The sequence below is a fragment of the Paenibacillus sp. EZ-K15 genome (assembly GCF_002573715.1).
Taxonomy (GTDB): domain Bacteria; phylum Bacillota; class Bacilli; order Paenibacillales; family Paenibacillaceae; genus Paenibacillus_AQ.
This window is the reverse complement of record NZ_PDHM01000017.1, coordinates 287,776-403,118: the sequence shown is the minus strand read 5'-3', so window position 1 is coordinate 403,118 and position 115,343 is coordinate 287,776. Positions and strand designations below refer to the sequence as shown.

Sequence of the window (115,343 nt, the reverse complement as noted above, 5' to 3'; positions counted from 1 at the left end):
TTCAGCGCATAGATGGAGAGAAGGACGATGCAGGCAATCAGGATAAGCGGCCAATCCTGGCTTGGCAGCAGATCGTCAATGAATTTGCTGACGGCAAGCGGGAAAGCAAGCTCCAGCAGTCCGGCAATAACGGCACATGTAAAATCCAAAATAAACAATCCCTTGTACGGCCGATAGTACGAAAAAAACTTTCTGATCAAGAATTATCACACTCCAGGTTCTACCTCTGTCAGGGTTATTGGGTTAAGATTAGCGGACAGCCATTAGGGGCTGTCTTGCGATGGTTTCGTATCATACAGCTCAAAAGCCTGAATGTACTCCTGAATGATCTGGTCTACTGCTTTCAACTCTCCGCTGACTACTTCTCTGATGGCTTCAAAGTCCGGGTCATTGACTTGCTTCTTCAAGGTCTCCCGTTTCACAACCAAATTGTCGAGAAAAGAAAGCGCGCGCCCCCGGCGGAACGTCTGCGCCATCTTGCCGCCTTCCCTGCCGCCGTGGCCTTCCTCACGCCGTCTTCCGTGTCTCCCGCCGTGCCGGTGGTTATCTCGGTCGCGAGGCTCCGACCGTTCTTGACTCGATGTATCCTGTTCCTCTTGGAGCATAATATCAACCTCCTCAACGATAATAACGTATACGTTTGTATACCACTTAAAGTGATTGTATACATTTGTATACGATTCGTCAATCTGTTTTTCTCCATTGGATTGGAAAAATTGAGGAGATCGATGGTAGATATGCTATGATGATAATTAGCTGTCCCAGGAGATTGTCATGGATGATGAATACGCACACCGGGATCAGAATGAACATGGGAAGGGAGCTGTACACTGTGAGTGAACATCATCATGAGTACTGGATGCGTCAAGCGATTGCAGAGGCCCATCGAAACGTTCAACTTGTGGAGGGTGGTCCTTTTGGAGCGATTGTGGTGAAGGAGGGTCAAGTGATTGGCAGGGGCCGGAATCTGGTTACCGCGCTGAACGACCCGACGGCTCATGCCGAGGTGCAAGCCATAAGGGAAGCATGTCTGCACCTGGAGGATTTCCAATTAAAAGGCTGTACGATTTATACCAGCTGCGAGCCTTGTCCGATGTGTCTGGGGGCCATCTACTGGTCCAGGCCCGATGCCGTTTATTATGCAAGCACGAAGAAGGATGCGGCTGAGATCGGATTCGATGATCATTTTATATACGATGAAATCGCGATGCCGATGGACCAGCGCTCCATCCCTATGAAGCAGGTTCAAACAGAGGATTATTTACTGCCATTTCAAGCGTGGAGCTCTGCTGAGCGCAAAATCAAATATTAATAATAAAACCGGGCTCCCTGCATGGGAAAGCCCGGTTTATTCTTATTTATGGATAGGGATGCCGAAATATGTATAGAGCGCTTCGGCATATTCCTGCGCATTGCCCGGTTTAAAGGTGTGGACGCCGCCGGCCTTGTAAATTCTGAATTCGTCATCATCCACGGTGTTTCTGCCTTCGGCCGTACGTATGGATACCCGAGCTGTTTTATTAAACGGCGAATCGGGGGCATACTCGCACCAGAATGAGGTGGTGATGAAATCTCTCGGTAAGTTAGGTTCCTCCGTAAAGGAGAAGACGGGATCCCAGGCTTCTTTTTTCCACTCTTCGAGCATCCAGCCATATGCTTCGGTTTGGACTAGCCGGTAGGTCTCGTTCCCCTGGGTCTGCACAAGGCCATCAACCAATTCCAGAGGGTGGCGCGACCCTGCTCCTCCGACGCCGACATCGGCAATATACCGCTGTTCTTCGATATCCACTTGCAGAATATGATGCCGACGCTTGGCAGGCGTATCGGTTTCATCCCGCCAGAAGCGTCCGAAATAATGAGTGACCTTAAATCCCAGTTCCTGCAGCAGCCAGCCAAATAGCGCATTGAGCTCGAAGCAGTAGCCGCCGCGATGCCGGGTTACGATTTTATCGTAAAGATCGGGGATATCCAGGGAAAGTGGAATTCGATCAAGGATATCGAGATTTTCATAGGGTACGGTATGCACATGCTGTTCCTGCAATCTGGCGAGCATATAAGCGCTGTTCACAATCGGGCCCGTGTATCCAATACGCTCAAGATATTGGTTTACGTCCAGGCCATGAATCGGGTTACTCATTCGATCACCGCATCTTTCGTCTTTGGTCAGCTTGGTAGAAGTAAGCCGTATATAATTATATACTTTATATCATATATTTGGGCTTTCTAATAGAGAACAAGAAGGAGGCGGAAGGGACTCTGCTAATGGATAGCATGGATAGTTTGTAGAATGACAGTAGGTTTATTGGGCTGGAATGGAATGACCACCCAATTTTATCCGGGGAGTTAGTCCCATCGTAAGAGGGGAAGTTGGCTGCTGCTGAAATAGTCATTAAACAGGTGACTAAATCCCTATGTTGTCCAGCACAAAAAAAGGGTGTCTCTTACCGCCGATCCTACGGCGAGGGACACCCTTTCTTAAGGAGTATAGATCAACTCAATATTAACCGCAGGTGCAGTTCAGAACCGGTTTACGTGCCGCCGTCGTTTCGTCGAGTCGTTTCACGACCGTGGTATAAGGGGCGCCTATGATAACCTCCGGCGTGGTTTCGGCTTCCTTGGCGATCTGAATCATCGTGTCGATGAAACCGTCCATCGTTTCTTTGCTCTCCGTCTCGGTCGGCTCAATCATGATACATTCCTCCACATTGAGCGGGAAGTAGATGGTTGGCGGATGATAACCAAAATCAAGCAGCCGCTTGGCAACATCGAGGGTGCGCACGCCGTACTCCTTCAGTTTTTTGCCGGACAGCACGAATTCGTGCTTGCACAGCCCCGGGTAAGCTACTTCGTAGTATGGAGCCAGACGATGCATCATGTAGTTGGCATTCAGCACGGCGAGCTCCGAGACGCGGCGAAGTCCTTCCGGTCCATAGGTTCGAATATACGTGTAGGCCCGGACCAGGATGCCAAAGTTGCCATAGAACGCCTTCACGCGCCCGATCGACTGTGGACGGTCGTAATCCCAATAGAAGGTGCCGTCCTCGCGTTTGGATACGATCGGTTTTGGCAGGAACGGGATCAACAGGCTCTTCACGCCGACTGGGCCTGCACCGGGACCGCCGCCGCCATGCGGCGTGCTCATCGTTTTGTGCAGGTTGAGATGGACCACGTCGAAGCCCATGTCGCCGGGACGGGTAATGCCCATGATGGCGTTGGAATTGGCTCCGTCATAGTATAACAGGCCACCAGCTTCGTGCACGATTTCCGCAATTTCCACGATTTGCTCTTCGAACAGCCCCAGTGTGCTAGGGTTCGTCAGCATCAGTGCGGCCGTATCATCACCAACGACGGCGCGCAGGGCCTCCAAATCCACCATGCCGCGTTCATTGGACTTAATCGTGATCGTGTCGTAACCGGCAACCGTTGCACTAGCGGGGTTGGTACCGTGCGAGGAGTCGGGAACAATCACCTTGGTTCGCTTCTCGCCACGGCTTTCATGGTAAGCACGGATCAGCATCAGCCCTGTCCATTCCCCATGCGCTCCCGCAGCGGGCTGAAGCGTTACTTGATCCATGCCGGTCAGTGCAGCGAGATCATTCTGCAGGGTATAGAGCAGCTCCAGAGCGCCTTGTATGCTTTCTTCAGGCTGGTACGGATGAATCTTGGCAAAGCCGGCAAAACGGGCAACATCCTCGTTGATCTTCGGGTTGTATTTCATCGTGCATGAGCCGAGCGGATAGAAGCCGTTATCGATACCGAAGTTCCGTCTCGACAGCTCGGTATAGTGACGAATGACATCCACTTCATATACTTCGGGCAGTTCGGCCGGTTTGCTGCGAAGCAGGCTTTCCGGAATCAATGAAGCGGCGTCGGTCTCCGGGACGTCGCATTCGGGCAGGGAATAGGCGACACGGCCGGGCTTGCTGAGTTCAAATATCAAGGCTTTTTCCGGTTTCATACGATCGCCTCCAATTCACCAATAAATTGGTCGATTTCTTCCTTCGTCCGCCGTTCGGTCACGGCGATCAGCATGCATCCTTGAAGCTCAGGGTACACAGCGCCAAGATCATAACCTCCGATATAACCTGCACCCAGAAGCTTCGAGTTGACCTCATCCACGTTTGTTCCTTCAGGCAGTTTCACCACAAATTCATTAAAGAACGGCGAGCTGAACGGGAGGGAGAGGGAGCCGTTTGCGACACGGTCGGCAGCGTAATGGGATTTGCGCACATTCAGCAGCGCTGCTTCCTGCATGCCGGCTTTACCTAGGGTAGACATATATACGGACGCACACAGCGCGAGCAGCGCCTGGTTCGAGCAGATGTTCGACGTTGCCTTTTCACGGCGAATATGTTGTTCCCGCGCCTGCAGTGTCAGTACAAATCCGCGTTTGCCGTCCTGATCGACGGTTTGACCCACGATACGACCAGGAATGCGGCGCATCAGCGGCTCGGATACCGCAAAGAATCCGCAGGTCGGTCCGCCGAGAGATGCCGGAATGCCAAGCGGCTGGGCATCGCCGACAACGATGTCGGCGCCAAGCACGCCAGGGGATTCCAGTAAACCGAGGGACAGCGGGTTTACGCTCAGTACAAGCAGTGCTTTTTTCTCATGAACCAGCGGCTCGATCGATTTCACGTCTTCAATGCAACCGAAGAAGTTAGGTGATTGCAGAAGGACGGCGGCGGTATCTTCCGTTATGGCAGCGGCGAGAGCATCCTGGTCGGTAACGCCATTAACGATGTCGACTTCCACGACTTCCAGATCGAGGCCGTGAGCCGAAGTCAGAACGATTTCCCGGGCTTCGGGATGGACGGCACGCGAAATGACGATTTTCTTCCGTTTGGTTGCCCCGCTGGCGAGCGCCGCAGCCTCAGCAAGTGCCGTGGAGCCGTCATACATACTGGCATTGGCAACTTTCATGCCGGTCAATTCACAGATATAGGATTGAAATTCAAAAATCGCTTGCAGCTCGCCTTGGCTGATCTCCGGTTGGTATGGCGTATAGGCCGTGTAGAATTCAGAGCGGGAAATCACATGATTGAGCACGACCGGAATATGGTGGTCGTACAAACCGGCCCCCAGAAAGCTTGTATAACGGTCAAAATCGGCATTGCGGTCCGATAGGCGGCGCATATGCTTTAGAAGTTCAGGCTCACCCAGCCGTTTTGACATGGGAAGGACGCCGTTGTAACGGACCGCTTGTGGGATATCGGCAAACAGATCTTCGATCTTTTCCGCGCCGACTGCAGCAAGCATATCGGCTTGATCCTGATCCGTCATAGGCAAGTAACGATGCTTCATGTTAAGGCAGCTCCTCTTTTGTAAAATGGTGTCTTTACCACTTTGGCTTGTAACTTCTTACCGCGGATCTCGACCCATACCTCGGAATCGAGGCCCGTATATGGGGTTTCGATCAGGGCCAATCCGAGATTTCGCTTGAGTGAAGGGGATTGGGTACCGCTGGTCACTTCACCGATTGGTTCTCCTTCATGGTTGAATACGGGATAGTGGGAGCGCGGAATTCCGCGCTCGATGAGTTCAATGCCGACAAGCTTACGCGGTACACCGTCTTGCTTCTGCTGTTGAAGCGCTTCCCGGCCGATGAAATCGCCGCTGTCCAGCTTCACGAAGAAACCGAGACTGGCTTCAAGCGGAGAAATCGTGCTCGAAAGCTCTTGCCCGTACAAGGGCAATTTCGCTTCGAAACGGAGTGTATCGCGGGCGCCGAGTCCGGTTGGAACAAGACCATGTGGTTCTCCGGCAGCTAATAGTTCTCTCCAAATTGCGGGAGCATCCCCAGCGGAGCAATAGATTTCAAAGCCGTCTTCTCCGGTATAACCGGTGCGGGAGAGCAGGGCGGTGCAGCCGCATACCTGTGCGTTCTGAATAAAATGGAAGGAAGGGAGTTCGCTTGGCGCCTCATTGGTTACCTGTGACATGATGTTCACGGCGGCAGGTCCCTGAAGTGCAATGAGAGCCGTCTCAGCGGACACATTACGGATGGTGACATCACCTGCAAGATGATCTTGAAGCCACTGGAGGTCTTTGTCGATGTTGGATGCGTTTACAACCAGCATGAATCGATCTGCCGACAGTTTATACACAAGCAGGTCATCTACAGTACCGCCGTTGTCGTAACACATTAACGTGTATTGGGCCTGGCCAATCGATATGCGGGTTACATCATTTGTGGTCATCTTCTGGATAAAAGCTTCAGCGTCTTGTCCGGTGACGATAAATTCACCCATATGGGAGACGTCGAACAGGCCGGCGTGCTTGCGTACGGCTTCATGCTCTTGCACAATGCCGGAAAATTGCACGGGCAGCTCCCAACCGCCGAAGTCGATGCAGCGGGCAGAAGGAAATTCGGAATAAAGCGGGTAAAGCGGTGTACGTTGTAATGAACTCATCTCTTCACCTCTTCTAATTGGCATGATCAATCGGGGAAACACCAAAAAAGGACAGACAGAAGGAAAACAAGCTGCGCTGAAAAAGCCCGCTCGTTGCGTAATCCTTCTGCTCTGTCCTTGGTACCTGAGAGTTACCCCACATGTCATGTAAGTATAATGTCAAGCGTGTGTGAGTTTCCCCGTGGGTGATTCTACATTCAGAATTCTCTCCAGAGGTGCGTCCGGTAAAGGTCCTTTTGCCTGAGAGATTCACCGTGTTAGGGCTTACTCCTTCGGCGCTACCTGTCAATCTTGTCGGTAATCTCTCCCGCTACCATCATCCGCGTGAAAATTATTGAGTTGTCAGATCTTTCTACGTTCTTGTGATTATTATAAACGTGCCGCTCCATAAAGTGTCAACCTTTATTTCACCAAAATATTTTCATTCTTAAAATTTTTGTCAGATATCTTGACATCACTTCATCCCTGTTTTATTCTGTGGGAGAATAAGCCAACCGAATATGCGGATGATGATGGATGGGAGAGACCGCCACGCGAAGGTTGAAGCCTTGGCGGCACCGAAGGAGCAAACCGTTACGCCTGCCAGGCTGACGAGTAATCTCTCAGGTAAACGAACCGCCATCTGACGCAGCTCTGGAGAGTGCGCAAGCCACCCAAGGGGAAAGGTCGAACCGAAAACAAGCAGCGGTCGATCATAAACTCTCAGGTACCGAGGACAGAGAGAAGGCGAATGCCTTTTTTCGCGTCCTTTTTTTCATTTATTCACCTTAATTTCATTTCTTTAAGAAAAGAGGAGTATCCGTAATGAGTGAAATCAGAGAGAATTTGGTGTACAGCGACGATCATGAGTGGGCGTTGAAGGTAGATGGAAATGTGGTGCGCGTCGGTATTTCTGATCATGCGCAATGCCAGCTGGGCGATATCGTATTCGTAGAACTCCCCGAGGCGGGCGCTGTCGTTGCCGCAGGTGACAGCATCGGTACCATTGAGTCGGTCAAAACCGTATCGGAACTGTATTCCCCTGTATCCGGTACCATCACGAAAGTGAATACTTCCCTGGAAGATCAGCCGGAGCTTGTGAACGGAGAGCCGTACGAAGGCGGATGGATCATTGAGGTTGAGGTGGAAGGTGACCTGGAGGAAGCACTCGGAAAGCTGCTCACCTCAGAGGCATATCGTGCCAAAGTGGATTAAGTATTGAATCATAACCTTGAATAATGAAACATAACGGCTGCTACTCGTGATGAGGTTTACGAGTTGCAGCCGTTTTAAATTTTTTGTGTTAATGCTTGGAACCTTGCAGGTTCGATATCAAGTGCTTGAAGCCACACGGCGCGCGATCCGGCGTGCTCGAAGCTCAGGCAGATTCACGATCAGAATCCCGCCGATGATGAGCATGCTGCCAATGATGGAATAGGAAGAAATCGCTTCGTCGTACAGAAATGCGCCCAGTCCCAACGCGATGATTGGAGAGACAAAGAGCCAGGTGGACGGGAAAAAGGCATTCGTTGCTTTTAGCAGCCAGGCATACAGACTATGGCCCAGCATCGAGCCAACCATCGTCAAATACAAGACAGATCCGATGGCTGGCAAAGTTAGAATACCATTCCATTGTACCTGTTCACTGAACAGGGATAACAGCAATAGGGCTGCGCCGCCATACATCATCTGCACCGCATTGATCGTAATCGGTGAGACATTCGGCATGTCAAAGGACAATTTCCGGGTAGCTAGGGAGCCCACACTATAACCGATTTCGCCTATAAGAATTGCGATACAGCTCAGAATCCAGATGAGATCGCTCCCCATCGCTAACTCGGGCATAATGAGCAAACATACCCCCGCAAAACCGACCGCGCACCCCCAATAATCACTGCGCCGGGCATTCTTCCGCATCACGACCGATTGGATCATCAGAATCATCATGGGGCCTGTTGCCGATAGGATGGCGGCGATCCCTGAGGACACGTGCTGCTCGGCCCAATACAGCGTTGCAAACGTCAAGAATGTGCTGGTCATCCCGATTAGAAGGAATTCCTTTCGCAAGAGAAGGCTCGGTTTTGCCTTCCGCTGCAATATCATCCATAGGAAGATGAAGGCGCCCGCCAGAAGAAATCGAAGTCCCGCTGAGAGAAACGGCGGCAGTCCTGCTTCAACGCCAATCTTGATAGCGAGAAACGTCGTGCTGAATATGGCGCACATAAGCAAGTAGTTAAAAATAATCATGTAGCATCCTCCTTTTTCTATACTATAATAGGTAGTTGATAGAACAGATTGGCGGTTCGTAGAACAGATGTGATTTATGTGGATTGGGGAGGAGCAGATGGAATTATCAACGCTGGACGACAAAAATAAAGGTAAGCGAACATTACAGCAGTCGGTCTATGACACGATACTGGAAGGAATTGCTCGGGGAGAGTGGAAGGAGACTGACAAAATCCCGTCCGTGAGGGCGATGGCCGAGCGTTTGAATGTTCACCGATTAACGGTGCTGAAGGCTTATCAGCAGCTGCTTGAGGACGGGATCGTGGAAGTAAAATATAAATCAGGGTACTTCGTAGCGGGTAAGACGGAAGACGCATTATTGGAATCCCATACATCCAGCCCGCGATGGGCATATCAGGCCAAATCGATGTATGTCAATCGCAGTCGCTTGTCCGACATTCACAGGCATCAGGTCGAATACCAGATGTCGGAAGCGCTGATTGATCCTGGGCTGCTGCCAAATGCATTCTTGTCCAATCACGTGAAACAAGTGTTTGACATGTATCCGAAGGTATTAAGCACGTATTCTTCCGTGTCCGGAGATCTGGAGCTGCGCGAGGAGATGGCTCGTTATTTTATGGACAAACAAGGCATAACGGTCCATCCGGAAGAGCTGCTCATTACAACGGGATCCCAGCAAGCGATCGACTTGATCTCGCGTTCGCTCGTCAAAAGCGGAGACTGTGTGTTGATCGAACGGCCGACGTATAGTCCGGCGATCGATGTTTTTGTGCAGCAAAATGTCAAACTGCTTCCAATTGAGATTACACCGGAAGGGTACGATCTTGAACGAATTGAAGGTCTTATGCGAGCGGAGAAACCGAAGCTGTTCTATATGAACCCAACGTTTCAGAATCCGACGGGATATACGGTGCCGATCACACAGCGCAAGGCGCTGGTTGAACTGGCGGAGCGATATCAGTGCATTCTGGTGGAGGATGAGGTGTATCACGACATTTATTTTGGAGATCCGCCGCCGCTGCCGTTTTTTTACTACGACACCGAAGGTTATGTTATTCACATTCGAAGCTTCAGCAAATATGTGGCCCCCGGCTTGCGGATATCGGTCCTGGCTGCCCGTCCGGAACTGATGAATGTCATCCTTCCGATCAAGGCGCTGTCGGACAACGGGACCCCGCTGCTGACGCAAAAGATTTTCCAGCATTATTTCTTCTCGAGCAGACTTCAGGAGCATGTGGCCAAGCTGCGGATTGCGCTGGAGCTTCGTAAAGCGAGGATGGAGAAGCTGCTTGAGCCTACAGAATGGCGATGGAACAGCCCCGGCGGCGGCTTGAATCTGTGGATACGGCTGCCGGAGAATATCAACGTGGATGCGTTGCTGCAGCAATGCCTGGCGGAATCCGTAGCTTTTGTGCCGGGGCGTATATGCGACCCGCTGGATCAGATGGATTCGTGGATCAGGCTGAGTTATTCGTATATCAGCGAGATTCAGCTGGAAGAAGGGATACGTCGTCTCATCGAGATATCGGAACGGGTGTGTTATGTGCAAAATCGCAGCATATGTTTGGAAAATCGTTGAAGTACAATCAGAGCAGACCACCTCTAGGAAGGGGGCTGTTTTTTTGCTGGAGACAGGAGATGCAGGCGCGAAAACCCAATCGAACGGTTTAGATGAGCTTTTCATGAAGGATGTTTGAAACTGGATTCGTATTCCATTTTGCAGGGTAATTACATTTCGGGTTCGCAAGCGGATCTATTACCAAGTGCAACTTCGTCAGACACTCATCTACTACCTACATACCAGGAGGTTCCGACAAATGGATAATTCAAACGCCAATTCGAATGCTAACAGCAGCTACAACAAGACGAGCAAGGACCAACAGCTGGAACAATTCACGGTAGACAATGACGCTAAGGAACTGACAACCAATCAGGGACTTAAGGTCTCTGAGGATGAACATTCGCTTAAAGCGGGCGAGCGCGGTCCGACCCTGATGGAGGACTTCCATTTCAGAGAGAAGATGACGCATTTCGATCATGAGCGGATTCCGGAACGGATCGTGCATGCCCGCGGTTTTGGGGCTCACGGTTATTTTCAGCTATATGAATCCATGAAAGATTATACAAAAGCCAAATTTCTGCAGGACCCTTCCGTCGTCACCCCGGTGTTTGTCCGTTTCTCCACGGTTGCGGGCTCCAGGGGATCTGCCGACACGGTCAGGGACGTACGCGGTTTCGCAACCAAGTTTTATACGGAAGAAGGGAATTATGATCTGGTTGGCAACAATATGCCGGTCTTTTTCATACAGGATGCCATGAAGTTTCCTGATTTTATTCACGCTGTTAAACCTGAGCCTCATAACGAGATTCCACAGGCGCAATCCGCCCATGATACGTTCTGGGATTTTTTCGCAAACAATTCGGAAAGCGCGCACATGATTATGTGGGCGATGTCCGACCGCTCGCTTCCGCGAAGCTTCCGAATGATGGAGGGCTTCGGCGTCCATACCTTCCGTTTCGTGAACGAAGAAGGGAAAGCGCATTTCGTGAAGTTTCACTGGAAGCCCGTGCTCGGCACGCATTCCCTCGTATGGGATGAAACGCAGAAGCTGGCAGGCAAGGATCCTGACTTTAACCGCCGCGATCTGTGGGACGCGATCGAATCAGGGAATTATCCGGAATTTGAGTTTGGCGTTCAAATGATTCGGGAGGATGAGGAATTCAATTTTGGTTTTGATATCCTTGATCCGACCAAGATTTGGCCTGAAGAACTCATTCCCGTCAAAATCATCGGTAAGATGACGCTCAATCGTAATACGGATAATTACTTTGCGGAGACGGAACAGATTGCATTCCATCCGGGACATGTCGTACCGGGAATCGATTTTACCAACGATCCGCTTCTGCAAGGCCGTTTATTCTCGTATACTGACACCCAGCTTTCACGGCTCGGCGGACCCAATTTCCACGAAATTCCGATCAACCGACCGATCGCACCGGTTCATAACAATCAGCGTGACGGGATGCACCGCATGACCATCAATAAGGGACCGGTCAGCTATCATAAGAACGGTATTGCCGGCAACACGCCGAAGCCGGTTCCGGTGAAGCGCGGCGGTTACGAGCATTACACCGAGAAGGTGGAAGGGCGTAAGGTGCAGGCACGCAGTGACAGCTTTAAGGATCATTTCAGTCAAGCAGCCCTGTTCTGGAACAGCATGTCTGAGGTCGAGAAGCAGCATATCGTAGCCGCATTCCAGTTCGAGCTTGGTAAAGTGCAGCGAAAGGAAATTCGCCAGCAAGTCGTCGACTTGTTCGCCAACGTCGATAGCGGACTTGCCACACGGATTTCGGAGGGCATTGGAACCATACCTCCGCAAACCAGCGGCTCCGCTTCCAGCGAGTCTTCTCCGGCACTGAGCATGATGAATACCGTGAAGCTCCCGTTAACCCGTAAAGTGGCGGTGCTGGCAGGCAACGGATTCACGGACGAACTCCCGTTTGTGCTTACGCAGCTGCAGCAAGCCGGCATCATCACCGAAGTGGTTAGCGCGAAGCTTGGCGTCATTCAAGGCAAGGCCGGCGCGGAATTGGAAGTGAACCATTCGCTGCTGGGGGCGGATTCAGTCTTGTTCGATGCGGTGCTTGTCGCAGGCGGCGCGTTAAGTGTATCGGAGCTCCTGGCGGAGCAGAAGGTGCTGGATTTCGTCAAGGAAGCGTATCAGCATTTCAAACCGATCGCAGCCATCGCCGAAGGGGCTAATTTACTTCCTTCATCCAGCGGCGAAGGGATCGTTGTTGCTCAGGAGAATGAGGATCTGAAGCCGTTTGGCGAAGCCTTCATTGAGGCGATCGCGGCGCATCGCCATTGGTCGCGCACCATCTAAGAATGGATTGCCCTTGAATTAATAAATGGATTGCGCTATAATCCCCCTTAATCACTGGCTTTAATCACTGGCTAAAAAAGGTGAAGGGGATACAAATATGATAAACATTAAATTCAATCAACTTCATCATCACAAGCAGCGTTAGCACGCCTGTCATTCTACAGGGTGGGCTAACGCTGTTCGCGTTGGCCTCCCTGCCGCATATCCAGCGCGCGGGACCATGAGGTCCGGCGCGTTTTTTATTTTCATTAGAACGAAAGGATGAGTAGCGATGCAGAACGTAAAAGGAACGTATGATTATTTTGGCCAAGAGCAGGCGGTCCGAAGAAAGGTGCAATCGACGCTGCGTGAAGTGTTTGAATGTTATGACTATGCTGAAATGGAGACAACCATTCTGAATGAATCGGACCTGTTGTCTTCAAAATACGCAGGAGGGGAAGAAATTCTGAAGGAAATGTACCAGCTGACGGATCAAGGCACGCGACGTCTGGGGCTCCGGTACGATCTGACGATTCCATTCGCTAAGGTGATCGCGCTGAATCCCGCCATCAGCCAGCCATTCAAGCGTTATGAGATGGGGAAGGTATTCCGGGATGGCCCCGTCAAACGGGGAAGATTGCGGGAGTTTCTGCAGTGCGACGTTGATGTGGTGGGGATCTCGGGACCAGAAGCGGAAGTTGAGCTAATGCAGCTTGCAGCCGAAGTGTTTCGGAGACTTGACATTCCGATCATTCTCAGGTGGAACAATCGAAGCTTTCTGGGTGAAGTTCTTGGCGCTATGGGCGTACCGGAAGAGATGAAACCATCCGTCATGCTGACGCTGGATAAGCTCGATAAGATTGGCAAGGAGGGGGTTCGGCAAGAGCTTGCGGGCAAGGTACTCGCTCCGGAGATTTGTCGTCAAATTCTGGATTTTGTTGATTTCAAGGAGCCGACATTTGAGCAGATAACAATCAAATACAACGTGGGCAACGAGCGCGGCGCCAGAGAAGTACAGATCCTGCAAAATATGCTGCAGCGCGTCGGGTTGCAAGACATCTGCGTATTTGATCCGTTTCTATCAAGAGGTTTGTCATTTTACACGGGAACCGTATACGAAATTTTTGATGCATCGCACGATTTCCGTTCAAGCTTGGGCGGTGGCGGCAGATATGATGCGATTATCGGGCAGCTCGTTGGACGTGAGGATATTGCCTATCCTACGGTGGGGCTTTCGTTTGGCATGGAATCCATCATGGAGATGATCCGGAACCGGTCGATTGAAACGAACAAGCCGCTCGTTATCGTTATCCCGATAGGAGAAACTGTCCCGGAAGGGTTGACGGCAGCAGCGGCACTCCGGAATCGCGGGATTCATACCCGATTGGCGAGCAACCGGCGCAAATTGAAAAAAACATTAGCTTCCGCTTCAGCTGAAAGCATCCCTTATGCCATTCTGATTGGTGAAGATGAAGCGGCGGCAGGCGTCCTTCGATTGAAGAAAATGACCGAGGGCACAGAGCTTACACTGACTCTGCAGGAAGCGGTAGAGCTTATCATTCAAACCTGTGAATGATGAATGCCTTTGTTATTTTTCGAATATAATGGATTTTTACCGAAAAGGTACTCGCGCTCGAAATGATCTCCAAGTAGAATAAAGCGTATAGATTTTACCAGGGGGAGCGGATTGCAATGCTGCACGAACAATTCTTTATGCTGCACCAAAAGCTTGCTGTTAACGCTCCAGCGAATACAGCTACGGAAGTGACACTTGAGCAGATTGCCGATACGCTGTATTGCACAACGCGGAATGCCAAGCTCGTTATACGCAAGCTGGAAGAGAAGGGTTGGATTATATGGAAGGCGGGACGTGGGCGCGGAATCCGTTCCAAGCTTACCTTTCTGGCCGATCAAGCAAATCTGCTACAGGAGGCAGGGCAGCAGCTCGCGATAAAAGGGGAATATAAGCAAGCCTTCGAACTGCTGCGTACCTATGGTCAGGGTATGCACACCAACGATTCTTACGTGGAATGGATGAACGGGCATTTTGGCTTTAGCAAGGAAATGAACGAAGGGGAAGAAGAAGCAAGGGATTCGCTGCGTCTTCCGGTTTACCGCCTGATTGAAACGTTGGATCCTGCCGAATGCTACTACAGTTTTCAAGCGCACATGGTCCAGCAGATATTTGACCGGTTGGTGATATACGATAATGCAAACGATCAATACCTCCCGGTTATTGCGCATTATTGGAGGAGCAACGAGGATGGAACGATCTGGACTTTTCATCTGCGTAAAGGAATACGGTTCCATGACGGTAAAGAATTATCGGCGGAGGACGTGAAATTCACGGTAGAGCGCCTGGGACGGGATAAACGTAATGCTTGGATCGTGCGTGAACTGCAACGGGTAGAGGTGGTGTCCCCTCGTGAGGTTCGTTTTATTCTAAACAAGCCGAATCGAATTTTTATCCGTTTTCTTAGCTCCACATGCATGTCCATCGTGCCTAAACATTTGGCAAGCGTCCATGAAGAACAGTTCTGGAAGCAGCCTGTCGGAACGGGACCCTTTCGGGTAGAGGAATGGACCGATGATCGGCTGACCATTCATGCTAACCCCCATTATTATCATGGGCGGCCGCATTTGGACAACATCCACATTATCTTGATGCCGGAAGATGCGGAGCATTGCGAGGTCAGCTGGGAGCGGCTGCTACGGGATCCGGCGCATATCGATCATAACGGTGAGAAACATGCTGTTGATGTCATCGAATCTTCTGAAGGCTGCACGACGTTGATTACATGGAATATGAAAAAACCGGGGCCCTATCAGTCCATCGATTTTCGCCGGGCATTCAGCCTGATTCTGAACCGAATGGAGATGATTCGTGAACTTGGCGACAATCGGCTTTACCCAGCCAAAGGCTTCATCATGGATGAGCAAGCGCCTTACCGTAAAGACCGATATGATCCCGAACTCGCAAAGTCACTGCTGAAACAGTCGGGTTATGACGGCTCTCCCATTACGATGGCTACGCTCGCTAAGCATATTAAAGACGCCGAATGGGTTCAGAATCAATGCGCTTCCATCGGGATTCCATTGATCATCCGAGAGGAGAGGATGGATACCTTACACCAACTGGATGTAATGCACAGCATGGATTGTATCTTGCACGGCCTTGTTCTTCCAGGTGAAGAAGTATGTTTAATCGAGAACTACGTGCAGAAGGGAAGCGTAGTTAAAGAGTTCATGGATCCTTCGCTGCATCATTGGGTGAAAGAATGCATAGATGATGCGCTTGCCAGCGAATGGTATGAGGAGCGTTTGAGTATTTTATCGCATATTGAAGAGAGGCTTCGGGAGGAAGCGCATGTATCATTCTTGACTCACACGAGATTTTACGCAAGCTTGGATCCTTCTTATAAAGGGGTTGTCATCAATAATCTGGGATGGCTGGATTTCAAGCAGATTTGGAGAGAATGATTTCTTCCCATAAAAAGAGCAAGCGCGAATAACCGCGCTTGCTCTTTTTACTTATAAGGATTTCGTACGGCTTCTTCGGGATCTCCGCTTTCGAAAGAAGCCATGAAGTTTATCGAGAATTCGAATATGGGTTGAGGTATGCTGCGATTCACATGCGATATCGTCATGAATAATGAATCTTCCTTGACGATCAAGTTCGTCCCATTTTGCTTGCTGGTATTCGTTCAGTTTTTCCAGTGTATATACATCGTTGTTCATGTTAACCTCCCTATCAGACATTCGGATTTCGCTGTAACGCCAGTAGAATGTCTTGATACTCTCATTATGGAGGTCAACCGAATTTGTAAAAAGTGTAAACCTTGGCAGCCCTTTTTCCCCTTTTCATGAACTAAAGGACTACCGCAGAGAAGAGATTAGACTTTATGATCACGATGCGTGATGGTGGAATTCTCAATCTGGATCGTTGAATGCTCGATGTGGAATCGGCTGTCCAGAAAATCAATCGCTTGTTGCAGGATCTCATAACTGTTCGCGTCATCTTGGGCGACGAGATGGCAGCTCAAGGAGTCGAAATTGGACGTAATCGTCCAAATATGAAGATCATGGATGCCGGTGACCCCAGGAATAGACAGGAGGGACTTGGTTACCTCTTCAGAGTTTATTGTTGCCGGTGCGCCCTCCATCAGAATATGAACGGTATTCTGTATGATTCTCCAGGCGCTCTTCAGAATCAAGATTGACACCAGGATGGATATGATCGGGTCCGCAATGTACCATCCGAAGGCAATCATCACGATCCCGGCGATAATTGCGCCGACAGAGCCGAGTGCATCACCGATAACATGGAGGTATGCGCTGCGGAGGTTCACATTGTTCTTCACATCCCCCGTCCGCATCAAGAACCAGGCGCTGAGAAGGTTGGCCAACAGCCCGAGGGCTGCAATGAGCATCATGCTTCCGCTGGCGACGGTCGGCGGGTTATCAAAGCGCTGAATCGCTTCCCATACGATAAAACCGGCGATGACAAACAAGGCGACTCCATTTAATAGTGCTGCCAATATTTCAAAACGGTAAAAGCCGTAGGTTTTATTCGGCGATGCTGGCTTCGTAGCAAACCATAATGCGACCAGACTGAGCAGCAATGCGCTGGCATCACTTAACATATGTCCGGAATCGGATAACAGAGCCAAGCTGTTGGTTAGCAAGCCCCCTATAAACTCTAGAATCATGATGCCAATTGTGATGATGAGGGCAATGGCAAGTCCTTTTTTGTTTCCTGAGCGGGCATGATCATGGTGGCTGTGATCATGTCCATGATGGTGGTTATGATGATGCATAATCGAAAACTCCCTTCGGATCCATCTGTTGATTGTAATCAAAGATCATAAAACAATTCTATTATATATAATATGAGCATATGCTCATATACAATGTAATCCCTCCGTTTGTTTTTGTCAAGTTTTTCCGAAGGTTTTGTGGAAGTGAAAATGATTTCTCACTTATTCATTTATCTAGTATGCTTGATAAGCGAGGAAATTAAATTTTTCGTGTGATGATTTGTTCTTATTATCGGTTGAAGAGAAGGAGTGATATGCGACATGGGAGAACAACGTAAATCGATTAGTGAAGCTTATGGCGAAACAGCCTATCCATTGATTGGACATAGCAGCAGGAATCTCGAGGTGTTGCTTGAGGCATTTCGGGATGTGGATGGGTCGCAGATGGGGGATACATACGGCAAAGGCGCCATCATTGAGGAGTTTCAGGCACGCATGGCAGAAGTTCTGGGCAAGGAATCCGCTGTCTTTTTTCCAAGCGGAACCATGGCGCAGCAGATTGCTTTGCGGATCTGGTGTGATGATGCGGAGCTGAAACGAGTGGCCTATCATCCCCTCTGCCATCTGGAGATTCACGAAGAGGACGGGCTTAAGGAGCTGCATCATATTGAGCCGATTCTTCTTGCCGATAAGGAGCGTTTGATTACGCTTGAAGACGTGCAGCGTCTGGATCGCGATATTGCTTGTTTGCTGCTGGAATTGCCGCAGCGTGAAATCGGAGGGCAGCTGCCCGAATACGAAGAGTTGGAAGCGATATCGGCGTATTGCCGTTCGCAAGGCATTAAGCTGCATCTGGACGGGGCAAGATTGTTCGAGATCACCCCTTATTATCAAAAAACGGCGGCAGAAATCTGTGCTCTATTTGACAGTGTATATGTGTCCTTCTATAAAGGTATAGGTGGGATTGCCGGCGCCATTCTGGCTGGCGGCACCGATTTCGTGGCGAAGTCTAAAGTATGGAAAAGGCGTCATGGCGGTGATCTGGTCAGCCTATACCCGTATATCATCAGCTCGAATTATTATTACACGGAAAGAATCGGTAACATGGGCCGGTATTACGAGGAAGCAAAAGAGCTCGCAGCGCTGTTTAATCAATGCGAGGGCGTGAATACGAAGCCTGTTGTGCCCGTATCGAATATGTTTCATGTACATTTTGAATTGAATAAAGAACAGCTTGAACCGATTCTTATCGAGGTTTTCCGCACGACGGGCATCGGATTGCTCAGTTATTTAAACGAAGCGGGGGAAACTCAATGTTATACGGAAGTTCACATTGGGGAACGGTACGGTAAAACACCGAGAGAAAGCATTCAAAAGGCTTTCCAATTGTTGAATGAGAAATTGCAGGAAGCTGTGAGCACATGACAAAAGGACCTGAATGAGGTCCTTTTTTAATTTGCCTGTATTCATCCAATCGGTCCCATATAGACAAGTTCGGACGAATTGGCCGGATGCTGGGCAAGACCAATGATATCACCGGCTCTAGGAATTTGTAGTTTCGATACGAGGGTCTCCAGCGTTTTGGTATATTGGCTTCCATCGTTCTCGGTTACATCCAATTCCAGGATGACAACCGGGTCGAAATTGATCAGCTTTCCGGTATCCCGTACGGTTCGTACTTTAGCGGTGGCCGTTAATGCCAGGGCTCCGGTCGCTGCCATCTGCGCTTGCTTCGCCTGCTCCAAACTTTGATTGATGGCATTGCGATGCTCCTTCGGTACAAAACCTTTCATCATCATGCCGGTTAAACCTTTGTTCATCATTTTATCTGCTTTTTCCAGCGCATCCTGCGGACTTTTCTTTTTTCCAAACCATCCCATAAGCTCAGCACCTCACTAGTAGAATCATTTATAATTCCATGTTACCCGTGGGGCTCTGAGGAGACAATGGTTTGGCAAGGATACAAAACTTCCGGCGTTAGGAGTGAATCAACACGATACTTTTTCAAAAACTTTTGCCGAATTAAAAGGTTTGTGCACTCTTTATCCTGTCGTACAGCGATTAAAATGAAGGGAACGGCAAAAGTTTTGCGGGTGGGGCATGCTATCGCAACCTTTTAAGCTCATGAATTATTTACTTCGAAGCAGATAGACCAGCTTTTTGTAGTAAGATGCTGACTCTTTGTATTTCCTTAATTCCTCCGATACCGTTGCCAATGCTTCATATAAGGATTCAAGTCGCAATGTAAGCTGATTGGACTCGTAGTATGGTAGACAAGACAGGGCATACCCCATGAATTCATCATGATGACCGTGAGCCAAGGCTAGCTGACATTGGTAGTAGGCAACCGACATCTCTTGATCCGTTGTTAGCTCTATCGCTTTCAGCTCTCGAATATACTGGGTTAAAAGCCCCCACTGCTTTTGTGCTAACGCCAATTCACACCGGTAAATCAATAGGACTGGACGGAATTGCTGCCGTACTTCCACTGCTTCCCGCGCGAGAAGTCCTTCAAAACGGTTGATTTCTTCTTCCGCTTTTTCATGATCTCCCTGCATCGTCAGCATGATGATCCGGTTGTTCAAGATGGTTGACACCATGTTCCCCTGGTTTACCGCATAGACCAAATGGGCTTCGGCCATGGAGAGGGTAACCAGCGCCTCCTGATACAGTCCCATGGAATAACAGTAGCCGCTGTACGCGATGTACAGATCGGATAAGCGGTGAAACAAGCGGTCTTCATAAACCTGTCTCATCGTTCCTTCAAACACCTGCTTGGCCTGGTCATATTGCTTCAAAAAGATACAGGCCTCCATCTTGAAGTTTTGGGTGGTCAGCCATGAATCGGTGCCGATCTGAACATGTTCGCTTAACCGGTTCACTTGGCTTAAAGCCTCATGATAGCGGTTCTTGGATCGATAGAACTGGATTTTATAGAACAGCATCGCTTTTTTCGCGGGCAGCGGGAGATCAGCGTCATCGGGACGGCCGTATTTTTCTAAATAAAAATTGAGGTAATTCTGGTGCAGATATTCATGGGACACCGCATCGTTCACTTGTTGATAATAGACCGCCTTCATTAAGGCCGTTGTGAGTTCTACCGTAAGACTGTCATGTCGATCCGGAAGATCGTGTATGCGATCCTCTGTAACGTGAGAGACCGAGTGGGATAATTCTTCAAAGATATGTTCCGCGGTCTCGAGTGTATCCTTATCGGAATTAGCTGCATTGACTAAGTAGGAGGGGGTCACTTGCAAACGCTGTGCCAGATGTTCGGCAAGGTCCTCGGCCAGTGGATAACGATCGGCAAGGATGTTCGCAAAATGGGTGGTTGTCACTAATCCTTCAACTAGCTCTTTGCGGGATATTCCTTTTTTCTTGCACAAGAAATCAATGCGTTCTTTTAACACGAAAGGAGACTCCTTCTATAACTGGATTTTGGGAAAAGTATACCATGCCGAGGGAGTCCAATCCGGACTGATGGTTAAAAGGGGAACAAGGTCCTAGTCACTTGAGAGTAGTGTGTCGGTTAGCGAGGAAATGTGTCTTAGAGTGTCGAATGATGTATGATGCATTGGTTGTCGATCCATATATTTCGTTTCATAAAATTGCATAGTTGAATACTCCGCTTCCTGTATGTATAGCGAATTACATATTCGATTCAATGCTTGGTGGTGAGGTCAAGGACTGGAGTGAGCAAGCGTTGGGACAAAAGAAGGAAGCTACCGTTGCGAGCGAGCCTGGAACCAACAGTGAGGCAACTTCAGACGCGAAAGAACCCTTTGTCCCATTGTCCGTATCCTTGATGGATTTAACGGGGACGTATGTTCATGCAGGGTATGGAGAAATGATGGTTGAACTTACAGATGGAGAGCTTCGGGCAGGATTCAATTCAATGCTGTTCCCCCTCACACATCAAAATGCCAATCAGTTTGAACTCCATGTTACGGAGTTTGATATTAAAACCAAAGCGACTTTTCTTACGAACTCGAACGGGAATGTGGATCGCTTATCCGTTATTTTGTTATTCGAGCCTGGTGCAAAGGAAATTGAATTTGTTAGAATAGAGAGTAGAAGCGAGTGAACTTTGAATCATCCAATTTGGCGAGGTGAAAATCTTAATGGCTCACGTTAGAAGCACAACCGTTCAAGTCGTTAAATCAGGCTCCGGGCAAAGCAGCACGGAAATATCGAGCATAGAATTTGTTCGGAGCCTTCTTCAACATTAATTAGAGCTGCAATATTTCATGTGCCGGCTTTGCTCACTATTTACAAGATTCTATGTAGATAGGAGCAGGGAGAATGAAATACGAGAAAGCACTAGATATTTTGCCTGAACATGTAATCAAAACCATTCAACAATATATTGATGGAAGTTATATTTATATTCCGAGAAAGACGGAGAATCGGAAGTCCTGGGGTGAACAAACTGGGGTCAAGAAGGATCTGGATATTCGGAATCGGAGCATTTTCAAAAGTTATTTGCATGGCGACTCCATCCGTACATTGTCAGAACGATATTATTTAACGGAGCAATCGATCCGTAGAATTATTCGGGCAGAACGAATGAAATAGGCGAGATCATAGATAATTTAGTAAGACTGTTATATAGCATTAATCACCAGAAGGAAAGAGCGGCTAGGTCACTTGTCCTGGCCGCTTTTAAATTAAAAAAAGTTACTTATCAGAAATTTGGAACGAACTTTTGATATTTTGTACGTCTAAAAACATGCCTTGATAGTCGATCTTGGCGTTATTATCCGATGGATCGTATTGGACATCGGTAGGCGTGTGGAATACATACACCTGATTACCTCGTTCTCCGACCTGTACCGCTGGTATTTGTCCCTTGATTTCTTCCTCCTGCTCAGCCCAGTCATTCTTGGACCAGACGGAGATGGTGAACAGTGTGCCCTGGGTCATTGTATTGACGAAATTCAGATGATGGCTGTTCCCGACGGATTGATCACGGACTTCATAGCGCGTGTCCCAGCTCTTGGGAATCTCGAGTCGAAAGTGATAGGTACTGTTTGTATACTTGTGGAATAAATCAGCGTGAGAGTAAATCCCCAAGGTTGGAGATACGTTATACAGTTCATTGTATTTCATGGAGAACCGCTCGATTAGGGTCACGGCCTCAGCACGTGTGATTTCTTGATTTGCTTGATAGCCCTCAATGTTATTTCCTGATATCCCTTGCGCAATGCCTAGGTCAAGCATGTATTGGATGGAGTCCTTTAGATCGTAATTTTTACCGGTGGCGTTCGCTAACAACTGAGCTGCCAATCCGCGCGTAAGCTTCTTTTTCGGTGACGTAACCTTCCAGCCTAAATTCTGGGCATACGTGATATAGGGTTCTTCCCAAGGTGTCGTTGAGGAGTCGTGAGGGATAAGCTTCGGGTTGGCAGCTCGAATGAGCATCGTCAAAAATTCGCTTGGTGTCACGGTCCGTTTCGGCTTGAAGGTTCCATCCGGATACCCATCAACTACGTCTTGCTCCACGGCCCATTGAATGTGAGAGTAACCCCAATGATTCAATGGTACATCCTTGAATGGAATCTCTTCTGCTAGTGCAAACACACTATTCGACCCAATGTAACAAGTCGTTAGCAGAGTTACAGCCAGCGCTTTCCCTAAACATTTCATATCCGGTTTCTCTCCTCATCGCGGCAGATTCATTATGTGGAATATAATGTCATCTTTGGACTTGTCATGCAAGAGAAATTCCAACGAAATTGCCAAAATTGCTCTGTAATGATTTACCAAGTTAAGGAAAAGCATTAAAATAGAGGTTAATGACATTCGCAAGTAGAAGGAGTTATACATGAATCCATCATATACCCAGCGCATACAAGAAGTTTATCCACATTTACATATTCAAGACGTTGAGATTGACAGCATCGGTCAGAACAACGATGTGTTGATTGTGAATCAAACGCTAGTCTTCAGATTTCCCAAGTACGCAGCAAGTCTCAAAGCCATGATCAGAGAAACACAATTATTGAATGGGATCAAGACCAAGGTAACGCTGCCTATACCGAATCCGATGTACGTTTCATTTGACGATATGCAGGTGGGCAAAATGTTCATGGGCTATCCGTTAATCGAGGGTCAACCGTTATGGACAGAAGATCTGCTTCCACACCGGAATTCGAACATCGAGGATAGGGTAGCGGAACAGATGGTCGAATTTCTCGTTCAACTTCATGCTGTGCAGATCAATGAATGGATCGCTGACGATACGGATATCGTAAATGTCCACGAAGAGATGTCCGGATTGTACACTAAAATTCAAGACCAATTGTTTCGTTATATCAGGCCTGATGCACAAGAGGAAATTTCAAGCAACTTCACCAGGTTTCTGAACAACCTTGGCAATCATGACATTCGTCCAACCTGCATTCATGGTGATTTTGGCACGTCCAACATCCTCTGGAGTCCGGAGAAAGGCCGAATTACGGGTATTATAGATTTTGGAGGCTCAGGGATGGGAGATCCGGCTTATGATCTAGCGGGAATTCTGTCGGGGTACGGTCAAGAGTTCTTCGAAAAGTGCATCGCCATGTATCCGAATGGAGACCAAATCGCGGAGCGTGTACATTTTTACAGAAGCACATTTGCCTTGCAAGAGGCGCTGCATGGAGTTATTCATCAAGACGCTGAGGCGTTTGAGGCAGGCATACGAGATTTTAGATGAGACAATATCAGAGTTGAATCCTACCATTAAAATACATAACAGCGAGGTAAACCAATGAACGTTACATTAAAGGTGTTAGATAACACGGAGCTGAAAAGCATCTGGAAAGAAGCGTTTCAACAGCAAAATATAAAGCGCCCGGATGAGTATTATGATTATTGCGAATATGAGAACCAAATCGGCAAGCGTGTCACCTTGTTGGCTTTTGTTGATGAGGAGCTGGCTGGTGTTTCCCACTTGAAATACGAATCGAGTTATCCATATTTTCGAGATCAGAATATTCCGGAAATTAATGATCTGAATGTGTTCCCAGCGTACCAGAGAAACGGCATAGCTAACAGCATCCTAGAAGAATTCGAGAACATCGTCCGTCAAAAAATGCCGCGTATCGGTATCGGTGTGGGATTGTACAGAGACTATGGTGCGGCACAAAGAATCTATGTCCGTCGCGATTATATTCCTGATGGCAACGGGATTATGTACAGCAATGAACCTGTGGTGCCCGGTGACATGGTATGTGCGGATGACGATTTGAATCTGTATCTGATTAAAGAGCTCGTTAAATAAAACATTTATTTACCATGCCAACGATTGGCTTCAGTTATATAAGTTTCAGGAGAGTGAACATGAGCTTCTTCATGCGATTAAATATATCGAGTTTTTTGTATGCATGGTTTCCGATTATGAATCCGGCAGACAAACCGAATCCAGTAACAGGACTCATTGCCATTGCAGTTTTGGCGTTGTACCCATTCTACCTGGCGATCGTTCATCTGTTTGGAACTGGTGTATCAGGTTCAGAAAGGAGCGGGCTATGATCATCGGCGTACTTATCGTGGTGCTTATTATTGAACTCATTGTGATTGAGGTCAGACTCAAAAAGAAGTTGGATAATGACGAGAGAATCATTGAGAGACTCGATCTTATGATCAAAGATATACGTGAATTAAAGAATAAACAATAGAGTTACGATCTAGAGGAGTATGAAAAGATGGGCAATGTGGATAAACGCAATCCGACTGAGCCCAACTAATTATGGTTAAAGTGACCGGGAATTTTAAGCGTGGTAATGAGAAGGATCATAAATAAGCTTGAACAGGAGATCGAACGATGAATAAAGGGTTTTCCCATTGCTTGCAAATTTTCCCGACGTCTAACTTCGAGAAAACCAGCGAGTTTTATGAGCGAATCGGATTCCGTGCTGTGAACTATTTTGATGCAGCAGAGCCGCATGTGTGCCTCTACAAGGACTCTGTTGAGATTGTATTAACAAAGACGGAGATGGAGGTTGTTCCGAATCGAATCCGTTACGGATATGGGTATGATGCTTATTTTATTACTTATGGACAACGGGAAATCCAGCAAAAGCTTATCGATTTGGACGTGAAGATTGTCAGAGCCTTATCGACGACGGATTATAACAATCACGAGTTTGTGTTTGAGGATGTGGACGGGCGCTGGATCGCGGTTGGTAATAAGCTATAGCGCCGTAAGCGTGAAAAAAGGGGGGACAAGACATGGTTGAGATTCTGGTCGTCAGACATGGACAATCGGAAGCGGATATTTTGAATCGGTGTGAAGGACGGGCTGACTATGCGCTAACTGATCTTGGCCAGCAGCAGGCGCGGCTTCTAGCGGAGTGGATTCATCGTGAACATACGGTGGATGCCATTTTCTCCAGCACGTTAAACCGGGCCAGGCAGACCGCGGCAGCCATAGCTGAAACGACAAAGGTCCCCGTACTATGACGATGATTTAATGGAGCAAAACAATGGGGTCATAGCCGGTATGTTGAGAGAAGAGGCTTTACTTAAATATCCTTTGCCTGTTGGAGGGAGAAAGCGGCATGATGCGATTGAAGGTGGAGAATCTGAAGTACAGTTCAGAGCAAGAGCCGAACAATTCATATCCAAGCTGTTTACTACCATCCATAGCGAGCCTGACTTGAAAAGAGTATGCATTGTCTCCCATGGCGGGATGATCTCGATGTTATTCCGAAGCTTCTTAAATCTTCCTTATCATACGGACATTCATATCCCGACTGGCGACACAGGCGTTCATCTATGGAGATATGATCGGAGCGGGAAAAAGATGATTGCGGCTACGAATTTGCAGGAGCATCTATCGTGAAATATATATTTAAATCCCGCTATGGCCATCGTGCTGGTGCGGGATTTTTCATAGGTTTAACAATGATCTATACAATCGTAAATATTATTAACAGATCAGAGAAACTTTTTTACCAAAATTTGCGTCTAATAGTATGACCTCAATAAATATCAAAAAAGGATTAGAAGGAGTTATGGAATGAAACTGAAGAAACGATCATTGCTAACCGTATTGGCTGTTGCCCAATTAGCTGCAGCTTATCCGGCGAGCGCGGATGCAAATACCGCAGACAAACCACAACAGTCAGTCACCCAAGAAGTATACGAGCAAAACGCTGCGGCAACCAAAGCATTAAAATCCGGGGGTACAGACGCTGCTCAAGAAACAACCGATACTACAGAGACAACCACTCAGACAGAGACAGTGACTGAAGGGTCTCAAGTGCCGAATGAAGAAGAAACAACCGAAGTGCCGGTTGAGGAAACTGGCGAAGTGAAAGATCCGGCAACAACTACGGAAGAGCCGAGCAACCAGAATAACCAACAAACTGTAACAGGTAAAGAACTTATTCTATATTTTAATAGTACAAAAATGGTACAAGACGGCGTTACCTACAATGCACCGCAGCCGATGCAAGTCAAAAAGGGAGTATCCTATGTTCCCATTCGTGCCCTTGTGGACCGTGTAGGCTTCAAGGTCACTTACGATAAGAAGACCAAAGAAACCGTCATTACCAAAGGAACCACTGAGCTTCGCTTCAAAACAGACAGCAGCAAGTATACCGTAAATGGCGTAACGAAAGAAATGAAGGGAACCTCCTACCAGACGAATAGCACCTTCATGGTTCCGCTGACAGCTATAACCCAAGCACTGGATATTAAATATAAAGCGGATAATGTAGGCAAACGTGTCATCATGAATCTGGAAACCAAGCCCGTAGCCAAGTTTACGGTGGGACCTAAAGAGATTTTTGCAGGAGAAACAACAGTGACTTATACACCGCAGCTGGAGAATGTACAAGGTGAGATCATCGACGAACGCTGGGAAGGCAAACAGGATATTTTCGATGCACCAGGCGAATACATAGTCACTTACTCGGTTCAGGATTCTACAGGAGCGTGGAGCGAGCCTTATAGCCAAAAGATTACGGTCATTCAGCCGAATCTACCTCCCGTTGCCATGTTCGAGACCGATAAGTCCGAGTATAAAATGGGTGAGTTGATCACCTATACGAACCTAAGTACTGATGACCAGGACAAGCCTGAGGATCTGACGTACAAGTGGGAGAATAAACAGTATGCTTTCTTCACACCGGGCGTTTATACGATCAAGTTAACGGCCACCGATAAGAAGGGACTTAGCTCCACCTACGAGGCGACAATTAACGTGACGAACGAGACGTTATATAAAGAAGAGGATTTCAATATGCTCTTTATCCCGGAAGGAGAGAAATTCACGTTCCTCGGTAATGTGACTTCGCGTCCAAAGATCAATTATGATTTTTACGACGAGCCAAGTACCTTGATTCGTAGTAACAGTCCCGAAACCGTCAACACCGAAGGCATTGTGTACCAAGAGACGGCGGTTGGCGATATGCGCTTTATGATTCACCATGTGAACAATTTGAATAAAAATGTGAAAATGTACGTTATTGCAACAAACAAGAACAGCACTCCGGTAACGCTCAGACAAGATTACTTGGGATTTGCAGGCCCGTCGCCGATCGCAACGGCAGCAGGCAAGAAGTCTGTGCTGAATTACTTCGAATCCATGCAGGACGATTCGAAGCGAACTTCAGTAACGCTTGCACCAGGTGAACAGAAGCTGGTCATGACGGAACTGAGCGACGTTAGAATGAAGCAAGGACATGTCATCTCCCTATACTCGGATATGTACAGCGACCTGCCGATTCAGTTCGATGTCGTGATGATTGATGAGAAATCCGATCCATTGAAGGTTCTGAGCACGCTGCCGATCCTGAATCGCGATGGTGTTCACAACCGCGGAACCTATCCGGATTCGACGCGGGTCATCCGTTATTCCGAACTGGTAGGTGCAGATTCCGAACGTCTGGTACTTGGAGACAATCAGGATGACCCTAACCTGGAAGGGATGGACCCTATGGTTGGAGACATTACGCACAACACGGGTAACTTTGGTGTCTTATATAAAATTACTTTGGATCGCGTAGCGCCGGATACCCTGATCTCGTTTAACCCACGGGGCGGTAAGTACTCGGGATATGCCATGATTAATGGAACGATTGTACCGATCTATTCCCTTGGACAGGTAGCTCCTGGCGAGCAAGCGGTTCTCTACCGTACAGGTGATTATGAACAAAAGGTTGAAATCATGCTGACAGCTGCGCCGGGAAGCAATTTGCCAGTAAACCTGCTGTTTACCCAAATGCCTTAAGTTCTTCATAAAGATTTGATGGCATAGAGGCTTTACGACTTAAGCAGCTGCTTGAGGAGTGAAGCCTCTTGCCGTATCATTTATAATAGTGATGCTTCGGCAGAATCAGATCCATTCGAAGATGTAACAGCATTCTGCTAATACGGAAACTTTGGAGTGATGGCGTGTGATTAGATCAGTGGATCTTCCCTCCTGAAATAGAACGATTTTATTTTAGGAGGGCATAAACGATGAAATTTCATATTATAGATGTTGAACAGTGGACGAGAAAGCCTTATTACGAACATTATCGATCGAATAAATGTACCTTCAGCATTACCGTGGATATCGACATTACTCGCTTGCTGTATTCGTTAAAAGCTAATGGATTCAAGCTTTATCCTGCTTTTATTTATATGGTTACCAGAGTTGTCAATAACCGGGTCGAATTTAAAACGTCCTATAGTCCCGAAGGGGAATTGGGTTACTGGGATCGGATGACGCCAAGCTATACTTTTTTCCATAACGATGACCATACCTTCTCCTGTTTATGGACAGCATGTTCGAATGATTTCTATCGATTTCACGATCATTACGAGCAGGACATGGAGCTATATCGGGATGCAAAAGGGATTTTCGTTAAAGAGAATCCACCGCTGAACACGTTTCCCATATCCATGATACCCTGGGCAAGCTTTAGCGGATTTAATCTAAACATTGTCAATGAAGCAGACTATCTTCTTCCTATCATAACCGGAGGAAAATATATCGAGCAGGGTGGCCGTATTCTGCTCCCAGTCTCATTGCAGGTGCACCATGCTGTGTGTGATGGTTACCATGCCAGTATGTTCTTTCAAGATTTGCAGAGTTTGGCGGATTCATGTGAAGGTTGGTTAACATAATTCAAGCCCTATGAATGTTCAACTCGACCGTATATTAACGGGTAATTGTTCATTCACGGCAATCATGAAAAATGAGAGACGACTGCTGCGCAGTCGTCTTTTCTATTCACACCAATGATCTCGACTCTATAAAATATCCTCATATTATCTTCACAAGTTTTGGTTAATTACATACAACCTTGAAAAAAGGTAATCCTATGAACGCTAAGACCGAAAGGAGAATGGATGATGTCACATGAACAAGTTCAACAATGTATCGAGGAATGCTTGCGCTGTATGGTAGCCTGTAACCATTGTTACACCGCATGTTTGGATGAACATGATGTGGCGATGATGAAAGAATGCATTCGCTTGGACCGGCAGTGTGCGGATATTTGCGGATTTGCGGCTCAAGCGATGTCCACGAACAGTATGTATGCCACAGAAATATGCAGGATCTGCGCCGATGTCTGTGAAGCATGCGGCAACGAGTGTAAGAAGCATGATATGAAGCACTGCCAGGAATGTGCTGAAGCATGCTTCCGATGTGCGAAACATGCCGGGAGATGGTTGCTTAATTAAGGCATCCATCGAACAGGAGGACGATGCGGGAAGAACCGCTATTTGCGGGAATCGGCCTATTTTGGGGCACATGTAGACAGAGTAATCTCCGCTATAAGCTGAAAATCGCCCGTTATGGAGATCATGGGGACAGAGGATCCGCTATTTCGCCGAAATCGGTCCATTATGGAGTTCACGCGGACACAGGATCCGCTATTGCACCATAATCACGGGTTAATCCCCCAATTATCTCGCAATAGCGGATCTCTTGTCCGCATATTGCTACGGAAAGCGTAAAAACAAAGAAATAGCGGAACCAGTGTCCTCAAATATCGAAACTCGATGGACATTAACGATGCCGGGTGGCGGATCATAATGAGGGATTCGGTACACGGCTATCGCTGCTGAACTGAATAACAATTATACGCAGAAATCGGACAAATTGGGCAGATGCAGACAGAGCATCCGCTATTTCGTCGAAATCAGCCTATTTTTGGGCACATGCAGAAAGAAGAGTCCCGTCATATGCTCAAATTCGCCCAATAAGAGATGATGAAGACAGAGGATCTGTTATATTGCGGAAATCGGCTTACTTTGGGGCACATGCAGACAGAGTAGTCTCCGCTATATACTGGAATTCGCCCATTAGGAGTTAGGAGAACATGAGGACAGAGGATTCGTTATTCTGCCGAAATCAGCCCATTATGGAGTTCACGCGGACACAGGATCCGTTATTGCACCATAATAACGGGTTAATCCCCCAATTATCCCGCAATAACGGATCTCTTGTCCGCATATTGCTACGAAAAGCGTAAAAACAAAGAAATAGCGGAACCAGTGTCCTCAAATATCGCAAATCCATGGACTTTAACAATGCTGGATGGCCGTATCATAATAAGGAAATCTGTACACGGCTAACAGGCATATGGTCGACTGTCATTCAAGCATGCCTGATAAACTGAATAACAGTAAAACAAAAAGCTTACGCCGTTACATAACGGGTAAGCTTTTTGAATTTAACGATTAATGAACGCTGATCTGGAATGTTTCCCATCCCGATACGATGGTCTGGTTGTCGATCAGAAGAGAAAAATGAGAAGGATTGAATAGGGGCTTTCTACGAAGCCTTTGCCGATGCCAGAGGCGTTAAACCCATATGCTCTTGATCCAGCTGATGGCAGCGGGAGGTAACGGTAAATGCTCCGATAGCGAACACAACGGCAGCCCAAGGCAGGTATTCGAGACCAACGTTATCCACGACAAGGCTGCCCAGTAGAGAACCAACGGCGATACCCAGATTGGATGCGACCGGCATAAGTGTAGAAGCGAAGTCCTTGGAGCCGGCTGAAGATTCATCCGCTAGGTCAATCAGGTATAATTGAACGGCGGTACTGAGCGCAAAGGAGAAGCAGGCGACCAGCATTAACGACACTAAGGCCATCCACGGGAGTGATAGGGCAAGAGCAAGCGCCATCATAATCATCGCTTGGATGATGAAAATCACTTTTAATTTTACCCTTGAATTGCCTTGCGCTACCTTGGCTCCGAGCCAATTACTAAGAATGGTGAAGGCGCCATAGGCCAGCAGAACGGTACTGATCCATTGCTGCGGAATTCCCATTACATTCTCTAAAAGCGGCGTTATGTACGTGTATACGATAAATACAGAGCCTACTCCAAGGACCGGAATGAAGAAGGCAAGTCGTATCCGCTTGTTCTTGAACAAGGCAAATTGCTGTTTCATGGAGCTTACGCTAATGGTATTGCTCTTGGGCATGACAACCATCATCAAAGCTAGCGGGATGATCCCGACCAATGATGTGACAATGAAAGCCGTTTGCCATCCTGCCATCTGGCCGATTTGCGTTCCGACAGGAACGCCAAGGACATTGGCAATCGAGAAACCTCCGATGATCCAGGCAACCGCACCAGCCCTGCGGGAAGCGCTCATATGCTCGCTTGTTGCGGCAATGGCCAGCGATAAAGTTAATCCGCACAAAATCGCGGTGATGATGCGAATGAATAACATGACGGGGTACGTGGTGGCAAAGATGGTCAAATAATTAAACACTAACACCGCAATATACGCTGTCAGAATGATAACATGCCGAGGAATACGTCCGAGCAGCGTGACCGCAAACGGCGTTCCGATGGCGTAAGCAATGGCGAAGCTGGATACGAGGACACCGGCTGCAGCAAGCGAAATGCTGAGACTTACGCTGATGTCTTTTAATAATCCAACAATGACGTATTCGGTAGTACCTAGTACAAAGGCGGCAAAAGTAAAGGCGATAATAAAGATGGTTTCTCGTGTTCTGGTCATGGTTGTCTCTTCTCCTGAATTCTCTTTTTGTATGCTTCGATCTTACGTTATGAAAGGCTTTTCAAGTCAAGCCTGAGATGAGGATTTTAAAGCGATGCACCTCCAGCTTCATGCTATAATGTAGGGAAAAAAGTGGAGTGGGTGGATATCTTGCCGAATCAAACTTCAAAACGCAGATGGCGTGCAGACAAACTATCGCAGATTGGTTCTTCCATATTCGCCGAGGTCAGCGAGTGGAAACAAGAGGCTCTTCAAGCGGGAAGAGATATTATCGACTTGAGCATCGGCAGCCCTGACCGTGGTCCTTCTGCGGATATCCGTGAGGTCCTTAGCCAAGAAGCACTGAAAGAAGATAACTATACATATCCAGGCACTAGAGGAATCGCGGAGTTTCGAGAGCAGTCAGCGGCTTGGATGGAGTACCGCTTTGGTGTAAATGTCAATCCCGATACCGAAATACTGGCATTGATGGGATCCCAGGATGGATTATCGCATCTGGCTCAGGCCATATGTAATCCGGGAGATGTGGCCATTGTACCGAATCCGGGTTACCCGATCTATGCCGGAGCGCTTGCGATTGCAGGCGTTAGGCCTTGGTATCTTCCGCTGAGGGAAGAGTTTGGATTTGTGCCGGATCTGGACAGCATTCCGGAGGAGATTTGGGCGAAAGCGACATTCATTCTGCTGAATTTTCCGGGGAATCCGATTGCGGTCCGGGCTGATTATGCTTTTTTCGAAAAATTGGTCGGGTTGGCAAAACAATGGGACGTACTTATCGTTCATGATCTTGCATATTCCGAAATGGGTTTTGACGGCTATCGCCCCATGAGTATTCTGCAGGTTCCCGGCGCTATCGACATCGCGGTAGAATTTCACTCCTTCTCGAAGAGCTTTAACATGGCAGGCTGTCGCATCGGCTTTCTTGCCGGCCATGAGGAAGCAGTGGGCGCGCTGCGGGAGTACAAAAGCAACATCGATTTCGGCGTGTTCAAGCCCGTTCAGATTGCGGCTGTCCATGCATTGCGTCAAGTCATGGCATCAGGTAATGAGGAACAGGGTGTCGCTTCACTATATGAACACCGGCGTGATGTCCTCGTGGCATCACTTGCCGAAGCAGGATGGGTTGTACCTAAGCCGCAGGCCACGATGTTCCTATGGGCCCGGCTCCCTGAAGCTTTCCGTGATGTTCAATGGAGCTCGCGCCGCTTCGCCCGCGAATTACTGCTTGAAACCGGCGTAGCGGTTATTCCTGGAGATGCTTTCGGTTCCGAAGGAGAGGGCTATGTGCGAATCGCGTTGGTCCAGGAGGAGCCAGCTTTGCACGAAGCGGCACATCGTATAGGGAAGTTTATTCGGGGGCTTAAGTCGTAATGAAATGGCTGGGAGTTTCCTTTGTCATGTTCCTGGGGCTGGCGCTGTTCCCACAGAGTGCGGGCGAACACATTCAACATCCTGTATCGTACATTGAGGAAGTTGAGGGCGATACAAGCCATACTCCCTATAAGGTACAATTCATAGACTTAGATAAGTTCCAAAGTATCGGTGCATACGAGAATACGTTTACCACCGTACCGGATAATGGAAATGAATTAACCGTTAAGGTTCGTAATATGAACAGCTCGGGCAAAGTGATTCTGAATGTCTACCGAGGAACGGAGGAATTCGGGTATATGGATGTCAAAGCCGGCAGGGAGGGCATCCGAACATTTGTCATGAATGATGGGAGCGGAGTAACGGGAGATTGGAAGGTTTACATTACGACACGTGACGGTCATGTGATGAACCTCCAGGTTCAAGCAGGGCAGCATTAATCAATGCTGTAATTCAATTGTTAGTTATTTGAGTCATTCGCTATCCAACGTTAATAGAGGGTGAGCACATTGCGGAACTATGTCCCTATACAAGCTCCAACGATAGAGAATCCGTCTACGGACTCTTCTTACACCTATCACGAATATCTGCCAAGCCCGGCATTAAGTCCTTATGTGGCTTGTTATTGGACCTTGGATTATACAGTTTCGTCACTTCAGCAGCCGCTTCATCGCATTCTTCCTGACGGTTGCGTCGATATTATATTTAATCTGAAGGTACGGGATGCTTCAACCTCCGGCTTTATTACCGGACTGATGTCATCTTATGAAGCCATGAGATTGACGCAGGATCAGTCATTGTTCGGTGTCCGCTTTTTTGCGGAGTCCGTCCGCCCATTCATACGTTATCCAGCTTCCGATTTCCGGGAGGGTCCTGTGTTCTTAGAGGAAGCATGGGGGCTGGATGTGAATCAGCTGAACGAGGAAATGGTCACAGCACTGGATTCTGCCCACCGAATGGATTTGGTTGAAAGGTTTTTAATGGGCATCTTAGGACAGAATAACGTCCGTTCCGAGCCGCTGCTGGAGCATGGCATGCAGTTTTTGTACGCTGCTAAAGGAAGAACAACGGTTCGTGCCTTGGCCGAAAAACTTAATTATAGCGAGAGAACCATAAGAAGAACATTTCAGAAGGAACTCGGCGTCAGTCCGAAGGAAATGTCGGAGATCATTCGTTTTCAAAATTTGCTGCAGGAGTTGCATCAGGCCAAGCCGATCCGATTTCCTGATATTGCTGCCCAATACGGCTACTATGATCAGCCTCATTTTATTAACAACTTCAGGCGTTTATATGGCATGTCACCCGTACAGGCTTTGAAGTGATCAATGATGGAATTGTTGATGTGTAGAAGCACGTTGTCCGTTTTTTACAATCATTCAATAGAGTCATCGACGAAAATAAGTATGAGGTAACGATGATGCATAGGAGGTAATGCCATAATGAAAGCACGTATATCCGTACTTACAATCGGCGTCGATGACCTGGAGCGGTCATTGAAGTTTTACCGCGATGGACTCGGACTCCCGACCGAAGGGATCATTGGGACGGAATTTGAGCATGGGGCTGTAGCATTCTTTGAATTGCAAGCGGGCGTGAAGCTGGCGATATGGAATCGCAAAGATCTGTCAGTTGAGGCGAATGTTCCTCTGTCCCCTCCGAGTTCCTCAGAGTTTACCATCGGTCACAATGTCGGCAGTAAGGAAGAAGTGGATGAGGTGATGGAGCAAGCCAGAAGCGCGGGTGCAACAGTAACCGTGCCAGCACAAGACACATTCTGGGGGGGCTACTCCGGCCATTTTCTCGATCCGGACGGACATTTGTGGGAGATTTGCTGGAATCCTGCTTGGGAGCTTGATATTTCGTAACGGATGTGATAAATTAAACAACGATTGTTTTGAAACTGAATAAAATATTTGAATGTATAACCTCATTAATATGGTCTGAGGGTCTCTACCAGGAACCGTAAAATCCTGATTACAGAAAATGTTTCTCATTTTTTGTAATCAGGATTTTTTTTGTTGATTTTAGGCAAATATGACCTCGAAGAAAGGGGATTCCATTCCAGATGAATCTGAAAGTATTAATTCTAGCGATTTCGACGATATCCGTCGGGCTGGTTGAACTTATTGTTGGCGGAATACTGCCGCTCATCGCCGACGACTTGCATATTTCACTCGGCACGGCTGGGCAGCTGATTACCGTGTTCGCCCTAGTTTATGCGGTAGCAGGACCGGTTCTCCTTGCGCTTACGGCAAGAGTGGAGCGGAAACGGCTTTATATGATTTCCTTATTTGTTTTTTTTATTGGTAACTTGCTGGCTTATGTAAGCCCGAATTTTACGATGCTGTTGGCTGCTAGAATATTAACTGCCATGAGCACAGCGCTGATTATCGTGTTATCGTTGACCATTACCGCCAAGGTGGTTGAACCTGAACATCGGGCGAAAGCATTAGGCGTTATTTATATGGGAATCAGCTCGTCATTGGTGCTTGGCGTGCCGCTCGGTATTTTGCTTAGTGAAGCTTTTGGATGGAGGGTACTGTTTCTCGGTATCGGCATTCTGTCGATTGGCTCCATGATCTTGATTTATATGTTCCTGGATCGGATCCAGCCTGAAAATGTCACGCCGTTATCCGTTCAGATCAAGGCGCTTGGCAAATCGAAAATCGCCGGAGCGCATCTCGCTACCTTATTCATGCTTGCAGGGCACTACACGATTTATGCATACTTCACGCCGTTTCTTGAATCCGAGCTTGGGCTGAGTCCATACTGGATCAGCATCTGTTATTTCCTGTTCGGACTATCCGCAGTCGGCGGTGGGGCCTTTGGAGGCGCACTCGCCGACCGGCTGGGGTCGCATAAGAGCATTGTAATCATCATTACGTCATTCATGTTGGTGCTGTTCCTATTGCCGTTCTCCACATTCTCGATCGGCGTATTTTTGGTCGTGATGATGATATGGGGTGCATTAAGCTGGAGTCTGGCCCCTCCGCTGCAGAATTACTTGATTCAAGTGGATCCGGGCTCGTCCGATATCCAGCAGAGTTTCAACAATTCCTCGCTGCAAATCGGAATTGCACTGGGATCCGCTATCGGCGGCCTCGTGTTAGAGCAGGGAGGTACCGTATCCAGTACGTCTTGGGTAGGCGGAGGAATTGTCATGGTATCGCTAATCTGTGCCGTTTATTCCTTAACGAGACCTGCGCTTGCATTGAAGACAAGCAAATAGTCCATTATGGCTCATTATCAAAAGACAGCTGCGATCACGCAGCTGTCTTTTTTCTCCGCTAGAAGCACCGCTAGAAGCATAAGGTATAAACGCGTTCTGTAGGAGAAGATACTGCTGCGTTAAAGGCTGATATACGGAATTGACATCGGATCGAAATAACCTTAAAATAAAATTGTTTCATGTGAATAAATATTTTGTGTTATATTTAATTTTTTCCTGTTTTACTGATTAATTATTTATTCAATAGAAACAATATTCTGATTAGAAGGGGCGTGATATGGGCTGCACAACTGAAATCAGCATAATTTTCCGGGGTGTAACTTCTCTGGTATGCTCATATTGTTTCTTGCGAAACTAATTTTGGTTATAATGAAAAAAAACAATGAGTCGAGGAGCTTGCATAATCATGAGTACGAGCAAAATAAAAAACGCTATCCATGAAAATTTCATTCAATTTCTGCAGCAAAAAGAACAATATGAGAACCGGTTAAGCAGCGCTTTTATCGAAGAGCTCCGGAAAATAATAGAGATAGAATCCACACTAAACATAACGGAACTACATACCATCGCGTGTATTGGCGAGCAAGAACCGATTAATGTTACTTCCATTGCCGAAACGATGAACCTGAGCAAAGGGAACACCTCCAAGATAACCAATAAATTATTGAAGGCGGGTTGGGTTCGCAGGGCCCAGCTCAATGATAACAAAAAGGAAGTGTACTTCCGGCTAACAGCGGCCGGGAAAAAGCTTTTTGCTATTCATGATGAGCTCCATATCAAGGAGCAGCAGAGGATGAACGATTTTTTGGATAGATATAGCGAATCCGAGCTTGACCTTATGAAGCGATTATTTGGAGATTTGGTTGACTTTTATCATTAAGAATATGTTCGCCGATGCGATACTTGAAGATCTTGAAGGGTTGTTCAAGCGAGCAATGGCTGGGGGTTGAATACATGAGTTTCGTGAAGACGATCAGAGAACGAAGAAGCATCCGCAAGTTTAACTCCATTCCCGTGAACCAGGAGCTGGTGATCGAATTACTCTGCGCTGCGCAGCAGCTTTATGCGTCCAGAGAGGAAGTGGCCTTCCGAAGCGTGTATGCGGGGACGGCGGATTCGAAGGAACGTTTGGCTGTCAGTATGCTGGAACCGCTGGTGAAGAACAGACTGGTCAAATGGCTGCCGGAAAAGGTTCGGGATTTCGTTCGGAAGAGGGTCACCGATATACCTGGCCATCTCATCATCATTGCCTCTACGGATGCGGACAGAAGGAAAAGTGATATGAATTATGCGGCGGTCTGCGGGATCATGCAAAATTTTCAGCTTCTTGCCTGGCAACGTCGTCTAGGTACGCTGTGGGATACTGAACCGATGATGCAGAGCAAAGAATTATTCGAGCTGTTGAAGCTGCAGCCTAATGAGAGGCTGGTCGGTATTTTTCATCTCGGATACTTCGACAAGGCTCCAAGAGCCAGAGCACGAACACAGGCAGAAAAGAAATGGACGATTTTATCAAGTGGAGGAGGGGTCATTTGATGTGCTATAGCGCTAGACCCGTTTCCGAAAATCATATACTGGAATTATTAAATGTTGCTGTATGGGCTCCTAATGACGGAATGCGGGAACCTTGGCGGTTTATATTTATCGGCTCCGGCAATACAGACATGCTATCTGAATTGCAGGACCAGGCTTCGGCCTATCTGATATTGGTTATTAAGGAAGATCATGATCCCCATAAAATAGAAGAAGATTACGGAGCTGCAAGCTGCCTGATGCAGAATTTCCGTCTGCTCGCTCAGGAAAGCATGCTCCATGTGCGAATGACGATGAATGACTGGATTTATGATAGAGCTTGCACCCGTCGTTTTGGTGTTCATGATGACGAACGGATTGTTGCCGTGCTGGAAATGGGATATCATGAACAATCCATGGAGCCTGTGAAGGTAGAGAGCACACCGGACCTTACTTTTGAGTTGTTGTAGATGGATGCCATGCAAGCCTACGATAATGATCACATTATATACTCACAAGAGTCGCCAAATAGGCGACTTTTTTGATGTAAACTCATATTTGGAGGCAGTCAGGGTCGTCCTGGATCTAATTAGCGGGAAGGGGCGGGTGTCTCATAAATGGAGACAAAGAGGCAGGAAAATACCTGTTGTTCGTTGAATATATCCGAATACATACTGCAACCGCAGGAGGAGAACAACATGAAGTCGATCACCGTTCAAAGTCTTACGGAAATTTTTCATTTGGAAGTACTTGCAGGAGCCAATCGCATGGATCGTATGATTACCCGTCCACAGACGCATAGGCCTGGGCTGGAGTTTGTCGGGTATTTCGATTTTTTTCCTATGGAGCGAGTACAGGTGCTTGGCCGCAAAGAAATCAACTATTTATTGACGCTTAGCATAGAAGAACGCAAGTTACATATCGGGAATATCGTCAAATATCATCCGCCGTGCTTTATTGTCACGTCAGGACAGCAGGAGATTCCTTATCTGACGCTATTCTGTAATCAGGAGGGCATACCATTATTGCGGACGACAGAGACAACAACGGAATTTATCGCTAAGTTAGACAGCTATTTGGTGAAGACACTGGCACCGGAGATGTCGATCCATGCGGTATGTGTGAATGTATCGGGCATAGGAATCCTGCTTCGGGGTAAATCCGGGATTGGCAAAAGTGAGACAGCCCACACCTTGATCAGACGTGGTCACCGGTTTGTGGCAGACGATATTGTGGTGCTTAAAAAGCTGGGCCCTTCGACTCTTCTTGGCACGCATAATGAGACAACACGCGAGTTTCTGGCGCTGCGCAGCATCGGCTTAATTAATGTCGTTCGTCAATACGGACGCACGGCGTTTCAGGACGAGACGCGAATTGTGCTCGATATTGAGCTGTCGCCTTGGCGGGAAAATTCCCTAAACAACGAGCTCGAGGCGGTACCTCAGTTTACAGAGTATTTAGGCATTCAAATTCCGCATATCGAGGTTCAGCTTCAGCCGGGACGCGACGTCGCCAGTCTGATCGAGGCGGCGGCCAACAATTGGTATCTTAAACAACTCGGATACAGCGCGGCAGAAGACTTTATGAAACGGATCGAAAACGAGATGCAGTCGTGAGCCGGCTTTAGGCAAACAGCAGATTTTTTCTTGTCGTGTGTTATGTTATGGATGATGCTCAAGAGTCGCGAATATTGTCCGATTATCCCCTTCCGCGTTCTACTCCGCTGTCAGCAGCATATATTTTCTGAGAATAACGCTATTGGGAGGGTCAAGATCAATGAGTGATCCCTTGTATGAACACCGGTTTTGGTTACAGATTCTTGGCGACCACTGTCGTTTTATTTTTACTGCGCTTTCACCCAAGGAAAAAGGGGATATCGCCACAGCCGAGTCCTTAATGGCTAAATTTGATATGCTGCTTGGGGAGGCGCGGCGACCCGATGCCTCTACATTCATCGAGAAACTGACGAAGGATGCCTATAAAGCCTCTTATGAACTGCGCGAGTTCAAGCTGAATTTGCTGGAACGACAGCTTGCAGGCAAAATTGATTTTCTCCTGACACCTTCCTTTGTCAACCATATGGTCAATGAATTGGAGGAATACCTTCGGATACTACAGGCGTTACAAGAAGGTAAGGGCGTACCTCTGTTCCATCCTTTGCATTATGATATGGTGTGGCTGCAGGATGCATATGGTCATGCAGCAAGCCTAGCGGCCGATCTGGATTTTGCTGAAAAGCCGTTAATTGCAAAAAGCATGGCGTTTCAGAAAGATTTTGAAGGCTTTTATCTAAAGGCAGTAGAAATGACGGGTTATTTAAGGACGCATATAAAAGATTTCCCTGCCCTGCGCAAATTCCATGCTGATGTAGATATGGAAATGAGGGTGTTCATGCACTTTCTGGCGGAACTCGAAGAATTTGAACTGCGCGGAGAGGTGCTAGACCGGATTAATCCGCTGATGCCGGATCATATGTATCGTGAAGAGTGCTACTATTTGTCCAAGTTGGCTGCTTTGGGTGAAGTACAGAACCCGAACTGCGATCCGACAAAGCCGAGAGTAACTGGTTGAAGAATAGTGTCCGCATGCCATGCATTTGATCGAAAGCCTGCCACTCGGTGCATGCTGATCCATAAAAAGATGGCGGTGCTCTGGATATTGCCGAGGTAGTCGCTTAAATAAGCAAAGTCTCTTACGAAGTCGTCATATTGGCGGCTTTTTTTATATACAAAAAGGCTGGGAGTTTGTAACGATAGCCGCCTAACTAACCAGTAGAAATCAGTTAGCTGCTGGATCGGATTGCATGGTAATATGAAGTAAAATGCAACGTAGGAGAACGGATATGATGGATCGGATAAAGAAATGGGCTAGGTTGCTAAAAAGTAAGGTCTTTTTACTTTATTTTGCTTATAAAGATAGTCGGACTCCCTGGTACGCCAAAATATTCGCCATATGTGTTGTCGCGTATGCCTTTAGTCCAATTGATTTGATTCCAGATTTTATCCCTGTACTAGGCTATCTGGATGATGTGATATTAGTCCCTCTTGGAATTGCGATCACATTGAAGATGATACCGAAAGCCGTGGTCCAAGAGCATGAACTACAAGCCGAGGAACGGATGAAGCGCGGTAAACCGAAAAATTGGTTTGCAGGTAGTATGATTATTATAATATGGATAGCGGCTGTGCTATGGATTTCACTTATTGCATATCGGCATGTGTTGAATCAATAGGATGCGATAGCTTCAATGGATCAAGGAGCCGTTTGCTAGCAACGAAATGATAGGAGTCGTACTTTTGCGGCTCCTTTCTACTTTTTTTCAGGTGATCTCATCAACGGTTTCTTCAACAGGGACGTTAGGACTTCAACAAAAGGATATTAATGATTTCGGACGAATACTTTCAATAGAACATCTCGTTTTTGGGAAACTGCAATGACTTATTAGTCAGTGGGTGCCGTCCCGATAAAAGTGGAGTTGACCAAATTTTAAAGAATCCGCGAGGTGTAGTTGGGAGGGGGGAACGTGATGAATTCGAGTCAAAACCAAGGAAGGCCGAATGTTTTACTCATTACAGTCGATCAGATGCGTTTTGATTGTCTCAGCATAGCGGGTCATCCTGTCATTGAGACGCCCAATCTGGACGAGCTTGCGAGGACTGGTGTACGGTTTAGCCGTGCCTATTCTGCCACACCGACTTGCGTACCTGCAAGGGCAGCCATATTCACCGGCCAATCACAGCGGGCTCATGGCCGTGTCGGCTATCAAGACTGCGTGCCATGGGATTATAAGAGAACGCTGCCTGGGGAATTGGCCGGTGCCGGTTATCATACACAGTGTATCGGCAAAATGCACGTCTATCCGGCACGGAATCTGATGGGGTTCCACAACGTCATGCTTCACGACGGTTACCTGCATCACAACCGCAATTACCACAGTATTCCGATGCAGGAGCATTACGATCAAGTCGACGATTACTTGCAATGGCTCCGTGAGAGGGTGCCCGGCGCGGATATGATCGATCTGGGTCTGGATTGCAACGCATCGACCGTCGCCCGTCCTTGGCATTTGGCAGAAATGCTGCATCCGACGAATTGGGTGGTCACGCAGTCTATTGATTTTCTACGTCGCCGAGATCCCAGGAAGCCATTCTTCCTGTGGATGTCTTTCGTCAGGCCCCATCCGCCGTTCGACCCTCCGCAGGCGTATCTGGATCTGTATGAGGATGCCGATATTCCGGAGCCGCCGGTGGGTGACTGGGCGCAGACGGAAGACCCCGATCTGGCTGGGTACTCTCCTACCACAGGGAGGGGACTGGTACCGAAACGCCGCTTGCGTAAAGCGATGGCTGCCTATTACGCCCTGATCACGCATATTGATCACCAAATTGGCCGCTTCTTGCAATCGTTGAATGAATATGGCGAGCTGCAGAACACGGTCATCCTGTTTACATCGGACCACGGCGAACTGCTTGGAGACCATCACTTATTCCGGAAGTCTCTTCCGTATGAAGGAAGCACCCATGTACCGTTTATCGTCAATGATCCGGGCAACCGATTAGGCTTGAAGCGCGGCATGGTGTCGGATCAAGTGGTGGAGATGCGGGATATCATGCCTTCGCTGCTGGAAGCGGCTGGCGTGCCTATACCGGATACAGTCGAAGGAGAAAGCATCTGGAGACTTGTCTCAGCAGAAGAGAAAGAAGGACAAAGCGTTCGGTCTTGGCGCCACCATCTGCATGGCGAGCACGCACAAGGAAAGCAGTCGAATCACTGGGTGACTGATGGGAAGGAGAAGTACATCTGGTTCTCCCAAACGGGTGAGGAGCAATTCTTTGACCTGATTGATGACCCGCAAGAACTGCATAATGCAATTGCGGATGAAGAACGCCAAGAACGTATCCGATATTGGCGCTCTGTTCTCATACAGGAGCTTGATGGTCGTGAGGAGGGCTATACGGATGGGCAACAGCTGATCACAGGCCGGAAACCATCAGCAATATTATCCCATATCAAAATATAGCTGCATTTTTGAGTGTGCTTTATTCGAGCCTATAAAACACGCAACAGGTTGAATCTTACCACAAATAGAGGAGGATTCGGTTCCATTCTGTTACAATGAAGATAAAATCTTTTAGAAACGAAGTTGAATATGAAAATTGAACTAGGACAACAACAAATAGAATGTCATGTAGAATATGGCCCACGCAAAAAGGTCTCAATCCAAATTGATCCCTCAGGGCTTGTTACGGTGAAGGCACCGAATCATACAGGTGATGATGTGGTGCTGAACGCTGTGAGGCAGTTTGGGGATAAAATTTTGAAACAACTGCAAGCGATTGAGGCAGCTCGAACTGCTCCGAAGGTCAGAGCATACGAAGAGAGTGGCAAATTCCTTCATCTTGGCAAATATTATTCGCTTGATGAGTTAATCGAAACGCATGGGCTTACGGAAGAAGCGCTCCAGCATGAACTGAAGAAGTTTTACTTCGCCAGCTGTAAGAAGGTGATCGGGGAACGGATAAAGATCTATCAGAAGCAGCTGAAAGTCACGCCTAAATCCTTCACCATTGAGGAATCGCGAACGAAGTGGGGCAGCTGCAGCTCGACTAAGCATCTCACCTTCAATTATCGTCTCGCGATGGCGCCTCTCGAGGTCATTGACTATGTGGTCATTCATGAGCTCTGTCATCTCATTCACATGAATCATGATCGCTCCTTCTGGCGACTCGTTGGCAGCATGATGAAGGATTACAAAGCGAAGGAAGCGTTCCTCGCGAAGTATGGACACGCCATGACATTATAATGCGCTGGAGAAGAATGTGAACAGCAGTTAGCATGTACGTAAACAAGTAACTGAGAATATTCCCAAACCAGTACGAATCATGATCAAAAATAAACACATATGTAATGCTTAAGCCGCCAATTAGGTGGCTTTTTTCTTATCCAATATCGAAGCGTGGTCTATCCATTGAGCCCAAAACAATGTAAGGCTCCCCCTTATAGGCCTGAACCAGAAACGCTCTCAGATGTTCCTGACCAATTCCTGGAGCAGGTGGCTTGTGAAGAAATCATAAGGGAGAGTGTTCTATACCATAATTTGGAAAGGGAAGAAAGTGACGTTTACGATATCTTCACAGCTTCAACACAATTAATATGTATGATAAAGGAAGAGTCATTACTGACCCGAATATCAGTAGGAACATGCCAGCTATGAAGGTTATTTTATTCATCATCCTAAGCAAGATTGAATCTTACTATGCATGAGGGTCTGGAAAGGAGGTGAACATCATGAACTCCAAGTTCATCGCGATAGTAGGTGCTGCTGTTTTGACACTTGGCATCGGAACTGCGGTCTATGCTGCGGAGGTGGCTCCAAGTACCTTTAAAGACATGATTCCATTCATGAAAGAAATGCATCCTAATCTCAGCGATTCCGATTTAGAGCAAATGTACAATAATTGTCACGGAAACTCGAACTCTCAAGGGATGATGCAAAATAACTCTATGATGCCAACGGTAAATTCAGGATCAATTTATAATTGATTTGAACCAGCAAAAAAGACTGTCTATGCACAGTCTTTTTTTGTTTAGATATTTTTGTTTTGTCATCACTTTAATAAAGCAGGGATTGTTAAAATCAATCGTACAACTGATGATCCTCTTGAACTAAAGCGATATATTAACAGCTAAAAGGGCAGGTTAGTTCTTGGTGAAGAAGTTAAGCTAACAGGGGAAGGAGGGGAAATCAACAAAAATGAACTGTATAAAATGACGTTATTGATTCAATATTAAAGATGTTTGATCAATATGAAATTAACTTAACCTGGTGAAAAATACATGATACCAACTAATCAAATATTAAATCTAATCATGTTGGCAATATTAGGAGTATTTCATTTAAATACTCCTGTCTTGCCGATTATACATGATCAAAGCAATCTTGAGATTGCAATTTACCCTGAACGTCACAAATTACTTGTACGGGAACATGGGCAAGTAATTAAGACCTACTCTGTAGCAGTTGGCAATCCGTCAACTCCGACTCCAGTGGGAGATTTTAGAGTTGAATATAAAGGAACGAATTGGGGCCCCTCATTTGGCCCACGTTGGATAGGATTAAATGTACCGTGGGGGAATTTTGGAATTCACGGTACGAATAAGCCCTATTCAATTGGTCAACACCTTAGCCATGGTTGTATCCGGATGTTTAATAAGGATGTCATTGAGCTGTACGAATTAATTCCGATTGGAACCAAAGTAACGATATACGGTCATGTACTTGGAGACACAAATCAAAATCCGAGGGATTTAGCTGAAGGGGATGTTGGTGGAGATGTGCAGCTTATTCAATCCAGACTAAAAAGTGCAGGATATTACAATGGGGAATGTGACGGGAAGTTCCGCTTCAATACAACCGAGTCACTTAAGAAATATCAGAGGGATCATCACCTTATTCCAAATGGTGTTGTTTCTCGAAAGGTATATGAAGAGTTTGGTTTGATTAAATAGATGAGAAAACAAGGCAAACAGCCCTCATTCTGCTTAAGCAAAATGGGGGCTGTTTGTTGGCGGCAGAAACGGATTCACGCGACCATCACAAAGATCAACCAATTCATCATCGTCCATGCTGCTCGTGCCGCCGGGTGATTGAAAAATTTGATTTTGATATTGTTATTTAGGACCAAACCGTGTCATACTCGGATGGCTTATTGGGTGACTTCCAAGTATCGACTCTATTAAGAAAACGAGTTGCTCCCAAAATACAGGTGCAAAAGTTCTTGAACTAAGATAATCTGAATTTTAGATATCCTTCATTTTATAAACATGTCACACATCTGCTGGTTATCCCCGGATTCCGGAAACTATCATTGACAAAACCTAAGATACGGCCCATAGAGGCTAACGAAAAGAGGCTGCATGATACAAGAGAGAGAGGAAAGCCATTTCTTGCTTCTAACTAAATTAAAACTGCCCCAGCCCCTTTATCAATCGGTGCCGCGTCCCCGGCTGCTTGCGCGATTGAATGCGGGACTAAACCGCAGGGCGACATTCGTGACGGCTCCCGCCGGATACGGTAAAACGACGCTGGTCAGTGATTGGGCCAGACAACTGGACCTACCCGTCGGGTGGTTATCGCTGGATGACAAGGATAATGACCTCATCCGATTTTGGAACTACTTCATGAAAGCGATCGAACAGGCAATCGGTAGTTTGTCGGACTCCGTTCGTGCCTCGAACTCAATGCTAAGCCCGGGCCAATACGAGCCATTTATGGTTGCTCTGTTAAATGAATTGAACAGCCTGAATGAGCCGACTATTTTGATATTGGATGACTGGCATGTCATACATAATACGGATATCCAGGCGTCCGTTTCTTATTTTCTGGAGTATTTGCCTTCCCACGTGCATCTTTGTTTCTCAAGTCGAAGCATCCATGGATTTCTAAAGTCGAGATGGATTAGTCGGGACTGGATCCAGGAAATCCATACCCAGCAGCTGTGTTTCAATTTGCAGGAGACGGTGAATTTCTTCCAAAACGTTGAGAAGAGGGAACTGCAGAGAGAGCAGATTGAACGAATCCAATTTCAAACCGAAGGCTGGGTGACAGGACTTAGGCTGATCTCGTTGTCTATTCATGATGATGAGTGGATGGGGGCTTTCAAGTACGTACATTCCAACCCGGAACGCGTCGAGCTATATTTATTCGAGGAAGTGTTTGAATCGTTGGACGAGCCAACAAGGCAATTTCTGTTGAACGTCTCGATTTTACAGCGAATGAACGGGCAGCTATGTAAGGCTGTAGCTGGCGAACATGGTGCAAAGATGCTAGCGGAGCTGGATAAACGCAACATGTTCCTCATCCCGCTGGATGAGAACAGGGACTGGTTCCGATTTCACCATGTATTCGGCGAGTTTTTGTTGAAGCAGCAGCGACGCCTTGATCCTGCGAGGACAAATGTGCTCTTCCAATCGGCTGCAGCCTGGTGTGAATCGCAGGGACTGCTCGAAGAAGCGATAGATTACTACTTGGCCGGAGCCTATCATTCGGAAGCGATACGTCTGCTAGAACAGATGAGAAGTTTGATGGTCCGCAGGGAATTTTCGACCATGAAGGTGTGGTTGTCGGCGATTCCCGAGGAACTGCTTATGCAGTATCCGTACCTTTATTTTTCGTACATTTTTTCGTTATTGTGGTCCCAGGAGCTCGAGCTGTCGGAACGGTATTTACAGCTAGCAGAAAAGCATTATGCTGCTTCCTCAGCAAGCTGGAGCCCGGAAGAGAATAATCGCTATTTGGGATATTTGTATTATGTAAGGAATTTTAAAGCGACCCAATATGACATGGATATGATAAAAGGACTGGAGTATATCCATCTGTCACTTCAGCATAGTCCTAAAGGAACGGATCTGATCTTTGCATCTCCTCATATGCCACTGTCTCCTTCTATATACAGGTCATACAATGGCAAGCGCGGCCAACATTTGCCTCGAGGCCTTTCGGATACCTTCTTTTTGAGCATGATCGAGTTCATGAAGCTAATGGGCCTGCAGGATTCGGTCGTTGTTTGTTATGGAGAATTACTCTACGAACGCAACGAGCTGGAGCAGGCGGAGGCTTACTTGAAGCTGGGCTTACAAGGCACGAGTCAGGCGCATTATCAACCAGAGAAGGTATACGTTCCCGCGAGTCTTTTCATGTCACGTATCAGCAAATCCAGGCAGGACATCAGTCAAGCCGAAAAATGGCTGGAAGAAGCCTATAGAAGGGCGATTGAGGATGGTGCTAAGGAAGCCCCCATCTTGCTCGATGTCGAAATGGCTCGTCTGCGAGTGGAATTAGGAGACTTATCTGCAGCTATTGAATGGAAGGATCGCTACAAGGTCTCGTCGGATGATCCGGTATCCGTATATCAGCTATTCGTTTATATCTTCCTCGTTAGAGTGTTGATGGAGACCGGCAACAGTCAGGAGGCATGGGCGTTATCTGAGAGATTGCTGCAAATCGCGGTAAAAGGCCATCGTCCGATGGACGCATTGGAGATCCAAGTGCTCCAGGCGATGATGCTGCAGGTGAGGAACAAGCCGCAACAAGCGCTGCTCAAGCTGGAAGAGGCGCTTACATTTGCGAAGCCCGATGATTATATTCGTGTGTTTGTTGATAAAGGCCATCTGGTAGCAGAGCTGCTAGCGGAATATGTCCAACATCGTCAAAAAGGGAATATTCGAGATAAAAATGCGCCTTCACTTGCCTATGTGCGGAGAATATTGTCCGCTTTCGGAGGAACAGCCGAATCTCCGGTACAAGGCAAAGCAACATTAGAAAAGCTTCTGACACCGCGAGAATATACGATATTTCGTTATATGGAGGAAGGGATGGACAATCCGGCAATCGTTGAAACGCTTGGCATCGGAATGGGGACCTTGAAGGCACATATCAATCGCATTTACAGCAAGCTGCAGGTGAAAAACCGAGTCGAGGCGATTAAAAGAGGTAAAGAGTTTCAGGGTTAAACACGAAAGATTGTAACAGCAGGCTCGCTGAACGGCGGGTCTCTTTTTATTCTTTTATTCTGTGAACTATAACCGGGCCTATAACCGGGGTTAGATTCGAACTATAGAAAAATCCAATATAATGTTCATCGTGGCAACTGAATAACGAAAGGAAGAAAAGATCAGATGAGACGCATCTTCTGTATTTCGATGGCATTATTTCTCGTGATAGGCATCATCCCGTTTCAAGCATTCGCTTCGAATGATGCAATGTCCGGTGACGGGACGGCGAACAATCCTTACGTCATTACAACGTTAAGTCAATTAAATGCCGTACGTAATGATTTGAACGCTCATTACAAGCTCGGAGCGGATATCGATGCTTCGGAGACAGCAAATTGGAGTAACGGGGCTGGCTTTATACCTATCGGCAACGACGGAAACGGGAATAGCCCGTTCACCGGTGTCTTCGATGGAGCTGGACATGTCATCCGCAATCTGACCATTCATCAGCCCAAGATGGACATTGTCGGCCTATTCGGGATGGTGGGTTCGAACGGGGTGATAGACCATATCGCTCTCGTAGGAGGTTCGATCATCGGAAACAACCATGTAGGTGGGCTTGCAGGGCGTAACACTGGAACGATTGAACAGTCCTACGTTACCGGAACGGTTAGAAGCCAGATGGCCACCGTTGGAGGGTTGGTAGGATACATTGGCATTCACGGTAAAATATCCTCCTCTTACTCTACGAGTGCCGTCACCGGCACCGATTATGTCGGTGGTTTGGCAGGGCGTAATGACGGAACGGTGAGTGACTCCTATGCTGACGGTACGATCAGCGGCACCTCTATAGTCGGTGGGTTAGTAGGGGACAATGAAGGTGGGGAAATACTCCGGTCATACGCCACGGGTGCCGTCAGCGGGAACGCTGAACACGTCGGCGGACTGGTCGGTTATAATATTTCTGCTCTCATTAGTCAGTCATACGCCACGGGAGCTGTCCATGGCGGGAGTGCTGTCGGCGGTCTTGTGGGCAGTACGGGCCACGGATCGATTATTCAGTCATACGCCACTGGCAGCGTCAGCGGGCGCGATCAATCTGTAGGCGGTCTGGTTGGAAGTAACAGCGGAACATTTAGCGACAGTTTCTGGGATGCCGAAACGGTCGGCTTGGATAACGCCTGTGGATACGATACATATGGATCCTGTACCGCGAGCAGCCTCACTACTGCACAGGCACTAACCCCATCGAGCTATTCGGGCTGGGATTTCAACAATGACTGGTTTATGGTCGAGGACTCGACGCGACCATTCCTTCGCTCCGAATGGTCGGCCGAAATTGGGAACACGCATCAACTGCAACTGATGGCAATGGATCTGTCGGCGAATTACACACTGACGCAGGGTATTGATTTCGACACGACGTTCACTGACAACAGTCGCTCCGATATGTGGGCGACGAGTACAGGGAACGGTTTCGGCTTTGAACCTATCGGTAATGACAGCACTCCGTTCACAGGTACGCTCGACGGCCAAGGATATGATATTACGGGCCTTTATATCAACAGGAGCAGTTTGTTGAGTGTCGGTATGTTCGGTCATATTTCTAGCGGTAATATTCGAGACGTTCAATTAAAGAACGGGGATGTCACCGGCGGCCTTCAGACAGGCATGCTGTCGGGACAGAACGGACCCAGCAGTCAGATTATGAAGGTCCATGTGACAGGGAATGTTACCGGAGCAGACAAGACGGGTGGTCTGGTCGGGAATAACGACGGAACGATCGGCAGTTCTAGTTCGAGTGCGACGGTCAATGGAATGAACGAAGTCGGTGGACTGGTCGGAAGGAACAGCATAGGGAGTGTTACTGAGGCTGTGTATGCTACCGGGAGCGTTAGCGGAATCAGCCACATCGGTGGATTGGTCGGCTTGAATGCGGGTCTAGTAAATAAAGCGTACGCAACGGGGCAAGTGGATGGTCAATTCAATGTCGGCGGATTGGTCGGACTCCTTGATATGAATAGCCAAGTTAGCCTGTCCCTCGCCGCCGGGACGATTACCGGAATGGATTTTGTCGGAGGCCTCGTGGGGCGGAATGAGAGCGGCAAGGTAAATCATTCGTATGCAATCGGTTCCGCTTCCGGTCGTTCCGATGTTGGCGGACTCGTGGGAAGGAATATCGGTGACATCAGGACCACTTATGCCGTCGGCGGTGTAACCGGCAGCGGCGAAGTCGGCGGCCTGGTCGGACGGGAATTCGGTACGGTTACCGCGAGCTTCTATAATAAGGAAACGACTGGGCAATCCGATACTGGCAAAGGTGAACCGCGGGTGACGTCGGAAATGAAACAGCATGCACTCTTCGGTACCGAGTGGGACTTCAGCGGAATATGGGTATTACAGGAGGGAGCCATGTTTCCTGTTTTACAAGGAATTGCAGCTAACCTGGAATGGGACGCTGCTCCACCAACCGTCTCCAGTGCGAGGATCGAACGTGAGCATCCGAACAACGTCATCGTGACCTTTGATGAAGAAGTCAGCCTCACTGACGCCGGGGGAATTACAATTACAGCGGACGGGAAGCCTGCTACTATTGCTCGGGTGAACGGATCGGGAACCCATACGCTTGTCTTTAACGTAGATGAAGCAATTGAAGAAGACCAACAAGTTTTTCTATCCTACGATAAACAATCTGGAAGCATTTCCGATCACGCAAACAATGCGTTGCTCAGTTTAACGGATCGAATCGTCGACAACTTGACTCGTCCCGTTGACCATACACCGCCATCCATTTCCATTACGATGACCACGGCGGATGGAATGGAATATGTTGACCGCACGTGGAGCAATCAAACGGTTAACGTAAGTGCAGAAGCATCTGACGAGTCTGGCGTCACTTCAATCACGTATTCGCTAAACGACGGATTGTCGTGGAGCCCTTATTTATCTGATATCGTCCTACGCGAAGAAGGTGTTCATAGCATCTCGTTCAAAGCCGTCGATACAGCGGGCAATGAATCGATTGAACGACGCACAGTCTGCATCAGCACAACGGGAATAACATTGACGCCTACACTAGTGAAGGCGGACGGAAGTGAATATACGAGCGGCGAATGGACTAGGTCGAGCGTAACCTTGAGCGTCTATGCCGAGTCAGGAGTCAGTGAGATCGCTAATCTGACCTACACCCTGAATGGGGGGACTTCCCAAGCCTACGACAACAAAGCCCCCATTGAAATATCGAGCGAGGGCGAAACTAACATTCGTTTTGAGGCGTCCAATCAAGCGGGCAATACGTTATTCCTGGACATCACGGTGAAGATCGACAATACGCCGCCTTTGGTCACGATTTACCCGAATGGAAGTGAAATGCAGGCAACCTCGGTAGCACCGAGGGTAACGGTGATTGATTCAGGAAGCAGCATAGATAAAGCCTCGCTGGAGTTTCATTGGACGACCGATTCGTCCATGCCAGCGACAGGCTGGAGACCATTTGTGAACGAGGCCACGCTTGTGAAAAGTGGCGTTGACGGTGATTGGTACTTGCATGTAAGAGCACAAGACCAAACAGGTAATGCGGTTAACGTCACGTCCAGCCGATATCGTTTGATAACCCAGAAGACGAGTGAAGCAAGCGATGCAAGTCTCACTAACGGCAGCCATATATATTCACTGCCGAGTAACACCTTTCTTGTAGGCTTGGAAGGGAGAACCATTGCTTTTGAGGGGGGACAGATTCTCATCCCTGCTAAAGCGCTGAAGAGGCCATTTTATTTATCCATAAATCTAACACTTCCAGATGATGATGAATTTCCCCTATCCGCAGGAGAACGATTAGCTAGTAAAGTGGTTGAGTTTAAGAAAGATGTATCCGGAAAATTCGATAAAGACGTAACCATCATCCTGAAATTTGACGTCAACGCTATACAAAAAGGCAGTCATGAGCTCCAACTCCGTCAGTTTAACGAAGATACGAAGGAATGGGTAGCGCTGGATAACGTCAACATAGACTGGGATGAGGGTACCATAAGTGGTACAACCGACCACTTTACTCCATTGGCGATTTTCGCGAGAACGATTGTGCCGGCTGAAAACGGTGTTACGTTTACCGATGTGAAGGGTCATTGGGCACAAAAGAACATTGAGAAACTCGCAGGAAAAGGCGTTGTGAACGGTTATACAGACGGAAGCTTCAGACCTGACCGCACGATTAGTCGAGCAGAGTTCACGGCAATCTTGGTTCAAGCATTGGACCTCACGAGTAAAGGTAGTAAGGAATTCGCCGATACAACGGATCATTGGGCGAGGCAAGCCATTTCAACAGCATATTATTACGGAATCATTCAAGGATACGATTCGGTTACCTTTGGCCCCGACGATTTCATTACGCGCGAAGAAATGGCACAAATGGTGGTTCAAGCTTTTCGATTGGACCAGGCGCTTCCCAACAAAACCTTTACCGATCAGGATAAGATTGCGGCTTGGGCACGGAAAGCGATGATGATTGCAGTAGATCATGGAATCATGAAGGGTTATCCAAACGACATGATAAAACCCAAGTCTCATGCTAGCCGTGCAGAAGCGATTACCGTGATTTGGCGCGCCATGGAGATAAAATAAATAGCGCGATTAAGGAGTACCAGATAACGGAAGGACTTGCCGGCGTTTAGATCCACAAGTGTCGGAGGACAAGAACATACACGCTTAAGAAGTCGCCAATTTGGCGACTTCTTTTGATTTAGGCTTTAGCCAGTTGAGTGCGTGAAACGCGCGAAACATAAAACCACCCGCTATGCGGGTGGAGGGATCGAGGGTTTTACCAACAAGACCATCCCGATAAAATTGAGATGTTCAGGCGGGGGTGAAAGGGATGGTCTTAGATGGCAAACAATATGCTTTTTTCAAAGTATATTTAGTATATTTTTGACAATGAAGATTAGTTAGTATAGAATATACTTAAAATATTTTAATTAAATTTTTTGAAGTTAACCGTCAAAAAAAGGGGCAGGATATGCTAAATAATCTAATTGAAGATTTTTATATGAAGCTTACTATGAGTTTTTACAAAAATGCATCTCAAAACGAAGCTTTAGACATAGGAGATATAAGTACCGTAGAAATGTCATGTCTCGAAGTTGTATATTTTTTGAAAAATCCAACCTATAGCGAGCTTGCAGAGTTTCTTAATATATCACAGCCAAACGCAACCTATAGAATTAACAAGTTGATTAAGAAAGGATATCTTACAAAAGTAAACGACAAAAAGGACAGACGTATATTTTATCTTCAAGTAACAGATAAATTTATGGACTACTATTGCCTTAATGATAATTATTTGAATAACGTAATAGCAGAATTAGAAAAAAGATGTACTGCAAATGATATACAACAATTTGAAAAGATGCTGAATATTATAACAAAAGACATTATGGAGTGATCAACAATGGAATTGAAATTTAAAAAATATAATAAAAAATATTTAGAGAGTTGCGCAAATTTAATACGTAGTACATGGCCATTTGAGAAAGAGTTTAATCAACCCAAAAATCCAGAAATCATATATCAATCGTATGTATTATCTTGCGAAATGTATTCGGAGCACCTTGACTTGATTGTTGATGAATATGATAACGTAAAAGGAATACTATTTGGTAGTATAGAAAATGCAGGTTTCTTCAGCCAAATGAAATATAGAGCTAAAGGATTCAAAAACAATTTGAAAATTCTGTATTATTTATTACGCGGAGGCTTTGGAAATCGTAGAACAGCCTGGAGAATTAGAAATGAGCACAATGAAATAGATACTTTAGGAGAGACGACTGATAAACAATTTGACAGCGAAATTAACTTATTTATTGTTAGTCCAGATCTTCGCGGTATGGGGTATGGACAAAAATTGATGGACCGCTATATAGAATTTTGTAACTACAATGAACTTCGTAGTGCGTTTTTATGGACAGATCTTGGATGTTCTTATAATTTTTATGAAAGATACGGCTTCAAATTATATAAACGATTTTTCCATGCAAGTTTAAGCGAAAGTGATAAAAAACAACCAAATGGGATGATATATTATTTAGACATTCAATAAAAAGCAACTTAGTAGCCACATAAAGAATGGAGATTATTTTATAGTGAAAATAACAATGCAAAAACCTAAAGGAGTATGGAAAAAAAGAATTCTTATATCTCTCCTAATAGTTTTCGGATTGGCTCTTGCGGGAGTCAGTTATTGGAATTTTTCACCAAAGCCAAAGGCATTCCTGATTAAAAAAGCATTTGAAGGCGGAATGTTTGTTCCTTCTGATAACTATGACAACGCTCTAAAAGAAACAGAAATCATTGAGGATATCAATTATAATTCCAAATTTCCGGATGGCAAATTAGACATCGTTTACCCAAAAAATCATATGGAAAAAACACCTGTAATCTTTTGGGTGCATGGAGGCGGATTTGTAGGTGGAGATAAATCAGACATCACGGGGTATGCAGTAGAATTAGCAGCTCGCGGATATACAGTGGTGAATATAAACTACGCTCTTGCTCCTAAAAGAGAATATCCTACGCCAGTACTCCAACTAGGTGAAGCTTATGAATATATCAAAGAAAATGCTAAGAAATATGAGTTGGAACTGGATCGTGTTTATTTTGCAGGAGATTCTGCTGGAGCGCAAATATCTGGTCAATTCGTTAATATTCAAACATCTCCTGAGTATGCCCAATTGACAGAGATTGACGCTATTGTTGATCCTTCCACAATAAAAGGCCTGCTGCTATTTTGTGGCCCATATAATATGCCTGAGTTAGCTAAGATGGAAACAACTAAACAAGCACAAGACTTTTTGCGTGCCGCCGGTTGGGCTTACTTTGGGGATAAAGACTTTGAAAAATCACCTGAGATAGAGATCGCTTCTATTTTTAATTATGTTACAAAAGATTATCCGCCAACATTTATCACGGATGGAAATACTGCATCATTCGAAGCTCAAGGAAAGGCATTGGCGTCTGCTCTGCAAAATAAAGGAGTACCCGTCGATAGCCTCTTCTTTGACAAAAACGTTTCTGGCGAGTTAGCACATGAGTTTCAATTTATTATGAATACCCCGGCTGCTCAAGAAGCATTTAACAAAGTTCTTGAATTTTTAAGTGAAAATAAATAGTTTGTCTAATGTTTGTATTTTGAATAAGATATATGCCCTGTTAGAATAACAATTATAACTGAGTTTATAGATGCGGACAGTCAAAGGAGAAAAAAATGCTAACGAGACAACAACTACAAGACATTGAACAATTGCAAAAAGAGTGTGAAATTCATGATCATGTACAACTGAAGCTTAACTGGGAAATGCTAAGAGATCGCCAAACGGAGCCGTTTGATTTTTTTCATTATGAAAATGGCGAACTTATAGCGTTTTTAGGTCTGTATGCTTTTGGTTCTACTGTCGAGGTATGCGGCATGGTGAGACCAAGTGAACGTCGAAAGGGGCATTTCGGGCGGTTGTTTCACCTAGCAATGGAGAAAGTAAAATCAAATGGTTACAAGAAAATCTTGTTAAACGCGCCTGCGGGATCTGCTGCGGCAAAATTCTTTTTGAATAAACAAGGTGCTGAATATGCATTCTCGGAGCATCAAATGGAGTGGCGCGAAACGCCTCTGGAGCAAACAAACGATATTCTTCTGAGGCAGGCAACCATAGAAGATTACGAAATGAGCGTTCGTTTGTCCGTGACGGCGTTCGGATTGGACGAAGATGACGCGAGAGCGATGGAAAGCCATCATTTCGCGGATAACACGGATATGCGCATGATTGACGTGAACGAAGAAACGGTTGGGAAACTTCGGGTGAGTCGAGAAGAGGGGCAGGCGTGGATTTATGGTTTCTCTATATTACCGGAATATCAGGGCAGAGGCATAGGCAGAAAAGCGCTTCGTCAAGTCGTTAAAGAGCAAAGCTCTGCTGGATTTACGGTACACTTAGAAGTCGAAACGAGAAACGACCATGCTTTGAGATTATATGAGTCGGTTGGATTTGAGGCAGTGCATGTACAAGATTATTATAGATATGAATAATGGAATCGTGCTTCCAATGATGCAGAAAGCTGCGGACAAAGGGGGAAAGGAACACTGGAATATCAGCCCCATGGAGGTTATTCTGGAAATGAAGGAGAAAATCTTATATCATTTATTGCCAGAGGATATCTAAGTAATAAGCGACTACATGCTACTACATAATATTAAGGAGATACGATGGATAATTCGATACATATTCTCGTAGCCGAGGACGATAGTGATATTAGCCAGCTGCTATGCAGCATTATAAGAAAAAGCGGCTACGTTCCACAGCCCGCGTTCTCCGGCACAGAAGCGCTTCTCTATCTCGAGCAGCGCCAATGGAGCATGGTACTGCTCGATCTGATGTTACCGGGAATGACAGGTGAGGAACTGCTCAAACGGATCGACGGACGGAGAAATGGTCCAGTTATTATTATTTCAGCCAAGGGCGAACAGCAGACCAAAGTATCGGCACTGCGGGGGGGTGCGGACGACTTCATTACGAAACCGTTCGATATCGAGGAAGTGTCGGCGCGAATCGATTCCCATCTGCGTCGGTTTGCTCAGATAGCGCAGCCGATTGTGCCCAACGTTCTGCAGCATAATGGACTTGTGCTCGACCGCGACGCTAAGTCCGTAACGACGGATGGGATAGAGCTTGCATTGACCGCCCGGGAGTATGAGATTCTCGCATTGTTAATGTCAGTGCCTAAAAAGGTATTCACGAAAGCCGATCTATATGAAAGCGTATGGAACGAGCCATTCTATGGAGACGTCAACACGGTCAACGTACATATGAGCAATTTGCGCAGCAAGCTGGCAAAGGCCGCGCCGGGCAGCGAATTTATCGAAACGGTATGGGGCATAGGTTACCGGCTCATGCCTTAAGACATTCTTAAGATTTGGCTTTAGACCCTCTTAATTTTTTGTTTCTATACTTGGTCTATCACATAAGGGAGGCCAAGACGACGATGAGCGAATATGTATTGCAAACGAACCAGTTATCCAAGAAATTCAAGGGTAGCCTAGCATTGGACAAAGTGAATTTATCAATCCGCAAAGGCTCTATTTATGGCTTTATTGGGCAGAACGGAGCAGGAAAATCGACGCTTATACGCATCGTTACTGGGCTTGCTTTTCCAACCGAAGGAACGATCGAACTGTTCGGCGCCAGCGATGAGCGGGCGTTGATTCAAGCTCGTAAGCGGATCGGGTCGATTATCGAGAGCCCGGCGTTGTTTCCCCATATGACCGCCGCTGAGAATTTGGAGGCGAACCGGATTCTTCGCGGCATCCCCGGCCAAGATTGCGTCGCAAGCATGCTTGAACTGGTCGGACTACAGGGAACGGGCAGGAAGAAAGCGAAAAATTTCTCGCTTGGAATGAAGAAGAGACTCGGTCTCGCAATCGCCTTGCTAGGTGATCCGGAATTTCTCATTCTGGACGAGCCGACCAACGGGCTCGATCCGATGGGTGTCATTGAAATGCGCGAGCTGCTCAAGCGGCTCAACCGCGAGCGAGGGATTACGATTCTGATCTCTAGTCATATTCTGAGCGAGTTGTATTTACTGGCGAGCCACTTCGGCATCATTCATCACGGCCAGTTGCTGGAGCAGCTCACTGCCCAAGAATTGAACGGCAAATGCCAGCAGTACGTGTTTATAAAAGCGGATAATCCGGACAAAGCGGCAACTGTAATTCAGAATGAGCTTGGCACAACCGATTTCGAAGTGATGCCCGATGGCGCCATTAAGCTGTATAGCAATATCGAGCACCCAGGTAAAGTATCTTCGGCACTATTCACCGCGGGCCTGGAGATTGAGCAGTTTATGCCGATGGGCGAAGACTTGGAGAGCTATTTCACGGAGCGGATCGGGGGTGCCCTACATGTATAATTTAATCAGAGTCGAGCTATTCAAGCTGCGCAAGGACAGATCTTTCCGTGTGCTATTGCTCACAATCGCTGCTCTTTCACTAGCGTATCCACTGCTCTATTATTTTGACAATATGTCCAATGGAGATCCGCAGATCACCGGTGCCGAATTTCTACTAAACTTTATTACGGGCAATGCCTATGTTATCAAATTCGGGGTAGCCGCTCTGGCGGGATTCTTCATCTCTAACGAATATTCGACAGGTGTTATGAAAACTATTGCATCGTCGGGCAATGATAGAGGGCGGCTGTTTGTTGCCAAAGTGATCGGATTCGCAGTCGGTGCGATGGCTATCTCTCTTGTATTTCCGATCGTCAGCACGATCGAAGTTTCAGTGCTTGCAGGTTTCGGTCAACTGCCGGAGGGTCTCGACACGTTCTTCATACCGAGAGTCCTCGGACTAACACTGTTGTATGCTTCGGGCTACGCGGCGGTTGGGGCCATGTTCACAACCGTATTGACCGATAGCGGCAAAACGATCGGCTTCTCGATGATTTTCTTCCTAATGATTGATTCAATTATGACCGGTTTGGGTGAATATGTCCCATTGTTTACTACGCTGTACGATTATTCTATCTTCAAGCTACTGGGCAATATCAGTAAGACCAATATCGACAACGGTGATCTGCCAGCACTTCTGCTCGTACCATTGCTGACGATCGTCATATCCGGACTGCTTGGTATTCTCGTGTACCGTAGAAAGGAAATTAAATAAAGGACGAGAGAGGCGGGAGAGTCTTGCTTATCATAACGCTCATATTGGCTACGGTGGTGGCTCTCCTGCTAGCCCGTCTGCTGCTGTTGAGGCGGGAGTTGGGGAGGATGACAGAGCAACTGCGCCGTTACAATAAACGGACAACCGGCAAAAAAATCGACTTAACTCTATTCGACAGGAGGCTCGAAGCGCTTGCGGTACAAATTAATCGCCAGTCCGATCTCATCGTCGACGCGGAGGCCCTCAGAAGACGAACCGAGAATGAGTTAAGGCAGGCGATTGCGAACATTTCCCATGATATTCGGACTCCTCTGACATCCATAATCGGTTTTATTCAACTACTGGAAGCAGAATCTATTACGCCTGAGGAGAAGCTTGAATACGTCACAATCGTTAAAAATCGTACGAGACGGCTTCAAGCGCTATTGAACGATTTCTTCGAGCTGTCGTTAATCGAGTCTTCGGATTATCGACTTAAAACCGAGCGTATCGGAATGACCACCCTCCTGACAGACACTCTCGTTGGTTTCTATGATCGGTTCAACGAAAGGGGTATTACGCCGGAGATCCGATTGCCGAAGGAAGAGGTGGCTGTATATGCCGACGAATCTGCTGTGCGAAGGGTCCTCGAGAATTTGCTCGCCAATACGGTCGAACATGCTACCGGTCTTGTGGTCATTCGCTTCGAGCAACATCATAAGACTGCCGACTTTACGATTGTTAACGAAGCAAAGGGGTTATCCGAAGGCGATGTGAGGTTCCTATTCGATCGCTTTTATACGGTCGACCGTACCCGATCCGCCCAAGGATCGGGACTTGGTCTTTCCATTGCCAAAAGTTTAATGGACAAGATGAATGGCTCATTGACAGCGGAGCTATATGGAGGTAACTTGACGATGACCTGCCGGTGGAAGTTGAGATCCAATGATAGATGACGGTGTCGGATTTCCCGTGAAACAGGCCTCATAACCGATAAGTGCCATTGAGGATACGAAATGATAAAATTCCCAAGATGTATCAACTATTGTATGACTAGATGCGTTCTATACTATAGAATTTAGATGATAATGCTCACAGCATATCTGTATATGGAGTGGATAATCATGCTATCCGAGCATGAACGAAACATAGTGAAGGGTGGTCTTTGTAATGAGTCATTCTCCATTGGTGGATAAAGGGTGGGTACATTGATAAGAAAACAGGTGAATGTACACGTCAATGAATGTATTCGAGCAAATCATTACGATCGGCATGATTGTATTGTTTTAGGAACGGAGGGCTCGGATAAGCTTGGTATAATATAGATAGGAGAAGAGCCGCTCTCATACGGAGCGGCTCTTCTGCCATTGTATATCTTTTTCTTTCTGCACTTAGAGGTAAGCTGCTTCGCCTGCACAGGTATAGCGCCTGCCGAGACTTCTTCCCAGTAGGTGACGCCCCTCAGCATTGAGACATACAGCTTTAAATATGCCCCGTTTTGTAATGGTTTGCTAGAAGAAAAGGACAATGATTTCGGCTTCCCTTCGTTTGTATAGCTAACCAATACGTAGATATATCTACCATTATTCCCAATGCCGGGAGCACAATCCACGATGGTATAGTAGGTTTCTTTGCCCATCGGAAGATCTGGGGTCAATTTGACAGTTGACATAAAAATCACAAATAGTGCAATTCAAAATGCGAGGATTGCAAATGCTCTTTTCATATTCAATGCTCCTTTTTCTTTATGAATTTAGGATGAAGCGATATCTTTGTATTTCAAGCGGCGGATGGACCATGCTCCGAATAGCAGAATAAAGGTGCTGTTCATGAACATAAAAACGAGGCTCTCCGCAAGGGTTAGTCCTTTTTGACTCAGGACACCCATGCCTATGGTCAACAAAGAGTAGGGAAACAGCATGCCAAAGTTCAGCACATACAAGCCGAGTCCCAGAAAAACGGCGCAAAGGCTGATACCGATAGGCGTAGCGAAACTTCTGATCCTTATGGACAGTCCCAGCTGCAGTGCTGCAATGGAAATGGAAGCGAACCATCCGCGCAGGCTCCAGGCTACTGTTTCCATCGGGAATGGACCCGGAATGGAGAACAACCGGCCAGCGGCCCAGTACATGAACATAAAGAAGGTCTGGGCGGCAAAGATCAGCATGCTGACAGTAAACAATTTGGCAACAAACAGGTTGGAGATGGGCATCGGGGAGGCAAGAACCATATTCCAGTTACGGTTTGCGTGTTCCAATCGGCATACGAAGGCACAGCAGATGGCAATAAGAATGGGCAGAAAAAACTCTCCATAAAACAAACTGACTTGTGTCCACAGGCTGTACCACCCGTTCTGCAAGGCCGCTTGGTTGAAATAAAAGTTAAAGCATCCGATCAGCAGGCTGAATACGGGCAGTATCGCCAGTACCAGGCCGATGCGGGAATGTCGAAGTTTGAGCCATTCGGCGGAAATGCTCCTGAACATGGGGTTCCTCCTTAGATCTCTTGTTTTGAAGTGTGAATGCTCCCTGCAAAATAGAAAACCGCAGCCAGAAGAATAGAAGCAATCAGCAATCCAGCAGGCAGCGTGCCGGTTAGATATGAACCTGAAGTAGAGCTGTACACATAGGTAACTGGACTTAAATCCATGTAGTAGGACCAAACGAACAGGTGACGAATGCCGGACGGAAATAGCCCGGATGTCGTTCCGATAAAGCCGCCCAGCATGCCCAAACATAAGGAGAAAGCCTGATTCCGTACCGTAAGGGACAACCATTGCTGGAGAGCGATGATGACGAATGTTGTTACCATCGTTCCGATGGTAAATTGGACGAGCAGGGAAAGCGGTAAACTCCCGCCAATGCCTTTGGATTTGCCGAATCCCACGATGAAAACTGCCTGCGCCATAATACCGTAGAGGATCAGGCTGTTCGCACATATGTATTTTGCAGCGTAGACATGATTCCGACCTATATTGGTTGTCATTAACATTTTCCACGTGTTTCCCTTATGCTCCATGTCACAAATGCGGGAAACCACAATAGCTGAAATAATAGGAAGAAACAGACCGTTCATGGAAGAGATGCTGAAGATCAAGGCTTCCCAACTCGCATTTGCAGCGCTCCTTGAGATGGAAATACTCATGGACATGGAGGCCCAGACCATCTCAGCAGCAAGAAACAGCGTAAGCATGACCCAGATCAGTTTGCGGCGCATTTTGAAATACTCCAGTGACAGAGCGTTCATTACAGGCTCCGCTCCCTTCCGGTCAAATCAAGGAAAATGTCTTCCAGGCTCTTTTTATGCTCCTCAATCCGGATGACGGGCAGATCTTGTTCCACCAGCACCCGATTTATGCGTGAAACTTCCTCGTCCGGGAGATGTTCAAACACAAGCTGTTTCCCCTGGATCTTGGGTAAATATCCTTGGGTTAGCAGAATCTTCTCCGCTCTTGTCGGGTCCGTTGTCTTGAAACGAATGGTGGCTTTGTTGCTGGTTTGGAGGTTCTGCATCGTCCCCTGAAACAGCAGCTTACCGTCATTAATAATGCCTACGGACGTAGCAATCTGCTCTATCTCCGACAATAGATGGCTCGACAACACCACGGTAATCCCGTATTGTCCGGGGAGGGATTTGATTAACTCGCGGATTTCGCCGATACCCGCAGGATCAAGGCCGTTCGTTGGCTCATCCAGAATCAGCAGGCTGGGAAAGGCGAGCAAAGCCATGGCAATGCCTAGCCGTTGTTTCATACCCAAAGAGTATTGGTCTGCCTTCTTATGCTTATGGTTTTCGAGTCTTACAATTCGGAGTACCTCGTCTATATTCTTGCTCGGGACGCTGCGGAGGCGCTGCATGACCTTCAAATTCTCAAGTCCTGTCAGATGGCCGTAATATGACGGAGATTCGATCAGGGAACCGGTCTGGTTCAGAATGGACGGGCGATGATTGTCCAAGTCTTTGCCAAACACTTTGACCTTGCCTTCGGTAGGCTTAATGAGCCCGAGCAGCATCTTAAGCGTGGTTGTTTTGCCAGCTCCATTCGGGCCCAGGAAGCCGAAGATTTGTCCGGGTTGCACTGTTAGATTCACCTGGTTTACACGGTGTGTACCACTGTAAGCTTTGGACAGGTTTTGGGTCTCCACGATGGGGGGCGACGTAATTAACATTGATTTCAACTCCATTTCATAAAGGTCTCTGTTGCTCACTATAGAACAGGATTCTTGCGTTCCGCTGAAGTTAACCTTACATTTACCTTAAATAGATTAGGAAAATATCGGCTGCATGCATTCGTCATGTATACTAAACTGGGTGATGAGAATTGGACTTGATAAAGAATAAAAAAATACTGATTGTTGACGACGAGCCTGAAATACGGGAGATGATTGAACGTTTCCTACGAAGAGAAGGCTTCTTCCGGATCTATACTGCTGGCAATTTCTCGAATGCCCTGTCTGTTTGCAGATTGGAGAAGCCAGATGCGGCCATATTGGATATCATGCTGCCGGATGGAGACGGCTTTTCGCTGCTTTCATCCATCCGGTCGTTTACGGACATGCCTGTACTGTTTCTGTCTGCGCGAGGTGAAGATGAAGATCGGCTGCTCGGGCTAGGCTTGGGCGCTGATGATTATATGGTCAAGCCCTTTTTGCCCAGAGAGCTTATTCTCCGACTGATGGCTATTTTGAAGCGGGTATATGCCTCCAACATCGTAGAACGGTTACCTGTATTTCGGTTAGGTGCTCTAACGGTAGATTTGGATAGCGCTGTCGTACTAAGGGAGCACAAAGAATTCTCGTTGACTGCTAAGGAGCACTCCATACTGATGAAGCTGTATGAGAATCAGGGCCGGATCGTAACCAGTGACGCTTTATGCCATGCCGTATGGGGTGATGGGATTTATGGTTATGAGAACACTTTGATGGTGCATGTTCGACGCATTCGGGAGAAAATCGAGGAAGATCCATCAAATCCGGTGTATTTGTTAACCGTGCGTGGACTCGGGTATAAACTCATGACACAGGAGTCCCGATAATGGATGGCGTTATCCGGATATTACGGCGGTTTGTCGGTTCGACGATTCTGGTTTCCTTTCTTCTGTTGCTGTTCAATCTGGTATTACTCGGTTCATTGATTTTCCAGGAAAACCACAAAGGGGCTTCCCCTGAAGCAATTGTGCAAAAATTGGCCAACGAATTGGTTCTGCAACAGGGAAACTATGTGCTTGGCCATGAGGGGATTCAACTGCTGGATACGCACCAAACTTGGGCCATGTTGATGGATCGGGATGGAGAGGTACAGTGGAGCGAACGACTGCCTGAGGACATTCCAAGGTCCTATGATGTAACGGACGTAGCCAAGTTCTCCCGCTACTATCTGATGGAATACCCCGTATATGTATGGGAACGAGAAGATGGATTGCTGGTATTGGGATATCCCAAAAACACCTACGGAAAATATCAAATCGACTTCTTGGTCGAGTGGCTAAGGTCCCTACCTGTACGAATTTTGTTGTTACTGTTGTGCAATGTAGCCCTTGCACTGCTGGTTTCCGTGCTAATTGGAACGCGGGTCATCCGGGGAATAAGGCCGTTGATTCATGGCATCCATGCTCTTTCCAAGGAAGAGCCGGTCCAGGTGGATACAGGGGGTATATTCAATGATGTGTCCCAAAGCATCAATTCGACCTCTCAGATGCTCCAAGAGAAGAATGATGCACTCAAAGCGAGGGACGTTGCGAGATCGAACTGGATCGCAGGCATCTCCCATGATATCCGGACACCGCTATCCATGATCCTGGGTTATGCGAGCGAGTTGGAGGACCAGCCGGAACTGTCTACTGAGCATAAACAACAGGCTGCAATCATCCGTCGCCAGGGGGAACGCTTGCGATCTTTGGTGAGTGATCTGAATTTGGTATCGATGCTGGAATACGATATGCAGCCATTACAGTTGAAGTCGATTCGTCTATCCGCGTTGGCCAGACAGGTCGTATCCGACTTTTTAAACAACGGCCTCGATGAGAGCTATGACATTTCTCTTCATGTGATGGACGAGAGTCTGATCGTGAGCGGGGATGAACGTCTATTGTATCGGGCGATAACGAACCTGGTACAGAACAGTATCAGGCATAATCCGGACGGATGTAAAATTGAATTGAAAACGGGTCCGGCCGACGGGGTGTTTTATAGCTTTGTGGTATCGGACAACGGAAAAGGCATCCCGAAAGAAGAACTAAAGGGCGTGATTTTACTTCCCTACACTTCTGGACGAACACGCCCGAACCGACAAGGACATGGACTGGGACTACCCATGGTGGAGAGGATTGCCAAGGCTCATCAGGGAGAACTGATTCTGGAGAGTGATCGAGGGGAAGGACTTACAGCTGTTGTAAAACTGCCCGCTTCTAAGGTTGGACAGTAAGCATTGTATCTAATTACTAACATATTCGTTAAAAAGCCGCGAATATCGCGTACATAGACGAACGGATGATCATTTAATGTGTTGGGTATCGTTTATTATTTTAAGCGTAGAGGGCATTAGAGGCAGGACGAGAGAAAACAGCATGAGAGATTGACCCTCACCCTCGTGCTGCCCTTCTCGTTCTAAGAACCCGCCTTCTTAACGACAGGGATCCAAACTTCCATTTCATACATGCTGTTGCCTCTATCGTAAGTCATCTCAAACTCAGGCCCATTTGCCGGTTCGTAATTGCAGGTTGGAAACCACTCTGCCCAAATGCGCTTCCACAATTCATGAATACCGCTTTGCCCGTCGGGGTAGAGGCCAGTTGAGAATATCGCGTAGGTTTGAGGTGGGATCGGGAGCCTTTCAAACCCTTCTGGCATGCCACTCTGGGGCATAAAGTAACCGATCATGTAGGAAAATTCCCCACCTTGCTTGTTGTATAGCATCCCATGGATCTGACCATTTCCCCCCAAACCCGCAGCTGTACGAATTCGATCAACAGTACCGTCGGTTACACACGTAGTCCAAAAAGCAGGTATATCAATAAAAGGATGATTGTCATCGCTATTAACAACTGTCGTTACACCGAACATCTCAAAAGCCTGTTTTTCTTCCATTCTGTAATTCATCTCAACATCTCCTCGAATCGAAATATGAAAGGATAACCGAGGATAGGCCTTCAGGGTAACGCCTTTGTCGCGCGCTGACATTGGCATCACACCGTGCATTTTTTTAAATGCCCTAGAAAATGCCTCAGGCGATTCGTAACCATACTTTAAAGCGATGTCGATGACCTTTGTACCGCTCTGCTGCAGTTCAAATGCGGCAAGGGTCAACCGCCTACGCCTAATATACTCTGAAAGCGACACATTCGTTATGAACGGAAACATTCGCTGAAAATGGTATGTTGAGCAGCAGGCAATTCTAGCCACGATATCGTAATTAATCGTATCAGACAGGTGCGTTTCTACATATTCCATTGCGTTGTTCATACGATCCAGCCAATCCATACAGACCATCCTTTCAAGATTGAGTATAGGGGATGGTAGCCAATGAAACCTAGCAATCCATGCACCGAAATATCATGTTCGAGATGATATGAATAAATCCTTTTTTGTTGATTGTTAATTCAACGATTACCTGCCCGGGTACAGTTTTCATGGGATTTCATTTTGCCAAATGAGCTGAAGAGTGAGTATACTATAAGAATGGATTGATGTAGTAAACCAGATATGGTAAATAAAGGTGGACACATATGGCTAAATCCGACCGGTATACTTTTCAAAATAAAATGAAGCGCATGGTCACCGACCTGCGCCAAAAAATTAAAAGCGGCACTTACGCTCAAGGCGATTATCTTCCGTCGGAAATGTCTTTGATCGAGCTGTACGGTCTAAGCAAAAATTCAGTCCGGCAAGCGCTGGATCAGCTGGTCCAGGAAGGATTGATCGTTAAAGTGCCCCGTGTGGGCACCCAGGTGGTTGCTTCTACCGGACAAGTCCGGAAGATTCGTTTCGGTATGTACCCTTCACTATATGCAGAGGCGGAAATGGAGGCCTTACTTTCTCTATTTCAGGAGCGCCACCCGGATATTTTGGTGGAGATCGTAGACCTGCCATATGAACATGCGGAAAGCATCGCGAACCTGATGAGGCTTGGCATTGTGGACGTGCTGTCCGTCAACATGCAGGATATGATGCACTTTCAGGAGAGCGGAAGTACCGGTCTGTTTCTCCCGCAACAGCCCTATGCGTCAACCTACACTTTTTTGCATGCTCCGTTCGTGGATGCAGAAGGCCGGCTGGCGGCACAGCCGTTCATTCATTCTCCCGTGATTTTGGCTTACAACAAGGAGCATCTTCGGGAAAAACGACTGTTTGAACCGGACAGTGGTTGGAGCTGGGACGATCTTCAGCGAATGCTGCGGGAGCTGAAAAGCCCCGGACGTTACAGTCTGGCCCTGCAATTGTATTCGCTGAACCGATGGCCCATTTTCCTGGTGCAGAATAGAGGCGATGCGGAGATTGATTCGTCATGGAGCCGGGCGATCGAGGGTCTGTCCTGGCTCCGGGGGCTAATTCACGAGGACGGTATGTTCCCGTTGGCGCTGGCTCAAGGCGCTTTTGAAGCGGAGAATCTGTTCCGTGAGCAGAAGGTCTCCGTAATTCTGACGACGTATTATCTGCTCAACCAGCTGAAGGGGGCGTCCTTTACGTATGATGTGGCGCCTCTGCCGCATTTTGAGAATGGAACAACATTGCTATTGGGCACTGGGATCGGGGTAAACGCCTTCTCCAAGGAGCGGGAGCTCGCCCAAAGCTTTGCCGATTTCCTGGTCTCTGACGAGGTGCAGGAATACATCCGCAGGCATTCGTACAGCCTCCCAGCAAACCGCTATATTACCGAGAATGTGGATCCGGAGATGGAGGGACGGCCATCCCGTCTCAATCTGCACCGAGAAATGGCTCATCTATATAAAACATGCAAAGATATACGACTGAGCCTGGATAAGATGCAGCTGTTCCGCGAGCAGTTGAAGCAATACTTCTCTTATCTGATCGATGAGGAAGAGCTGATATCTGTTCTGGGAAGTAAAACAACAAGAGCCCAATGGATTCATAAGCTGTGACCAATGTGGTCGCGGCTTTTTTTTGCTTGATTGGAATTATAAATTTTCAGTGATACTGAATGATTCTATCATTCTAACGTAAAGACCAGATAAGAACCAGTTGACACTATATAGGGGATATGCTAAATTCTTTGCGAGTATATGAACTACATAAATACCAGAACATCATGATGAAACCAATCTTAATCGGGGAGGGATGCAGCGATCCTTACTTGGTAAAACGATCAGTTTACCTCTACAGGTCGGTCAGTTGTTTTGTCTACAGTACATTCCATTATAGAAATGAGGATGAATTAATGAATGTAACCCACAGCAAGCCTCACGTGAAGAAGGCACTCCATCGCCTGTGTCTCACGATTTGTGTCACGTTACTGACTGCGGTTTTCTTCCCCACAAGTGCCTCGGCGGACATTGGGAAGACTTACAGTAATCCTATCGATTTGGGATCTCCGATGCAAAGCGTTGCGATTTATGACGGGGCATTTGGAATCCAGGACGGGCGTGAGGTTCTGTATACAACAGTATCAGGCAAGCCAGCTATCTTTCATGTCATTGATCTGAAAACCAAAGAAGTGCTGAGCACGCACCCGTTAACGGGATCCGAAAGCTCTTGGACGCATATTACGACCCCTGACGGGACGGTGTATATCGGGGGGAACGGCACACTGTACTCTTACTCTCCGGAGACTAAACAATTGAAAGTTCTGGGTGGCATCGGAGAACAGGTCGTATATGGCTTGTCTCATGATGAGCAGGGCCGGGTCTACTTCGGTTCTTATCCCAATGCGAAAGCCGGCCGCTATGATCCCGCTACAGGGGAAATGAAGGACTACGGCATTGTAGGCACGGGCCAAAGCTACAGTCGTTCCACTGCGTATCATGACGGATACCTGTATGTCGGTATCGGGATAGAAGGCAGCATTGTGAAGGTCAATATGGAGACAGGCGAGAAGGAGAACATCCAGCTTCCGAGCTACAACGGAGCGGTTGACATCGGTATGGTGAACCAGTTGGATGTCGCGGGCAAATATTTGGTTGCCGGCATCAGCAAAGGAAACAACGCTCTTCTGTTCTATGATCTGGAGCTGCAACAGTGGAACGAGACATACCACTTGAACAATAAAGGCATTCGTCTCTCTTACGGACCGGAAGGAAGCGGTACAATCTATTTCGTGCAGAATAATCATCTGATGGAAGTGGATTTGAATACCCTTGCTGCCGTTGACACCGGTGTGGTGTACGGAACGTTCCTGCGCAATACGGCCTGGGTTGAGGTTCCAAATGATCCGGATCTTCCAGGTGTTTCTCTTGCAACCGTTCAATTCGGCGGCAGCGTTGCCTTCATGAATCTTACGTCCAAGCAGGTCAAAGCGATTCCATATCCGGTGAAGGGCAACCCGATTCCTGTCCAGACGATGGAGAACGGTCCGGATGGACGATTGTTCATTAGCGGATACCCTGGCGGGACGGGGTCAGCGTATTCGATTGAGAACGGTACCTTCGAAACCTTCCCTATGGGGCAGTCGGAAGGGATGGTGTCCATGAACGGCAAGATGTATATGGGCGTTTATCCTGGCGCGGATATCTTTGAATACAATGCGGAGAATCCGACGCAGCGCAAGAGCCTGTTTAAAATTGCCGGCCAGGATCGACCGTTCATCATGAGAGCCGCGGAAGGCAAGCTGTTCATCGGTACCATTCCGGATTACGGCAAACTCGGCGGCTCCCTGACCATTTATGATCCGGCCAACGGCAGCAATTATGCCGAATACAAGAACGTCATCAACAATCAGTCGATTGTCGGCATTGCGGTGAAAGATGGCAAGGTCTATGGTTCCACCACCGTCGCTGGCGGACTGGGCATCACTCCTTCAGAACCGGCGGCCAAATTGTTTATCTGGGACATCGCGACCGGCAAAGTGGAGAAGGAATGGGTACCTTCCATTGAAGGCGCTTCTCCCACGCCTCATATCATCAGCGGTACGAGTTTTGGTCCGGACGGGCTGCTGTGGGCGGCTTTTGACGGAACGCTATTCGCTGTAGACCCGAACACCCAGGAAATTGTAAAAAGCAAAACGATTTACGAAGGTGTTGAGAAATACGGCAATTGGCGTCCGGTATATATTCGCTGGAGCGAGGACGGCCTCATGTATCTAACGCTTGCCGGTCATGTCACCGTGGTCGATCCGGAAACGATGGAGCATCAGACGCTGGCGGAATCCCAGCATGTGAATTTGGGTTATGACGGCAACATTTACTACACAAATGATACGCAGCTGATGAAGATTGAAGTGTCTGATGCGGCGACACCGGATAGGCTGGGCTCCCTGATGGACGATATTCAGTCCTGGAAGTCGCAGGGGGATATCAGCCATCCGCTTAGCCAGCAGATCGGCAATGCACTGAAACAAGCGGAGCTGAAGCATAAGCAGGGCAAGAAGGATCAGGCCGTGAAGCATCTGAACGATGCGCTCGAACATCTGAATAAAGCCAAAGCGGGAAGTATTACGGAAGAGAAACGTTCGGAAGTGGAGCGGCGCATACAAGCGGTCATTGGTGAATGGTCCTGATTTAGCAGAAAACCGAGTTAAATAGAAATTATTTGCAGGAAAAAACATCTGCGTATAAAAAGTCGCCCATTGGGGCGACTTTTTTGTCTTACCGATGTGAGCTCTGATGCCGACGTGAGGAGAAGAACTTAATATTTTAGTGTCTATTTAGGAGATGATTTTGAGATGATGTGTTAATATAAACATGGTTTTTAAGATGGGTTGAATGAATATTTCCAAAGAGCTATTCAGCGTTTTTCTCAGGATTGTAGCTATATAAAGGAGGGGAAAGAACCGTTGATTACAGCCAGCGAGGTCTTTTCGATAATCAATGATGGCAGTTTTTTTGAGGATGTCTTCAATAAAGATACGGATTGGGATGCCGAACTAGACGCTAGGGATGCTGTCGAATTTGACAGGGCATGGAATGCTAGTTACGAAAAAGTGAATGAAATGGATTCCTCTGAAAGTAAGGTAATCAGAGAAATTAGGGAATTTGCATTCAAGCAAACTTTTCGGATAACTCAAAACTCAGAACTCGCGGGTTATACGTCAGACGATCTTGGTCTAATCTCCAAGGCGTATGAAAACAAGTTCAATATTGAATTTATTCATCAGCTATGGGATTCTTATCTCCAAGGGAATTTCCCAAAATGAAATATGGTGCAAGTTTTTTATAGATGGAAAGGGGAGCAAACATGAAAATAATCATGGTTGGGGCAAGCGGTACGATTGGACAGGCAGTCGCCAAAGAACTAGGAAAAAACCATGAAATTATTCGTGCTGGAAGAAACGGAACAGACGTAACGGTTGATATTACATCGGTTGATAGCATCAAAAACATGTATGAGCAAGTTGGGAAAGTGGATGCAGTCATTAGTGCAACGGGAGGCGCTCATTTTGCTTCTATTACAGAATTAACGCCAGAGCTAAACGAAATAGGGATTGAAAGTAAACTTAAAGGGCAAATCAATTTAGTCCTTTTGGGAATGGACTACATTAATGACAGCGGAAGCTTTACTTTAACAACGGGTATCATGATGGATGATCCCATTCCTCAAGGTGCATCGGCAGCCATGGCCAATGGTGGTGTTAAAGCGTTCGTTAAGTCCGCCTCGATTGAAATGCCTAGGGGAATCCGTATAAATAGTGTTAGTCCGAATGTCTTACAAGAATCACTAGGAAAATATGGCGAGTTTTTTCCGGGCTTTGAAGCAGTTCCTGCTAGTCGCGTAGCTCTTGCTTTCAAAAAAAGCGTAGAAGGAGCTCAAACCGGACAAAATTATGAAGTTTATTAATCACATATATTGAAAGCCGCGGAAATCGCGGCTTTTTTTGTTTTAACGATCCCGAAAAATCATGGAAGACTAGGACTTCATGTACTAAGCCCTAACCAGTCACTACCAAGTGCCCCAAAAGTCCCTCTTGCTGTGCCCACAAAAACTTGATTGTTTGGGCTGTTTTGTATGACCAACCGAAGCACACCTTTCGGACGAATTCCGACAAAACTTTATAGACGAAAAGAATCATTTTTTCGGGAAGTTTCATGAAATGGGTGTACGCTGGGGGTTGGATATAATACGATCAGACAAAGTGTTTTTGTTCATGAACACGAACGAAATCGAATCATACCGATAAATGGAGGGAAACACTGTGAAATTATTAGGGACGATTATGATTATAATGGTGAGCATCTTCTTGCTCGGCATGGGTTGTACGGATCAGGAAAAGGAAGTGGAAACGACACTTGGACAATCCGAGAAAAACGGCGACGATATACGCATACCGCACAATGAACGGCTTCATTTATCCACCGACAAGAAATGGATCGAGGAAGAAGGGCATCAGTCCGATCTGATTCGATTGCAATGGACGGCGGAAAGGGCCAAGCCGGCGATCGTCTGGGTTGACGAGAATGGCAAGGACAAGACGGCGATCATTTCCCATGACAAGGCAAACAATCCGGAGCAGCAGGATCATAAGCATATCTCGTTCGAGACGACCATGTCGCCGACTGGTCAATACCCCAACCAGTTGTTTACCCGGTTTGAAATTCCGTTTGACACCGACGTAAGCGAGATCCGTACGCATTCGTCCAATTTCAATGTCATGAGTGGTATCTTGCGGGTAGCCGGCGAAAGCGGGACGAACCGGGATATCCAGCTAAGTGCAGCCGGCAAGGATAATGAGACGACACCGAGATGGGCCATACGGGCCGACAGTTTAGAGGAATCGGGTGACAATGCGGGTGCCAACCTGCAGTTCGTCCGTTATGGAGATGACGGCAAAGTGCTCGATTCCCCGCTCACCGTGCAGCGCAGTGACGGCAATATCGGAATTGGTACGAATGAACCCGACACCAAGCTCGATGTAAACGGGGATATGCTGCGTCTTCGCGAAAAGTATACGCCCGCTTCGTCCAGTGCTGCATGCAGCCAAGGACAGATCTCTTGGGACGACCAATATGTATATGTTTGCGTTGCCCAAAACAATTGGAAAAGGACCGAACTATCCTCCTGGTAGTTTTTACGCCGCTGATCTGCATCAAGATCAGCGGCTTTTTTTGTTATAAGCTTTGTTCTAATGCCGCTGATTTCTTCGACTAGAGTCTAGGTCCAATTCAGTCTCAGGAAGGATTTGGAGTAAACGAGCCTAAGGTACAATGAGATGTATGAAATCTACATTGGATCTTCCGCAATTTACTTCAAGCTTTAAGCAGAAAGGTGTCCCAAGACCATGAGAAAATTGAAAAAAACATTAAGAATTATCGGGGTAACACTAATAGCGCTACTCATAACAGCCCTAATTTTTCCTACATGGACATCGTCCATCAAAGGTGAAAATAGTATTAGCATATTAGAACAAGTAGAGATCAATGGGAGTAAGCAAGAACTGATGATACGCGGCGATGACAAGAACAATCCCGTCATTTTATTTGTGCACGGAGGACCTGGAGCCCCGGAAATCCCATATGCCGCGGCATATCAAGACTTGTTGGAAACCCGGTTTACGGTTGTTCATTACGACCAAAGAGCCAGTGGGAAATCCTATCATTTTTTTGAGGATTACGCTAATCTTTCATCGGAATTGCTGGTAAATGACTTATTGGCTATAACGGATCACGTTTCGGAACGTCTGGGCAAAGAAAAGGTAATCCTCATGGGACATTCTTATGGTACGTATATTGCTGCACAGGCGGCCCATAAGGCTCCCGAAAAATATGAGGCTTATGTCGGGATTGGCCAGATGGGGGATACCGTAACAAGCGAGATGGACAGTTTGACCTACTTAATCAGCCAAGCTCATCAGGCCGGCAACGCGGAAGACGTCTTATATCTGCAAGGCCTAACCGATAAAATCAAAAAGGGCGAAATGTTCACTCCCCGAAATTATGTCATTCAATATGGCGGAGCTTCAAGACTTATTGACAGCCCCGACGGCAATAGCCTTGGGATGCTATTAAGCAGCGAGTATAACTTAATGGACGTCATTCGATATAACGTCGGGATATCTTTTTCTCAAAAGGTTTTGTTGGAGGAGGTTATAGAACATCCGTTGCCAACGCTTGTAACGAAACTTGAAATACCGTGCTACTTTATCATGGGCGATTATGACTACATGACGTCCTCTCATGCAGCAAAAGAATTTTTCGATAAGCTTGAAGCCGATCAAAAGGAGTTTATCGCGTTTGATCAATCTGCGCATTATCCGCAATTTGAAGAGAAGGAAAAGTTTTTTGCATGGGTATCCGAGACATTTCTTTAGCATTCATTCCGGAAGTACTGGTATTGGGCAATTCACCACTATAGGCAAATGACATATAATGTAGTATTTCTTTTAAGTAAAGGAGAGCTATCATGTACAAACTCACTTTAACTGCGGCTAAGAAGTTATTGGAAACTGCTGAACACCAAGCGCGACAAATGGGTCTTAATTCTGATGTAGCGATCGTCGATGAAGGGGGGAACCTTATTGCCTTTCATCGGATGGATCATGCCAGAATAGCAGGTATCGATATCGCCATTGGCAAAGCATGGACCAGCGTAGCGATGCAAATGCCGACGGCGAATTTAGCGCAATCTGCGCTTCCAGGCGGAGCTACATTTGGCATTAATACAACGAATCAGGGGAGAGTCGTTATACTTGGCGGGGGGATTCCGCTCGTTCACGAAGGCAGGGTTGTCGGCGGCATTGGTGTAAGCGGAGGAACTAGCGCACAAGATATCGATGTAGCCAATGCTGCAGTGCAAGCGTTTGAAAATATGAGAAGTAATGATATCCAATATGCAAACGCACGGATTGGCACTGTAAAACAATCGTTTACTTATTAACGGCTCTCATGTTCGATTGTAAGAGCAGGCTGCTTCTGTGCAAGAAGCGGCCTGTCTTCATCCTATCTAAGAGTATAAATGGACTTACGGTGCGATAGCCGGAAAGGAAAACATCGTAGGACTAACATATGTACATTTTTAAAACCTCGATAATCGTGGTTTTTTTGCTTTTGACAAGAATAATAATAAACTTACAAATACTTATTGTTTATTTTTAATTACTTATATATACTTATTTATAGAATGAAAATGCTTAAGCAAGGAGGGGTAAGAGGTGTTCCAAGAGGAACGATTAGTAAACATCCTGGATTACTTAAAACAACATAAAACGATGAGTGTTGGAGAGATATGTTCGTTCTTTCAAGTGTCGCGGGATACCGCGCGCAGGGATATTGTCAAATTAGTTCAAGAAGGAGTTGTTGTTCGCACGCATGGAGGGGTAGCCTTGCCTGAACTGCAAAAGGAACTTACTTCTTATCAGGAACGACTTATAGACGAGCCCACGAGCAAGAAGGTGATCGGCGAGTATGGCGCTAAACTGATTCGGGACCATGAAACTGTATTCTTGGATGTATCTACGACCGTACAATTTGTTGCGGAACATATTCAAGCGAAACAGATAACAGCGGTTACGCACTCCATCGATAATGTAGGGATACTCTCCAAACGAGAAGATCTGAGCATCTACGTGCTCGGCGGTTACCTGCATACCCAAAATCGATTATTATACGGTCCTTCCGTCATTGATAAAATCAGTGAAATTCGTGCTGACAAGGCGTTCATTGGTGCAACGGCAATCCAGCCAGACGGACTCTATTATCCATATGAAGAAGATGTCCGGGTGAAGAGAGAAATGGCCCGGCGCTCGGATCAGGTCATACTTGTTGCAGATCATACCAAATTCGCGGTGAAATCGAGGTTCAAGTTGGACTTTGATCACGTGGATATTATTGTAACTGATCAATCGATTCCCGTTGAAATACAGGAAATATTAGACCACAAAAATATTACACTTATAGAATGTCAGACCCATAACCAACAGGATGGAGTTGAGTCGAAATGAACAACCAAATCATTCAACATGTCAAAGTGCATCTGCCTCATCAAATCCTTCCTTCTGCAACCGTCTGGATTGCGAACGGGAAGTTGAAGCGAATAGAAGCGACGCAAGAACTGGAAACAATCGAAGCTGATGCTGAACTAATTGATGGCAAAGGAATGTGGCTCATACCGGGGATGATAGATGTTCATATTCATGGGGCCAATGGCTATGACATGATGGACGGAACCGAGGACAGCATTCAAGAAGTATCACGCGCTTGTGCTGCAACCGGATGCACTTCGTTTCTGGCGACTTCCGTGAGTTCGACGATAGAGGATCTGCTCAATATGATTCGCAGCGTAAAATCTGTAATCGGACGTGAACAAGGGGCAAAGATTGTCGGCATTCACTTGGAGGGACCCTATTTGAATCCGAAGCGTAAAGGGATGCAAAACGAGAAATATCTTCGCCACCCGAATCTGGAAGAAATAAAGTTAATTTTTCAAGAAGCGGGATCGCTCATTAAAATGGTCACGATCGCACCTGAATTGCCTGGAGGCTTGGAACTGATATCCTTTCTGAAAGAGCAGGATGTTGTGATTGCCGTAGCTCATTCCGATGCCACATACGAAGAAGCAAAGCTGGCTTTCGCAGCCGGTGCGAGTCATGTAACCCATTGTTTTAACGGGATGAGACCGATTCACCATCGAGACCCCGGACTGATTGTAGCCGCATTCGAAGAACCACATGTAAGCCTGCAAGCGATTGTCGATCAAGTCCATCTTCATCCAGCCATTGTCAGATTGATGCATCGTCTCAAAGGGCCTGAAGGCATGGTGCTTATTACGGATGCGCTTCAGGCGATGGGATTAGGTGATGGTAATTATATGTTTGGTGGTCATCACGTCACAGTTTCCGAGGGTATTGCAAGGCTTGCGGATGGCACTTTAGCATCGAGCACCGTGACTATGAATGAAGCGTTACGTCTCACCGTGGCTAACGGAATTTCAATGGAGGATGCGGTGCACATGGCTTCAACTACGCCAGCCCGTATTCTGGGTTTATCTCACAAAGGAAAAATCGAGGTAGGATACGATGCGGATCTCGTCCTGATGGACGAAAGGTATCAAGTGCAGTGGACGATTATTGAGGGTAAACTGTACCGATGAAGGAGACGTAGAAGCTTCTCCATCGGTGGCAACATCGCTTGAACGCATGATTCGTACGCGCAGCGTCATACAACAGACAGCGGGGGCGTCCCAGGTCAAAGGACCTTTTGGGACACCCCTTTTTTGCATTTAAAAAACTTAAACAGCTTTTTTGTTCGTAATTGAATGGATGCAAGCTGTTCAACAACCCGTCCGAATCTTTATAAAAACCATGACAGGCGATAACGCCCCTAGCATAATGAGTCTGGTTAAAGCTATCAATTTGCCATTAGAAGCCGGATGAAAAGAAGTCATCATTGTGGTATCAGAAAGTCATATGGATAGTGGTTGACCAGAATCATTGGTTATAGAATGAGGTTGTAAGGGTTTACATGACGTGACAAGAAGGGGCTGGAACATGAGGGGTTCGTCTCATTTAAGGAAGAGGCTGAAGAAGTATAAGTGGCTGCTGCTAATGACATTGCCGGGGATCGTCTACTTGTTCATCAACAACTATGTCCCGATGTACGGCGTGATTCTAGCATTTAAAAACTATAATTATGTCGATGGCATATGGGGAAGTGCGTGGGCCGGTTTCGATAACTTTAAATTTTTGTTCAACTCACAGGATGCGTACGTTATTACCCGGAATACCTTCCTGTACAATTTCGTTTTTATTGTGCTGAACCTAGTTTTAGCCGTACTGGTAGCGCTGCTGATTAATGAAATTAAGGATAAAGCGATCAGCCGGTTCTATCAAAGCACATTCCTGCTGCCGCATATCATCTCGATGGTCGTGGTCGCCTATCTGGTCTACAGCTTTTTGAATGTGGATAGCGGTCTTGTGAACAGGTTATTGATCCATTGGTTTGGTTCGGAGGCGGTGTCTTGGTATGGAGAACCCAAGTATTGGCCTTACATTCTGGTCATCGTAAATGCATGGAAGAACGTAGGTTATCTATCCATCATCTATTTCGCCTCCATTATCGGAATAGACAAAGAATACTATGAAGCTGCCACGATTGATGGTGCAACCAAGTGGAAGCAGATGACCCGGATCACCATCCCGCTTATTTTGCCTGTCATCACCACCATGACCCTGCTCGCGGTCAGCGGCATTCTCCGGTCGGATTTCGGATTGTTCTATCAGGTTCCTATGAATACAGGCGCTCTGATCCCGACAACGAATACCATCGATACCTTTGTCTATCGTGCCATGATTCAATCGGGGGATATCGGCATGTCGACTGCAGCTGGATTCTATCAATCCGTCGTTTGTTTAGTGCTCATCCTAGTAGCAAATACGGCAGTAAGACGCATTAATAAACGTGACGCTTTATTTTAAACAGAGGGGGAGAGATAGAAATGGTGAAGGAATGGAGCCCTAAAAAATGGATCGGCGCATCTTCGATTCACCTGTTTTTCTGGGCATTTACAGTCGCCTCGTTAATTCCGTTCATCCTGGTCTTTATGGTGTCGATATCCAGTGAAGATTCCATCTTACAGAACGGATACTCATTGTTTCCCAGTCACATCAGCTTTGCGGCCTATCAATTTTTATTCAATGATTTTTCGGAAATAGCGAAAGCTTACGGAGTTACGATCTTGACTACGCTGGTTGGAACCGTCGTAAGCCTTTTGATAACAGCGCTTTTTGCTTATCCGTTATCCAGACCCGAGCTGCCGTTTCGCCGCACCATTTCCTTTTATATTTTTTTCACCATGCTGTTTGGCGGTGGAATGGTACCTTGGTATATCACTTATGTAAATATGTTTGATCTGAAAAATACGATTTTTGCCATGATCATCCCCAACTTGCTGTTAAGTGCCTTCAATGTGCTGCTCATGCGGAGCTTTTTCGCCTCGACCATACCCGAATCCGTGGTTGAATCCGCGACGATTGACGGTGCAAGCGAACTGAAGATTTTCTTTAAAATCGTCGTTCCGCTTTCTTTGCCGATTATGGCCACGATTGGACTGTTTAACACGTTATCCTACTGGAATGACTGGTATAACTGTATGCTGTTTATTGATAAACCCGAGCTGTATAACATCCAGTATTTGATGACAAAGACGCTCACGAACATTCAGTATCTTCTAATGAAGTCCAACAGTTCGGCTCAGGTTGGGGACCTGCTCGCCAAGATGCCGAGGGAAACCGTCCGCATGGCCCTTGCGATTGTCGGCATTGCCCCGTTGATGTTCGCCTATCCGTTCTTCCAGAAGTATTACATTAGCGGGATTACAACCGGTGCCGTAAAGGGTTAGCAGCCCATGCGATCGTTCATTAGAGGAGGTGGGGCAGGTTAGGCGATTCGCACTCCAATTCATGCGTTAGATTAAAGTTCATTGTTGAGAGGAGAACTCAGGGATATGAAAAAAGCGCATCATCTGGTGCTTATGATCATGCTTTGCGGAATGATGGCATTAACAGGTTGCAGTAAGGGGGGAACCGAGAATGCTTCGGATACCGGCGGCAAACAAGCCCAAACGGATGAAACAGGACAAAATTCAGATTCCTCACTCAAACCTTATAAAATAACGCTCGTATATCCGGCAACCGCTCCTAAAGACTTGCAGCTTGTTCAGGAAGAAATGAGCAAATATCTGACGGAAAAGATAAACGCAACCATCGAGCTCAAGCCTATTGAGTGGGCTTCTTGGGATGATAAGACCAACTTAATGAAAATCTCGAATGAGCCGTTTGATCTGATGTTCACGGCCAGCTGGTTCTCGTATCCGAAGGATGTCGCTAAAGGGCAGTATCTGGAACTCGATGATTTGATGGCCCAATACGGAAAGGATATTCCGGGTATCCTTGGTGAGGAATTCATTAAGGGATCCAGAATTGGCGGCAAGCTGTACGCGCTTCCTACCAAGAAAGAATTCGGCCAGGGTTTCGGATTCCTGCTCGACAAGAAGTTGGTGGATAAATACAAGTTTGATACGAATGGCATCAAGACGCTGGAAGATATGGAGGCCATGTTCCAAACCATTAAGGACAATGAACCTGGCGTGACTCCAATCGTTTCAAGCAAATTCACCAATATTTGGGAAGCTGCCAATTACGATGGCATCGTTGCCAACCTCGCGATTCCGCGAGGAAGCAAAGAGTTGAAAGCGGTGGATACCCTGGAGGATCCGAAGTTCCTCGAATTCTACAAACGTATGTTTCAGTGGAATCAGAACGGTTGGTTTGATAAGGATATTCTGACATCAGACGCTGACCAAGGCATGAACATGATCAAGGCGGGTAAAGCTTTTGCGGTTGCCCAATCTTTAAAGCCAGGGAAAGACAAGGAAATGAGCATAACATCGGGTGTTGAGGTTGTGCAGGTAGAGACGGCAGAGCCTTTTACTACGACAGGAGACGCACAGGGCGCAATGCTGGGAATATCGCGAACGTCCAAAGATCCTGCAAGGGCCATGATGTTCCTTAATCTGCTGTACAGCGATCCGAAGCTGCTCAATATGCTGGATTGGGGTATCGAAGGGATTCATTATGTTAAGAAATCTGATATCATGATTGATTTTCCTGAAGGCGTGAACGCGGACACGCAAACCTATCCGAATCCGGGAGGCTGGATGTTCGGAAACCAGTTCAACTCCTATCTCTGGGCAAACGAGGATCCGAATAAGTGGGAAGAGTTCAAGAAGTTTAATGAAAGAGCGGAGCATTCCATCGCGCTCGGATTTGCCTTTAATCAAGAGCCTGTCAAATCGGAGATGGCATCCATTGCGAATGTCGAGAAAGAGTTTGGAGCTTCGTTAAGGTCCGGAGCCGTGGATCCTGAGAAAATCATTGCCAAGTGGAAAGAAAAACGGAAATCTGCCGGCTTTGACAAGGTTAAAGTTGAAGTTGAAAAGCAACTGGCGGCGTGGGCAGAAACTCAGAAATAACGAAGATATGAGAAATAGGGGATTCCGAACCGGGACTATCGTTGTATGTCCTATAAGGGATTCTCTTTTTTCCTGTATGTGACTATACTCAGAGTGTAGATGACTTACTATACTGCAGAAGCACATTCTGCTAACCTTTTCATGAAGCCGGGGTTGTGTATGCCTATGTTGAATATTAAAGACTCGCTTCGCTTTAAGCTAATCATCGGTTTCTTTACGATCGCGGTACCTCTTGTGGCCCTGCTTCTCTACAACAACTACTATGCATCCAATACGATCAGGGAGCAGGTGGCGGATTCGAATAAAAATTCGATGATACTCTATTCGCACCAGATTGAGGCAGCACTGAATAATGAGACGAATTTTTTGTACAACATTGCTGTTGAAGATCCGAATATTGCGGCGCTCTCACAGCTTTTGAATGATCCCGATGAGTATTTTCTTGCTAAGGCCAGAATTTTGAATACGCTTACGCGATATCACCGGTTTGACAACAGCGTCGATCTTCAATTTATTTACTCCGTGCAGAAGCAGGATTTATTCAGTACACCTATCAAGACCCAATCTTTCAATGAATTGTTGTCCATCAAAACAACCATTGAACAACTGGTCAAGGAGGTTCAACCGGACAGCGCTTATTTCCGTGAATGGAAGGCCATTGAGTACAGCCAGCATAAATACGCCTTGATCAGACTGGTGGATACGGGAGATGATTTTTACCTCGGGGCGTTTGTGGAACTGGAGAATTTGATGATACCGCTGGATTTGATTCATCTGGAATATGGCTTTGCCAGCTTTGTGAATGAGCAGGGTGCATTGATTACCAACACGACAGCTATCGGAACGAACCGCCTGAATACCTCTCTTGCCTCTGAATCCAACGAAGTCTATCAAATCGTGAAGAAGGATGATCAAAAATATATCGTAGTCATGAACCAAATTCAGGGCACTGATGTCATATTAAGCGCTTTTGTACCTGAGTCCCAGATGCTGAAGAATCTGTATCACTTTCGTAGAGGGATTATCATCATATCCATCGTGGCTTTCATCATTCTGATTATCTATCTGGTTTATCTCAATGAGATCATCCTGAAGCCCATGAACAATCTTGTCCGCGGAATGCGCAGGATCAAGCACGGCGACTGGAATACGCGGCTTCATGCTTCTAAAGCGAAGGAATTCACCATGATCAACGAAACCTTCAACAGCATGGCCTCCGAGATTCATGAACTGAAGATCAGCGTTTACGAGGAACAGATCAAGGCGCATAAGGCCGAACTTAAGCATTTACAGCTCCAAATCAATCCCCATTTTCTATTGAACTCCATTAATATCGTGTACAATTTGGCTGAAATCAAAAATTATGGCGTGATCCAGCTCATGTGCATGAACCTCGTCAAGTACTTCCGTTTTACAACGAAGACGAATCAAATCGCGGTGACGATCGCGGAAGAAATGGAGCATATGGAGAGTTATATCAAAATACAGCAGGTCCGGTTTCCAGAGCGAGTCACCTATGAAATACACATATCGGTTGGCGCAGACCAAGCGGCAATCCCGCCGCTATTAATTCAGCCTTTTATTGAGAATGCAATCAAATACGGATTTGATTTCATGGATCATCCTTTTCATATTGCCATTCATATCAGCCTTTCCAGGCATGATCAATTGGAGATTGTGATCTCTGATAACGGGAGTGGCTTCTCCCAGGAAGTCCTGGAGCAATTACAATCGGGCGGTTACATGGAGAATCAGACAGGGGAGCATTTAGGAATCACCAATGTACAGTACCGCCTTAAGCATATCTTTGGGCATATGACTCGCCTTGAGTTTGATAACGCTCCGGATTCCGGGGCTAGGATAAGAATGGTACTTCCTTTCCGGACGGTAGAGCAGTTTACTTCATATTGATGATCTGTATGGGGGTAGTCGCATGTTTAAGGCACTTATTGTAGATGATGAGATCTATGCGGTAATGGGAATTAAGAGCGGTGTGAATTGGCAGGAACTGCAGGTATCTGAAGTGTATGAGGCTTATAATATGCGCGATGCATTACAGGTTTTTGAACGCACTCCGATTGATATTATGATCTGTGATATTGAAATGCCCAAAGGGACAGGGATTGAACTGCTCGAGCGGGTGAATGATATTTCTCCCGATACAGAGACCATTTTTCTGACCGCCCACTCTGCCTTTGACTTCATGAAGAGAGCGATTCAGCTGGATGGCTTCGATTATTTGTTAAAACCGATCGAATTTGATGTGCTTCAGGCAACCATAGCCAAAGCGTTGTACTCGATTAAACAGGAGCGGGAACTCCGTCATATGCGAGAGCATTACAAACCATATTATGAGCTGTGGCGGAAGAAAAAAAGCCTGATCACGGATAAGTTCTGGAATGATGTGTTTTCGGGAAGAATCGTCTGCACTCCAGCTAATGTTACGGATGTTCTTGAAGAGCATGAGCTTAGCGGATTACAAGATGCTGTATTCATGCCTGTTCTGGTGAGCGTGGAATCCTGGCTGCGCGAGCTCAGCACAAAGGATGAAGAGATCATGGAATACGCCATCCGCAAAGGTGCATCTGAAATGCTGCTGCCTTCAGGGAATGGAGAGGTCATTCAGACCAAGCAGGGGGTGAATGTCGTCCTTATTGTTGGAGAAGAGGGGGCGGAGGGGGATGCCACTCATGAACTAAACTTGCGCTGTGAAAAATACATTCAGGACTGTTATACCTACTTCGGTTGTAATATTTCCTGTTATATCGGCCATCGGTCCAATATGTATGAAATTGCCGATACGTACAGGCAGCTGCTGGAGATGGAGTACAACAACCTGAATAAATCCAACCAGGTGTATAGGCTGGCTTCATTAGGCAACTATTCCATTAAGACGATGATTCCGCGAATATCGACCTGGACCCTCCTTATGGAGCTTGGGCAGCTGGAAGAAATGCAGCGAGAGATTCATGGGCGTATGGAAGAACTGAGCAAATATCCGCAACCTTCGGTTAGTGAGCTTGAAGGCTTCCGACAAGAATTTATGCAAATGGTGCACTATATTCTTCACAAGAATGGACTGTCTGCGATTGAGTTGTTTCAGGATCAGGCAGGAATTCATCTGTATGCACAGCCGCGTAATCTTGAACAATTGAAAGCTTCGGTGCTTCAAGTCGTTCAGGTCATTCATGATCAGCTCCATCCAAACTGCTCCGTGATTCAACGTATACAATCCTATATTAGGGAGCATTTGCACGAACCGATCACACGAGAACAGCTGGCCAGCTTCGTACATCTCAATCCTGCTTATCTGTCCCGTCTGTTCAAACGCGAGGTAGGCGAATCGATAACAGATTACATATTGCATGTCCGGATGTCGCAGGCTAAAGATTTAATCTTAACCTCAACCATCCCCATATCCGAAGTAGCCAAAACCTTTGGTTATCATAACTTCTCGCATTTTTCCAAAATGTTCAGAAAAGTATACCGAGTTTCTCCGCAGGAGTTTAGACAACAATCATAATCTCAACGGGGGGTTCTATTCAACGAAAAAAGCCTGTATTTCCTACTCGAGGAAATGCAGGCTTCTATGTGTATTTACCGAATCGGCTACACTAGTGTCCCTCCTACTTTAATTAAATTCATAGTCGATTACATGACAACCTTAAAAAAACAACAATACACCTTAATTTAGTCCCTTTCCGAATTAGAGAAATGGGATTAGAACTAAGATACCATACAATAATTTGTATACATCCCAGAATGTGGTTTTTGTAACTCCGTGAGAGGGGGATTGCTTATACCGAGTGTTCGCTAGCCGCTTTACAACTTCATATTTAGGGAGGTATCGATTGGATGGTCGAGGCGAGAAAATATTCTGCGCTGGTACTGGGCGCGATCCTTGCTCTGGTTCTATGTGGGTTTCCTCCGTCTTCAACAGCAGAAGCTGCCGGGGTGCACCCGTCGCTTCCGGATTGGTCCAAAGCGGGCTATAAGGGCGGGACACCTCTCCCGGATGGTGGGACGGTTATTGATTTGGTCAGTAAGGGTGTCATTGCCAATGACGGTGTGGATGATTCCGATGCACTGCAGGCGGTCATCGACTCGATCCGCAACGGTTCTTTAACCGTGAATGGTGCTAAGGTCAGTGAGACAAACCGGGCTGTTTTGCAGTTTCCTGCTGGTCAAATCAATCTGAGTAAATTCATCCGAGCGGATGCCAGCTGGGTTACGTTCAGAGGTGCAGGCGCTGACCCGGCCACAGGTACGAAGATCGTGTTCAAGCCTGCCAGCACGTATGCTTCGGACGACGGCCTTCCCGTCATCGATGGAAAGCTTTGGCCCGGGTATGGGGCATTTCGTGTGGAAGATCGGACCAAAAGCCCGAGTGAACCCGATTATGAAGGCAGCATCAATTTCCATTGGAAAAGCGGCGTTAAAGTAGCAAGCGCAGGCGGAGGAACGAAAGGCAGCAGTCAAGTGAAATTGGCGAGCGGAAGCGGAAGTAAATTCAAGGCGGGAGATACGATCTATGTCGGAGCGGCCAATACGCCGGCCTTATATCAGCTCATGGAGGCGCCCGAGTCGTATTGGATCAATCAGCACATGCGCAGCCAAGTGTTTAAGGTGACAAGTGTGAGCGGGGATACGCTGACCATCGACAAACCGCTTGAATTTGACATCCCGTATAGCAACGGAGGAGGAATCTTGGGAACAACCTACTACAGCAAGGTCATGCCGATCAAGCTGGTAGAAGGCGTCGGTTTTGAACATTTTTATTTCACCCAAGATATTTCTTACACCCCATACAGCCACAAAAACGCAAATGATTATGACCCGGTTGGTAACCCGGACGGTGTTGGTCTGAAGTATACCAACGAGGCTCCGGAATATGCGATCCATGCGATTGTTTTTAAATGGGCCCAAAACGGGTGGGTGAAAGGCGTTCGTACGTACATGACGGGCTCGCACCCGATCGTGACCGAATTTGCGAGACATATGGAGTTTAGGGATAATATCATTTTCGGCTCATGGAATAAAGGCAAGGGAGGGCACGGCTACTTCCGCGGATCCAAATTATACGACAGCAAAATTATCAACAACACGATTGACCGTGTTCGCCATTTAACGCTTCAATGGTCGGCAACGGGCAACGTTGTCTCGGGCAATACCATGACGGTGGATATGAACCTGCATGGCGGTTGGGAGCGACGCAACTTGATCGAGAACAATACGATAGCCGTTCCGTATCTTCATCGCAGCTGGGGCGAGGGTGAAGGTGGCGCAGAACCAGAGGGTGGAACATGGTACCCCATCTGGTATGGAGCGGGCCTTCATGCTTCCAAGTGGTCCGGCTCAACGGGTGAGCAGAATGTGTTATTTAATAACAACATGAGCAAGCAGGAAACGGAAGGCGGAAGTTATACGACCTATACGCCCTATCATGATCCTCACCGTATCTATCAAATCGGTTGGGACGGAAGCAAATGGACGCATCTGGAGAAGCCGGCCGGCAGGCTGATCAGTACCTGGACAGACAACGAAAAGGTGGATTACGGGCTTTCTCCGAATAAAGGCGTTTATGACTGCCTGACATTCTCCGGAAATTCATTATTGGGAAGCGGAACGGCAGTGTTGGATTGCAGGTCAGACAATACCGAAGATACGCAAGCGCCTACTGCTCCGGCAAACTTGGCTGTAACGGAGGTAACCGCGTCCAGTATCTCGCTTTCTTGGGGAGCTTCCACCGACAATGTGGGTGTTACGTCTTATGAGTTATATCAGGACACAACCCCAGCTGCAGTGGTTACAGGCACAAGCGCGACAGTGAACGGGTTAAGCGCGAACACGGCATACACGTTTACAGTGAAAGCCAAGGATGCTGCTGGCAACGTATCTGCTGCAAGTAATGCGGTAACGGTAACGACAACCAATGAAACAACGCCTCCCGCCGGGAATTTGGCCCTAAACCAAACCGCAAAATCAAGTTCAAATGAAACTTCGAGTTTAGGCCCAGCCCAGGCTTTCGACGGTAGTACGACCACGAGATGGTCAAGTGCCGAGGGAACTGATCCCCAATGGATTTACGTTGACCTTGGTTCTGTGAAAAGCATTAATAAAGTCAAACTCATATGGGAAGACGCCTATGGGAAAAGCTACAAAATTCAAGTGTCGACGGATACGGCAGCGCCTGTAAATTGGACGGAGGTATACTCCACTTCAACCGGTGACGGAGGGACGGACGAAATCGCATTCGCAGCACGGGATGCCAGATATGTAAGGATGTATGGCACGGTAAGAGGAACATCCTACGGGTACTCTTTGTACGAGTTTGAGGTGTACGGTTCCGCTGCTTCAAGCAGCGATACGGATCCCGGCGATATGATCAGCAATGACGCAGGGCTTATCTTTTAGAAGTAACTATGGTCACAGGCAAGATGCCCGAAACCAATCCAATAGGAGGAATAGGAATGTTTAAAAAATGGTCAATTCACGCACTTTGCCTCGTCCTTTTGATGTCGACTTTTCTCTCACCGGTGTTTGTACAAGAAGCCCGCGCAGCAGGCGAGCAAAAGCCGTTTCCCCAGCAAGCAAACTTTGCTGGGATTACGAAGCCGAATCATCTCTCGCAGTCGCAATTGAATGCAGACGTTATCGCTTACTATAATTCATGGAAATCCAGCTATTTGAAGAACAACTTGTCATCCTTGCCCGGCGGATATTATGTGAAAGGCGAAATTACAGGAGAACCTGGCGGGTATAAGGCGTTGGGCTCTTCCGAAGGTCAAGGATACGGCATGCTCATTACGGTGTTAATGGCCGGCTATGATCCGAATGCCAAAACCATTTACGACGGCCTGTTCAAAACGGCCAGAGCTTATAAAAGCAAGGGAAATCCTAACCTGATGGGCTGGGTCGTAGCGGACTCAAAAAACGCGCAGGGAGATTTCTACTCGGCGACCGACGGGGATCTGGACATCGCTTACTCGCTCATTCTTGCTCATGATCAATGGGGTTCCTCCGGTACAATCAATTATTTGGCGGAAGCCAAAAAAATGATTACGGATGGAATCAAGAAAAGCAATGTCACGACTAACAACCGGTTAAATCTCGGCGATTGGGATAGCAAAAGCGCACTGAACACGAGACCTTCGGATTGGATGCTCAGCCATTTAAGAGCCTTTTACGAGGTTACCGGCGATTCAACGTGGTTGAATGTCATCAATAACCTGTACAACGTCTATAGTTCATTCAGCGCCTCCTATTCGCCGAACACGGGGTTGATTTCGGATTTTGTCGTTGACAATCCTCCAAAGCCCGCTCCACGAAATTATTTGGAAGAGTTCCCGGAAACGGACGAATACAATTATAATGCCGCTCGGGTACCACTCAGGATTGTGATGGATTATGCGCATTATGGTGAAACGAGAGCCAAATCGATCACCGATAAACTGGTTGCCTGGATCAAAGGAAAAACAGGCGGCAACCCCAACAATATTCGGGACGGGTATCTATTGAACGGAACGGTGTCTCCATCGGCAAGCGGGGCGGAAGGCGTTTTTGTCGCTCCGTTTATTTCGGCAGGAACCCCGAATAGCGGAAACCAGGCCTGGATCAATAGCGGCTGGGACTGGATGAAAAGTCATAAATCCGGCTATTACAGCGACAGCTTCACCCTCTTAAACATGCTGTTCATTTCAGGTAACTGGTGGAAGCCAGGAGGGGGAGGCAACCCAGCAGATACGCAAGCACCAACGGCTCCGTCGAATTTGGCGGTTACTGGAAAGACTTCGTCCAGTGTCTCTCTTTCATGGAATGCTTCTACGGATAATGTAGGGGTTACGGGTTATGAGATTTATAACGGCTCAGCACCAGCGGCTTCAGTTACAGGAACGAATGCGACCATCAGCGGCTTGAGCGCCAACACGGCCTACACCTTTACGGTCAAAGCCAAAGATGCCGCCGGGAATATATCGGGCGCAAGCAATGCAGTGACAGCCACAACAAATAACGATACATCGTCCCCGAATCTTGCCTTGAACAAGACGGCCGTTGCAAGCTCAAGCGAAGCCTCGGGCTTTGAGCCTGCTAAAGCTTTTGACGGCAGCCTGGCAACGCGATGGGCAAGCGCAGAAGGTGTTGACCCGCAATGGATTTATGTCGATCTCGGCGCAGTGAAGAACATCAACCGAATCCAATTAAATTGGGAAGCAGCCTATGCGAAGAGTTACAAGATTCAAGTGTCTGTCGATAACGGTACACCTACCAATTGGACGGATGTATTCTCCACAACAACCGGGAATGGATCCATAGATGATATCGCCATTTCGGACCGAAACGCGAGATACGTGAGAATGTACGGCACGGCCAGAGGTACCTCTTACGGATACTCCTTATATGAGTTTGAAGTGTATGGAACCGATTCTACGGGCGGTTCGGATACGGAGACACCAACGGTTCCAACGAATTTGGCAGTAACCAACACGACCTCCTCCAGCGTTACGCTTTCATGGGGTGCTGCAACGGACAACGTAGGCGTTACCGGTTACGATGTTTATGAGGGCGCCACGTTGGCTGCCACCGTAACCGACACGACAGCGACGGTTAGCGGGTTAAACGCCAACACGACCTATACATTTACGGTCAAAGCGAAAGATGCAGCCGGCAACGTCTCGGCTGCAAGCAAAGAAATCAGTGCGACCACTAGCGGGGATACGGTGAACCCTGTCAAACTTACAGCGATCGAGGACAGCTTCGTTCGTGGCGGTACGTATGCCGGGGATCAATATGGCTCCCAGAATACGATGACTGTAAAGCTGCGCGCCTCCAATGCCTCTTACGATCGAGCAGGATACTTGAAATTTGATACTACCTCATTAAGCGGGTCCGTAAGCTCTGCTATTCTCAAAATCTATGTAACCAATATTCATAGCAATACGAGCTCCTATACAGTGGAAGCCAGGGGAATCAACAATGATGCATGGTCTGAAACGTCGATCAACGCAACTAACCAGCCGACAGAAGCCGGGACTGCATTGGGGACCGTGACGGTAAGTCAAAAAGGTGCCTATGTGAGCTTCGATGTCACTTCATTTGTGAACAGTCAATCGGATGGAGTCGTAAGCTTCCGCATCGTCGGTCTAGATGAAGATATGGGCGCAGATTATGCGACCAAGGAACATTCGGATACGGCCATTCGTCCTGTTCTTATCATTAACGGAGATTAATGAATACATTAAAACCACGATCAAGTGAAATCTTGGATTAAGACAGAAGGGCTGCCATTTGGGCAGCCCTTCACTTTGTTGGTCATGAACCATAGGATTACAGACATCCTTTCAAGAAACGGGACACCATGATGCCGATTAGGTTTTTATCTAATCGGCATCAGCTTTCTTTACAATGAAACTAAACTAGCATAATAACATTTAGTGCTCCGGATCGCCTGTTTTCTAATGTATGTAAAAGTCGTAAACTATACATGCTATCATGATAAGGATCTATAATTTATGATGATATTTGGAATCTATGAGTCACTTTATCATCCGTTCAATATATACAATAAAGATATATCGTTTTCAGTTAATAAGAAATGAGGGCCCAATATGCGTTACCTTTATGAATTTATCGAGCATCAAGATGACATGCCTTTTAAGCTGTTTGTCAACAGTGTGAAGCAGGTTCCATTTCACTGGCATAAAGAGGTGGAGATTGTCTATGTTCTCCAAGGTTCTGTTATCATGCATCTTGACCAGAAGCAGTATACCCTGCATCAGGACGATGTCATTGTGGTGAACAGCATGTCGATCCATAAGTTTGAACAGAATAACCCTGACAATATTTTATTAACGCTTCAGTTTGGCCCGGAGTGGCTGCATAATAATGTTTTTATTTCCTGTAATTCAACAACGGAGGCTGAGCCGATCGGCTTCCGATTTGACACAATCAAGCAGGAGCTTGCAAAGATGGTGTGGGAGATGAACAAGAAGTCTCCTGGCTATCGAAGCTACACGATGGGAAGGCTGCAAACTTTATGTGGGCATTTATTGCGATATTTTTCGGAAGGAATCAATCCGGAAGCTGAAGATGGCAGCAAGAGCTATGACTATAAAAGGTTGAATCGGGTTCTTACCTATATCGATCAAAATTATAAAGAGAAGATAACATTGCAGACGATGGCGGAACATGAGCACTTAAGTTTGCATTATTTTTCTCACTTTTTCACCGGTAAAATCGGTATTCCTTTCCAAAAGTATTTAACGCTGATCCGTTTGGAGAAGGCCCAGTCGGAGCTTTCCGGAAGTGAAAAGAGCATTACCGAAATTGCAATGGATTGCGGTTTTGCGAACGTAAAGCTATTCAATAAGTATTTTAAAGAAAAGTACGGGTGTACACCAAGCTCGTATCGTGAAGCCGCTGCTCCGCTTCAGGATAAGCCTAATCGAAAACCGCTTACATATGAAGAGTCCTCTAGTGGGGACTATTATGAATTAGATACGATCAATGCGATGGGGTCGTTATATCGATATCTTGAAGTGAAGTCGGATCAAGAACAGGAGAGAGCGAACCCTCTAACGGCGGTTGTTACGGATCAGGAGCAAATTCGGATTCTGCCGGGAATGTCGTCAACAGGGTACAAAAAACACTGGAATGTTACCACAACAGCAGGCAGGGCAGTTGAAGGGCTGCGCGATGACTGGCGTCGGCAGCTTTCCGAGCTTAAAGGACGAATTCCTTTTGAATATATACGTTTTCATGGCATCTTTAATGATGAGATGATGGTATACAACGAAGAGGATGACGGTACTCCGGTATATAATTGGGCTTATGTTGACAAGCTTTATGACTTTCTTATTGAGCTGGGAATCAGGCCGTTTGTGGAGCTAGGCTTTATGCCGACCTTGCTCAGCCGTTCCAACGAAACGGTATTCTGGTGGAAAGGGAATATTTCCCCTCCAGCTGATCAGGCAAAATGGGAGGCGCTTGTTCGTGAGTTCGTTCGGCATTGCTTAAATCGGTACGGGGCTGAGGAAGTAAAACAGTGGTACTTTGAAGTATGGAACGAACCGGATTTATCAGGCGTTTGCTGGGCAGGAAGCAAAGAGGAATACTTCTCCTTTTATGAATCTACCGTTCGAGTGATCAAGTCGGTTCTTCCTGAACTAAAAACAGGCGGACCTGCTTTAGGGTATGGTTCACTTTGGAACGACACATGGGCCGAGGAGTTTATGGAATATTGCAAGAGGCATCAAGTAGCGATCGATTTCTTTTCCTTTCATATCTATTCGGAGTATCCTCAGCTCAAAGCGGAGCAGAATATGTTAACGAAAATGATGCCTCCAACTTTTTATAAAGAGAGCATTAGTCGACTGCAGGAAAAAATGGAGCTTGCCGCTTTCCGTGATTTGGAGCTGCATATTACCGAATGGAACTTTTCCCTCTATGACCGGCATCTGTTGCACGATACCATGTTTATGGCTCCATTCGTGATGTATCATGCGATGAATACATTGGGAGACGTAAAAGCATTGGCTTTTTGGTGCTTCACTGATGTGTTTGAGGAAAGTCTTGTTCCATCCTCTCCGTTTTATGGAGGCTTTGGTTTAATGAATCGGGATGGACTTAAGAAGCCGAGTTATTACGCCTTTGAGCTTCTTCAGAAACTGGGTGAAGAGATAATCGTTAAGGGTGATGGTTATGTAGGTACTCAGAAGAAAGACGGGAGCATACAACTTCTGCTGTATCATTACGTCCATTTAGATCATATGTTTTCAAGCGGAGACTGGTCGGAGATGTCCAATCATAACCGTTACAGCGTGTTCGAAGAGAAAGGCAGCAAGGTGTTTCAAATCAACATTCCTCATCTACCGGGAACCTATAAATGCACAACCTATCAGATGGACCGGGATCATGGCTCCGTTTTTGATGAGTGGGTTCGCATGGGAGCACCCGAAATCTTGACGGAGGAGGAACTTGCATATCTTCACGGAAGAAGCGGCCCGGTCATCCGGACAGAGATATTACAGGATCAAGGTTGGCTGAAAGAAATCAATCTTCCACCGCATGGTGTGCTATTGCTCACATTAGAGAGACAGTTTTAAACACAATCTTCAAGAACACCACCTCCATGAGAGGGGGTGTTTTTTGCTGTCGATTCCAGGTAGATGCGATTAGCCGGATCTAAGGATAAGAATTGAACAAAAAACGCCCATAGGCGAGGCAATTTACAACGAGTAAGCGTTAACAAAAGTACCTATACTATAGCTATGTGCACAACAGAATTACAGGAGGGGAATCAACAGATGAAGCGTTTCATGAAATGGATGACGGAATCATTTGCGCCAAGATTGGATGCGATTACAAATAACATTTGGATAGCATCAATACAAGAAGCCATTATGGTTGCCATCCCGATGATTTTTATTGGTTCTATTATTACTTTGATCTCAATTTTGCAAGACTTCATTCCTGGCATGCCGGATTTAACGCCGATCACAACATTCAGTTTTGGCCTTCTCGGTTTGTTTATTGCATTTCTAACGCCGTATACGGTTATGGAGAAAAAGGAGAGGCACAAAATCAAGCTGCTCGCAGGAATGACCGGTATATCCTTATTCCTCATGCTGCTTAATCCCGTCGTAAACGAAGACGGAACCGTTCAGTTCATTCTTGAGCGTTTCGGTCCTGCGGGTATGGTTACGGCACTCATTGTAGGCGTCTTCATCGCCGTAATCATGAATGTCTGCGCTAAGTTTTCTTTCTTTAAAAAAGGGTCTTCCATGCCAGAGTTTATTATGGATTGGTTTGACTTCCTGGTACCGATTGCCGTGATCATGGGCATAGGCTGGGTTCTTGTATATCAGCTCCACTTTGACATCTTTGGACTAATTGTGAGCGTGTTTGAACCTATTAATGCTATGGGGCAAAGCTTGTTCGGGTTTATTCTATTTAACTTTATTGGGGTTGTACTGTATTCCTTCGGAGTTAGCCCATGGGTTCTGATGCCAATATGGTATGCCATATGGATTCCGGCGATTGAGGAAAATGCGGCATTGGTTGCGCAGGGACTGGATCCTGTCAACATTAATACATTTGAAACATTTTTCTCCGGATGGCTTGGAATCGGAGGGATGGGCGCAACATTGCCGCTTGTTATCTGGTTCCTGTTTGCCAGATCCAAAAAGCTGAAAACCATTGGTAAAGCAACATTAATTCCTTCCCTGTTTAATATTAACGAGCCTGTTGTGTATGGAGCGCCAGTTGCCTTCAATCCGCTATTGATGGTGCCTATGTGGATTAATGGTCTCATTACGCCCATTATCGTCTACTTAGCTCTTGATATGGGTTTTGCACAAATACCAAGTAAAATCTTCCAGCTGTGGTATACGCCGATCGGGGTATCGACTTACCTTATGTCCGGATTCAATGGACTTATTCTGCTCGCCGTCGTCTTGCTGATTGTGTTCGCCGTATGGTTTCCGTTTTTTAAACTGTACGATGCGCAAGAATTGAAGAAAGAGCGGGAGTTACAAGAAGAAGCTTGATATGAAAGGGTGGATACAAATGAAAGCATCGATCAACGAATTGATAAAGGAAATGACACTTATTGAAAAAGCATCCCTGTGCGCGGGATTAAATATGTGGATGACCAAGGGGATCGAGAGACTCGACATTCCGCCGGTTCATATGTATGACGGAACGAATGGGATTCGCAAAACGAACAGTGACGATGAAATGGGGATCACGACAGAGAATGTTCCCGCAACTTGTTATCCTACAGGCTCCGCTATCGGTTCTTCGTGGAATACTGAACTGCTGCACGAAGTTGGGGAGGCACTCGGTAATGAATCCAAAGAGATGGGAGTCGAATTGCTGCTCGGCCCAGGAATCAACATGAAGCGGACTCCGCTTGGGGGAAGAAATTTCGAATATTACTCCGAGGATCCCTGTCTGACAGGCGAACTGGGCGCTGCTTTCATCAATGGTCTCCAAAGCAAAGGAGTTGGCGCTTCGCTTAAACACTTTGCTTGCAACAATCAGGAATTCGAGAAAATGGTGACGAGTTCAGAGGTGGACGAACGGACGCTGCGCGAAATTTATTTAAGCGCCTTTGAGCGAATTATTAAAAAATCGGATCCTTGGACCGTCATGTGCTCCTATAATTTGCTTAATGGCTCGTATACTAGTGAGAACGAGCATTTATTAAATGATATTTTGAGAGAAGAATGGGGATACGAGGGCGTCGTGATCTCAGACTGGACAGCTGTGAATGATCGGATCCGTGGGCTGAAAGCAGGACTTGATCTCGAAATGCCGGGGCCAGCCGGTTATAACACGAATGCGATTATCAAAGCCGTGGAGAGCGGAAATCTTGCAGAAGAGCAGCTCGACAAAAGCGTTGCCCGTATTCTAAAACTCGTAGAACGTGTAACTGGTATTGAAGAATCTGCTCCGGTATCTGATATGGAGTACCACAATCTTGCGAGAAAAGCTGCAGCAGAAAGCATTGTGCTCCTAAAGAATGAGAATGGCATTCTTCCGATCCATGCGGAGTCAACCCATTCCATTGCAGTTATCGGCCGTTTTGCCAAAAAACCTAGAATTCAAGGAGCCGGCAGCGCAAAAGTAACGCCTACACATATTGATATTCCATTTGAAGAAATGAAGGCGTTGGCTGGAGATTCCGTTGAGATGAATTATGCTCAGGGCTACCCTGAAGATGACTCCATTCATGTGGAGATGATCAAGGAAAGTGTCGCATTGGCGGCGAAATCGGATGTTGCAGTTATCTTCGTTGGCCAGCCTGAGTACGCCGAGTCCGAGATGCGTGATTTGAAGGGCATTGATTTGCCAGAACAGCAGATTCTGCTTATTCAAGCGATTGCAGCCGTACAACCTAAATGTATTGTGGTGACCAGCAGCGGTTCAGCTATGGCGATGCGTCCATGGGTTCAGCATGTTCCCGCTGCCATTCACTCATGGCTTTCCGGACAAGGCATGGGTAAAGCAATTGCCGAAATCTTGTTTGGACAGGTGAGTCCATCCGGTAAACTATCCGAGACGTTTCCGGTTAAACTTTCTGACAATCCTTCACATATGAGGATCCGTGGTGAAAACGGCAAGCTATATTATCGTGAAGGGCTGTTCGTCGGCTATCGATACTACGATAGGAAGGAACTCGCTCCACAGTTTCCGTTTGGCCATGGCTTGTCCTACACTTCATTTGCCTATAAGGATATGAAGGTAGCTCAAACGGAGACAGGGATCACAGTCTCTTTCTGGCTGGAGAATATCGGAAACCGAACAGGGAAAGAGGTCGTTCAGCTTTACGTCCACGACGAAGAATGCACATGGACACGTCCAGAGAAAGAATTGAAGGCATTTTCTAAAATCGAGTTGGCTCCTGGGGAGAAACAGCAGATTGTCTTTGAACTTGAAGAGAGAGACTTTGCTTATTACAACACCAAATATAACCGCTGGCTAGCGGAGAGTGGTTATTTCCAAATTGCGCTTGGCAGCTCTTCTCGTGATATCAGAATTACGGAGCGACTGTATTGTGATTTTGGGAAGGAAGAAGTATCCTTTCATAAATTCAGCTTGGTTAGCGATTGGATCAACGATCCCACTGCGAAATCCGTATTGGAAGAGTGTCTGAACGAGATGAACCAGCATGTCGTAGAGAAGATTTACCTCAATGAAGAGTTCATCGGATTTTGGGAAGACTGTCCAGTCATTAAGATTTTGCAAATGTATGGTCAAACTTGGATGGTTGACCGCTCACCGGATGAAATCATTGAAGAGCTTATAAGTCGAGTCTATCAGCGACGCGGTAACATGTAAGACAAGATAATATTCCTTATAATAGCTTGGGATCTGAAAAAGGATCCCGAGCTTTTTTAGTATCCAAAAAACCGTAAAAAGGTGGGAGACAAGGTTTCTCCTTTCACTCTCTGCAAACCATCATTTTAATTAAAAATTTTGACATTCACTATCAATTGATATAGGATGTCATTATAAATTCGATATCGAAAGGTGGTAACTGTCATTATTGATCAAGGGAATCGAAGATGGTGGGTGCTGGGCGCTCTTGCAGTAGGAATCCTTGCAGTCGGACTGGATATGACAATTCTTAACCTCGCCCTGCCCGTTCTTGCTACGGATTTGCATGCAACAAATGGAGATCTGCAGTGGTTTGCAGATGCGTATAACCTAATATTTGCTGCTATGCTCTTGCCAGCTGGCTTGTTAGGTGATCGATTGGGAAGAAAGCGGATGCTTCTTATGGGCTTGCTTGTGTTTGGGGCGGCCTCTGCAGGATGTGCTTACGCCAGTTCATCCTGGGAGCTGATTACCGGACGCGCCTTTCTGGGACTTGGTGCCGCCTTATTGGTACCATTGTCAATGTCGATTATACCGGTGTTGTTCTCTGAGGAAGAACGCCCTAAAGCAATAGGCGTATGGATGATGGCGAACGCGATCGGCATACCGTTGGGGCCGATTGTTGGGGGCTGGTTGCTGAATAACTATGAGTGGGGATCCGTTTTCCTTATCAATATCCCACTAGTCATCATCGCCTTAATCGCCGTTTCTATCTTGTTGCCTGAAACGCGCAGCGAAGACAAGCACAAAGTGGATGCGATAGGGATCCTAGCTTCGAGCCTTGGGTTGGTCGGCTTGACATACGGAGTAATTGAAGTAGGCGAGAAGGGCTGGGGGGACGTTGCAGCTTTAACTGCTATGATTGGCGGGATATTTTGCTTAGTATTTTTCATGTTTTGGGAAAAACGAGTCAAGTATCCGCTTATTGATCCCTTTTTATTTCGTTCATCCAAATTTACATGGGGCTCGATATTGGCAACAGTCATCTCTTTTGCCATGTTTGGAGTATTATTCGTTACACCGCAATATTTCCAAGCGGTTCAGGGGGTTGATGCGTTAGATTCGGGATTGCGTTTATTGCCTTTAGTTTTTGGCCTTCTGATTGGAGCCCCTATATCCGATAAACTGCAATCGAAGTTTGGCACTCGGACTACATTGGTACTTGGTTTCTTAATATTGTCTGCTGGCTTAGCTATTGGAGCCAATACGGGTGTAGATAGCGGTTACGGTTTTGCCTCAATATGGGTTACAGTAGTCGGTTTGGGTATTGGCTTGGCTTTGCCCGCGGCAATGGACGTTGCGATGTCGCCGTTATCGGCGGAAAGAAGCGGCGTAGGTTCGGCATTCATTATGTCATTGCGGCAAGTGGGGGGGACGATGGGAGTTGCTATACTAGGGACCGTTCTCAGCACGAACTATCGGAATAATCTGGACTTGATCGATTTGCCGGGAGATGTTGCAGAAGTCGTGCAGCGCAATGTTTCCGCTGGAGCAGCCGTGGCACAAAAAATTGACTCGGCATCTTTATTGAACTCAGTACATGCTTCGTTCGTTGCCGGAATGGAGGCCATGTTGTGGGTATGCGGCGGAGTCACGGTTCTAGGACTCCTGTTGACCGTCATTTTTATACAAAAGAAAACAAGCTCCAACAGAGCACCTGAGATTAATCAAAATGTGACTGGGGAATAGCAGTCTGTTTCGATTCTGCTCTACTACGAAAGGCGGAGGCTTATACTTTTGTTTGCGAAATTGAGGAGTGGACGCAATGATAATATCACGTATCTTTCCTCAGAATTATGTAAAGTAAAATAATAATTAAGGGGGTGTACTATGTCTGCCATTCTTTTTCGAAATCTAAATAAAACCTATAACGGCAAGCGTGGTGTGATTGATCTGAATTTAAAGGTAGAGCGAGGCGAAATCTTTGGATTTATCGGGCCTAACGGGGCTGGAAAATCGACAACGATACGACTGCTTATGCAATTGATTGCTCCTACATCAGGAGAGATCTTCGTATTGGGACATCGTGTCAACGGCGACGACCCTCAACTGCGCAAAAAAATAGGTTATCTCCCCGGCGAGGTTCGGCTTTATCCAGATATGACAGGGAATCAAATTCTAAACTTCACGGCAAACGTATACGGAATAAACTTAAAAAAGTCGCCGATTCATGACTATGCAGAAAGACTTCAATGGAATGGGAATCAGAAAGTTAAGTCCTATTCACTCGGAAATCGAAAGAAACTCGGCATTCTTCTTGCGCTTATTCATAATCCCGAATTGCTTGTTCTAGATGAACCCACCTCGGGATTGGATCCACTCGTGCAGAAGCAATTTTTCCAAATCCTCCGTGAATGGAATGAATTAATGGGAACAACGGTGTTCTTTTCAACTCATATCCTTACAGAAGTTGAAAAATTATGTGATCAGGTTGCTATTATCCGAGACGGGCGCTTAATACAAGTATCAACGCTATCGGAGATTTCCGCTGCGGGCGAACATTTCATCGAGGTTTCTTTTTCTGAAATAGATGAGCTCGGTCAACTGCAGGAACTGTATAAAGTTGATCGAAATACCAAATGTGAAAACGGGATATACCGGTTTCGCATTCAAGATAAGGAACTTCGTTCTCTTCTTGCTGTGCTGTCCAAAATGCCAGTTAAGGATTTGAGCGTGCGAAGAACGTCGCTTGAGGAAAAATTTATGAGCGAGTATGTTTCGGAATCAGATGGAGGGCTCCGACATGAATAAAATGATGCGTTATGAGTTTAATCAAAATAAAAGAAGCTTCTGGATTGCACTATTAGTCGTAGTACTTCTCCAAGCCATCCCCGCAGCAGCCTCCCAGTCATATTTGGAGAGCGTAAAGAAAAAAATGCAAGAAGAGCAATTGGAAAACTACTCCGAAGGCCTTTCAACTTTTGAAGGATGGGTATCCGGACAACCATTTACGTTTTTTTTACTTCTCCTTGGCTTTTTCTCCATGAGTTGGGCAATTGGCTCCATTGTCAAAGAGCGAGATCGTCATACATCGGAGTTCTTATTTACGCTTCCGTATAGCCGAACATCTATTTATTGGGCTAAATGGCTTGCGCATTTTTGTCAAGTGATGGTCATTGCTATTGTATCGATAGGAATTGTCTTGTTGATAGGGAGATTTAACGGCATGCTGAATGCACCTTGGGCAGTAACGAACGTTATGTTGGCAGGATTATTGACCTCACTAGCATTTATGGGAATTGGACTTGCCTTATCGCCATGGCTGAGCTCTGAACGCGGAGCTTTGTCGATTGGGATTGGAATCGTATCCATTATGTTTTTATTACATATAATCGCTGGACTGAATGATAGTCTTATGTGGATGGGTAAGGCTAACTTGTTTCATTTGTTTGATGCGGCAGCCATTAGTAGGGGGGAGGGGCTGCCTGTCGCATCCGTGATTGGCGCTCTGGGGTTACTTGCTGCAGGAAGCTGTGCAGGATGGGCAGGTATTGTTCAAAGGGACATGTAAGTTATGTTAACTTGCTTACCATTTCAATAGCGTGATAAAATGATCTGAAGTCTCGATTCTTTTAGGTTCCTTTGTTGGATTGACGATGAATTAAAGGCATGAAATGGTCGGGCGTCTAGATTCGTTGTTTTAAGAGTACTCATCGTCGAATCGAAAACGAGTTCGAGCAAAATACCTTTGGGGAGTGAGCAGAGTGTCATCAAGTAACCAAAAACCCATTGGGTTGCGAGAACGTAAAAAAGCTAAAACCATGGCTGCAATCCAGATGCATGCATTGCGTCTATTTAAGGAATTTGGCTATCACGAAACTACTGTGGAGCAAATTGCAGAGGCTTCGGAAATTTCTCCAAGTACTTTTTTTCGTTATTTTGCAAATAAAGAAGACGTCTTGATTACTGATAATTATGATTCCCTTCTAATCTCGGCTTTCGAGGATCAACCTTCCGATTTTAACCCACTTCAAGCTGTTCGTCATGCAGTGAAATTAGCGATGACTCAGATGTCTGATGATGAATTTAAGACGGTGAATGAACGGCATCAGCTGATTATGACTGTGCCTGAACTTCGAGCAGCAGCAATAAATAATTTGGCTCAAACCATGCAAATGCTTGCTAAAATTGTTGCGAAAAAAATGGGGCGGGAGGAGGATGATTTGGCTATTCGCACATTAGCCGGCGCCATCATTGGAGTTAATATCTCGGCGATGCTTTATTACGCTGAACATCCCGATGTTGATTTCACAAAATTGCTGGATGAGTCTTTAACCCTACTTGAAGAAGGATTGCAGCTATAAATTTATAATAAAACTGTGACCCGTAGGATGTACACTTTGAAAAGAGTGTGCTCCTACGGGTTTTTCTATGTTTTATCAGGATGGGATCGTGATTATGGGCAAGTCTGTGGAGCAATCAGCACATCCTTACGGATATGGTTTACGGAATCCACCTGAACAAACTACTTGCGAAGTTCGTTTTAGACTGTAGTGATTTTCCGTGCTGTCACATTTTTGGGCGAGTTGTTCGTTGTATAGAGTGAAAGGGGGGGAGAGGGCTTGAATGACGCGGAGATAAGTCAGATCATTGCAGATGTGTTGGATGGGGGGACAGAACAATTCGAGAAAATCATGAAGGTTTATCAAAAACCGATTTTTCTCTACTGTTATCATATGCTGGGTAATCATGCCGAGGCCGAAGATAACGCACAGGAAGTATTTTTGAAAACATTCCGCAACTTGCGGAAATATACTCAATATGAGATGGATTTTGGCGCATGGTTATACAAGATAGCCTATCATCAATGTATTGACATCATCCGTAAGCGAAAGCTGGTGAAATATTTACCTTTCTTTTACCAGGATGATAAAGAAAATAATGATGTCGATATGCATATTGAAGCCAACTATTTTGATGAATCCGTACATCAGGCCATGGCGAAATTATCGGCGGAAGAGCGTAATTTGTTAATCTTACGTTGTGTCGAGGATAAGAGCTACCAGGAGATCAGTTTGATTCTCGGCAAGAACAGCGCAAGCCTTCGTAAAAAATACGAACGTACATCTGCAAAATTTCGAAAGTATTATGCTCAAGTAAAGGGAGTGGGAATGTATGAATATGGACAGGGAACGGGATTTGAAAAAACTGTTTGATGACCCGCGCATTCCCGACGTCGACCTGACAGGAAAAGTAATGAATACACTATATGCTCAGCCAAAAGAAAAGGAGAGGTTTTTTGTGAAATATAAAGTTGCTTTAACTGCGTTTGTAGGTATGATGTTAATGGCATCGACGGGTTATGCGGCAGTTCAATATCATTCTTTGAACAACAAGGATGGCGAAGTCGTATATGAGACTAAATCGACGAAAGATTATGGAAAAACAGAATCGAAAGAGGATAGGAAGCATGGCGAAGAATTTTATGCTCTTAAGGAGAAGGTGCTAAAGAGCGGTGAAGCTGGACTGTTCTATCTGGTTGCCAATAACCCGAATCATCAAACGGATCTTGGAACGAAGATGACTCCATTCCAAAATCTCACTCAATTGCGAGATAAGATTACGGATAAATCCGTTAAGATTCCAGACAGTGTCAATGGAAATTATACATTCAAACAAGCGGAAGTGATGTTTAGAAATGCTCAGGAAGTAAATCCACCTTCTCCGGAAGAACAAAAGGCGCTGGCGGAAAAACTGAGAAAACAGGCGGAGGCATCCAATCAGGGATATGCCATGATGCCGGTTGAAATGACAGATCAGTTTTTCCTTCTCTTTGCTAAGTATCAAAATGGCGAAGATGAAATCGCGGTTGATATCACTAATGTGAGTGGAAAGGGCATGAACGCTGGAATGTATATTGACGAGAACGTTGAATTTAAGCAGGAGAAGGTTCAAGTGAAGGGAGTAGAAATGCTGCATATAGAATATGCTCCTTCGCAGTGGCACCATCTGACATGGGTATACGAGAGCCCAGACAAAAAGGCGAAATACGTCTATACTATTCGTGGAGACATGAAAAAAGTAAGCAAAGAAACCTTGATGAAAATTGCCGAAAGCTATTTGGAATAATAAATTTTAACCAACGGGAATCTTCTCCAATGCGAATTGGGGTTGATTCCCGTTTTTCATGATAAACAGTTTTTTATGTAGGCAATTACTTAAGGGAACTTAAAGATTATTTATAGTTCGCTTGGAACTTTATGCCTTCTCTGAGCGTTGTATTTGTCGTGAAGCAAGAAGCCATAACAAATGGGAGGGCTATTCATGCTTAGAATTGAAATGAAACGATGGAGTAAACTCCTCAAAGGTCAACTACTCCGGCTTATCATTGCAAGTATTGCCGTGGGCTTACTTACTGTCCATGGCGTGTTGGCAGCACCACCTTCGCAAGTGAATGCAGAAGCAGCCGATATTTCGTTACGCAACTGGTATCCTTCCTCAGTCTTCAAAGTACCAGAAGTAAAACCTTCTTGGACGGTGAAGGTGGACAACTATCTGGATATGGACGACGAGAATTATCTAGGTCGCCAGGCCATTGCTGAAGATGGCAAGGTGTTCGCATTCACCGGGAAAAAGCTGATTGCCATCGATGCGAGTACAGGCAAGCGGTTATGGAGTTACGGTAAGGACCTGAAGCCTTATGTTGTATTTCATAATGGCGTTATTTATGGCCTGTCGGGAGATCAGAAGCCATACGCTCTGAATGCAAAGACAGGCAAACCGAAATGGCAGTCCAACACATCCATCTTTATTGATACGCAGCTACGTAGGGAGGTATTGGTGCCGACTTTCGACACGCTCTATGTGATCAAAGGGAGCATGACTTTCGCATTTGATAAGTTGACAGGAAAGTTACGGTGGAAAACGAACGAGGCGTCGGGAGAAGGAAACGGCACTGATTACCTTCAGGAGTCGGATGGAGTCATACTTCGGACGTTCTTTGTGCAAGGAGCGCTCACGTCCATCCAATTGACTGCCTATGATAAGAGGACGGGCAAGAAGTTATGGGACCATTTTGGTCAGGGAGAAGCTCTTCAAATCAAAAATGGTCTGGTGTATTCGGTTGATTATTATTCTCCACTGCTGACTGATTATCAGTCGCTGCCGGACCGCAAATGGATCGTAAATGTGTATAACCTTAAGACCGGCGTAAAGAAGAGCAGCCGAGAATATAGCTGGAAAATGTCGGGGGAGCCGCCATATGAGTACGGCGGAGGCGGCTTATTTATAAACCAAGGGAAGTTATACATGGATCAGGGCAATAAGGTGGCCGAATACAATTTTGACACCTATAAGAAAGGTGAGGTTCCTCTGCGAACTTTCCCTCGCCCTTATGGGGGCGACTGGGAGTTGATCGGACTGGTTCAGGAACGGTTGATTTTCAAAGACAGAATGACTGGTGAACTGGCCGGCACCAAACTTGCAAATGGTCGACGGATCGGATGGAACGGTGATGCACCTGTTGCGCAGATTGACGTATATGGAAAAGGCTTATATCGGGCGCAGCGTAACGGTACATTACTCGGCATCAATATGTTGACGACGTTGCCGGTTTTTAGAGTAACGACGGGTGCAGATTTACACGAGTCGACGCTAAAGACGAACGGTATGATCATTATCCAAGCAGAGGGTAAGCTCCTCGGGGTAAAGGTACCGGCATCACTGAAATAAGGGAATAGCTTGTGTTACTTGAATCATATTTCGTTTAGCAATAAAAAATCCCACCAACGAAATTGGATGGGATTTTTTGTTTAAGGTTGGGTGAGTGTTTCTATCTTATGGATGCTCGGTGAGGCTGGATAAAGGGACGGTCATTTCCTGCTCCGAGTTTCCGATCGGATAGACCCGAGCGGTTTCATCCTCATTAACATGCTGGATAAAAATAGGGGTATCCTGATAAGTTACATTTTTCATAATGGCCGATTCCGAAATTTCAATCGCTCTTTGTTTGTTCATGACAGTTCTCCTTATTTCGAAAGGTCTTTCAATGGATCAACCCGACGTTGAGAGGCTTTTTTTATGTCTTGATCCAGCTTCGATTGTCCTTGAATTTCTTCGGCAGCCTCCATTTGATCTTTCAACTGTTGTTCTACTTGCCCAATCCCATGCGCTTCTTGATGCTGTTTGCTCTTCGCCAAAACGATCCCTCCATGTTGTGATAAGTCCTTTGTAATCTCTGCATTACTACAATGCACCAAAATAATCGAACTTATGCAGTTGTTCACGTGCGTTCGTGAAGGTCATCTTCCGAAATCATAAGAAGAGTGGTATCATATTGATTGGCTAATAATTCCAAAACAGGAGTCGCACAAACTTCTTAACGAATACTCTTCGAATGAAAACATGATCGTGATCGAGATTACAGATCAATACAAAGTCGCTCGCTTGAGCGGCTTTTATAATTATTGGTCTATAGGACTCTTAAAAAGATGGAGGCATCCTGAATGGCAAGCTCGAAGCTATTGCTTAAAGCCGCAGAATCTTTCGAATTTCATGTAGGAACGTTAGTCTTCCTGAGTAACTCAACCAATGAAGTATATCGGTTTACGAAGGACAATCAGTCCTATATCTTGCGGTTATCTCAGAAATCACACGAATATGTACCGAAGATAAGGGCGGAGGTAGATTGGGTTTATTACTTGGTGAAGAACGGAGTACGTGCTTCATTACCGATTCAAACATGTAATAATGAGTTAACGGCCATATTCTGCGATGAAGATAAGTGGTATATAGCAACTGCTTTTCATGAGGCTGCAGGTCGCTTTTTTGATAAGCACAATGAACAGCTATGGGGCCCGAAGATATTCAGAAATTGGGGAGAAACCATGGGAAGGATGCATAGGCTATCGAAATCATATGAAGCATCAGACATCCTTGTGAAGAGAGACAGCTGGAGCAGAAGAAGCATCAATAATCCTCATCTGCAGCAAGGCAGTTTCAATGTACTTCTTGAAAAATTGATCTCTATCGAGAGTACGATTGACTCACTGCCTAGGTGCAGCGATTCGTTTGGACTCATACATCATGACTTCCATCCTTATAATTTTTTTATCGACAACAGTGAAATAACGGTTTTTGATTTTGATGATAGTATCTATGGCTGGTTTTCATTAGACATTGCAATAGCGGCCACTCATGCCGTTTGGTGGGGAGTGCATACAGAAGATCGTGTCACAAAAAGCAGGTTTGCCCAACTGTTCTTGCGTGAATTCCTCATGGGTTACGAGAAGGAATACCATCTCACCGAGTACTGGAAACAAACAATCCCCATGTTTATGGAGTATAGAAATATTTGTTCTTTCTTCTGGTGGCTTAGTGAATGGAATGGGCATGAGAGCTGCCTTACAGAGGACCAACAGAATGCAATCAACCATGCTGTTATGCTGATTGAAAGAGGCTTGCCTTTTGATGGCTGCGATATTCAACTTTAGCAACATGATGGCTTAGTTTAATGGAGGTAGTAAATTGAGGTTAAAAGCGTGTATATTGATCGTCTTCATGATTTTGACGGGTTGCTTTGCAGGAACTAAGGGGCAGATCTCGTCTGAGACCCATTCGACATCTTCCAAGATCGAATTTACACCGGTGGATTTGTTCCAAGGGGACGCAGCAAAGTTTAAGCTATTCCTCGGTCCGATGACGGGTGCATTTAAATTAAAGTATGAGGGAAATAAACCTAACGTCAGCTTGGACATCGATATTTGGAAGAACGGGCAGAAAGTAGATTCGGCAGGGGCGATCGGAGATTTGTTTTACAGTTCGAACGAGCAAAAGGGAAGCAACGAAGTAGAACTAATCATATCCGTGGACACGGAATCCATAGAGGGTCAAAAGGAGTTCAGCAAGATTAAAGTCAACACCATTTCTCACTCGGGATCAAGCCTTTCTACCATTACTATTCCTTGGGACAAAAAGTTGACAGCACATGGTTTGATTCAGGATACGCGTCCACGTTCGTTTACGATAGACCAGCCCGTTCATGTATTTGGTATGCATGCTACAAGTACCAATAAAATACATACAGCGGATCTTTCAACGGAATCGTTGAGAAATACGGAGTGGGCACTTGTGTTCACCTTGCGTCTTGATGAAGAAGATAGGGAATAAACGCTTTGAGTAACAGTGCTCGGTCCATGATCACAATTAAAGCAGAAACAAGACTGGCGTTGAGGAATGAAAACAGGTCAAATATAATGGGGGGGAATTATAAAATAACGTTAAGGGGAGATTGTAGTGAAGCAAAACAAGTATGATGATCTGGGATTTTTCGAGAATTACAATCAACTTCCCCGTTCAATCAAAGGATTAGAAGGAGCAGGAGAATGGGGTGCCTTTCGATCGATGTTTCCGGAACTTAGGGATAAAAAGGTGCTTGATCTCGGCTGCGGATTCGGGTGGCACTGCAGGTACGTAAGAGAACAGCATGCACGGTCTGTGGTCGGAGTGGATATCTCAAAGAACATGCTGGAGAGGGCAAGGTTGATGACCGATGACACGAATATAGAATATGTGCAGTCCGCAATAGAGGATTATGACTACCCAGCTAACGAGTTCGATCTCGTGATTAGTTCGCTTGCACTTCATTACATTCGTGATTTCGAGGATATCTGTAAAAAGGTATATCAGAGTCTAACGGCTGGAGGTTCGTTTGTCTTTTCAGTTGAACACCCCGTGTTTACTGCTGTGCCCGAACAAGATTGGTATTATGGCCCCGACGGGGAGAAGTTGTTTTGGCCTATCGATCACTATCATGAGGAGGGCGCACGCCAAACTAGATTTCTTGACAATGAAGTCACCAAGTACCATCGGAATGTAGCCACACAGATGAATGCGTTAGTGAAAGCAGGATTCCAGTTTAGGGAAATGTCTGAGCTTAAGCCAGAACGCGACCAGCTTAAGGATCCAGAATGGCATGATGCATTCCGACGCCCCATTTTCTTATTGATCGCCGCAGATAAGCAGGTCTGACCCACTTGTACAAGATAAACAGAGGGACACCTAAATAGGTGTCCTTTTTAGTTCATGAGGAGAATCGGTCAAGGTGACGACCATTACATATTAAACTGCCGGATAATATTCATTTGATTTCGGGAACTTTCATCGACCGTATGGAGTCTGTTTTGGTAAGGGGGCGAACAGCTTGAGGGAGATGCAGATGCAGCATTCTGCGGAACTGAATATTTCGGACATCCGGATGCTAATGGAATCCTACGGTGAGGATGTCTGGAATTATGCTTACGTGATCACCAGAAATTCACATACAGCGGATGATATCGCGCAGGATGTGTTTATTAAAGCTTATCAAAATATTTCCTTCTTTCGCGGGGAGGCTTCCATCAAAACTTGGCTGCTCAAAATCACCCGAAACACAGCGCTTTCCTATCTGAAACGAGCGTTTTTGCGTAGAGTGGTGCTGATCGGCGGGCGATCGCCGGGTGATGGGCTGAACGGGACGATGTCTTCGCCATCTGCCGAGTCGGAGTATTTGAAACGGGAGGAGGCGGATGAGCTGTGGCAGGAGGTTCTAAAGCTGCCCGGTAAATTTCGAGACCCCCTCGTGCTGAGTGTACATCTTCAGCTATCCATAGAGGAAATATCCGGCATTACCGGTCTTTCGCCAGGGACGGTAAAGTCTAGAATTTACAGAGCTAAAAAGAAGGTTGCCGCCAGATGGGAAGGAGCGAACGACGATGAATGAATGGAAGCCGGATTGGAATAAGAGACTGGCTGGACCGCCCTTTAAGGAGCGGCGATTTAAAGCTGACATGATGGAGGATGTGGAAAAAAGACTTACGGTGGTTGAAATGAAACGAACCCGCCGTGGATGGAGACGACCTGCTGTAGCCATCATTCCCGCGATACTGCTTCTGTTAGGGGGTGGGATCTGGTTCGGAAACCAGACCCCATCTATTCCCCATCCGGTAGCTCCAGGTCCAGGCACACAGGGGGGAGGAACGTTTGAATCCAGCATCCTGCTTGGAACAGGAGGCGACTTCGACTGGTGGAACCTTGCGAAAAATGAGATCAAACAGGCTAACGACCGCACGATCGTGACACTGACCGAAGCTCTCTTGCAGCGAGAGCTTGGCATCTGGGGCGGCCTATCGCCGGATATATGGGAGCATCCTGAGGTGAAATGGCCGCTTGACCGCTATGATGTGTCCAGCCCTTGGGTATATGAAGTGCACGTGAAGGAGATAAACGCAGAAGAAGCGCAAACCGTATATCGACTTCGTCTGCTGCTGCGAGATTCGATTCCGATGAAGTATGAGGAAACGATAGACGTTACTATTCGTAACGATTCACACAGGATCTCGCTTATTGAGCAAATCGACATAGACGAAACGGGAGCACCTTTGGATGGAATCAAGGTTGGAGACGAGCAGGGGAATACCGTGATATTAAGGGAGGATACGGAGATTGGCCTGAAGATGACCGGAACTCTGATCCAAAAAGAAGGGATGATCCGCTCCATCCACGTTCAGTATGGCGACACGGAACATACCTTTCATGATTGGAAGAATGTGAGCAACGAAACCTACTATCCAGACGTTGCATTGCTGCCTGCAAAAAATAACAAGGAGGATGTACTTGCAATCATTTTGACAACCGGCTACGGTACTGGCATTAGAGAATCGGAGTTGAAACTTCTAACAGAAAGTTTTAGAGAGGTGATGTCAGCCGATCCGGTGCTTTCGGTAAAGTCCAAACTAAGCTACAAGGCGACAGCAGAAGCGGGAAAACGGATTTTTCAATTCATGCTGGACGGGGTAACTCGCACATTTGAATATAAGGAGGAAGACGCCGGTTTTTGGCTGGATCAGCCCGCGCTTGGCAACATAGTTAGGTATTACGTTGAGGGAGGCACCTTATACGCATCGGTGCCGATTCAGGTTTCGCCTGGCGAATTCCCGGTCGCGGTCCGGTTGCGGTACGAATACGACGGTACAGCGTTTCTTGTGTCGGAGGTCTTGTTTGAAGAGATGTGAGGAAAGCGATCAAGTGATGATCTTGCATACAACGACCATAATCAAAGGCATGAAGTAATCTTTTTGCTGACTAAAATGAAAGGGGCCGTCCACTGCCATCTATGATGACTTTTGGACGGCCTTGGAATAAAGTAGTTTCAACAATGTTAATGCATTTTAACCTACTTCTATCGTGGAGAGGCCTCATTTAGACGATTGGTTTAGCCGGAGGTTATACTCCTACTAGTTCCGGAAGAACTCGACCTGATCGATATCCGCCCATTGGGAAGAGGACGAATTGGATACGTAAAATCCGATCGTCGCCTTGCCGCTCGTCACTTGGATATTGGATATTGTGACAGGCGTCCACGCCGTTGTCAACGGACACCCGGTTTGAAGCATGCTGCCTCCATAGTCCTTCACTTCCATGACACAGCTGTTCTGGCCTCCGCTGCTGCGCATGCGGGCACGCATCGTATACGTGCCGTTATCGAGACCGCTAATCGTCTGTCCGACATATGCGGTCGAAGGTCCGCTTGTGCCTGCGAGACCGACAAAGTAAGAGCCTTCGGCAGCGGGAAGCCCAACACCATCATTAGCTCCATGAATAAGAATCCGTTTCGGGTAATCATCGCCGTACGTCGTCCAGCCCGCCACATTGGCTGTTTCAAAGCCAGGATTGTTAACGACATTCGTTTGCGGCGGTGTCACGGCATGCCCGAAGCGCAGATAGATGCCGTTTGCCGGATAAGTTGCGCTGGTGACGGCAGCGACGCGAGTCGAATCGATGGTCATCAGGGCATTCCAGTTGGAGGATTTCGTATCGGACACCGGAAAAACATTGGTTTTGTACTGCCATGACGCGCCGTTATCGGAGCTGATCATCGTAAACATCGAGGTGTAAGGATCTCCCGTGTTGGCGCTGCTGTCATCGGTCTGGAATGCAGCCATAAGACGGCCGTCGTCAAGCTTCACGACGAACGGAGCACCCGCCTTTTTGCCATTGCCGCTGGGAACGTACATCGTTTGGCGGGGAACCGACCAATTAAAGCCGTCCGGCGATATTTTATACTTGATGACAAAAGGGTGGCCGGCAACGTCCGAGGCTTCGAATACGGTTATATACCGCCCGTCGTTCATTCGCGTGATGACCGGCATACCGTCGCGGGAGCCGGCTGCCACTCCGTCACTGACCGTGATGCGGCTGCCCCAGCCGCTTCCGTTCCAGGTCTTCATATACAAATTTTGCAGCCCGGTCGTTCCGACCGCAGCCGGACTGTCGTCCGCATAAAGCACCGCAATTTTGCCGTTGATCATGTCCAGATGCGGCTCCCACAAACCTTTAAAGCTGGAGGCGGTTGAACTCCCGACCAATCCGCCAGGCAAATCGCTCCAGGTGTAACCACCGTCGACGCTCCGCCTGACGTTAAGCTGGATGTCATAGGTCGAGCCGTTCTGTACGACCTGCCGATAGGCTAACCAAATTTCCCCGCTCGGCAGCCTTAACATTTGGCCATTCCCCACATTGCCGGCGCTGCTTGAGACAGCTGTGATCGGAGCGCTCCATGTATAGCCGCCGTCCTGTGTTCGGGAGACCACAATGCGCGTGTTGCCTCCGCCAGCGTTGGTGTCGAAGGATACGAGCCACTCGCTCGGCGTAAGCTTGAGCAGCCGAGGATACCATACGCCTCCCGATGGCGGCGTATAGATGGCAATCTGCTGCGAAGCTCACGCCATACCTGATGAAGCGGCATGAACCGGCGACAATGGAATTGCCGTTAAAGTAAGTGCAAGCATGACGACGAAAGCAAGTGGTTTCTTCCAGAAGCCTTTGTTTCGTTTCATATGCAATGAACCTCCCAACCCGAATTAGAAAGCGCTTTCTAAAAGGGATTGTATCGCAATTAATATCATTTAAGATATACTAAATATATATTATTTTTCAGTGGGGACTGACGTAAAAAGCGAGGTCAGACATGGAGCATCCGTTATATAAACGTATTCAGAACGACATACGCCAGCGCATTCAGAGCGGCGAGTTGCAGGCAGGTGCCTTGGTACCATCGGAGAAGGACTTGGCTCAGCGGTACGGTGTGAGCCAGATTACATCCAAAAACGCGCTCAACGGTTTGGTAGAGGAAGGCTTGTTAGTGCGATATCGTGGAAAGGGCACCTTCGTTCGGGAGCTGGGCATTCCGGAAGGGCCAAATCTTCAGTCGGGTAAGAAAAAGACGATCGCGATTATTTTGCCAACGATGAAAACCAAGATCGACCAGCAGCTGCTGGATGGTCTGGAACGTTATTGTGCGGAGCGGGAGTATGACCTGTTGATCCGCATTACACGCGAGTCGCAAGAGGAAGAATACCGAGCGATCAAGCAGTTCCAAGAACGAGGCGTCGATGGGTTTATCATTTTCCCGGTCGAGCAGGAAAGCTACAATAACGCAATTCTACGCTTGTCGCTCGATCGGGTTCCATTGGTGCTTGTCGACCGTTTCTTGAAAGAGATCAAAGCGTACAGCGTCAGCTCTGACAATTACGGAGGCGTTCGCGAAGCTATATCCAGTTTGCTTGCGGCGGGGCATAGGCGCATTGCCTTCCTGTCACCGGAAATTACAAATTCGGTTACGGACGAAAGAGCCAAAGGCTTCGAGGCCGCTTTTATGGAACAGGGCTTGCCTATAGACAAGACACTATGGTGCATGCTGGATTTGGAAACTATAGCAGAGGGGCACGGACAACGGGAGGTCGTTCGTTTTCTGCACGATCGGAGCGATATCACGGCGGTCTTTGCCGTTAACGCAGAATTGGCCCGCTATACCCATTATGCCATTCGGGAAATGAGGACGGGAGCAGGGAACGAACCTCAGCTGGCCGCCTTTGACGATCCGGATCTCGAAGGCATTCCTTTCGTCCGTCAGCAATTGGATGAAGTAAGCCGACGTGCCGTTGAGTTGCTGTCGGAACAGTTGTCCGGAGCGTACGAACCAAGGCGTGAAGTCGTACCGGTCCATTGGATTTGGCCGGAATGAATCGGACTTCACGAAGTTCGATCTAAGAATACAATGAAATAACCCATCAAAAAACGGTCTGAACTAAGTTCAGACCGTTTTTAATTGATATAAAGAAGGTTTGCGTCTTGGAGCGCCTACTGTTGATATCGTCTGAAAAATCTCCATTAAGAGCAGTCTGTTTCCTTTGGAACCCTCTTGATAGGTGTTTTTAGTCATTTACAAACACCAAGTTATATTATAATAATATACTAAATATACTATTTAAATCATAAAGGTTGTGATGGGCATTGAAATCTCTGCCGCTATACAAAAAAATTCAGGAAGATATCAAGCGGCTGATCGCCATCGGCAAGCTGCGGGAAGGGGACCGGGTCCCTTCGGAGAGAGAATTGTCCGAACGTTACCGCGTCAGTCAAATTACAAGCAAAAATGCGCTGGTCGGACTGATGGAGGAAGGCTTGCTTGTCCGGATCCAAGGCAAGGGCACCTTCGTCATGAGCAGGCCGGAGAACGCCACGGCGCTTGAGCAGTTGGGAGAATGGACAGCAGGTCCGGGCAAGAGCGGACGTATCGGGTTAGTGCTGCCGACGATGAAAACGAAAGTGGACCAGCGTTTTTTGGATAACATCGAGAAGTACGCGTCTGCCGCAGGCTATGAAGTGATGCTGAGAATTACACGCGAATCCCAGCTTGAGGAGTCCAAGGTCATCTCGTCTTTTCTGAAGCAGGGGGTGGACGGCATGATCATTTTTCCGGTTGAAAACGAGACGTACAACGATTCGATTCTGAGGCTCTCGCTGGACCGTTTCCCCTTCGTTCTGATCGACCGGTTCTTGAAGGAGGTCAAGACATACAGTGTAAGCTCGGATAACGTAAATGGCACAAGGGAAGCCGTGGAGTACTTACTTAACAAAGGCCATTCGTCCATCGCGTTCATCTCTCCCGAAATTACGAATACGGTGACTGACGAGAGGGCCCAAGGGTTTGAGCAGGCTTTTCTGGAGCACGGATATTCGATCGACAAAAGCTTATGGTGTCTCCTCCCGCTGGAAGAGATCGCATCAGGTCAATCCATCGAACATATCAGGGCGTTTTTAGATGGCAGTCCCCATATCACCGGCATCATCACGGCCAATACGGAGCTGTGCAGAAATGTTTATAAAGCCGCAGTTGCATCCGGTAGACAGGTGCCGGACGAACTGGAGCTGATCACATTCGATCCACCGGATCTGCCGAACGTCCCGTATATTCGCCAAAACGAGGAGGAGATGTGCAGGTTGACCGTAGAGCTGTTAATCGAGCAGATCGAAGGAGCTTTTGAGGCGAGAAGAATCGTGGTACCAATTATGCTGGTAAAAGAGTAAAGCGGAAGGTCGACAATGGAGGAGAGTACCTATTTTATATTAAATATAGTATATAAAATTATATTATTATAAGTTATCATGATTTCGTAAAGCGCTTACACCACATCTTTTAAAGAAGAGGGGAATCGCATGAAATCGAAGAGCAAATTCGCAGGCATGATCATGCTGCTGCTGATGTTCGCCTTAACCGCTTGCAGCGGCGGCAATGGACCAAAGGATGGGGCAACTCCAAGCAACCCGGACACTTCAACACCTGGCAATGAAGCTTCCACCGGGCAGGACTCAAAAGAACCTGTAACGATTGAGTTTATGGGCCACGGCAATCCGAACGAAAAGAAGATTTTCGAAAAGCTGATCGCTTCCTTCGAGGAGAAGTACCCGCACGTCACCGTTAAATACACTTCGGTGCCGCCAGGCGAGTACTCACAGAAGATGACGACGCTGATCAGCTCCGGCAAGGTTCCGGACGTATTCTACGTTGGAGGTCCCGAGTTTTACCGCTTCGCGGAAGCCGGAACGCTCCTCAACATTCAGTCC

The 115,343-nt window shown here is 46.7% G+C and carries 96 protein-coding genes, 3 pseudogenes and 4 riboswitches (2 of these 103 only partly in view); of the genes and pseudogenes, 78 read left to right on the top strand and 21 right to left on the bottom strand.

The window, feature by feature from the left end; all coding sequences use genetic code 11:
* Both CRG97_RS18400 and CRG97_RS18395 read right to left on the bottom strand, forming a co-directional pair.
* On the bottom strand, nt 1-200 hold the beginning of the coding sequence (locus CRG97_RS18400) for an ABC transporter ATP-binding protein (protein WP_098746046.1). 1,507 nt of this gene lie to the left of the window's left edge; only the first 200 of its 1,707 coding nucleotides appear in the window; it begins with the start codon at nt 198-200; its stop codon lies beyond the left edge, outside the window.
* 63 nt (nt 201-263) lie between these two features.
* Complete coding sequence (locus CRG97_RS18395) at nt 264-605, bottom strand: hypothetical protein (RefSeq protein ID WP_098746044.1); 342 nt, start codon at nt 603-605, stop codon at nt 264-266.
* A gap of 206 nt (nt 606-811) precedes the next feature.
* On the opposite strand from CRG97_RS18395, the gene CRG97_RS18390 reads away from it, so the two are divergent.
* A complete protein-coding gene (locus CRG97_RS18390; RefSeq protein WP_098746688.1) occupies nt 812-1,312 on the top strand; it encodes a nucleoside deaminase in 501 nt (166 codons plus the stop codon).
* Nucleotides 1,313-1,354: 42 nt separating this feature from the next.
* Here CRG97_RS18390 and CRG97_RS18385 read toward each other — a convergent pair whose 3' ends face one another.
* The 4 genes from CRG97_RS18385 to gcvT all read right to left on the bottom strand — a co-directional run bounded on the left by CRG97_RS18385 (nt 1,355) and on the right by gcvT (nt 6,413).
* Nucleotides 1,355-2,137, bottom strand: a complete 783-nt coding sequence (locus tag CRG97_RS18385; RefSeq protein WP_098746042.1) for an arylamine N-acetyltransferase family protein — start codon at nt 2,135-2,137, stop codon at nt 1,355-1,357.
* A 363-nt stretch (nt 2,138-2,500) separates the two neighbouring features.
* Entirely contained in the window at nt 2,501-3,958 is a 1,458-nt protein-coding gene (gene gcvPB, locus CRG97_RS18380) for an aminomethyl-transferring glycine dehydrogenase subunit GcvPB (protein ID WP_098746040.1), read from the bottom strand.
* Nucleotides 3,955-5,304, bottom strand: a complete 1,350-nt coding sequence (gcvPA, locus tag CRG97_RS18375; protein WP_098746038.1) for an aminomethyl-transferring glycine dehydrogenase subunit GcvPA — start codon at nt 5,302-5,304, stop codon at nt 3,955-3,957. The genes gcvPB and gcvPA overlap by 4 nt, the downstream gene beginning before the upstream one ends.
* Nucleotides 5,301-6,413 carry a glycine cleavage system aminomethyltransferase GcvT gene (gene gcvT, locus CRG97_RS18370; protein ID WP_098746036.1) on the bottom strand — a complete coding sequence of 371 codons (1,113 nt, stop codon included), beginning with the start codon at nt 6,411-6,413 and terminating at the stop codon, nt 5,301-5,303. The genes gcvPA and gcvT overlap by 4 nt, the downstream gene beginning before the upstream one ends.
* Before the next feature lie 109 nt (nt 6,414-6,522).
* Nucleotides 6,523-6,628: riboswitch (glycine riboswitch) on the bottom strand.
* Nucleotides 6,629-6,631: 3 nt separating this feature from the next.
* A riboswitch (glycine riboswitch) is annotated at nt 6,632-6,733 on the bottom strand.
* 186 nt (nt 6,734-6,919) lie between these two features.
* Nucleotides 6,920-7,041: riboswitch (glycine riboswitch) on the top strand.
* A gap of 176 nt (nt 7,042-7,217) precedes the next feature.
* Between gcvT and gcvH the strand changes: the two genes are divergently transcribed.
* Complete coding sequence (gene gcvH, locus CRG97_RS18365; protein WP_098746035.1) at nt 7,218-7,607, top strand: glycine cleavage system protein GcvH; 390 nt, start codon at nt 7,218-7,220, stop codon at nt 7,605-7,607.
* A 117-nt stretch (nt 7,608-7,724) separates the two neighbouring features.
* Here the strand turns inward: gcvH and CRG97_RS18360 are convergent, their stop codons facing one another.
* The gene (locus CRG97_RS18360; RefSeq protein ID WP_098746033.1) at nt 7,725-8,639 is read right to left on the bottom strand and encodes a DMT family transporter; all 915 of its coding nucleotides are present in this window, start codon (nt 8,637-8,639) and stop codon (nt 7,725-7,727) included.
* Nucleotides 8,640-8,736: 97 nt separating this feature from the next.
* On the opposite strand from CRG97_RS18360, the gene CRG97_RS18355 reads away from it, so the two are divergent.
* From CRG97_RS18355 to CRG97_RS18340, 4 genes are all read left to right on the top strand, one after another.
* Complete coding sequence (locus CRG97_RS18355) at nt 8,737-10,218, top strand: aminotransferase-like domain-containing protein (RefSeq protein WP_098746031.1); 1,482 nt, start codon at nt 8,737-8,739, stop codon at nt 10,216-10,218.
* A 238-nt stretch (nt 10,219-10,456) separates the two neighbouring features.
* Nucleotides 10,457-12,526 (top strand): catalase, encoded by a 2,070-nt coding sequence (locus tag CRG97_RS18350; protein WP_098746030.1) that lies wholly within the window; start codon nt 10,457-10,459, stop codon nt 12,524-12,526.
* 271 nt (nt 12,527-12,797) lie between these two features.
* Nucleotides 12,798-14,081, top strand: coding sequence for a histidine--tRNA ligase (locus CRG97_RS18345; RefSeq protein WP_098746028.1), 1,284 nt, complete (start codon nt 12,798-12,800; stop codon nt 14,079-14,081).
* 116 nt (nt 14,082-14,197) lie between these two features.
* Complete coding sequence (locus CRG97_RS18340) at nt 14,198-15,985, top strand: SgrR family transcriptional regulator (protein ID WP_098746026.1); 1,788 nt, start codon at nt 14,198-14,200, stop codon at nt 15,983-15,985.
* 51 nt (nt 15,986-16,036) lie between these two features.
* On the opposite strand, the gene CRG97_RS18335 is transcribed toward CRG97_RS18340, so the two are convergent.
* The gene (locus tag CRG97_RS18335; RefSeq protein WP_098746024.1) at nt 16,037-16,243 is read right to left on the bottom strand and encodes a hypothetical protein; all 207 of its coding nucleotides are present in this window, start codon (nt 16,241-16,243) and stop codon (nt 16,037-16,039) included.
* A 155-nt stretch (nt 16,244-16,398) separates the two neighbouring features.
* Nucleotides 16,399-17,322 carry a cation diffusion facilitator family transporter gene (locus tag CRG97_RS18330; protein WP_098746022.1) on the bottom strand — a complete coding sequence of 308 codons (924 nt, stop codon included), beginning with the start codon at nt 17,320-17,322 and terminating at the stop codon, nt 16,399-16,401.
* A gap of 261 nt (nt 17,323-17,583) precedes the next feature.
* Here CRG97_RS18330 and CRG97_RS18325 point away from each other — a divergent pair, with 261 nt between their 5' ends.
* Complete coding sequence (locus CRG97_RS18325; RefSeq protein WP_098746020.1) at nt 17,584-18,687, top strand: threonine aldolase family protein; 1,104 nt, start codon at nt 17,584-17,586, stop codon at nt 18,685-18,687.
* Nucleotides 18,688-18,728: 41 nt separating this feature from the next.
* Here CRG97_RS18325 and CRG97_RS18320 read toward each other — a convergent pair whose 3' ends face one another.
* Both CRG97_RS18320 and CRG97_RS18315 read right to left on the bottom strand, forming a co-directional pair.
* Entirely contained in the window at nt 18,729-19,142 is a 414-nt protein-coding gene (locus CRG97_RS18320; RefSeq protein ID WP_098746018.1) for a hypothetical protein, read from the bottom strand.
* 249 nt (nt 19,143-19,391) lie between these two features.
* Complete coding sequence (locus CRG97_RS18315) at nt 19,392-20,672, bottom strand: XRE family transcriptional regulator (RefSeq protein WP_098746016.1); 1,281 nt, start codon at nt 20,670-20,672, stop codon at nt 19,392-19,394.
* Nucleotides 20,673-20,965: 293 nt separating this feature from the next.
* On the opposite strand from CRG97_RS18315, the gene CRG97_RS18310 reads away from it, so the two are divergent.
* Complete coding sequence (locus CRG97_RS18310) at nt 20,966-21,346, top strand: DUF3471 domain-containing protein (RefSeq protein ID WP_161952954.1); 381 nt, start codon at nt 20,966-20,968, stop codon at nt 21,344-21,346.
* A 218-nt stretch (nt 21,347-21,564) separates the two neighbouring features.
* Nucleotides 21,565-21,837 (top strand): CD3324 family protein, encoded by a 273-nt coding sequence (locus CRG97_RS18305; protein ID WP_098746011.1) that lies wholly within the window; start codon nt 21,565-21,567, stop codon nt 21,835-21,837.
* A gap of 102 nt (nt 21,838-21,939) precedes the next feature.
* On the opposite strand, the gene CRG97_RS18300 is transcribed toward CRG97_RS18305, so the two are convergent.
* Complete coding sequence (locus CRG97_RS18300; RefSeq protein WP_098746009.1) at nt 21,940-22,908, bottom strand: S-layer homology domain-containing protein; 969 nt, start codon at nt 22,906-22,908, stop codon at nt 21,940-21,942.
* 178 nt (nt 22,909-23,086) lie between these two features.
* On the opposite strand from CRG97_RS18300, the gene CRG97_RS18295 reads away from it, so the two are divergent.
* From CRG97_RS18295 to CRG97_RS34265, 7 genes and pseudogenes are all read left to right on the top strand, one after another.
* Nucleotides 23,087-23,959, top strand: a complete 873-nt coding sequence (locus CRG97_RS18295) for a phosphotransferase family protein (RefSeq protein WP_098746007.1) — start codon at nt 23,087-23,089, stop codon at nt 23,957-23,959.
* 54 nt (nt 23,960-24,013) lie between these two features.
* A complete protein-coding gene (locus CRG97_RS18290) occupies nt 24,014-24,526 on the top strand; it encodes a GNAT family N-acetyltransferase (RefSeq protein ID WP_098746005.1) in 513 nt (170 codons plus the stop codon).
* Nucleotides 24,527-25,069: 543 nt separating this feature from the next.
* The gene (locus tag CRG97_RS18280) at nt 25,070-25,444 is read left to right on the top strand and encodes a VOC family protein (RefSeq protein ID WP_098746001.1); all 375 of its coding nucleotides are present in this window, start codon (nt 25,070-25,072) and stop codon (nt 25,442-25,444) included.
* Nucleotides 25,445-25,476: 32 nt separating this feature from the next.
* Nucleotides 25,477-26,089: pseudogene (locus tag CRG97_RS34270) on the top strand (histidine phosphatase family protein).
* A gap of 177 nt (nt 26,090-26,266) precedes the next feature.
* Complete coding sequence (locus CRG97_RS18270; protein ID WP_098745999.1) at nt 26,267-28,483, top strand: stalk domain-containing protein; 2,217 nt, start codon at nt 26,267-26,269, stop codon at nt 28,481-28,483.
* A gap of 230 nt (nt 28,484-28,713) precedes the next feature.
* Nucleotides 28,714-29,364 (top strand): type A chloramphenicol O-acetyltransferase, encoded by a 651-nt coding sequence (catA, locus tag CRG97_RS18265; RefSeq protein WP_098745998.1) that lies wholly within the window; start codon nt 28,714-28,716, stop codon nt 29,362-29,364.
* A gap of 228 nt (nt 29,365-29,592) precedes the next feature.
* Nucleotides 29,593-29,921: pseudogene (locus tag CRG97_RS34265) on the top strand (four-helix bundle copper-binding protein).
* A gap of 1,100 nt (nt 29,922-31,021) precedes the next feature.
* On the opposite strand, the gene CRG97_RS18255 reads toward CRG97_RS34265, so the two are convergent.
* Nucleotides 31,022-32,227 carry an MFS transporter gene (locus CRG97_RS18255; protein WP_098745994.1) on the bottom strand — a complete coding sequence of 402 codons (1,206 nt, stop codon included), beginning with the start codon at nt 32,225-32,227 and terminating at the stop codon, nt 31,022-31,024.
* A gap of 132 nt (nt 32,228-32,359) precedes the next feature.
* Between CRG97_RS18255 and CRG97_RS18250 the strand changes: the two genes are divergently transcribed.
* The 25 genes from CRG97_RS18250 to CRG97_RS18130 all read left to right on the top strand — a co-directional run bounded on the left by CRG97_RS18250 (nt 32,360) and on the right by CRG97_RS18130 (nt 60,470).
* Nucleotides 32,360-33,598, top strand: a complete 1,239-nt coding sequence (locus CRG97_RS18250; RefSeq protein WP_098745992.1) for an aminotransferase class I/II-fold pyridoxal phosphate-dependent enzyme — start codon at nt 32,360-32,362, stop codon at nt 33,596-33,598.
* Nucleotides 33,598-34,038, top strand: a complete 441-nt coding sequence (locus CRG97_RS18245; RefSeq protein ID WP_098745990.1) for a hypothetical protein — start codon at nt 33,598-33,600, stop codon at nt 34,036-34,038. Before CRG97_RS18250 ends, CRG97_RS18245 begins: the two co-directional genes overlap by 1 nt.
* A gap of 60 nt (nt 34,039-34,098) precedes the next feature.
* Nucleotides 34,099-34,920 (top strand): helix-turn-helix transcriptional regulator, encoded by an 822-nt coding sequence (locus CRG97_RS18240; protein WP_098745988.1) that lies wholly within the window; start codon nt 34,099-34,101, stop codon nt 34,918-34,920.
* Nucleotides 34,921-35,037: 117 nt separating this feature from the next.
* Nucleotides 35,038-35,463 carry a VOC family protein gene (locus tag CRG97_RS18235; protein WP_098745986.1) on the top strand — a complete coding sequence of 142 codons (426 nt, stop codon included), beginning with the start codon at nt 35,038-35,040 and terminating at the stop codon, nt 35,461-35,463.
* 32 nt (nt 35,464-35,495) lie between these two features.
* Nucleotides 35,496-35,595: riboswitch (purine riboswitch) on the top strand.
* Nucleotides 35,596-35,663: 68 nt separating this feature from the next.
* Nucleotides 35,664-36,827 carry an MFS transporter gene (locus CRG97_RS18230; protein WP_098745984.1) on the top strand — a complete coding sequence of 388 codons (1,164 nt, stop codon included), beginning with the start codon at nt 35,664-35,666 and terminating at the stop codon, nt 36,825-36,827.
* Between the two features lie 406 nt (nt 36,828-37,233).
* A complete protein-coding gene (locus tag CRG97_RS18225) occupies nt 37,234-37,707 on the top strand; it encodes a MarR family transcriptional regulator (RefSeq protein ID WP_098745982.1) in 474 nt (157 codons plus the stop codon).
* Nucleotides 37,708-37,781: 74 nt separating this feature from the next.
* Nucleotides 37,782-38,363: a nitroreductase family protein gene (locus CRG97_RS18220; RefSeq protein WP_098745981.1), complete on the top strand. Its 582-nt coding sequence runs from the start codon at nt 37,782-37,784 to the stop codon at nt 38,361-38,363.
* Nucleotides 38,363-38,809: a nitroreductase family protein gene (locus CRG97_RS18215; RefSeq protein WP_237566479.1), complete on the top strand. Its 447-nt coding sequence runs from the start codon at nt 38,363-38,365 to the stop codon at nt 38,807-38,809. Before CRG97_RS18220 ends, CRG97_RS18215 begins: the two co-directional genes overlap by 1 nt.
* A gap of 228 nt (nt 38,810-39,037) precedes the next feature.
* Nucleotides 39,038-39,955, top strand: a complete 918-nt coding sequence (hprK, locus tag CRG97_RS18210) for an HPr(Ser) kinase/phosphatase (RefSeq protein ID WP_076321691.1) — start codon at nt 39,038-39,040, stop codon at nt 39,953-39,955.
* 160 nt (nt 39,956-40,115) lie between these two features.
* Entirely contained in the window at nt 40,116-40,910 is a 795-nt protein-coding gene (locus tag CRG97_RS18205; RefSeq protein WP_098745977.1) for a DUF2935 domain-containing protein, read from the top strand.
* Between the two features lie 271 nt (nt 40,911-41,181).
* The gene (locus tag CRG97_RS18200; RefSeq protein WP_098745975.1) at nt 41,182-41,571 is read left to right on the top strand and encodes a YkvA family protein; all 390 of its coding nucleotides are present in this window, start codon (nt 41,182-41,184) and stop codon (nt 41,569-41,571) included.
* Nucleotides 41,572-41,865: 294 nt separating this feature from the next.
* Complete coding sequence (locus CRG97_RS18195; RefSeq protein WP_098745973.1) at nt 41,866-43,359, top strand: arylsulfatase; 1,494 nt, start codon at nt 41,866-41,868, stop codon at nt 43,357-43,359.
* Nucleotides 43,360-43,488: 129 nt separating this feature from the next.
* Complete coding sequence (locus CRG97_RS18190) at nt 43,489-44,142, top strand: M48 family metallopeptidase (protein ID WP_098745971.1); 654 nt, start codon at nt 43,489-43,491, stop codon at nt 44,140-44,142.
* A 485-nt stretch (nt 44,143-44,627) separates the two neighbouring features.
* Entirely contained in the window at nt 44,628-44,882 is a 255-nt protein-coding gene (locus tag CRG97_RS18185) for a CUE domain-containing protein (protein ID WP_098745969.1), read from the top strand.
* A 327-nt stretch (nt 44,883-45,209) separates the two neighbouring features.
* A complete protein-coding gene (locus tag CRG97_RS18180; RefSeq protein WP_237566512.1) occupies nt 45,210-45,848 on the top strand; it encodes a L,D-transpeptidase family protein in 639 nt (212 codons plus the stop codon).
* A gap of 408 nt (nt 45,849-46,256) precedes the next feature.
* Entirely contained in the window at nt 46,257-48,851 is a 2,595-nt protein-coding gene (locus CRG97_RS18175; protein ID WP_098745965.1) for a winged helix-turn-helix domain-containing protein, read from the top strand.
* A gap of 165 nt (nt 48,852-49,016) precedes the next feature.
* Entirely contained in the window at nt 49,017-53,453 is a 4,437-nt protein-coding gene (locus CRG97_RS18170; protein ID WP_098745964.1) for an S-layer homology domain-containing protein, read from the top strand.
* 391 nt (nt 53,454-53,844) lie between these two features.
* Entirely contained in the window at nt 53,845-54,270 is a 426-nt protein-coding gene (locus CRG97_RS18165) for a MarR family winged helix-turn-helix transcriptional regulator (RefSeq protein ID WP_098745962.1), read from the top strand.
* Between the two features lie 6 nt (nt 54,271-54,276).
* A complete protein-coding gene (locus tag CRG97_RS18160; protein WP_098745959.1) occupies nt 54,277-54,924 on the top strand; it encodes a GNAT family N-acetyltransferase in 648 nt (215 codons plus the stop codon).
* A 55-nt stretch (nt 54,925-54,979) separates the two neighbouring features.
* A complete protein-coding gene (locus tag CRG97_RS18155; RefSeq protein ID WP_481856212.1) occupies nt 54,980-55,993 on the top strand; it encodes an alpha/beta hydrolase in 1,014 nt (337 codons plus the stop codon).
* Nucleotides 55,994-56,088: 95 nt separating this feature from the next.
* Nucleotides 56,089-56,904, top strand: coding sequence for a GNAT family N-acetyltransferase (locus tag CRG97_RS18150; protein WP_098745955.1), 816 nt, complete (start codon nt 56,089-56,091; stop codon nt 56,902-56,904).
* A 177-nt stretch (nt 56,905-57,081) separates the two neighbouring features.
* Nucleotides 57,082-57,774: a response regulator transcription factor gene (locus CRG97_RS18145; RefSeq protein ID WP_098745953.1), complete on the top strand. Its 693-nt coding sequence runs from the start codon at nt 57,082-57,084 to the stop codon at nt 57,772-57,774.
* Nucleotides 57,775-57,857: 83 nt separating this feature from the next.
* Nucleotides 57,858-58,781: an ATP-binding cassette domain-containing protein gene (locus CRG97_RS18140; RefSeq protein ID WP_098745951.1), complete on the top strand. Its 924-nt coding sequence runs from the start codon at nt 57,858-57,860 to the stop codon at nt 58,779-58,781.
* Nucleotides 58,774-59,535: an ABC transporter permease gene (locus CRG97_RS18135; RefSeq protein WP_098745950.1), complete on the top strand. Its 762-nt coding sequence runs from the start codon at nt 58,774-58,776 to the stop codon at nt 59,533-59,535. Before CRG97_RS18140 ends, CRG97_RS18135 begins: the two co-directional genes overlap by 8 nt.
* A 23-nt stretch (nt 59,536-59,558) precedes the next feature.
* Nucleotides 59,559-60,470, top strand: a complete 912-nt coding sequence (locus tag CRG97_RS18130) for a sensor histidine kinase (protein WP_098745948.1) — start codon at nt 59,559-59,561, stop codon at nt 60,468-60,470.
* A 305-nt stretch (nt 60,471-60,775) separates the two neighbouring features.
* Here the strand turns inward: CRG97_RS18130 and CRG97_RS18125 are convergent, their stop codons facing one another.
* The 4 genes from CRG97_RS18125 to CRG97_RS18110 form a co-directional block, all read right to left on the bottom strand.
* On the bottom strand, nt 60,776-61,153 hold the full coding sequence (locus CRG97_RS18125; RefSeq protein ID WP_237566511.1) for a YxeA family protein: 378 nt from the start codon (nt 61,151-61,153) through the stop codon (nt 60,776-60,778).
* Nucleotides 61,154-61,267: 114 nt separating this feature from the next.
* Nucleotides 61,268-61,999: an ABC transporter permease gene (locus CRG97_RS18120; RefSeq protein WP_098745946.1), complete on the bottom strand. Its 732-nt coding sequence runs from the start codon at nt 61,997-61,999 to the stop codon at nt 61,268-61,270.
* Between the two features lie 11 nt (nt 62,000-62,010).
* Nucleotides 62,011-62,760: an ABC transporter permease gene (locus CRG97_RS18115; protein WP_098745944.1), complete on the bottom strand. Its 750-nt coding sequence runs from the start codon at nt 62,758-62,760 to the stop codon at nt 62,011-62,013.
* Nucleotides 62,760-63,683: an ABC transporter ATP-binding protein gene (locus CRG97_RS18110; protein ID WP_202618962.1), complete on the bottom strand. Its 924-nt coding sequence runs from the start codon at nt 63,681-63,683 to the stop codon at nt 62,760-62,762. Before CRG97_RS18110 ends, CRG97_RS18115 begins: the two co-directional genes overlap by 1 nt.
* Nucleotides 63,684-63,835: 152 nt before the next feature.
* Here CRG97_RS18110 and CRG97_RS18105 point away from each other — a divergent pair, with 152 nt between their 5' ends.
* Complete coding sequence (locus CRG97_RS18105) at nt 63,836-64,549, top strand: response regulator transcription factor (RefSeq protein WP_098745942.1); 714 nt, start codon at nt 63,836-63,838, stop codon at nt 64,547-64,549.
* A complete protein-coding gene (locus CRG97_RS18100) occupies nt 64,549-65,937 on the top strand; it encodes a sensor histidine kinase (RefSeq protein WP_098745941.1) in 1,389 nt (462 codons plus the stop codon). The genes CRG97_RS18105 and CRG97_RS18100 overlap by 1 nt, the downstream gene beginning before the upstream one ends.
* 182 nt (nt 65,938-66,119) lie before the next feature.
* Here the strand turns inward: CRG97_RS18100 and CRG97_RS18095 are convergent, their stop codons facing one another.
* Nucleotides 66,120-66,992: an AraC family transcriptional regulator gene (locus CRG97_RS18095; protein WP_098745939.1), complete on the bottom strand. Its 873-nt coding sequence runs from the start codon at nt 66,990-66,992 to the stop codon at nt 66,120-66,122.
* A gap of 245 nt (nt 66,993-67,237) precedes the next feature.
* Between CRG97_RS18095 and CRG97_RS18090 the strand changes: the two genes are divergently transcribed.
* From CRG97_RS18090 to CRG97_RS17965, 27 genes and pseudogenes are all read left to right on the top strand, one after another.
* Complete coding sequence (locus tag CRG97_RS18090) at nt 67,238-68,611, top strand: extracellular solute-binding protein (protein ID WP_098745937.1); 1,374 nt, start codon at nt 67,238-67,240, stop codon at nt 68,609-68,611.
* Nucleotides 68,612-68,907: 296 nt separating this feature from the next.
* Nucleotides 68,908-71,181, top strand: coding sequence for an FIMAH domain-containing protein (locus CRG97_RS18085; RefSeq protein ID WP_098745934.1), 2,274 nt, complete (start codon nt 68,908-68,910; stop codon nt 71,179-71,181).
* A 276-nt stretch (nt 71,182-71,457) separates the two neighbouring features.
* The gene (locus CRG97_RS18080; protein WP_098745931.1) at nt 71,458-71,817 is read left to right on the top strand and encodes a hypothetical protein; all 360 of its coding nucleotides are present in this window, start codon (nt 71,458-71,460) and stop codon (nt 71,815-71,817) included.
* Between the two features lie 41 nt (nt 71,818-71,858).
* Nucleotides 71,859-72,458 (top strand): short chain dehydrogenase, encoded by a 600-nt coding sequence (locus tag CRG97_RS18075; RefSeq protein ID WP_098745929.1) that lies wholly within the window; start codon nt 71,859-71,861, stop codon nt 72,456-72,458.
* A gap of 355 nt (nt 72,459-72,813) precedes the next feature.
* Complete coding sequence (locus CRG97_RS18070) at nt 72,814-73,683, top strand: hypothetical protein (protein WP_098745927.1); 870 nt, start codon at nt 72,814-72,816, stop codon at nt 73,681-73,683.
* 213 nt (nt 73,684-73,896) lie between these two features.
* Nucleotides 73,897-74,925: an alpha/beta fold hydrolase gene (locus tag CRG97_RS18065; protein ID WP_098745925.1), complete on the top strand. Its 1,029-nt coding sequence runs from the start codon at nt 73,897-73,899 to the stop codon at nt 74,923-74,925.
* A 92-nt stretch (nt 74,926-75,017) separates the two neighbouring features.
* Nucleotides 75,018-75,491 (top strand): GlcG/HbpS family heme-binding protein, encoded by a 474-nt coding sequence (locus CRG97_RS18060; RefSeq protein WP_098745923.1) that lies wholly within the window; start codon nt 75,018-75,020, stop codon nt 75,489-75,491.
* 274 nt (nt 75,492-75,765) lie between these two features.
* Nucleotides 75,766-76,554 (top strand): DeoR/GlpR family DNA-binding transcription regulator, encoded by a 789-nt coding sequence (locus tag CRG97_RS18055; RefSeq protein ID WP_098745921.1) that lies wholly within the window; start codon nt 75,766-75,768, stop codon nt 76,552-76,554.
* Complete coding sequence (nagA, locus tag CRG97_RS18050) at nt 76,551-77,702, top strand: N-acetylglucosamine-6-phosphate deacetylase (protein ID WP_098745919.1); 1,152 nt, start codon at nt 76,551-76,553, stop codon at nt 77,700-77,702. The genes CRG97_RS18055 and nagA overlap by 4 nt, the downstream gene beginning before the upstream one ends.
* Nucleotides 77,703-78,099: 397 nt before the next feature.
* Nucleotides 78,100-79,026: an ABC transporter permease gene (locus CRG97_RS18045; protein ID WP_098745917.1), complete on the top strand. Its 927-nt coding sequence runs from the start codon at nt 78,100-78,102 to the stop codon at nt 79,024-79,026.
* Between the two features lie 20 nt (nt 79,027-79,046).
* A complete protein-coding gene (locus CRG97_RS18040; protein WP_202618961.1) occupies nt 79,047-79,949 on the top strand; it encodes a carbohydrate ABC transporter permease in 903 nt (300 codons plus the stop codon).
* A gap of 105 nt (nt 79,950-80,054) precedes the next feature.
* Nucleotides 80,055-81,581: an ABC transporter substrate-binding protein gene (locus CRG97_RS18035; RefSeq protein WP_098745914.1), complete on the top strand. Its 1,527-nt coding sequence runs from the start codon at nt 80,055-80,057 to the stop codon at nt 81,579-81,581.
* Between the two features lie 165 nt (nt 81,582-81,746).
* Nucleotides 81,747-83,492 carry a sensor histidine kinase gene (locus tag CRG97_RS18030; RefSeq protein ID WP_098745912.1) on the top strand — a complete coding sequence of 582 codons (1,746 nt, stop codon included), beginning with the start codon at nt 81,747-81,749 and terminating at the stop codon, nt 83,490-83,492.
* 22 nt (nt 83,493-83,514) lie between these two features.
* A complete protein-coding gene (locus CRG97_RS18025) occupies nt 83,515-85,104 on the top strand; it encodes a helix-turn-helix domain-containing protein (protein ID WP_098745909.1) in 1,590 nt (529 codons plus the stop codon).
* Between the two features lie 332 nt (nt 85,105-85,436).
* Complete coding sequence (locus tag CRG97_RS33755; protein ID WP_237566478.1) at nt 85,437-87,995, top strand: galactose-binding domain-containing protein; 2,559 nt, start codon at nt 85,437-85,439, stop codon at nt 87,993-87,995.
* Nucleotides 87,996-88,132: 137 nt separating this feature from the next.
* Nucleotides 88,133-89,299 (top strand): annotated as a pseudogene (locus CRG97_RS33750) (family 8 glycosyl hydrolase); the annotation flags it as partial.
* 51 nt (nt 89,300-89,350) lie between these two features.
* Entirely contained in the window at nt 89,351-90,808 is a 1,458-nt protein-coding gene (locus CRG97_RS34035; protein WP_272914372.1) for a CBM96 family carbohydrate-binding protein, read from the top strand.
* A 378-nt stretch (nt 90,809-91,186) separates the two neighbouring features.
* Nucleotides 91,187-93,682: a GH39 family glycosyl hydrolase gene (locus CRG97_RS18010; protein WP_098745904.1), complete on the top strand. Its 2,496-nt coding sequence runs from the start codon at nt 91,187-91,189 to the stop codon at nt 93,680-93,682.
* A 201-nt stretch (nt 93,683-93,883) separates the two neighbouring features.
* Complete coding sequence (locus CRG97_RS18005; RefSeq protein ID WP_098745902.1) at nt 93,884-95,125, top strand: PTS sugar transporter subunit IIC; 1,242 nt, start codon at nt 93,884-93,886, stop codon at nt 95,123-95,125.
* 19 nt (nt 95,126-95,144) lie between these two features.
* Complete coding sequence (locus CRG97_RS18000) at nt 95,145-97,421, top strand: beta-glucosidase family protein (protein ID WP_098746679.1); 2,277 nt, start codon at nt 95,145-95,147, stop codon at nt 97,419-97,421.
* A 192-nt stretch (nt 97,422-97,613) separates the two neighbouring features.
* Entirely contained in the window at nt 97,614-99,149 is a 1,536-nt protein-coding gene (locus CRG97_RS17995; protein WP_237566477.1) for an MFS transporter, read from the top strand.
* Nucleotides 99,150-99,290: 141 nt separating this feature from the next.
* Nucleotides 99,291-100,211 (top strand): ABC transporter ATP-binding protein, encoded by a 921-nt coding sequence (locus tag CRG97_RS17990; protein ID WP_098745899.1) that lies wholly within the window; start codon nt 99,291-99,293, stop codon nt 100,209-100,211.
* Nucleotides 100,204-100,971, top strand: coding sequence for an ABC transporter permease subunit (locus tag CRG97_RS17985; RefSeq protein WP_161952952.1), 768 nt, complete (start codon nt 100,204-100,206; stop codon nt 100,969-100,971). Before CRG97_RS17990 ends, CRG97_RS17985 begins: the two co-directional genes overlap by 8 nt.
* A 193-nt stretch (nt 100,972-101,164) precedes the next feature.
* Nucleotides 101,165-101,764, top strand: coding sequence for an acyl-CoA-like ligand-binding transcription factor (locus tag CRG97_RS17980; RefSeq protein WP_237566476.1), 600 nt, complete (start codon nt 101,165-101,167; stop codon nt 101,762-101,764).
* A gap of 258 nt (nt 101,765-102,022) precedes the next feature.
* The gene (locus CRG97_RS17975; RefSeq protein ID WP_098745894.1) at nt 102,023-102,616 is read left to right on the top strand and encodes an RNA polymerase sigma factor; all 594 of its coding nucleotides are present in this window, start codon (nt 102,023-102,025) and stop codon (nt 102,614-102,616) included.
* Entirely contained in the window at nt 102,576-103,529 is a 954-nt protein-coding gene (locus tag CRG97_RS17970; RefSeq protein WP_098745891.1) for a DUF4367 domain-containing protein, read from the top strand. Before CRG97_RS17975 ends, CRG97_RS17970 begins: the two co-directional genes overlap by 41 nt.
* Before the next feature lie 195 nt (nt 103,530-103,724).
* Nucleotides 103,725-105,131 carry an outer membrane protein assembly factor BamB gene (locus CRG97_RS17965; protein ID WP_098745889.1) on the top strand — a complete coding sequence of 469 codons (1,407 nt, stop codon included), beginning with the start codon at nt 103,725-103,727 and terminating at the stop codon, nt 105,129-105,131.
* 105 nt (nt 105,132-105,236) lie between these two features.
* On the opposite strand, the gene CRG97_RS17960 is transcribed toward CRG97_RS17965, so the two are convergent.
* Both CRG97_RS17960 and CRG97_RS33315 read right to left on the bottom strand, forming a co-directional pair.
* Entirely contained in the window at nt 105,237-105,416 is a 180-nt protein-coding gene (locus tag CRG97_RS17960; RefSeq protein WP_076321652.1) for an H-type small acid-soluble spore protein, read from the bottom strand.
* 11 nt (nt 105,417-105,427) lie between these two features.
* The gene (locus CRG97_RS33315; protein ID WP_202618960.1) at nt 105,428-105,598 is read right to left on the bottom strand and encodes a hypothetical protein; all 171 of its coding nucleotides are present in this window, start codon (nt 105,596-105,598) and stop codon (nt 105,428-105,430) included.
* A gap of 306 nt (nt 105,599-105,904) precedes the next feature.
* Here CRG97_RS33315 and CRG97_RS17955 point away from each other — a divergent pair, with 306 nt between their 5' ends.
* From CRG97_RS17955 to CRG97_RS17935, 5 genes are all read left to right on the top strand, one after another.
* Nucleotides 105,905-106,891, top strand: coding sequence for a phosphotransferase enzyme family protein (locus tag CRG97_RS17955; RefSeq protein ID WP_098745887.1), 987 nt, complete (start codon nt 105,905-105,907; stop codon nt 106,889-106,891).
* Nucleotides 106,892-106,925: 34 nt separating this feature from the next.
* Nucleotides 106,926-107,567 (top strand): hypothetical protein, encoded by a 642-nt coding sequence (locus tag CRG97_RS17950; RefSeq protein ID WP_098745885.1) that lies wholly within the window; start codon nt 106,926-106,928, stop codon nt 107,565-107,567.
* A gap of 126 nt (nt 107,568-107,693) precedes the next feature.
* Nucleotides 107,694-108,428: a class I SAM-dependent methyltransferase gene (locus CRG97_RS17945; protein ID WP_098745883.1), complete on the top strand. Its 735-nt coding sequence runs from the start codon at nt 107,694-107,696 to the stop codon at nt 108,426-108,428.
* A gap of 181 nt (nt 108,429-108,609) precedes the next feature.
* The gene (locus CRG97_RS17940) at nt 108,610-109,158 is read left to right on the top strand and encodes an RNA polymerase sigma factor (protein ID WP_237566509.1); all 549 of its coding nucleotides are present in this window, start codon (nt 108,610-108,612) and stop codon (nt 109,156-109,158) included.
* A complete protein-coding gene (locus CRG97_RS17935; RefSeq protein ID WP_098745879.1) occupies nt 109,151-110,449 on the top strand; it encodes a hypothetical protein in 1,299 nt (432 codons plus the stop codon). The genes CRG97_RS17940 and CRG97_RS17935 overlap by 8 nt, the downstream gene beginning before the upstream one ends.
* 222 nt (nt 110,450-110,671) lie before the next feature.
* On the opposite strand, the gene CRG97_RS17930 is transcribed toward CRG97_RS17935, so the two are convergent.
* Nucleotides 110,672-112,027: a sialidase family protein gene (locus CRG97_RS17930; protein ID WP_237566475.1), complete on the bottom strand. Its 1,356-nt coding sequence runs from the start codon at nt 112,025-112,027 to the stop codon at nt 110,672-110,674.
* Between the two features lie 377 nt (nt 112,028-112,404).
* Here CRG97_RS17930 and CRG97_RS17925 point away from each other — a divergent pair, with 377 nt between their 5' ends.
* The 3 genes from CRG97_RS17925 to CRG97_RS17915 form a co-directional block, all read left to right on the top strand.
* Entirely contained in the window at nt 112,405-113,460 is a 1,056-nt protein-coding gene (locus CRG97_RS17925; RefSeq protein ID WP_098745877.1) for a LacI family DNA-binding transcriptional regulator, read from the top strand.
* 269 nt (nt 113,461-113,729) lie between these two features.
* Nucleotides 113,730-114,806, top strand: a complete 1,077-nt coding sequence (locus CRG97_RS17920; protein WP_098745874.1) for a GntR family transcriptional regulator — start codon at nt 113,730-113,732, stop codon at nt 114,804-114,806.
* 129 nt (nt 114,807-114,935) lie between these two features.
* Nucleotides 114,936-115,343, top strand: the beginning of a protein-coding gene (locus CRG97_RS17915) for an ABC transporter substrate-binding protein (protein ID WP_098745871.1). The gene runs 975 nt beyond the window's last position; only the first 408 of its 1,383 coding nucleotides appear in the window; it begins with the start codon at nt 114,936-114,938; its stop codon lies off the right edge, out of view.

What these genes read in the sequence shown, in the direction of transcription:
- CRG97_RS18235 (WP_098745986.1), top strand. Translation starts at nt 35,038, where the DNA reads ATGAAAGCACGTATATCCGTACTTACAATCGGCGTCGATGACCTGGAG.
- CRG97_RS18225 (WP_098745982.1), top strand. Translation starts at nt 37,234, where the DNA reads ATGAGTACGAGCAAAATAAAAAACGCTATCCATGAAAATTTCATTCAA.
- CRG97_RS18215 (WP_237566479.1), top strand. Translation starts at nt 38,363, where the DNA reads ATGTGCTATAGCGCTAGACCCGTTTCCGAAAATCATATACTGGAATTA.
- CRG97_RS18270 (WP_098745999.1), top strand. Translation starts at nt 26,267, where the DNA reads ATGAAACTGAAGAAACGATCATTGCTAACCGTATTGGCTGTTGCCCAA.
- CRG97_RS18185 (WP_098745969.1), top strand. Translation starts at nt 44,628, where the DNA reads ATGAACTCCAAGTTCATCGCGATAGTAGGTGCTGCTGTTTTGACACTT.
- CRG97_RS18335 (WP_098746024.1), bottom strand. Translation starts at nt 16,243, where the DNA reads ATGAACAACGATGTATATACACTGGAAAAACTGAACGAATACCAGCAA.
- CRG97_RS18305 (WP_098746011.1), top strand. Translation starts at nt 21,565, where the DNA reads ATGAAATACGAGAAAGCACTAGATATTTTGCCTGAACATGTAATCAAA.
- CRG97_RS18005 (WP_098745902.1), top strand. Translation starts at nt 93,884, where the DNA reads ATGAAGCGTTTCATGAAATGGATGACGGAATCATTTGCGCCAAGATTG.
- gcvPA (WP_098746038.1), bottom strand. Translation starts at nt 5,304, where the DNA reads ATGAAGCATCGTTACTTGCCTATGACGGATCAGGATCAAGCCGATATG.
- CRG97_RS18230 (WP_098745984.1), top strand. Translation starts at nt 35,664, where the DNA reads ATGAATCTGAAAGTATTAATTCTAGCGATTTCGACGATATCCGTCGGG.
- CRG97_RS18290 (WP_098746005.1), top strand. Translation starts at nt 24,014, where the DNA reads ATGAACGTTACATTAAAGGTGTTAGATAACACGGAGCTGAAAAGCATC.
- CRG97_RS18085 (WP_098745934.1), top strand. Translation starts at nt 68,908, where the DNA reads ATGAATGTAACCCACAGCAAGCCTCACGTGAAGAAGGCACTCCATCGC.
- CRG97_RS18320 (WP_098746018.1), bottom strand. Translation starts at nt 19,142, where the DNA reads ATGGGATGGTTTGGAAAAAAGAAAAGTCCGCAGGATGCGCTGGAAAAA.
- CRG97_RS18030 (WP_098745912.1), top strand. Translation starts at nt 81,747, where the DNA reads ATGTTGAATATTAAAGACTCGCTTCGCTTTAAGCTAATCATCGGTTTC.
- CRG97_RS18180 (WP_237566512.1), top strand. Translation starts at nt 45,210, where the DNA reads ATGTTGGCAATATTAGGAGTATTTCATTTAAATACTCCTGTCTTGCCG.
- CRG97_RS18390 (WP_098746688.1), top strand. Translation starts at nt 812, where the DNA reads ATGGGAAGGGAGCTGTACACTGTGAGTGAACATCATCATGAGTACTGG.
- CRG97_RS18060 (WP_098745923.1), top strand. Translation starts at nt 75,018, where the DNA reads ATGTACAAACTCACTTTAACTGCGGCTAAGAAGTTATTGGAAACTGCT.
- CRG97_RS17925 (WP_098745877.1), top strand. Translation starts at nt 112,405, where the DNA reads ATGGAGCATCCGTTATATAAACGTATTCAGAACGACATACGCCAGCGC.
- CRG97_RS33755 (WP_237566478.1), top strand. Translation starts at nt 85,437, where the DNA reads ATGGTCGAGGCGAGAAAATATTCTGCGCTGGTACTGGGCGCGATCCTT.
- CRG97_RS18340 (WP_098746026.1), top strand. Translation starts at nt 14,198, where the DNA reads ATGCTGCACGAACAATTCTTTATGCTGCACCAAAAGCTTGCTGTTAAC.
- CRG97_RS18280 (WP_098746001.1), top strand. Translation starts at nt 25,070, where the DNA reads ATGAATAAAGGGTTTTCCCATTGCTTGCAAATTTTCCCGACGTCTAAC.
- CRG97_RS18295 (WP_098746007.1), top strand. Translation starts at nt 23,087, where the DNA reads ATGAATCCATCATATACCCAGCGCATACAAGAAGTTTATCCACATTTA.
- CRG97_RS18350 (WP_098746030.1), top strand. Translation starts at nt 10,457, where the DNA reads ATGGATAATTCAAACGCCAATTCGAATGCTAACAGCAGCTACAACAAG.
- CRG97_RS18190 (WP_098745971.1), top strand. Translation starts at nt 43,489, where the DNA reads ATGAAAATTGAACTAGGACAACAACAAATAGAATGTCATGTAGAATAT.
- CRG97_RS17940 (WP_237566509.1), top strand. Translation starts at nt 108,610, where the DNA reads ATGCAGATGCAGCATTCTGCGGAACTGAATATTTCGGACATCCGGATG.
- CRG97_RS18010 (WP_098745904.1), top strand. Translation starts at nt 91,187, where the DNA reads ATGCGTTACCTTTATGAATTTATCGAGCATCAAGATGACATGCCTTTT.
- CRG97_RS17955 (WP_098745887.1), top strand. Translation starts at nt 105,905, where the DNA reads ATGGCAAGCTCGAAGCTATTGCTTAAAGCCGCAGAATCTTTCGAATTT.
- hprK (WP_076321691.1), top strand. Translation starts at nt 39,038, where the DNA reads ATGAAGTCGATCACCGTTCAAAGTCTTACGGAAATTTTTCATTTGGAA.
- CRG97_RS17990 (WP_098745899.1), top strand. Translation starts at nt 99,291, where the DNA reads ATGTCTGCCATTCTTTTTCGAAATCTAAATAAAACCTATAACGGCAAG.
- CRG97_RS18220 (WP_098745981.1), top strand. Translation starts at nt 37,782, where the DNA reads ATGAGTTTCGTGAAGACGATCAGAGAACGAAGAAGCATCCGCAAGTTT.
- CRG97_RS18360 (WP_098746033.1), bottom strand. Translation starts at nt 8,639, where the DNA reads ATGATTATTTTTAACTACTTGCTTATGTGCGCCATATTCAGCACGACG.
- CRG97_RS18200 (WP_098745975.1), top strand. Translation starts at nt 41,182, where the DNA reads ATGATGGATCGGATAAAGAAATGGGCTAGGTTGCTAAAAAGTAAGGTC.
- CRG97_RS18325 (WP_098746020.1), top strand. Translation starts at nt 17,584, where the DNA reads ATGGGAGAACAACGTAAATCGATTAGTGAAGCTTATGGCGAAACAGCC.
- CRG97_RS17965 (WP_098745889.1), top strand. Translation starts at nt 103,725, where the DNA reads ATGCTTAGAATTGAAATGAAACGATGGAGTAAACTCCTCAAAGGTCAA.
- CRG97_RS18090 (WP_098745937.1), top strand. Translation starts at nt 67,238, where the DNA reads ATGGCTAAATCCGACCGGTATACTTTTCAAAATAAAATGAAGCGCATG.
- CRG97_RS18245 (WP_098745990.1), top strand. Translation starts at nt 33,598, where the DNA reads ATGAAATGGCTGGGAGTTTCCTTTGTCATGTTCCTGGGGCTGGCGCTG.
- CRG97_RS18345 (WP_098746028.1), top strand. Translation starts at nt 12,798, where the DNA reads ATGCAGAACGTAAAAGGAACGTATGATTATTTTGGCCAAGAGCAGGCG.
- CRG97_RS18075 (WP_098745929.1), top strand. Translation starts at nt 71,859, where the DNA reads ATGAAAATAATCATGGTTGGGGCAAGCGGTACGATTGGACAGGCAGTC.
- CRG97_RS18205 (WP_098745977.1), top strand. Translation starts at nt 40,116, where the DNA reads ATGAGTGATCCCTTGTATGAACACCGGTTTTGGTTACAGATTCTTGGC.
- gcvH (WP_098746035.1), top strand. Translation starts at nt 7,218, where the DNA reads ATGAGTGAAATCAGAGAGAATTTGGTGTACAGCGACGATCATGAGTGG.
- CRG97_RS18165 (WP_098745962.1), top strand. Translation starts at nt 53,845, where the DNA reads ATGCTAAATAATCTAATTGAAGATTTTTATATGAAGCTTACTATGAGT.
- CRG97_RS18395 (WP_098746044.1), bottom strand. Translation starts at nt 605, where the DNA reads ATGCTCCAAGAGGAACAGGATACATCGAGTCAAGAACGGTCGGAGCCT.
- CRG97_RS18000 (WP_098746679.1), top strand. Translation starts at nt 95,145, where the DNA reads ATGAAAGCATCGATCAACGAATTGATAAAGGAAATGACACTTATTGAA.
- CRG97_RS18195 (WP_098745973.1), top strand. Translation starts at nt 41,866, where the DNA reads ATGAATTCGAGTCAAAACCAAGGAAGGCCGAATGTTTTACTCATTACA.
- CRG97_RS17985 (WP_161952952.1), top strand. Translation starts at nt 100,204, where the DNA reads ATGAATAAAATGATGCGTTATGAGTTTAATCAAAATAAAAGAAGCTTC.
- gcvT (WP_098746036.1), bottom strand. Translation starts at nt 6,413, where the DNA reads ATGAGTTCATTACAACGTACACCGCTTTACCCGCTTTATTCCGAATTT.
- CRG97_RS18140 (WP_098745951.1), top strand. Translation starts at nt 57,858, where the DNA reads ATGAGCGAATATGTATTGCAAACGAACCAGTTATCCAAGAAATTCAAG.
- CRG97_RS18155 (WP_481856212.1), top strand. Translation starts at nt 54,980, where the DNA reads ATGCAAAAACCTAAAGGAGTATGGAAAAAAAGAATTCTTATATCTCTC.
- CRG97_RS18355 (WP_098746031.1), top strand. Translation starts at nt 8,737, where the DNA reads ATGGAATTATCAACGCTGGACGACAAAAATAAAGGTAAGCGAACATTA.
- CRG97_RS17935 (WP_098745879.1), top strand. Translation starts at nt 109,151, where the DNA reads ATGAATGAATGGAAGCCGGATTGGAATAAGAGACTGGCTGGACCGCCC.
- CRG97_RS18025 (WP_098745909.1), top strand. Translation starts at nt 83,515, where the DNA reads ATGTTTAAGGCACTTATTGTAGATGATGAGATCTATGCGGTAATGGGA.
- CRG97_RS18120 (WP_098745946.1), bottom strand. Translation starts at nt 61,999, where the DNA reads ATGTTCAGGAGCATTTCCGCCGAATGGCTCAAACTTCGACATTCCCGC.
- CRG97_RS18045 (WP_098745917.1), top strand. Translation starts at nt 78,100, where the DNA reads ATGAGGGGTTCGTCTCATTTAAGGAAGAGGCTGAAGAAGTATAAGTGG.
- CRG97_RS17960 (WP_076321652.1), bottom strand. Translation starts at nt 105,416, where the DNA reads ATGAACAAACAAAGAGCGATTGAAATTTCGGAATCGGCCATTATGAAA.
- CRG97_RS18125 (WP_237566511.1), bottom strand. Translation starts at nt 61,153, where the DNA reads ATGGGCAAAGAAACCTACTATACCATCGTGGATTGTGCTCCCGGCATT.
- CRG97_RS18100 (WP_098745941.1), top strand. Translation starts at nt 64,549, where the DNA reads ATGGATGGCGTTATCCGGATATTACGGCGGTTTGTCGGTTCGACGATT.
- CRG97_RS18110 (WP_202618962.1), bottom strand. Translation starts at nt 63,683, where the DNA reads ATGTTAATTACGTCGCCCCCCATCGTGGAGACCCAAAACCTGTCCAAA.
- CRG97_RS18035 (WP_098745914.1), top strand. Translation starts at nt 80,055, where the DNA reads ATGAAAAAAGCGCATCATCTGGTGCTTATGATCATGCTTTGCGGAATG.
- CRG97_RS18330 (WP_098746022.1), bottom strand. Translation starts at nt 17,322, where the DNA reads ATGCATCATCATAACCACCATCATGGACATGATCACAGCCACCATGAT.
- nagA (WP_098745919.1), top strand. Translation starts at nt 76,551, where the DNA reads ATGAACAACCAAATCATTCAACATGTCAAAGTGCATCTGCCTCATCAA.
- CRG97_RS18115 (WP_098745944.1), bottom strand. Translation starts at nt 62,760, where the DNA reads ATGAACGCTCTGTCACTGGAGTATTTCAAAATGCGCCGCAAACTGATC.
- CRG97_RS18095 (WP_098745939.1), bottom strand. Translation starts at nt 66,992, where the DNA reads ATGGATTGGCTGGATCGTATGAACAACGCAATGGAATATGTAGAAACG.
- CRG97_RS18135 (WP_098745950.1), top strand. Translation starts at nt 58,774, where the DNA reads ATGTATAATTTAATCAGAGTCGAGCTATTCAAGCTGCGCAAGGACAGA.
- CRG97_RS18255 (WP_098745994.1), bottom strand. Translation starts at nt 32,227, where the DNA reads ATGACCAGAACACGAGAAACCATCTTTATTATCGCCTTTACTTTTGCC.
- CRG97_RS18175 (WP_098745965.1), top strand. Translation starts at nt 46,257, where the DNA reads ATGATACAAGAGAGAGAGGAAAGCCATTTCTTGCTTCTAACTAAATTA.
- catA (WP_098745998.1), top strand. Translation starts at nt 28,714, where the DNA reads ATGAAATTTCATATTATAGATGTTGAACAGTGGACGAGAAAGCCTTAT.
- CRG97_RS18150 (WP_098745955.1), top strand. Translation starts at nt 56,089, where the DNA reads ATGCTAACGAGACAACAACTACAAGACATTGAACAATTGCAAAAAGAG.
- CRG97_RS18385 (WP_098746042.1), bottom strand. Translation starts at nt 2,137, where the DNA reads ATGAGTAACCCGATTCATGGCCTGGACGTAAACCAATATCTTGAGCGT.
- CRG97_RS18300 (WP_098746009.1), bottom strand. Translation starts at nt 22,908, where the DNA reads ATGAAATGTTTAGGGAAAGCGCTGGCTGTAACTCTGCTAACGACTTGT.
- CRG97_RS18040 (WP_202618961.1), top strand. Translation starts at nt 79,047, where the DNA reads ATGGTGAAGGAATGGAGCCCTAAAAAATGGATCGGCGCATCTTCGATT.
- gcvPB (WP_098746040.1), bottom strand. Translation starts at nt 3,958, where the DNA reads ATGAAACCGGAAAAAGCCTTGATATTTGAACTCAGCAAGCCCGGCCGT.
- CRG97_RS18065 (WP_098745925.1), top strand. Translation starts at nt 73,897, where the DNA reads ATGAGAAAATTGAAAAAAACATTAAGAATTATCGGGGTAACACTAATA.
- CRG97_RS18160 (WP_098745959.1), top strand. Translation starts at nt 54,277, where the DNA reads ATGGAATTGAAATTTAAAAAATATAATAAAAAATATTTAGAGAGTTGC.
- CRG97_RS18145 (WP_098745953.1), top strand. Translation starts at nt 57,082, where the DNA reads ATGGATAATTCGATACATATTCTCGTAGCCGAGGACGATAGTGATATT.
- CRG97_RS17970 (WP_098745891.1), top strand. Translation starts at nt 102,576, where the DNA reads ATGAATATGGACAGGGAACGGGATTTGAAAAAACTGTTTGATGACCCG.
- CRG97_RS18170 (WP_098745964.1), top strand. Translation starts at nt 49,017, where the DNA reads ATGAGACGCATCTTCTGTATTTCGATGGCATTATTTCTCGTGATAGGC.